110 protein-coding genes, 2 tRNA genes and 1 other RNA gene (2 of these 113 cut by a window edge) are annotated in these 115,343 nt (G+C 37.4%); 56 read left to right on the top strand and 57 right to left on the bottom strand.

Translation table 11 applies throughout. The features are described 5' to 3' along the window. The 4 genes from glpK to R2Q70_RS12985 form a co-directional block, all read left to right on the top strand. Window positions 1–1,224, top strand: partial view of a glycerol kinase GlpK gene (gene glpK / locus R2Q70_RS13000; protein ID WP_316808000.1) — the 3' portion only. The gene continues 267 nt to the left of window position 1, outside the view; the window shows 1,224 of its 1,491 coding nt (coding positions 268–1,491); its start codon lies beyond the left edge, outside the window; the stop codon is at window positions 1,222–1,224. 34 nt (window positions 1,225–1,258) lie between these two features. Next, window positions 1,259–1,990: an MIP/aquaporin family protein gene (locus R2Q70_RS12995; RefSeq protein ID WP_316807999.1), complete on the top strand. Its 732-nt coding sequence runs from the start codon at window positions 1,259–1,261 to the stop codon at window positions 1,988–1,990. Between the two features lie 155 nt (window positions 1,991–2,145). Then, window positions 2,146–2,820: a 3'-5' exonuclease gene (locus R2Q70_RS12990; protein WP_316807998.1), complete on the top strand. Its 675-nt coding sequence runs from the start codon at window positions 2,146–2,148 to the stop codon at window positions 2,818–2,820. Between the two features lie 3 nt (window positions 2,821–2,823). After that, complete coding sequence (locus R2Q70_RS12985) at window positions 2,824–4,731, top strand: DUF294 nucleotidyltransferase-like domain-containing protein (protein WP_316807997.1); 1,908 nt, start codon at window positions 2,824–2,826, stop codon at window positions 4,729–4,731. A 60-nt stretch (window positions 4,732–4,791) separates the two neighbouring features. Here R2Q70_RS12985 and rplT read toward each other — a convergent pair whose 3' ends face one another. From rplT to R2Q70_RS12945, 8 genes are all read right to left on the bottom strand, one after another. After that, window positions 4,792–5,136 (bottom strand): 50S ribosomal protein L20, encoded by a 345-nt coding sequence (gene rplT / locus R2Q70_RS12980; protein WP_010600881.1) that lies wholly within the window; start codon window positions 5,134–5,136, stop codon window positions 4,792–4,794. Window positions 5,137–5,208: 72 nt separating this feature from the next. After that, complete coding sequence (gene rpmI / locus R2Q70_RS12975) at window positions 5,209–5,409, bottom strand: 50S ribosomal protein L35 (protein ID WP_010600880.1); 201 nt, start codon at window positions 5,407–5,409, stop codon at window positions 5,209–5,211. A gap of 29 nt (window positions 5,410–5,438) precedes the next feature. Continuing rightward, entirely contained in the window at window positions 5,439–6,008 is a 570-nt protein-coding gene (gene infC / locus R2Q70_RS12970) for a translation initiation factor IF-3 (RefSeq protein ID WP_051691975.1), read from the bottom strand. 16 nt (window positions 6,009–6,024) lie between these two features. After that, window positions 6,025–7,950: a threonine--tRNA ligase gene (gene thrS, locus R2Q70_RS12965; RefSeq protein WP_316807996.1), complete on the bottom strand. Its 1,926-nt coding sequence runs from the start codon at window positions 7,948–7,950 to the stop codon at window positions 6,025–6,027. A 227-nt stretch (window positions 7,951–8,177) separates the two neighbouring features. Next, entirely contained in the window at window positions 8,178–9,086 is a 909-nt protein-coding gene (locus R2Q70_RS12960) for a hypothetical protein (RefSeq protein WP_316807995.1), read from the bottom strand. A 166-nt stretch (window positions 9,087–9,252) separates the two neighbouring features. Further along, entirely contained in the window at window positions 9,253–9,990 is a 738-nt protein-coding gene (locus R2Q70_RS12955; protein ID WP_316807994.1) for a (Fe-S)-binding protein, read from the bottom strand. Window positions 9,991–10,016: 26 nt separating this feature from the next. Continuing rightward, window positions 10,017–11,324, bottom strand: coding sequence for an MFS transporter (locus R2Q70_RS12950; protein ID WP_316807993.1), 1,308 nt, complete (start codon window positions 11,322–11,324; stop codon window positions 10,017–10,019). A 59-nt stretch (window positions 11,325–11,383) separates the two neighbouring features. Next, on the bottom strand, window positions 11,384–13,276 hold the full coding sequence (locus R2Q70_RS12945) for an ATP-dependent DNA helicase RecQ (RefSeq protein WP_316807992.1): 1,893 nt from the start codon (window positions 13,274–13,276) through the stop codon (window positions 11,384–11,386). 72 nt (window positions 13,277–13,348) lie between these two features. Here R2Q70_RS12945 and R2Q70_RS12940 point away from each other — a divergent pair, with 72 nt between their 5' ends. Further along, a complete protein-coding gene (locus R2Q70_RS12940; protein ID WP_316807991.1) occupies window positions 13,349–16,576 on the top strand; it encodes an amidohydrolase family protein in 3,228 nt (1,075 codons plus the stop codon). Window positions 16,577–16,727: 151 nt separating this feature from the next. Here the strand turns inward: R2Q70_RS12940 and R2Q70_RS12935 are convergent, their stop codons facing one another. Further along, entirely contained in the window at window positions 16,728–18,923 is a 2,196-nt protein-coding gene (locus R2Q70_RS12935; RefSeq protein WP_316807990.1) for a radical SAM protein, read from the bottom strand. Between the two features lie 242 nt (window positions 18,924–19,165). Here R2Q70_RS12935 and R2Q70_RS12930 point away from each other — a divergent pair, with 242 nt between their 5' ends. Then, the gene (locus tag R2Q70_RS12930; RefSeq protein WP_316807989.1) at window positions 19,166–19,855 is read left to right on the top strand and encodes a hypothetical protein; all 690 of its coding nucleotides are present in this window, start codon (window positions 19,166–19,168) and stop codon (window positions 19,853–19,855) included. Between the two features lie 319 nt (window positions 19,856–20,174). On the opposite strand, the gene R2Q70_RS12925 is transcribed toward R2Q70_RS12930, so the two are convergent. Continuing rightward, window positions 20,175–21,365 carry an NAD(P)/FAD-dependent oxidoreductase gene (locus R2Q70_RS12925; RefSeq protein ID WP_316807988.1) on the bottom strand — a complete coding sequence of 397 codons (1,191 nt, stop codon included), beginning with the start codon at window positions 21,363–21,365 and terminating at the stop codon, window positions 20,175–20,177. A 292-nt stretch (window positions 21,366–21,657) separates the two neighbouring features. On the opposite strand from R2Q70_RS12925, the gene R2Q70_RS12920 reads away from it, so the two are divergent. Further along, window positions 21,658–22,797, top strand: a complete 1,140-nt coding sequence (locus R2Q70_RS12920) for a 5-(carboxyamino)imidazole ribonucleotide synthase (RefSeq protein WP_316807987.1) — start codon at window positions 21,658–21,660, stop codon at window positions 22,795–22,797. An 84-nt stretch (window positions 22,798–22,881) separates the two neighbouring features. Continuing rightward, on the top strand, window positions 22,882–23,397 hold the full coding sequence (gene purE / locus R2Q70_RS12915; protein ID WP_316807986.1) for a 5-(carboxyamino)imidazole ribonucleotide mutase: 516 nt from the start codon (window positions 22,882–22,884) through the stop codon (window positions 23,395–23,397). A gap of 81 nt (window positions 23,398–23,478) precedes the next feature. Here purE and R2Q70_RS12910 read toward each other — a convergent pair whose 3' ends face one another. Beyond that, window positions 23,479–24,042: a YqgE/AlgH family protein gene (locus R2Q70_RS12910; protein WP_316807985.1), complete on the bottom strand. Its 564-nt coding sequence runs from the start codon at window positions 24,040–24,042 to the stop codon at window positions 23,479–23,481. A 46-nt stretch (window positions 24,043–24,088) separates the two neighbouring features. On the opposite strand from R2Q70_RS12910, the gene pdxH reads away from it, so the two are divergent. The 4 genes from pdxH (at window position 24,089) to R2Q70_RS12890 (ending at window position 29,284) form a co-directional block, all read left to right on the top strand. After that, window positions 24,089–24,739: a pyridoxamine 5'-phosphate oxidase gene (pdxH, locus tag R2Q70_RS12905; protein WP_316807984.1), complete on the top strand. Its 651-nt coding sequence runs from the start codon at window positions 24,089–24,091 to the stop codon at window positions 24,737–24,739. Between the two features lie 804 nt (window positions 24,740–25,543). Then, window positions 25,544–26,443, top strand: coding sequence for a 3-hydroxybutyryl-CoA dehydrogenase (locus R2Q70_RS12900; RefSeq protein WP_410478381.1), 900 nt, complete (start codon window positions 25,544–25,546; stop codon window positions 26,441–26,443). 31 nt (window positions 26,444–26,474) lie between these two features. Continuing rightward, a complete protein-coding gene (ruvB, locus tag R2Q70_RS12895; protein ID WP_316807982.1) occupies window positions 26,475–27,497 on the top strand; it encodes a Holliday junction branch migration DNA helicase RuvB in 1,023 nt (340 codons plus the stop codon). Window positions 27,498–27,775: 278 nt separating this feature from the next. After that, on the top strand, window positions 27,776–29,284 hold the full coding sequence (locus R2Q70_RS12890; protein ID WP_316807981.1) for a bifunctional GNAT family N-acetyltransferase/carbon-nitrogen hydrolase family protein: 1,509 nt from the start codon (window positions 27,776–27,778) through the stop codon (window positions 29,282–29,284). A gap of 60 nt (window positions 29,285–29,344) precedes the next feature. Here R2Q70_RS12890 and R2Q70_RS12885 read toward each other — a convergent pair whose 3' ends face one another. After that, window positions 29,345–29,551 (bottom strand): hypothetical protein, encoded by a 207-nt coding sequence (locus R2Q70_RS12885; RefSeq protein ID WP_316807980.1) that lies wholly within the window; start codon window positions 29,549–29,551, stop codon window positions 29,345–29,347. Window positions 29,552–29,687: 136 nt separating this feature from the next. Between R2Q70_RS12885 and queG the strand changes: the two genes are divergently transcribed. Next, window positions 29,688–30,623, top strand: a complete 936-nt coding sequence (queG, locus tag R2Q70_RS12880; RefSeq protein WP_316807979.1) for a tRNA epoxyqueuosine(34) reductase QueG — start codon at window positions 29,688–29,690, stop codon at window positions 30,621–30,623. A gap of 71 nt (window positions 30,624–30,694) precedes the next feature. Here queG and R2Q70_RS12875 read toward each other — a convergent pair whose 3' ends face one another. Together R2Q70_RS12875 and R2Q70_RS12870 are read right to left on the bottom strand one after the other, a co-directional pair. Next, window positions 30,695–32,560 carry a M1 family metallopeptidase gene (locus tag R2Q70_RS12875; RefSeq protein ID WP_316807978.1) on the bottom strand — a complete coding sequence of 622 codons (1,866 nt, stop codon included), beginning with the start codon at window positions 32,558–32,560 and terminating at the stop codon, window positions 30,695–30,697. 44 nt (window positions 32,561–32,604) lie between these two features. Continuing rightward, window positions 32,605–33,558 carry an exonuclease domain-containing protein gene (locus R2Q70_RS12870; protein WP_316807977.1) on the bottom strand — a complete coding sequence of 318 codons (954 nt, stop codon included), beginning with the start codon at window positions 33,556–33,558 and terminating at the stop codon, window positions 32,605–32,607. Window positions 33,559–33,742: 184 nt separating this feature from the next. Between R2Q70_RS12870 and R2Q70_RS12865 the strand changes: the two genes are divergently transcribed. Next, window positions 33,743–35,716, top strand: a complete 1,974-nt coding sequence (locus tag R2Q70_RS12865) for a DUF3857 domain-containing protein (protein WP_316807976.1) — start codon at window positions 33,743–33,745, stop codon at window positions 35,714–35,716. Between the two features lies 1 nt (window position 35,717). Then, on the top strand, window positions 35,718–37,625 hold the full coding sequence (locus R2Q70_RS12860; RefSeq protein ID WP_316807975.1) for a DUF3857 domain-containing transglutaminase family protein: 1,908 nt from the start codon (window positions 35,718–35,720) through the stop codon (window positions 37,623–37,625). 142 nt (window positions 37,626–37,767) lie between these two features. On the opposite strand, the gene R2Q70_RS12855 is transcribed toward R2Q70_RS12860, so the two are convergent. Continuing rightward, the gene (locus R2Q70_RS12855; RefSeq protein ID WP_316807974.1) at window positions 37,768–39,216 is read right to left on the bottom strand and encodes an SDR family oxidoreductase; all 1,449 of its coding nucleotides are present in this window, start codon (window positions 39,214–39,216) and stop codon (window positions 37,768–37,770) included. 215 nt (window positions 39,217–39,431) lie between these two features. Between R2Q70_RS12855 and R2Q70_RS12850 the strand changes: the two genes are divergently transcribed. Further along, window positions 39,432–40,217: a murein L,D-transpeptidase catalytic domain family protein gene (locus R2Q70_RS12850; protein WP_316807973.1), complete on the top strand. Its 786-nt coding sequence runs from the start codon at window positions 39,432–39,434 to the stop codon at window positions 40,215–40,217. Here the strand turns inward: R2Q70_RS12850 and R2Q70_RS12845 are convergent. Further along, the gene (locus R2Q70_RS12845) at window positions 40,214–40,657 is read right to left on the bottom strand and encodes a hypothetical protein (protein WP_316807972.1); all 444 of its coding nucleotides are present in this window, start codon (window positions 40,655–40,657) and stop codon (window positions 40,214–40,216) included. The genes R2Q70_RS12850 and R2Q70_RS12845 overlap by 4 nt on opposite strands. A gap of 164 nt (window positions 40,658–40,821) precedes the next feature. Here R2Q70_RS12845 and topB point away from each other — a divergent pair, with 164 nt between their 5' ends. After that, window positions 40,822–42,672, top strand: coding sequence for a DNA topoisomerase III (topB, locus tag R2Q70_RS12840; RefSeq protein ID WP_316807971.1), 1,851 nt, complete (start codon window positions 40,822–40,824; stop codon window positions 42,670–42,672). On the opposite strand, the gene R2Q70_RS12835 is transcribed toward topB, so the two are convergent. The 5 genes from R2Q70_RS12835 to R2Q70_RS12815 form a co-directional block, all read right to left on the bottom strand. Next, on the bottom strand, window positions 42,669–43,046 hold the full coding sequence (locus tag R2Q70_RS12835; RefSeq protein WP_316807970.1) for a response regulator transcription factor: 378 nt from the start codon (window positions 43,044–43,046) through the stop codon (window positions 42,669–42,671). The genes topB and R2Q70_RS12835 overlap by 4 nt on opposite strands. Window positions 43,047–43,210: 164 nt before the next feature. Beyond that, entirely contained in the window at window positions 43,211–45,124 is a 1,914-nt protein-coding gene (locus R2Q70_RS12830) for an AAA domain-containing protein (protein ID WP_316807969.1), read from the bottom strand. A 70-nt stretch (window positions 45,125–45,194) separates the two neighbouring features. After that, window positions 45,195–45,578, bottom strand: a complete 384-nt coding sequence (locus R2Q70_RS12825) for a DUF3037 domain-containing protein (protein WP_316807968.1) — start codon at window positions 45,576–45,578, stop codon at window positions 45,195–45,197. Then, window positions 45,556–46,347: a HipA family kinase gene (locus R2Q70_RS12820; protein WP_316807967.1), complete on the bottom strand. Its 792-nt coding sequence runs from the start codon at window positions 46,345–46,347 to the stop codon at window positions 45,556–45,558. The genes R2Q70_RS12825 and R2Q70_RS12820 overlap by 23 nt, the downstream gene beginning before the upstream one ends. 107 nt (window positions 46,348–46,454) lie before the next feature. After that, the gene (locus R2Q70_RS12815; RefSeq protein WP_010601447.1) at window positions 46,455–46,643 is read right to left on the bottom strand and encodes a hypothetical protein; all 189 of its coding nucleotides are present in this window, start codon (window positions 46,641–46,643) and stop codon (window positions 46,455–46,457) included. 102 nt (window positions 46,644–46,745) lie between these two features. On the opposite strand from R2Q70_RS12815, the gene R2Q70_RS12810 reads away from it, so the two are divergent. From R2Q70_RS12810 to R2Q70_RS12800, 3 genes are read left to right on the top strand one after another with little or no spacing between them, the layout of a single operon-like run. Further along, on the top strand, window positions 46,746–47,126 hold the full coding sequence (locus R2Q70_RS12810; RefSeq protein WP_316807966.1) for a hypothetical protein: 381 nt from the start codon (window positions 46,746–46,748) through the stop codon (window positions 47,124–47,126). A gap of 41 nt (window positions 47,127–47,167) precedes the next feature. After that, the gene (locus R2Q70_RS12805; RefSeq protein WP_316807965.1) at window positions 47,168–47,362 is read left to right on the top strand and encodes a KTSC domain-containing protein; all 195 of its coding nucleotides are present in this window, start codon (window positions 47,168–47,170) and stop codon (window positions 47,360–47,362) included. A 1-nt stretch (window position 47,363) separates the two neighbouring features. Continuing rightward, window positions 47,364–48,101: a DNA-formamidopyrimidine glycosylase family protein gene (locus R2Q70_RS12800; RefSeq protein WP_316807964.1), complete on the top strand. Its 738-nt coding sequence runs from the start codon at window positions 47,364–47,366 to the stop codon at window positions 48,099–48,101. A 197-nt stretch (window positions 48,102–48,298) separates the two neighbouring features. Here R2Q70_RS12800 and idi read toward each other — a convergent pair whose 3' ends face one another. The 4 genes from idi to R2Q70_RS12780 form a co-directional block, all read right to left on the bottom strand. Then, window positions 48,299–48,823: an isopentenyl-diphosphate Delta-isomerase gene (idi, locus tag R2Q70_RS12795; protein WP_316807963.1), complete on the bottom strand. Its 525-nt coding sequence runs from the start codon at window positions 48,821–48,823 to the stop codon at window positions 48,299–48,301. Between the two features lie 7 nt (window positions 48,824–48,830). Next, window positions 48,831–49,667, bottom strand: coding sequence for a phytoene/squalene synthase family protein (locus tag R2Q70_RS12790; RefSeq protein ID WP_316807962.1), 837 nt, complete (start codon window positions 49,665–49,667; stop codon window positions 48,831–48,833). Window positions 49,668–49,669: 2 nt separating this feature from the next. Continuing rightward, window positions 49,670–50,557: a MerR family transcriptional regulator gene (locus R2Q70_RS12785; RefSeq protein ID WP_316807961.1), complete on the bottom strand. Its 888-nt coding sequence runs from the start codon at window positions 50,555–50,557 to the stop codon at window positions 49,670–49,672. A 147-nt stretch (window positions 50,558–50,704) separates the two neighbouring features. Continuing rightward, complete coding sequence (locus R2Q70_RS12780) at window positions 50,705–50,983, bottom strand: hypothetical protein (protein ID WP_316807960.1); 279 nt, start codon at window positions 50,981–50,983, stop codon at window positions 50,705–50,707. Between the two features lie 293 nt (window positions 50,984–51,276). Between R2Q70_RS12780 and R2Q70_RS12775 the strand changes: the two genes are divergently transcribed. The 9 genes from R2Q70_RS12775 to R2Q70_RS12735 all read left to right on the top strand — a co-directional run bounded on the left by R2Q70_RS12775 (window position 51,277) and on the right by R2Q70_RS12735 (window position 58,230). Continuing rightward, window positions 51,277–52,017 carry a LytTR family DNA-binding domain-containing protein gene (locus R2Q70_RS12775; RefSeq protein ID WP_316807959.1) on the top strand — a complete coding sequence of 247 codons (741 nt, stop codon included), beginning with the start codon at window positions 51,277–51,279 and terminating at the stop codon, window positions 52,015–52,017. Between the two features lie 108 nt (window positions 52,018–52,125). Next, window positions 52,126–53,205, top strand: coding sequence for a sensor histidine kinase (locus tag R2Q70_RS12770; protein WP_316807958.1), 1,080 nt, complete (start codon window positions 52,126–52,128; stop codon window positions 53,203–53,205). 160 nt (window positions 53,206–53,365) lie between these two features. Beyond that, entirely contained in the window at window positions 53,366–54,106 is a 741-nt protein-coding gene (locus R2Q70_RS12765; RefSeq protein ID WP_316807957.1) for a LytR/AlgR family response regulator transcription factor, read from the top strand. A 117-nt stretch (window positions 54,107–54,223) separates the two neighbouring features. Beyond that, a complete protein-coding gene (locus R2Q70_RS12760) occupies window positions 54,224–54,586 on the top strand; it encodes a PleD family two-component system response regulator (protein ID WP_316807956.1) in 363 nt (120 codons plus the stop codon). A gap of 11 nt (window positions 54,587–54,597) precedes the next feature. Beyond that, window positions 54,598–55,227, top strand: coding sequence for an autotransporter outer membrane beta-barrel domain-containing protein (locus tag R2Q70_RS12755; protein WP_316807955.1), 630 nt, complete (start codon window positions 54,598–54,600; stop codon window positions 55,225–55,227). 164 nt (window positions 55,228–55,391) lie between these two features. Beyond that, on the top strand, window positions 55,392–56,765 hold the full coding sequence (locus R2Q70_RS12750) for an exonuclease domain-containing protein (RefSeq protein WP_316807954.1): 1,374 nt from the start codon (window positions 55,392–55,394) through the stop codon (window positions 56,763–56,765). 159 nt (window positions 56,766–56,924) lie between these two features. After that, on the top strand, window positions 56,925–57,278 hold the full coding sequence (locus tag R2Q70_RS12745; protein ID WP_316807953.1) for an MmcQ/YjbR family DNA-binding protein: 354 nt from the start codon (window positions 56,925–56,927) through the stop codon (window positions 57,276–57,278). An 82-nt stretch (window positions 57,279–57,360) separates the two neighbouring features. Beyond that, window positions 57,361–57,777 (top strand): extradiol dioxygenase, encoded by a 417-nt coding sequence (locus R2Q70_RS12740; protein ID WP_316807952.1) that lies wholly within the window; start codon window positions 57,361–57,363, stop codon window positions 57,775–57,777. Window positions 57,778–57,795: 18 nt separating this feature from the next. Beyond that, window positions 57,796–58,230 carry an SRPBCC domain-containing protein gene (locus tag R2Q70_RS12735; RefSeq protein WP_316807951.1) on the top strand — a complete coding sequence of 145 codons (435 nt, stop codon included), beginning with the start codon at window positions 57,796–57,798 and terminating at the stop codon, window positions 58,228–58,230. Between the two features lie 63 nt (window positions 58,231–58,293). Here the strand turns inward: R2Q70_RS12735 and R2Q70_RS12730 are convergent, their stop codons facing one another. Continuing rightward, window positions 58,294–58,737 (bottom strand): NUDIX domain-containing protein, encoded by a 444-nt coding sequence (locus R2Q70_RS12730; protein ID WP_316807950.1) that lies wholly within the window; start codon window positions 58,735–58,737, stop codon window positions 58,294–58,296. Then, window positions 58,724–59,710, bottom strand: coding sequence for a cation diffusion facilitator family transporter (locus R2Q70_RS12725; RefSeq protein ID WP_316807949.1), 987 nt, complete (start codon window positions 59,708–59,710; stop codon window positions 58,724–58,726). Before R2Q70_RS12725 ends, R2Q70_RS12730 begins: the two co-directional genes overlap by 14 nt. Before the next feature lie 113 nt (window positions 59,711–59,823). Between R2Q70_RS12725 and R2Q70_RS12720 the strand changes: the two genes are divergently transcribed. Further along, entirely contained in the window at window positions 59,824–61,020 is a 1,197-nt protein-coding gene (locus R2Q70_RS12720) for a pyridoxal phosphate-dependent aminotransferase (RefSeq protein WP_316807948.1), read from the top strand. 203 nt (window positions 61,021–61,223) lie between these two features. Here the strand turns inward: R2Q70_RS12720 and R2Q70_RS12715 are convergent, their stop codons facing one another. After that, window positions 61,224–62,468: an ABC transporter permease gene (locus R2Q70_RS12715; protein WP_316807947.1), complete on the bottom strand. Its 1,245-nt coding sequence runs from the start codon at window positions 62,466–62,468 to the stop codon at window positions 61,224–61,226. 199 nt (window positions 62,469–62,667) lie between these two features. Here R2Q70_RS12715 and queA point away from each other — a divergent pair, with 199 nt between their 5' ends. Both queA and R2Q70_RS12705 read left to right on the top strand, forming a co-directional pair. Further along, entirely contained in the window at window positions 62,668–63,717 is a 1,050-nt protein-coding gene (gene queA, locus R2Q70_RS12710; RefSeq protein ID WP_116168510.1) for a tRNA preQ1(34) S-adenosylmethionine ribosyltransferase-isomerase QueA, read from the top strand. A gap of 71 nt (window positions 63,718–63,788) precedes the next feature. Next, complete coding sequence (locus tag R2Q70_RS12705) at window positions 63,789–64,454, top strand: 2-C-methyl-D-erythritol 4-phosphate cytidylyltransferase (RefSeq protein WP_316807946.1); 666 nt, start codon at window positions 63,789–63,791, stop codon at window positions 64,452–64,454. A gap of 96 nt (window positions 64,455–64,550) precedes the next feature. Here R2Q70_RS12705 and R2Q70_RS12700 read toward each other — a convergent pair whose 3' ends face one another. The 6 genes from R2Q70_RS12700 to R2Q70_RS12675 all read right to left on the bottom strand — a co-directional run bounded on the left by R2Q70_RS12700 (window position 64,551) and on the right by R2Q70_RS12675 (window position 67,587). After that, on the bottom strand, window positions 64,551–64,709 hold the full coding sequence (locus R2Q70_RS12700) for a lmo0937 family membrane protein (RefSeq protein WP_121952212.1): 159 nt from the start codon (window positions 64,707–64,709) through the stop codon (window positions 64,551–64,553). Between the two features lie 169 nt (window positions 64,710–64,878). Beyond that, entirely contained in the window at window positions 64,879–65,100 is a 222-nt protein-coding gene (locus R2Q70_RS12695; RefSeq protein WP_010603503.1) for a DUF2795 domain-containing protein, read from the bottom strand. 85 nt (window positions 65,101–65,185) lie between these two features. After that, complete coding sequence (locus R2Q70_RS12690) at window positions 65,186–65,734, bottom strand: cob(I)yrinic acid a,c-diamide adenosyltransferase (protein ID WP_316807945.1); 549 nt, start codon at window positions 65,732–65,734, stop codon at window positions 65,186–65,188. Between the two features lie 83 nt (window positions 65,735–65,817). Then, window positions 65,818–66,576 carry an ABC transporter ATP-binding protein gene (locus R2Q70_RS12685; RefSeq protein WP_116168293.1) on the bottom strand — a complete coding sequence of 253 codons (759 nt, stop codon included), beginning with the start codon at window positions 66,574–66,576 and terminating at the stop codon, window positions 65,818–65,820. A gap of 55 nt (window positions 66,577–66,631) precedes the next feature. Beyond that, window positions 66,632–66,922: an Asp-tRNA(Asn)/Glu-tRNA(Gln) amidotransferase subunit GatC gene (gatC, locus tag R2Q70_RS12680; protein ID WP_316807944.1), complete on the bottom strand. Its 291-nt coding sequence runs from the start codon at window positions 66,920–66,922 to the stop codon at window positions 66,632–66,634. Between the two features lie 2 nt (window positions 66,923–66,924). After that, window positions 66,925–67,587: a lysophospholipid acyltransferase family protein gene (locus tag R2Q70_RS12675; RefSeq protein ID WP_316808056.1), complete on the bottom strand. Its 663-nt coding sequence runs from the start codon at window positions 67,585–67,587 to the stop codon at window positions 66,925–66,927. Window positions 67,588–67,870: 283 nt separating this feature from the next. Here R2Q70_RS12675 and trpS point away from each other — a divergent pair, with 283 nt between their 5' ends. From trpS to kdsB, 4 genes are all read left to right on the top strand, one after another. After that, on the top strand, window positions 67,871–68,869 hold the full coding sequence (gene trpS, locus R2Q70_RS12670; protein ID WP_316807943.1) for a tryptophan--tRNA ligase: 999 nt from the start codon (window positions 67,871–67,873) through the stop codon (window positions 68,867–68,869). Between the two features lie 89 nt (window positions 68,870–68,958). Further along, window positions 68,959–69,573, top strand: coding sequence for a deoxynucleoside kinase (locus R2Q70_RS12665; protein ID WP_010603424.1), 615 nt, complete (start codon window positions 68,959–68,961; stop codon window positions 69,571–69,573). 54 nt (window positions 69,574–69,627) lie between these two features. Continuing rightward, the gene (locus tag R2Q70_RS12660) at window positions 69,628–69,831 is read left to right on the top strand and encodes a DUF5808 domain-containing protein (RefSeq protein ID WP_316807942.1); all 204 of its coding nucleotides are present in this window, start codon (window positions 69,628–69,630) and stop codon (window positions 69,829–69,831) included. A 23-nt stretch (window positions 69,832–69,854) separates the two neighbouring features. Continuing rightward, the gene (kdsB, locus tag R2Q70_RS12655) at window positions 69,855–70,616 is read left to right on the top strand and encodes a 3-deoxy-manno-octulosonate cytidylyltransferase (RefSeq protein WP_316807941.1); all 762 of its coding nucleotides are present in this window, start codon (window positions 69,855–69,857) and stop codon (window positions 70,614–70,616) included. A gap of 62 nt (window positions 70,617–70,678) precedes the next feature. On the opposite strand, the gene R2Q70_RS12650 is transcribed toward kdsB, so the two are convergent. Next, complete coding sequence (locus R2Q70_RS12650) at window positions 70,679–71,632, bottom strand: GNAT family N-acetyltransferase (RefSeq protein WP_316807940.1); 954 nt, start codon at window positions 71,630–71,632, stop codon at window positions 70,679–70,681. An 89-nt stretch (window positions 71,633–71,721) separates the two neighbouring features. Here R2Q70_RS12650 and R2Q70_RS12645 point away from each other — a divergent pair, with 89 nt between their 5' ends. From R2Q70_RS12645 to R2Q70_RS12610, 8 genes are all read left to right on the top strand, one after another. Further along, window positions 71,722–72,285, top strand: a complete 564-nt coding sequence (locus tag R2Q70_RS12645; RefSeq protein ID WP_316807939.1) for a DUF3575 domain-containing protein — start codon at window positions 71,722–71,724, stop codon at window positions 72,283–72,285. A gap of 48 nt (window positions 72,286–72,333) precedes the next feature. Next, entirely contained in the window at window positions 72,334–72,873 is a 540-nt protein-coding gene (locus R2Q70_RS12640) for a hypothetical protein (protein ID WP_316807938.1), read from the top strand. A 50-nt stretch (window positions 72,874–72,923) separates the two neighbouring features. Continuing rightward, window positions 72,924–74,195: a hypothetical protein gene (locus R2Q70_RS12635; protein WP_316807937.1), complete on the top strand. Its 1,272-nt coding sequence runs from the start codon at window positions 72,924–72,926 to the stop codon at window positions 74,193–74,195. A gap of 12 nt (window positions 74,196–74,207) precedes the next feature. After that, complete coding sequence (locus R2Q70_RS12630) at window positions 74,208–74,723, top strand: hypothetical protein (protein ID WP_316807936.1); 516 nt, start codon at window positions 74,208–74,210, stop codon at window positions 74,721–74,723. A gap of 285 nt (window positions 74,724–75,008) precedes the next feature. Then, window positions 75,009–76,625, top strand: coding sequence for a CTP synthase (locus R2Q70_RS12625; RefSeq protein WP_316807935.1), 1,617 nt, complete (start codon window positions 75,009–75,011; stop codon window positions 76,623–76,625). Between the two features lie 20 nt (window positions 76,626–76,645). Next, window positions 76,646–78,445, top strand: coding sequence for a membrane protein insertase YidC (yidC, locus tag R2Q70_RS12620; RefSeq protein WP_316807934.1), 1,800 nt, complete (start codon window positions 76,646–76,648; stop codon window positions 78,443–78,445). Window positions 78,446–78,976: 531 nt separating this feature from the next. Next, window positions 78,977–81,838, top strand: a complete 2,862-nt coding sequence (locus R2Q70_RS12615) for a prolyl oligopeptidase family serine peptidase (RefSeq protein ID WP_316807933.1) — start codon at window positions 78,977–78,979, stop codon at window positions 81,836–81,838. Window positions 81,839–81,951: 113 nt separating this feature from the next. Beyond that, on the top strand, window positions 81,952–83,223 hold the full coding sequence (locus tag R2Q70_RS12610) for a nucleoside recognition domain-containing protein (RefSeq protein ID WP_116168307.1): 1,272 nt from the start codon (window positions 81,952–81,954) through the stop codon (window positions 83,221–83,223). 75 nt (window positions 83,224–83,298) lie between these two features. Here the strand turns inward: R2Q70_RS12610 and R2Q70_RS12605 are convergent, their stop codons facing one another. The 3 genes from R2Q70_RS12605 to R2Q70_RS12595 all read right to left on the bottom strand — a co-directional run bounded on the left by R2Q70_RS12605 (window position 83,299) and on the right by R2Q70_RS12595 (window position 86,624). Beyond that, window positions 83,299–83,541, bottom strand: coding sequence for a hypothetical protein (locus tag R2Q70_RS12605; RefSeq protein ID WP_010602041.1), 243 nt, complete (start codon window positions 83,539–83,541; stop codon window positions 83,299–83,301). A 100-nt stretch (window positions 83,542–83,641) separates the two neighbouring features. Next, window positions 83,642–84,160, bottom strand: coding sequence for a PaaI family thioesterase (locus R2Q70_RS12600; RefSeq protein WP_316807932.1), 519 nt, complete (start codon window positions 84,158–84,160; stop codon window positions 83,642–83,644). A gap of 7 nt (window positions 84,161–84,167) precedes the next feature. Continuing rightward, a complete protein-coding gene (locus tag R2Q70_RS12595) occupies window positions 84,168–86,624 on the bottom strand; it encodes a TonB-dependent receptor (protein ID WP_316807931.1) in 2,457 nt (818 codons plus the stop codon). 200 nt (window positions 86,625–86,824) lie between these two features. Between R2Q70_RS12595 and R2Q70_RS12590 the strand changes: the two genes are divergently transcribed. The 8 genes from R2Q70_RS12590 to R2Q70_RS12555 all read left to right on the top strand — a co-directional run bounded on the left by R2Q70_RS12590 (window position 86,825) and on the right by R2Q70_RS12555 (window position 92,094). Then, window positions 86,825–87,211 carry a MerC domain-containing protein gene (locus R2Q70_RS12590; RefSeq protein WP_316807930.1) on the top strand — a complete coding sequence of 129 codons (387 nt, stop codon included), beginning with the start codon at window positions 86,825–86,827 and terminating at the stop codon, window positions 87,209–87,211. Between the two features lie 227 nt (window positions 87,212–87,438). Then, window positions 87,439–88,065, top strand: coding sequence for an ABC transporter ATP-binding protein (locus R2Q70_RS12585; protein ID WP_316807929.1), 627 nt, complete (start codon window positions 87,439–87,441; stop codon window positions 88,063–88,065). Further along, on the top strand, window positions 88,065–89,270 hold the full coding sequence (locus tag R2Q70_RS12580) for an ABC transporter permease (RefSeq protein WP_316807928.1): 1,206 nt from the start codon (window positions 88,065–88,067) through the stop codon (window positions 89,268–89,270). Before R2Q70_RS12585 ends, R2Q70_RS12580 begins: the two co-directional genes overlap by 1 nt. After that, window positions 89,270–89,713, top strand: a complete 444-nt coding sequence (locus R2Q70_RS12575) for a hypothetical protein (RefSeq protein WP_316807927.1) — start codon at window positions 89,270–89,272, stop codon at window positions 89,711–89,713. The genes R2Q70_RS12580 and R2Q70_RS12575 overlap by 1 nt, the downstream gene beginning before the upstream one ends. Further along, the gene (locus R2Q70_RS12570; protein ID WP_316807926.1) at window positions 89,710–90,159 is read left to right on the top strand and encodes a hypothetical protein; all 450 of its coding nucleotides are present in this window, start codon (window positions 89,710–89,712) and stop codon (window positions 90,157–90,159) included. The genes R2Q70_RS12575 and R2Q70_RS12570 overlap by 4 nt, the downstream gene beginning before the upstream one ends. A gap of 11 nt (window positions 90,160–90,170) precedes the next feature. Beyond that, window positions 90,171–90,608 (top strand): Fur family transcriptional regulator, encoded by a 438-nt coding sequence (locus R2Q70_RS12565; protein ID WP_316807925.1) that lies wholly within the window; start codon window positions 90,171–90,173, stop codon window positions 90,606–90,608. 108 nt (window positions 90,609–90,716) lie between these two features. After that, window positions 90,717–90,790, top strand: a tRNA-Arg gene (locus tag R2Q70_RS12560). 98 nt (window positions 90,791–90,888) lie between these two features. Further along, window positions 90,889–92,094, top strand: coding sequence for a DUF763 domain-containing protein (locus R2Q70_RS12555; RefSeq protein WP_316807924.1), 1,206 nt, complete (start codon window positions 90,889–90,891; stop codon window positions 92,092–92,094). On the opposite strand, the gene R2Q70_RS12550 is transcribed toward R2Q70_RS12555, so the two are convergent. The 3 genes from R2Q70_RS12550 to gltB all read right to left on the bottom strand — a co-directional run bounded on the left by R2Q70_RS12550 (window position 92,089) and on the right by gltB (window position 98,517). Continuing rightward, on the bottom strand, window positions 92,089–92,298 hold the full coding sequence (locus tag R2Q70_RS12550; protein ID WP_316807923.1) for a hypothetical protein: 210 nt from the start codon (window positions 92,296–92,298) through the stop codon (window positions 92,089–92,091). The genes R2Q70_RS12555 and R2Q70_RS12550 overlap by 6 nt on opposite strands. A gap of 249 nt (window positions 92,299–92,547) precedes the next feature. Then, a complete protein-coding gene (locus tag R2Q70_RS12545; protein ID WP_316807922.1) occupies window positions 92,548–94,014 on the bottom strand; it encodes a glutamate synthase subunit beta in 1,467 nt (488 codons plus the stop codon). Between the two features lie 3 nt (window positions 94,015–94,017). Beyond that, complete coding sequence (gene gltB / locus R2Q70_RS12540; protein ID WP_316807921.1) at window positions 94,018–98,517, bottom strand: glutamate synthase large subunit; 4,500 nt, start codon at window positions 98,515–98,517, stop codon at window positions 94,018–94,020. Window positions 98,518–98,941: 424 nt separating this feature from the next. Here gltB and ffs point away from each other — a divergent pair. Together ffs and fsa are read left to right on the top strand one after the other, a co-directional pair. Then, window positions 98,942–99,041: signal recognition particle sRNA small type (gene ffs / locus R2Q70_RS12535), an RNA gene on the top strand. A gap of 110 nt (window positions 99,042–99,151) precedes the next feature. Then, window positions 99,152–99,811 carry a fructose-6-phosphate aldolase gene (gene fsa, locus R2Q70_RS12530; RefSeq protein ID WP_090496409.1) on the top strand — a complete coding sequence of 220 codons (660 nt, stop codon included), beginning with the start codon at window positions 99,152–99,154 and terminating at the stop codon, window positions 99,809–99,811. Between the two features lie 161 nt (window positions 99,812–99,972). On the opposite strand, the gene R2Q70_RS12525 is transcribed toward fsa, so the two are convergent. Continuing rightward, window positions 99,973–100,467, bottom strand: coding sequence for an HAD family hydrolase (locus R2Q70_RS12525; RefSeq protein ID WP_316807920.1), 495 nt, complete (start codon window positions 100,465–100,467; stop codon window positions 99,973–99,975). A gap of 86 nt (window positions 100,468–100,553) precedes the next feature. Beyond that, window positions 100,554–101,855 (bottom strand): sugar MFS transporter, encoded by a 1,302-nt coding sequence (locus tag R2Q70_RS12520; protein ID WP_316807919.1) that lies wholly within the window; start codon window positions 101,853–101,855, stop codon window positions 100,554–100,556. 370 nt (window positions 101,856–102,225) lie between these two features. Between R2Q70_RS12520 and R2Q70_RS12515 the strand changes: the two genes are divergently transcribed. Continuing rightward, window positions 102,226–102,298: transfer RNA gene (locus tag R2Q70_RS12515), tRNA-Lys, on the top strand. Window positions 102,299–102,441: 143 nt separating this feature from the next. After that, a complete protein-coding gene (locus tag R2Q70_RS12510) occupies window positions 102,442–102,858 on the top strand; it encodes a hypothetical protein (protein WP_316807918.1) in 417 nt (138 codons plus the stop codon). 54 nt (window positions 102,859–102,912) lie between these two features. Here R2Q70_RS12510 and R2Q70_RS12505 read toward each other — a convergent pair whose 3' ends face one another. The 14 genes from R2Q70_RS12505 to R2Q70_RS12440 all read right to left on the bottom strand — a co-directional run. Next, window positions 102,913–103,956: an NAD(P)-dependent alcohol dehydrogenase gene (locus tag R2Q70_RS12505; RefSeq protein WP_316807917.1), complete on the bottom strand. Its 1,044-nt coding sequence runs from the start codon at window positions 103,954–103,956 to the stop codon at window positions 102,913–102,915. A gap of 111 nt (window positions 103,957–104,067) precedes the next feature. Continuing rightward, window positions 104,068–105,399, bottom strand: a complete 1,332-nt coding sequence (locus R2Q70_RS12500) for a PQQ-binding-like beta-propeller repeat protein (RefSeq protein WP_316807916.1) — start codon at window positions 105,397–105,399, stop codon at window positions 104,068–104,070. A gap of 67 nt (window positions 105,400–105,466) precedes the next feature. Further along, window positions 105,467–105,940: a hypothetical protein gene (locus R2Q70_RS12495; RefSeq protein WP_316807915.1), complete on the bottom strand. Its 474-nt coding sequence runs from the start codon at window positions 105,938–105,940 to the stop codon at window positions 105,467–105,469. A gap of 321 nt (window positions 105,941–106,261) precedes the next feature. Next, the gene (locus R2Q70_RS12490; protein ID WP_316807914.1) at window positions 106,262–106,822 is read right to left on the bottom strand and encodes a hypothetical protein; all 561 of its coding nucleotides are present in this window, start codon (window positions 106,820–106,822) and stop codon (window positions 106,262–106,264) included. Further along, a complete protein-coding gene (locus R2Q70_RS12485; RefSeq protein ID WP_316807913.1) occupies window positions 106,819–107,574 on the bottom strand; it encodes a TonB family protein in 756 nt (251 codons plus the stop codon). Before R2Q70_RS12485 ends, R2Q70_RS12490 begins: the two co-directional genes overlap by 4 nt. A 253-nt stretch (window positions 107,575–107,827) precedes the next feature. After that, window positions 107,828–108,451, bottom strand: a complete 624-nt coding sequence (locus R2Q70_RS12480; protein WP_316807912.1) for a hypothetical protein — start codon at window positions 108,449–108,451, stop codon at window positions 107,828–107,830. Between the two features lie 106 nt (window positions 108,452–108,557). Beyond that, window positions 108,558–109,376, bottom strand: a complete 819-nt coding sequence (locus R2Q70_RS12475; protein ID WP_316807911.1) for a hypothetical protein — start codon at window positions 109,374–109,376, stop codon at window positions 108,558–108,560. A gap of 29 nt (window positions 109,377–109,405) precedes the next feature. Continuing rightward, entirely contained in the window at window positions 109,406–109,990 is a 585-nt protein-coding gene (locus R2Q70_RS12470; protein ID WP_316807910.1) for a YcxB family protein, read from the bottom strand. Between the two features lie 47 nt (window positions 109,991–110,037). Next, window positions 110,038–110,676 carry a hypothetical protein gene (locus tag R2Q70_RS12465; RefSeq protein WP_316807909.1) on the bottom strand — a complete coding sequence of 213 codons (639 nt, stop codon included), beginning with the start codon at window positions 110,674–110,676 and terminating at the stop codon, window positions 110,038–110,040. Window positions 110,677–110,807: 131 nt separating this feature from the next. Next, the gene (locus R2Q70_RS12460) at window positions 110,808–111,749 is read right to left on the bottom strand and encodes an XAC2610-related protein (RefSeq protein ID WP_316807908.1); all 942 of its coding nucleotides are present in this window, start codon (window positions 111,747–111,749) and stop codon (window positions 110,808–110,810) included. A 60-nt stretch (window positions 111,750–111,809) separates the two neighbouring features. Continuing rightward, window positions 111,810–112,880, bottom strand: coding sequence for a DUF6688 family protein (locus R2Q70_RS12455; RefSeq protein WP_316807907.1), 1,071 nt, complete (start codon window positions 112,878–112,880; stop codon window positions 111,810–111,812). Between the two features lie 2 nt (window positions 112,881–112,882). Beyond that, entirely contained in the window at window positions 112,883–113,707 is an 825-nt protein-coding gene (locus R2Q70_RS12450) for a hypothetical protein (RefSeq protein WP_316807906.1), read from the bottom strand. A gap of 99 nt (window positions 113,708–113,806) precedes the next feature. Next, window positions 113,807–114,706 carry a DUF6694 family lipoprotein gene (locus R2Q70_RS12445; RefSeq protein WP_316807905.1) on the bottom strand — a complete coding sequence of 300 codons (900 nt, stop codon included), beginning with the start codon at window positions 114,704–114,706 and terminating at the stop codon, window positions 113,807–113,809. Window positions 114,707–114,990: 284 nt separating this feature from the next. Continuing rightward, window positions 114,991–115,343 carry the final stretch of a toxin-antitoxin system YwqK family antitoxin gene (locus tag R2Q70_RS12440; RefSeq protein ID WP_316807904.1) on the bottom strand. It continues 490 nt past the right edge of the window, so only the last 353 of its 843 coding nucleotides appear in the window; its start codon lies off the right edge, out of view; it ends in the stop codon at window positions 114,991–114,993.

Genomic DNA, 115,343 nt, shown 5'->3' with positions numbered 1-115,343 from the left:
CGGGAAACCGGCCAGCCTGTTTACAATGCTATTGTTTGGCAAGATAGAAGAACGTCATCTTATTGTGATGAAATTAAGGCCCAGGGCTTAGCAGAAAAAATTCAGGAGAAAACAGGTTTGATTATCGACTCATATTTTTCGGCGACCAAAGCAAAATGGATACTGGAAAATGTAGAAGGCGTAAGAGAAAAAGCAGATGCCGGTAAACTGGCCTTTGGTACCATTGATTCCTGGCTGATATGGAAATTAACGGGTGGCGAAAAGCATGTAACGGATGTAACCAATGCCTCACGGACGATGATTTATAACATTCATACTTTAGCCTGGGATGATGAATTGCTAGCACTATTTGGTATTCCTAAAAGTATGCTGCCCGAAGTCAAATCATCAAGCGAAGTTTATGGCGAAACAGCCGGCAGAATTTTAGCAGCAAAAATTCCGATTGCAGGTATTGCAGGCGACCAACAATCTGCTTTATTCGGACAAATGTGTACGGAGATAGGGATGGTTAAAAATACATACGGAACCGGTTGTTTCATGCTTATGAATATCGGAACGGAGCCAAAACTTTCTTCAAATAACTTGCTTACCACCATTGCGTGGCAAATCAAAGATCAGGTTCATTATGCGCTGGAAGGAAGTATATTTATCGGTGGAGCAGTTGTTCAGTGGTTGAGAGATGAAATGGGCCTGATATCGAAATCAGCAGATGTAGAAACATTAGCGCAAAAAGTTAAAGATACTGATGGAGTTTATGTGGTTCCGGCTTTCGCAGGTTTGGGTGCGCCACATTGGAACCAGCATGCCAGAGGAACGATAACCGGCTTAACACGTGGTACGAATAAGTCACATATTGCCCGGGCAGCTTTAGAAAGTATTGCGTTTCAAACCATGGATGTGCTGAAAGCAATGGAAGCCGATGCCGGTGTTGATATTGCCGAATTGCGGGTTGATGGTGGTGCTACGGCGAATAACTTATTGATGCAGTTTCAGGCAGATCTGCTTAATTGCAAGGTAATTCGTCCAGAAATTACTGAAGTAACTGCTTTAGGGGCAGCCTATTTAGCTGGTTTAGCAACGGGCTTTTGGGATAGTATTGATCAGATACGTTCTCAATGGAAAGCAGACAAAACATTTGTAGCAGAAGATGGAATTGATAATACCTCTCGCATTAAGGGATGGAACAGGGCTATAAAAGCAGCAAAGGCAAGCGCTGAAGATTAATTTTTTTAGTTTAGACATTAACCAGATATTCATCATGACAGAATTTGTTGCAGAATTTATCGGCACAGCGCTCCTCATCCTTCTTGGAAACGGTGTTGTGGCAAATGTTGTACTTACAGGCACTAAAGGAAATAGTAGCGGCTGGATTGTAATTACCACGGCTTGGGCTTTAGCGGTGTTTGTTGGTGTTGTTATTGCAGCGCCTTTTAGTGGTGCACATTTAAATCCGGCGGTTACCATCGCCCTGGCAATCGCTCAAAAATTTCACTGGGTAAAAGTTCCATACTACATTTTGGCACAGCTTTGTGGTGCTATGGTTGGTTCATTTTTAGTTTGGGTGATGTATAAAGATCATTTCGATGCTACTGATGATAAAGGACTTAAAGCAGCTCCATTTGCCACAGCTCCTGCAATTAGAAATTTAAAATCGAATTTATTTTCGGAGATATTAGGAACATTTGTGCTGATTTTTGTGATCTTTTACTTTACCAACGCCGAAATGGGAAGCGATAAAACACCAATTGGTTTAGGCTCGCTTGGCGCAATTCCCGTAGCATTCCTGGTATGGGTTATCGGGCTGGCGCTTGGTGGTACTACCGGATATGCAATTAACCCCGTTCGTGATTTAGGTCCGCGAATTATTCATGCCCTTATTCCAATGAAGGGCAAGGGCTCCAGCGATTGGGGCTATTCATGGGTTCCAATTGTTGGGCCAATTATTGGAGCCACGCTTGCGGCATTGCTTTACCTCTCCTTAAATCTATAGAACGAAAACTCCATTGCAGCAAACAATGGAGTTTTTCATTACAATTGAGATAAACAAAAACCTATATAATATTCCAACAAGCCGATAAGCTAAAACAGCGTTTAATTATTATATTTGGATATCACGATTCGTTTTTTAATCAAATATAATTCACCTTGCAAGATTATTTCCTTTTTATAGATACTGAAACTTCAGGCTTGCCTAAAAACTGGAAAGCATCCTATACTCAGGATAAAAATTGGCCACATATCATCCAGATCGCATGGGTGGTGTACGATAAAAATTTGATTGAGTTAGATCGGAAAAACTATTTCATTGAAAATGATGGCTTCAAGATCGAAAAGTCATCTCAGAAAATTCACCGCATCACCACAGAATATCTTCAGGAAAATGGAAAGCCAAGAGCATTGGTTATGAACACATTCCATGAGGCTATCAAAAAATATAAGCCAGTGTTAATCGGTCATTTCATGGAGTTTGATTATCATATGATAAATGTAGAATTTCAAAGGTTGGGTGTTGTTAACGTGATGCAAAACCTAACCTTATTTTGTACAATGAAAGCCAGCAAAGCTTATGTACGAAATCCTGGTGTTGAACTTTTAAAGCTTAACCAATTTTATTTCGAACTATTTAACAAAGAACCCGAAGATTTCCATAACGCCTTATCCGACGCATTAAATACTGCAAGAATTTTCTTTCATTTACTTCGAACCGGAGAAATTGACATCGAAAAGATTGAAGCGCAACAAAAAGAATTCCCGGTACATGGTGTTCCTGATACAAGTAATTCTGTTAAGAAACTGATTAGTCGATTATTTTCTATTTGATTTATGAGCGATAAATTGACCTTTCTAAAAAGCACTGTTCCGTACAGCGAATTGCCTGAAAATGTATTGGTTGAAATCTCTACTCATTTAGAAGAACACTCCTATCCTGTAGAAACGAAATTATTCGACCAGGGAATTCAAAAACTAAAAGGCGTTCAAATTATCAAAACAGGTAATTTCGAGACCTTTTTTCTTGATCATAATAAAACCAAAAGAAAACCAGAAACTTATTTAACCGGCTCAACCTGTGGGGGGATTTCAATTTTATTTAACAAAAGAAAGTCGCTAAAAACAGTAATTGCAACAGCCGGAACACAAACCTATTTTTTACCTCGGAAGGAATTCAAAAGAATATGTTCGGAACATGAAGAATTTTTCGATTTTTTCGCCAATGATTTCGGAAAGCGAATGCTTGATGATGAATATGCTCACTTTTACCGGAATAACAACACTTTAGAAGATAATTACCTGGTCGTTGATCAACTGTATTCTTCCACCATAAAAAGTGTGAGTTATAGAAACATTATCGAAAGCCATGAATCTACCCCCATTGTCGAGGTAGCAAAAAAAATGGCCGAGCAAAAAACGAGTTGCTTGTTTGTTACCAATAACGAAAACCAGTTTGTTGGCTTCGTTACTGATATTACTTTACGCGATCGCGTGATTGCCGGGCAGATTAACACCAATGAACCAATCAGTAGTGTAATGGATGTCGAAATCCTTAGCATATCTGCTGATGCTTATGTATATGAGGCGATTTTATTGATGTTTAGTAGTAAGTCTAGGTATTTATTAGTGGAAGATGATGGAAAATTTGTCGGCTTTCTTAGTCGAAACAGATTGCTCAGTGAACAAACAAAATCTCCATTGGTGTTCATTCAGTCAGTAAAATCTGCTAATACAGTTGATCAGTTAAAATCCAAATGGCAAAAAGTTCCAAACATAGTTGCTCAATTATTAGAAAGAGGTGTTCATGCCGAAATCGTCAACCAGGTTATCACAACAATTGCTGATACCATCTCCAACAAAATTATTGAAGATGTAATTCGTAAACTTGGTCCGCCACCAGCAAAATTTGTTTTTATGGTTCTAGGCAGCGAAGGCCGAAAAGAACTCTCGCTTAAAACAGACCAGGATAATGCAATTATTTACGAAGATACACCGGAAGATCGACGGGCGATGGTACGCACTTATTTTCTGGACTTTGCCACACAGGTTTCTGATAAGCTAAATTACGTTGGGTTCGTATATTGCGATGGCGACTACATGGCAACCAATCCGAATTGGACGCATTCCCTATCTCACTGGAAATACAATTACAAAAATTGGATTGAAGAAGCTTTACCAGAAGCTGCTGTAAAGTTTGCTGCTTTTTTTGATTGCCGGGCAATTTATGGTGATTTGGAAATTATGCAGAATCTCAGAGAGTTCGTTGATGAAGAACTTAAAAAGCCGATTGAAAAATTCTATGTTTATCTGGCGAAAAATGCGCTGCTATACGAACCACCATTAACCTATTTCAAGAACATCAAAACACAGAAAATAGAAAGTAAGGAAGTATTTGATATTAAAACTGCAATGACTCCAATTGTAGATTTGGTTCGCGTTTATGCCTTGCAAAACCGGATTTTTCAGCGTGAAAATACGGGAGAGCGGTTAAGGCAACTGAAGGATTTAGGTGTGTTTAACAAAACGCAGTATAACGAGTTAACGCAATCATATTATTATTTGATGGGATTGCGATTAAAAAACCAGGCTGATCAGATTATCAAACATCAGCTAAGCCCGAATAATTTAATTGAGATCAATAACCTTACAAAAATTGAAAAGGTAACGTTGATTGAGATTTTTAAAACGATTCTGAATTTCCAAAGTGGTATTAAGATGAAATTTACCAATAGCCTCATTTAACAAAAAAGGGAACCAAATGGTTCCCTTTTCTAATATCATAATCGCCTGGGGCGAGAATTTCTATTTTACTGCATCAATTACAGCTTTGAAAGCTTCTGGGTGATTCATTGCTAAATCAGCCAATACTTTACGGTTTAAACCGATTTCTTTTGAAGCAAGTTTACCGATTAATTGAGAGTAAGAAATACCGTGCTGACGAGCACCTGCATTAATACGTTGGATCCATAATCCGCGGAATTCTCTTTTCTTAACTTTACGGTCACGGTATGCATACTGCAAACCTTTTTCTACTGTGTTTTTAGCAACCGTAAAAACTTTACTTCTTGCTCCCCAATAACCTTTTGCAAGGTTAAGGACTTTTTTCCTTCTTCTTCTCGAAGCTACTGCGTTTACCGAACGTGGCATGTTGTTGTTGTTTTTTGGTAAGCGGCGTTCATTTAAGAATCTTTAATGCCTGATACCTGGTGAATTAATAAATTACTTTCCGATACAAAGCATACGTTTAACGTTACCTGAATCTGCATCTGTTACAATTCCTGCATTTCCAAGAGCACGTTTACGTTTAGTACTCATCTTTGTTAAGATGTGACTTTTGTATGCTTTGTTTCTTTTGATTTTACCTGTTCCAGTAAGCGAAAAACGCTTTTTAGCACTGGAATTGGTTTTCATTTTTGGCATAACCTGTTTTTTAATTTATAAACCTATTTTTATTTTTTTGCTACTTTAGGCGCAACTGTAAGGAACATACGTTTACCTTCTAACTTCGGTAATAACTCTACTTTTCCTACATCTTCTAAAGCCTGGGCAAACTTTAACAATAAAATTTCTCCCTGCTCTTTGTAAACAATTGCTCTACCTTTAAAATGCACATAAGCCCTAACCTTCTCACCATTCTCTAAAAAGCTTACTGCATGTTTTAGTTTAAACTGGAAATCATGGTCGTTTGTATTCGGACCAAAACGAATTTCCTTAATTACAGTTTGCTTTGCATTGGCTTTAATTTCCTTTTGCTTTTTCTTTTGCTCGTAAACGAACTTACTGTAATCGATAATTCTACAAACCGGTGGTACTGCATTTGGAGAAATTTCTACCAAATCTAATTCCAATTCATCAGCAAGTGCCAAAGCTTTTGCCAAAGGATAAATCCCCGGTTCAACATTATCGCCAGCCAAACGCACTTCAGGCGATTTAATGTACTGATTAATGTTATGTTCTGCTTCTTTTTTCTTAAAAGGCGGACGTGGTCCCCTGTTAAATCCTGGTCTTCCTAATGCCAAATTTGTATTATTTAATTTAAACTGTTATTTCTTTTCTTAATAAATTGTTGAATTCCTCCAACGTCATTTCGCCTAAATCACCCTCGCCATGTTTACGAACTGAAACTTTACCTTCAGCCATCTCCTTATCGCCGATAATGAGCATGTATGGGATCTTTTTAACTTCCGCATCTCGGATTTTTCGTCCGATTTTCTCGTCACGAAAGTCAATCAGCCCGCGAATATCGGAATTATTTAGTTCATCTAAAACTTTTTTTGCATAATCTTCATATTTTTCTGAAATAGGAAGAATGATAAATTGCTCAGGACTCAACCATAACGGGAAATTTCCGGCACAATGTTCAATCAAAACAGCAATAAATCTCTCCAATGAACCAAAAGGCGCCCGGTGGATCATTACTGGCCTGTGCTTCTGGTTATCGCTACCGGTGTATTCTAATTCGAAACGCTCCGGCAAGTTGTAATCAACCTGAATGGTACCTAACTGCCATTTTCTACCCAAAGCATCTTTTACCATAAAATCTAACTTAGGGCCATAAAAAGCGGCTTCGCCATATTCTACAACTGTATTTAAGCCTTTCTCGGCAGCTGCTTCGATGATTGCATTTTCAGATAATTTCCAGTTTTCATCAGAACCAATGTATTTCGCTTTGTTCTCCGGATCTCTTAACGAAATCTGAGCAGTATAGTTTTCAAAACCTAATGATTTAAATACGTAAAGCACTAAGTCAATAACTTTCTTAAACTCTTCTTTTACTTGTTCTGGCATACAGAATAAGTGTGCATCATCCTGAGTAAAGCCACGTACACGGGTTAAACCATGTAACTCACCACTTTGCTCATAACGATAAACGGTACCAAACTCTGCAAAACGAACCGGAAGATCTTTGTAAGAACGCGGTTTTGTTTTATAAATCTCACAGTGGTGCGGGCAATTCATCGGTTTTAAGAAGAACTCCTCTCCTTCTTGTGGGGTTTTTATTGGCTGGAATGAATCTTTACCATACTTTTCCCAGTGGCCAGAAGTTACATATAGGTTTTTATGTCCGATATGTGGCGTTACAACCTGCTCGTAACCAGCTTTTGCCTGTGCTTTGGTTAAAAAATTAACTAAACGTTCACGTAAAGCTGTTCCTTTTGGTAACCATAATGGTAAACCCATTCCTACTTTTTCAGAGAAAGCAAATAACTCAAGTTCTTTACCCAATTTACGGTGATCGCGTTTCTTGGCTTCTTCAATCATTGCAAGATACTCAGTAAGCTCACTCGCTTTTGGAAAAGTCACCCCGTAAATACGTGTTAACTGTTTTTTAGTTTCATCACCTCTCCAATAAGCACCGGCCACGTTCATCAGTTTTACTGCTTTTACAAAGCCAGTATTTGGAATGTGCGGACCGCGACATAAATCGGTAAACTGACCTTGAGTATAGAAAGTGATTTTTCCATCTTCCAAACCATCAATTAAATCCAGTTTATACTCGTCGCCTTTTTCTGTAAAGTATTTAATTGCATCAGCTTTGCTTACGCTTTCACGCACAAAAGTTTCCTTTTGTTTAGCCAATTCAATTATTTTAGTTTCAATCGCTTTGAAATCATCTGATGAGAATTCCTTATCGCCAAAATCTACATCATAATAAAAACCGGTTTCAATTGCCGGACCAATACCGAATTTAGTACCCGGATAAAGCGCTTCTAAAGCTTCTGCCATTAAGTGCGCTGATGAATGCCAGAATGTCGATTTTCCGGCTGTATCATTCCAGGTTAACAATTTTACTGATGCATCTGACTCGATTGGACGTGTGGAGTCCCAAACTTCGCCATTTACTTCGGCAGCTAAAACATTTCGGGCTAAACCCTCAGAAATTGATAATGCAATTTGATGGGCGGAAGTGCCCTTCTCGTACTGACGGACAGAACCATCAGGTAATGTAATATTAATCATCTACAACTATGATTTGTTCCTTGTTTTTTTGTTATTAAAATTCGGAACGGTTTAAAAAATAATTAGTTCTAATCACATACAAAGTGATTTTTAATTACCGCGAAGATAGGGAAATTTATTAAACGAATTAATCGTGTATTTAATTTTATCCGGTGCCAATTTCTCCTGAAATAAAAAAAGCCTGCTCGATAAAATCGAACAGGCTTAAATTAAGTTAAATGTGTTATTTAGAATGGTCCACCGCCAACTACAACCGTTCTTCCACCACCAAAATTACCGCCTGGCCTGTTATTTCTGAAACGTTTCATCATGTTTTCCATTTTAATTTTGTAGTCTGCTTCGGTAATCAGCTTCGCTTTTTTAGGCGCAGTAACATCTTTTGCACTCACGCCTCTATACTCAATGCTTTTTGCAATGGTACTGTTACCTCTACCTTCAATGGCTAATACCGCACCTTCAGTCCACATTTTTGGGTTTGGTGAAAAATTGAAACCTAAATCGTTGGTATACCAAATGTGGGTTTCTTCAGTTACATCTCGCTCTACATCTAAAATTTTTACGGATCTGGTAGATTTAACAATGACTTCTTTACAATCGAACCCAATGATTTTTTTTGTGGCATCTGTTTTAACAATTTCAATTCTTGGAGGAGCAACAGGTTTAGCGTTTGCGCTATCTGCGGAATTTCTGCCACCCATCCTAAACGAACCAATAGGACCAGATGTTGATAATTCCAGTTTACTTGGCATATAATAAGTTGTATCGTTTAAATCAAAAACTTCACTTAATTTCTGATCAGCAAAGGAATAATAATATTCCCGATTACCACCAGCTCCGCCAAAGCGCATCATCATTCGGCCCATTCCGCCGCCGCCGCCTCCACCGTTGCTATCTTCAGTTTCTTCAACCGGCATGTAGCTGGCATTTGTTGCATTAAAAAGCAATTCGAAATTCGATTTACTGCTCGAGGGCATTCTCGCCTTCATTTGGTCTGGAATCTGCATTCCACTTGCAGCAGCCATCGCCGCAGGGTCTACGGTATTTTCAAACTGAATAGCTCCCGAAGTTTTCTTTTGTGCATCTGCAACAGATACTAAAGTAAACACACTAAATAGCGCTAAGAATATTTTTTTCATCTTATTTATATTTGATTTTTAAAGGTCATGAAGCGACAATAGTTTCATTGTTTATGTTTTGCTCGAGTTTGATTAAGAATTCGGGAAAAGGTTTAATAAAGGTATTGCAGATTTAACATAAATGTTGTTAAAAATCGTTAAACCGCGTTTCATAAAACCTATCAATCTAGTATTCAGTGCTTTCTAACCAACCATTGCATAAAACATCGGCAATATGCATGGTTTTAATTGGCAGGTTATTTTTGTCAATGTAACCCTGAAGATGCAAAAGACAAGAAAGATCCGTAGAAATAATATAATCAGCTTGTTGAGCAAGTGCATGATTAACTTTTTGTTCTGCCATTGCAGAAGAGATTGCATCGAATTTTACAGCGAATGTACCACCAAAACCACAACACATATCATTGTCGGCAAGTTCGAGCATTTCTAAACCATGTACTTTTGATAAAAGCTGACGAGGTTCGTCTTTAATTTTGCATTCGCGTAAAGCGCTGCAAGAATCGTGATAAACGGCTTTACCTTCTAATTCTGCTCCGAAATAATCTTTCTTAGCTACGTTAATTAAAAAATCTGAAAGCTCCCAGATGTTTGATTGCAGACTGCGGCATTTGTTGTGAACGATTGTATTGGTAAATAAATCGTTGTAACCACCTTTTACCATTCCAACACAGGAAGCTGATGGTGCAACCACGTAAGTGTTTTCTGTGAAATCGTTTAAAAATTTAGTGCCAACTTCTTTGGCTTCGTCCCAGTAACCAGCATTGTAGGCCGGCTGACCGCAACACGTTTGCTTTGAATTGTATTCTACTTTACATCCTGATTTTTCTAATAATCTTAACGTATTAAAAGCGGTTTCGGGATATAATTGGTCTACAAAACAGGGAACAAACAATTCTACTTTCATCAACAGGTATTCTTTAGCCTACAAACTTACAATTTTACTATTTCTTTGCGTTCGATTTTTTTCAAGAGCGCTAAAAACACCAGGCCAACTATAAAAAATGATGCCAAAGCGATAATCGAATAACGGATATTTCCGGTGAGATCTTCAATGTAGGCGAAACTGAAAAGGCCAATTACAATTGCAAGCTTTTCAGTTACATCATAAAAACTAAAAAATGATGTACTGTCAGGCGTGTTTGCTGGCAGATATTTCGAATAAGTAGAACGTGACAGCGACTGGATTCCACCCATGATTAGGCCCACAATCGCCGCTAAGGAATAAAATTGATATTCATTGGTAATGTTGTAGCCGTAAATGCAGCAACCAATCCAGATTACCACCACCATCATCAGTACATTTACATTTCCCCACTTCTTTGCTAAAAAAGACATGAGTAATGCACCAGGGATAGCAACCAGCTGAATAATCAGGATAACTGCGATAAGCTTGGCAGTTCCTAATTTTAAAGTTTTTTCTGCGAAACCTGCAGCTGCTAACATAATGGTTTGAACACCCATTGAATAAAAGAAAAACGACAGCAAAAAACCTTTCAATTTCTTTATCAACTTTAGTTGTTGCCAAACTTTAGTTAATTCACTGAAGCCATCTTTTATGATATTAGTTTTTACTTTTCCGGTTTGAGGTGTTCCATTGGGTAGTACTGCAAATGGTATTTGTGAAAAAGCAATCCACCATATGCCCACCAAAAGGAACGATAATCGCGGTGGGAATGATGCATCAACAATCCCAAACCATTCAGGTTTAAGTACGAACAAAAAACAAATCAATTGAAGGACCACGGAGCCCACGTACCCGTAAGAAAATCCTTGTGCGCTAACCCGGTCCTGGTGTTCTTCAGTTGCGATTTCTGGCAAGTAAGAATTGCTGAAAAGCACTCCACCGATATAACCCATCGCTGCAAGTACAAAAAATAAGATACTGATTTGCAAGGTATCCAGCTTAAAAAAATACAAGGCCATACAAGATAATCCACCCATGTAGGTAAAGAATTTCATGAATGACTTTTTATTGCCTCGCCGATCTGCAATAGATGATAATATTGGCAAGGCCAACGCCATCATAAGGTATGCAAACGATAGTGCATAATTAGACAAAGAGGTATTTACAAATGTTCTACCCAGAAAGGTTACTTTATCACCATGTTCTTTTGTAGTGGTGATGATGGTGTAATATGCGGGAAAAATTGTTGAAGTAATAACCAAATTATAGGCTGAGTTTGCCCAATCGAAGAAAGCCCATGAGCGGATGGTTTTCTTATTGTTTTTCTCTATCATGGATAGGTTTTGAAAGTTGTAATTTTTAGTAGTGATAATTTAAAATCGTAATTCTAAAATCAAAGATAATATTTCTTCCCATCAGTTTTTATCTTACCTGCATCTAATAGTTCTCTAATCGAATCCATCCTATCGTTTTCCACACCATTTTTGATGTGGATGACCAAATCATCTAAACTCAACGGCTGTTGCTGAAGTAAAGAAATGATTTCGAATGAAATTTCATCACTCAATTTCGATTCATTCTCTGCTCTTTTTTCTGCCAGGCAAACATCGCAAACACCGCATTTTGTCGCATTGTGTTCGTCGAAATAATTTAATAGCTGAATACTTCGACATTTATTAGATGTAGTGTAAGCCACAACAGCATTAACTTGTTTTAGCAAGATCTCTTTTCTGAGTTCGCGGTACTTTACATCGAGATCAAAATGATCCATATCTACCCTTGCACGAACATATTGCAACTGTGGTTGATCGGTTTGTTGAATATACGTGAGCATTTCAATGGATTGGAGTTTGTTTAGCACAGCGATTATATCTTTAAAAGAGATTCCCAGTTTCTTTGCTAAATCTGCCTCATTAATTTTTACAAACCCATCAAACGCTCCGCCATGAGATCGTAAGATGGTTTTGATTACTCCATCATAGGCTTTATTTTCAATTTGAAAGCGGTAAACATCTTCATGTCCAACAATGAACATCAATCGGGAGGGTAAAAAAACACTTTCAGATAAAGTGATGTAACCATCATGTTCTAAAAATTTCAATGCAGAAATTGTTTTTAACACACTAATGTTAAATCGTTTGCAAAAATCAGCTATATCAAAAGTGAAGGTCAAACCCTCTCCTGCTCCAAATGCCAACTGAAAATAATTTCCCAGATAATGATAAACTTTTCTAATTTCATCTGGCGATGGAAAACTGTTGATGTAGCGAGATTCCAGACTTAAGACATCAGATTGATTGGCCAGTAAAACGGCGTAACTTCGTTTCTCATCGCGACCAGCTCTTCCGGCTTCCTGATAATAGGCTTCTAAACTTTCTGGCAAATCCAGGTGCACTACAAAGCGAACATCAGCCTTGTCAATGCCCATACCAAATGCATTCGTAGCCACCATAATCCGCGTTTTATTTTGCTTCCAATCTTCTTGTTTTTGAAAACGAACATCGCGTTCTAAACCGGCATGGTAAAAATCGGCTTTAATTTGATTGCGGTTGATAAAATTTGAAACCTCAGCGGTTTCCCTCCGGTTACGTACATAAACTAATCCTGTACCCTTTACGTTTCTGCAAATTTCTATCAACTTTTTGTATTTATCTTCCTGTCCGAAAACCACGTAGCTTAAATTATCTCTTGCAAAACTTTTAACAAATACCTGGGGATTTTTCATCTCCAGCTTTTCTACGATATCTTTTCGAACAAATTCTGTTGCTGTAGCGGTTAATGCCAAAATAGGTACATCAGGAAGAATTTCCCTTAGTTTGGAAATCTGCTGATAAGGTGGGCGGAAGTCGTAGCCCCATTGCGAAATACAATGTGCTTCATCAACAGCGATAAGATTAACGTTCATATAAGAAATGCGTACACGAACTAAATCAGACAATAACCTTTCTGGCGATAGATACAGGAATTTGATTTTGCCATAAATGCAATTATCCAGCAGGATATCGATTTCACGTTTTCCCATGCCTGCGTAAATGGCAATGGCCTCAATTCCTTTTGATTTCAGGTTTTCTACCTGATCCTTCATCAACGCAATTAATGGTGAAACGACAATGCAAATTCCTTCTTTTACTAATGCAGGAACCTGAAAACAGATAGATTTGCCTCCGCCGGTTGGCAACAATGCCAGGCTATCATTTCCCTCCAAAACTGAAGTGATGATATCTTGCTGTAAGGGTCTGAAAGCCTGGTGTCCCCAATATTTTTGTAAAATCTCTATTGCTGTCATAAATCGGCGGTATCAAAACTATAAAAAAGCTTGTTATATTACTAAATTGCGCCACAATTAATCAATATTTAGATGAAGCAACTCTACTACCTATCTGCGCTTACACTTTTATTTCTAACCACAAATGCCCAGGAAAAAAAGTGGGATGTCGAGAAATATCAGGGTACAACCAAAAACTTCACTTTAAACACCGATGAAGGTACCTGGATGAATCTTGACGTGAGTCCGGACGGGCAGGAAATTGTATTTGATTTATTGGGTGACATTTATACAATGCCAATTGCTGGCGGACAAGCTAAGCTAATCAGTGGCGGAATCGCTTATGATGTTCAGCCGAGGTTTAGCCCGAATGGTAAATACATCTCTTATACCAGTGATAAAAGTGGTGGTGATAACATTTGGATGATGAGCCGGGACGGTTCAAATAAAAAGCAAGTAACCAAAGAAAGTTTTAGGTTGTTAAATAATGCAACCTGGATGCCAAACAGCGAATATATTGTAGCCAGAAAACACTTTACGGCTGGTCGTTCTTTAGGTGCCGGTGAAATGTGGATGTACAGTATTAATGGTGGCGATGGCGTACAGTTAACCAAACGTAAAAACGACCAGCAAGATGCCGGAGAGCCCAATGTTTCGCCTGATGGCAGATACGTTTATTTTAGTGAGGATGTTACACCCGGACCAAATTTCGAATATAGTAAAGATCCGAACGGCACAATTTACGCCATTCGTCAACTGGATTTAACGACCGGAAAATTAACAACTTTAATTAATGAGCAAGGTGGTGCTTGCAGACCTCAAGTATCTCCCGATGGAAACTTAATTGCTTTTGTAAAACGTGTCAGATTAAAATCTATGTTATACGTTCAAAACATTAAAACGGGTGAGGAATGGCCTGTAAATGAAGATTTATCACATGACCAGCAAGAGACTTGGGCAATCTTTGGTGTTTATCCAAACTTTGCCTGGACACCAGATAGCAAAAGTTTAGTATTTTACGCAAAAGGAAAAATCAGAAAAACGGAACTTGCATCGCTAATTACTTCAACAATTCCTTTCCAGGCAAATACAGTTCAAACTGTTCAGCAGGCTTTACATTTCGAGCAGCAAGTTTTCAATAATGATTTCTCTGCCAAAATGTTGAGACAGTTAACTACATCGCCGGATGGCAAAACAATTGTATTTAACGCTGCCGGATATCTTTATAAACAGGAATTACCAAATGGCACACCTGAGCGTTTAACCAATGGTTTAGATTTTGAGTTTGAACCTGCTTTTAGTCCGGATGGAAAATTTGTAGTTTATGTTAGCTGGAGCGATGAACTTCGTGGAGCGATTAAAAGAGCTGATTTAAAATCAGGAAAAACCATAACCTTAAGTGATGAAAAAGGCTTTTACTATTCGCCTCAGTATTCAACCAAAGGTGATAAAATCGTTTTCCGGAAAGGAAGTGGAAATGATGTCTTAGGATATAATTACGGTCGTGGAACCGGTATTTTCACAATGGCTGCTAATGGTGGTTCGAAAACACTGGTATCAGATAACGGAATAAAACCATCATTTAATAATAGCGATACCCGAATTTATTTCCAAAGTTATGCTGATGGAAAGAAAGCTTTGAAAAGTATTGATTTGAATGGCGCAAACGAAAGAACGCATTTCACTTCTCAATATGCCAATCAGTTTGTGGTTAGTCCGGATAATAAGTGGCTGGCTTTTAATGAGCTTTTTAATGTATACATCACACCGATGATTAATGTGGGTACAGCCCAAGATGCATCGGCTGGAAACAAAGCCATTCCTGTTGCAAAAGTGACTACCGATGGCGGAACTTACATGCAATGGAGTGCAGACAGTAAAAATCTACATTGGACATTAGGCCCGAAATATTTTACCATCGATGTAAACAGTGCTTTCAATTTTAATGGTTCTACACCGAAAACTCAGGCCTCTTCCGTTGAAATCAATTTAACGCTAAAATCAGATGCGCCAACGGGAATTGTAGCACTTAAAGGTGCCAGGATTATTTCGATGAAGGGTGATGAAGTAATTGAAAACGGAACAATTTTAACTGACGGCAATAAAATTACCTCAATTGGCAAAGCCGATGCAGTAACTATTCCTGCAAATGCAAAAGTGATTGATGTACATGGTAAAACCATTATGCCGGGAATTATTGATGTTCATGCGCATTTACGCACCAGTCCGGATGGCATTTCACCACAAAGTGACTGGAGTTATTTGGCAAATCTGGCTTTTGGTGTAACCACATCGCATGATCCATCAAGCAATACGGAAATGGTTTTCAGCCAAAGCGAAATGTTAAAAGCTGGTAGAATGGTTGGCCCTAGAGTTTATTCAACTGGCGGAATTTTATATGGTGCCGATGGTGATTTTAAAGTTGTAATAAACAGTTTAGATGATGCTTTGGCGAATCTAAAACGCTTAAAAGCAGTTGGTGCATTTTCAGTAAAATCCTACAACCAACCACGCAGGGAGCAACGCCAACAGATTTTAGAGGCGGCTCGCCAATTAAAAATGGAAGTTGTACCTGAAGGCGGTTCAACGTTTTTTCATAACATGAATATGGTTGCGGATGGCCACACCGGAATTGAACACAGTATTCCGGTTTTACCGGTTTATAAAGACGTAACCACGCTTTGGAACAATACAACTGTGGGTTACACGCCTACTTTAATTGTGGCTTATGGCGGTCAGTGGGGCGAAAATTATTGGTACGACAGAACCAATGTTTGGGAAAACGAAAAGTTAATGAGTTACACGCCACGTTCGATTATCGATTCGAGAGCAAGGCGTAGAACCACTTCTGAATATAGCGATTACAACCACATCGACATTGCAAAAGCCACCAAACAAATTGCTGATGGCGGCACAAAAGTAAACTTGGGTGCCCACGGACAAATTCAAGGTTTAGGTGCACACTGGGAACTTTGGATGTTTGTTCAAGGCGGTTTTTCTCCATTACAAGCCATTAGAAATGCAACTTTAAACGGAGCGCATTATTTAGGAATGGATAAAGAAATCGGTTCTTTAGAAGTTGGAAAATTAGCTGATTTGGTGATTATGGATGCCAATCCTTTGGATGATATCCGTAACTCTGAAAAGATTAAATATGTAATGATTAATGGCCGTTTGTATGATAGTGCCACCATGAATGAAGTAGGCACTAGAGAGAAACTTCGTGGCAAATTATGGTTTGAAAGTGCAAAAGGAACCGGCTATATCATTCCAAACGGAGAATCAGAAACCTGGACTTTTACAGTTCCGCACTGCGATTAAAATAGTTCTTATAACCACTCAATTACTCCGTCATTTCGACTGTAGCGCAGTCCCGAAAATTCGGGAGAGAAATCTTTGGATTTTCCATCAGGTAAGTTCAAAGATTTCTCCACCACGGTCGAAATGACGATTACATAATGTTTGTTGTAGATTAAAGTACCAACAAACCAAATTCCCTCAAGTTATTTACCGGTTTGGAATACCAGAACAATTCGAAGTTTTCCATTTCGGTTTCAAAATCAGCTTTAACTTCAGCAAAAGAAAAAACCTTTTCGTTCGAAATATGGATTTTTTCTAAAATCGACATCAGCCATTCACCTTCGTTTTTACTGGTTTGAACGGTAAAACTCTCTTTTTTATCATGAAAAGTTAAGGAAGCCATTTCCCATGTATTACCTTTTTTCGATTTAGTAAAGAATTCTGCTGATGGCTTTCCTCCTATCCAAACTACTTTTGCAGTCGGTTTTGTATTGAAATTATTGTCGTCGTTTAAGGCTCTTTCAATAAAATCAGCTGAAATTTTGGTCCTTGGAATTTTAAAATCGAACCAGTCTTGCAGTTCATAATCGAAACAAATTCCATGCATAAAGTTGAATAACGATTTTTTCAATCCGTAACTGAATTTATTATGGTCTATGCCCGTTTTGTCGATGTAATTAATATCGTTATTGGCAAAGGTTCCGATAGTTTCTGTTTCTTTAACCACACCAAATTTCTCAGGATACATGCCCACCGGGCTATGTGCCGTCATGGCAAATTGATGCCAGAAACCGGATTGTAAAACTCCAGCTTCAAACAACTGCCGAACCATTTCCAGACTGTCAACCGTTTCCTGAATGGTCTGGGTTGGATAACCATACATCAAATATGCATGAACCATGATGCCAGCGGCAGTAAAATTCCGTGTTACTTTCGCAACCTGTTCAACGGTTACACCTTTATCAATTAATTTTAATAACCTATCAGATGCCACTTCCAAACCACCAGAAACAGCAATGCAGCCAGATGCTTTTAGTAACAAACATAAATCAGCAGTAAAACTTTTTTCGAAACGAATATTTGTCCACCAGGTTACCGCTAGCTTTCTGCGGATAATTTCCAAAGCAACCTCACGCATCAATGCTGGTGGAGCGGCTTCATCCACAAAGTGAAAACCATTTTGACCAGTTTTGGCATATAAATCTTCAATCCGATCAACAATTTGCTTTGCCTGAACGGGCTCATAAACTTTAATATAATCCAATGAAATATCGCAGAAAGTGCATTTTCCCCAATAACAGCCATGCGCCATTGTCAATTTATTCCAACGCCCATCGCTCCACATGCGGTGCATTGGGTTTACAATTTCTATTACCGAAATGTATTTATCTAAAAATAAACCGGCATAATCTGGCGTACCGACATCAACTTGTTTATAATCTTTTCTAAACGAATCGTTTTTATAAGCAACTTCGCCATCTTCTAAAAGAAATGTACGTTTGTACATTTGCATTTCTTTTGGAACCGTTCCGCTGATGTTCTGAATCAACAATTCGATTGGCAGTTCTCCATCATCCAGCGTGATAAAATCGAAAAACTCAAAAACTCTTTTATCGGATAGTGAACGTAATTCGGTATTTGGAAAACCGCCACCCATTGATATTTTAATTTCAGGGTAATTTGCCTTTACCCATTGCGCACAACGGAAAGCGCTGTATAAATTTCCAGGAAAAGGCACAGAAATCAAAAACAGTTTTGGCTGAACCGTTGCTATTTTATTCTGCAAAATTGAAATTAAAATTTTGTCGATGTAGGTTGGCTCTTGTTGTAAAGCAGTATAAAGTTCGTCGAACGAATTTGCACTTCGACCCAACCGCTCGGCATACCGACTAAAACCGAAATTTTCATCGATGCATTCTACAATATAATCGGAAATATCTTCGAGATAAAGTGTTGCTAAATGTTTGGCTTTATCTTGTGTTCCCATGGCACCGAAAGCCCAATCCAATTCTTCCAATTGGGCGAATCGAGATGCTTGAGGCAGAAAATCATCACCACAAATTTGCAGCGCCAATGTTGGGTTTTTCCCCTGAAGGAAAGCAATTACAGCATCAATGGTTTTTAAGTACTCATCCTTTAGTGCTAAAATGCGTTTTGCATTATCGCTTTTAGTTTTCTGATTGCTGGCCTCAAATAAATTCGCTAATCCTTTTTTCGAAAACAATTCTAAAATCACTTCAATACCTAAATCAGTCTGGGTTGAAGAAATATTTTTAGTGTTTAAAAATCCTTTGATATATGCCGTTGCTGGATAAGGAGTATTCAGTTGTGTAAAAGGCGGCGTAATGGCGAAGATTTCGGTTTTCAAAAGGAAATATTTTTTTCTGCAAAAGTAAGGGAATTTTTTAGAAGATGGGGTTTATAAAACGATGGTAACCTGTCCTGAAATTTCGGGATCTGCGTTTTTTATGGTTTAGAGATGCTAAAATATATTCAGCATAACGGCTTTGTTAGGATTGTGCTTAAACTAAATCTTCATTCTAAACGTTTTAAAACTACATCAACGCCATTTTTACTTTAATGAAAGTTTTGAATTTCCTTTTCCTTATCATGCTTTTTACGCAAATCAGCTTTGCTCAGAAAACATTTATTTTTCCAAAAGTAAAAACGCAAGGATCTTCTGTTGAGCAACTGACCCCAAACAACTGGACGATAATTGAAACTGCAAACGGTGATTTAAATAATGATGAAACTGAAGATTTGGCTGTAATTTTTGAATCGAATAAAATTACTGATGAAGCCAGAACTTATGGCGATAACAATTCTGAAATTATTAAAGAAACACAGAAGCCACGTATTCTGGCTATTTATTTTAAGGATAAAGTAACTGGAAATTATCGTTTATCCACGCAAAACAACGATTTCATTTTACGTTCTGAAGAAGGCGGAAAACTTGGCGACCCGTTAAATCAAATCGGAATTAAAGACCAGCAATTGTATTTGCGTTTTCAGGGCGGTGCAGAATGGCGCTGGGAAATGGGTTACACCTTCAAATTTGAAAACAAAGATTGGTTTTTAACCAGTGCTATTAACCTATATTTTAATCAAAACACGGGCGACATGACTGAACGAGTTTATGATTTTAAAACCCGTGAATTATTTACAACTGTTGGCAATCTGCACCGGCGGGATGTGGCTAATCGCAAAACCAGTGAGGTGTTATATTTTTCTCAATTGAGGACTTTCAAAACGTTCAAAAAGCCTTGGGCATGGGAAATTATGCCGAATGTTTATTTGTGATTTTGCCACGGGAACATAGAATACGCCGAATTTAATGCTTTTTTAAGGCGGTCGTCATTTGCGAGCATGCCTAAGAAACATGAAATACTCAGAACTATTGCATTTTCTAATGCGGTCGTCATTGCGAGGGATGAAGCAATCCTACAACTTTCGCTGTTTAAATCTATCGCTTTAAGATTGCTTCGTTCCTTGCAATGACGGAAATCGATCACATTCGCCACGGAAACACAGAAAACACGGAAATAGAAGGCTTATTTGTTTGCAATTGCTTCAAAAACCTTATAGGTTTTCAAAACCTATAAGGTTAATATGCTAATTGCTAAATATTTTGTGCGATTACAAATCCACTTGCCCAGGCCCATTGGAAATTATAGCCACCCAGCCAGCCTGTAACGTCCAGACATTCTCCTCCGAAAAACAAGTTCGGAATCTTTTTGCATTCCAACGTTTTAGAAGAAATTTCGCTGGTGTCGATTCCTCCCCGCATTACTTCGGCCTTATCATAACCTTTATCGCCGGCGGGTTTAACTTTGAATTGATGTATGGTTTGCTCAATTAATTGAATTTGAATATTTGTTAATGAAGCAACAGGTTTGCTTAAAGGTAAAAACTTACCCAAAGCATCAGTAAATTTCTTGGTATAAAATCTATTCAACAAAGTTGATAATAGTGTTTTGCCGTTGGATTTCCGTTCATCATCCAAAAGCGAAACAATATTTTGATGTGGTAACAAATCAAGGTTAACCACCTCACCTCTTCTCCAGAACGAAGAGATTTGTAAAATGGCTGGTCCGCTTAAACCCCAATGTGTAAATAAAATATTCTCTTCGAAAGAAATTTCATCGTTGCTCACTTCGCAAAAAACTGAATTGCCTGACAGTTGCGCAAACCATTCTTCATCTTTTCCAGTGATGGTAAGCGGAACCAAAGCCGGTGCTGTTTCTACAATTTTTAAATCGTGTTTGCGGGCAAAACGTAAAGCAAAATCAGTAGCACCCATTTTAGGAATGGGTAATCCGCCAGTGGCGATAACAAGTTTCTCAGCCGTTACAACAACTTTTTTCCCATTCTTTTCATAACTAACCTGAAAGCCGTTTGGTAATATTTCAATGTCTTTAACATCGGCATTGCAACGAATTTCCTGACCGAAATCTTCGCAAATTGAAGTAAAAACCTGCACTACATCTTTAGCATTTTTTTCATCAGGAAATAACTGTCCTAAAGTTTTTTCCTTGCCCTGGATGCCATAAGTTTCAAAAAAGCTAACGGTATCATCAACCGTCCATTGTGTAAAAGATGATTTGATGAAATGTGGATTTGCGGAAATAAATTGGTCTGCTGAGGCAAATTGATTGGTGTAATTGCAGCGACCACCTCCAGAAATTAAAATCTTCGCACCAGGTTTTTCATTTTTTTCGAGTACAATTACCTTTTTACCTAAATAACCGGCCTGTACTGCACACATTAATCCGCAAGCACCTGCACCAATAATTATTGCATCAGCATTCATGTGGCAAAGTTATAAGTTTTAGGTTTATTGTTGTGCCTGTTTTTAATAGCCCCGATTGTAGTGAAAATACTTTTTCAAAGTACTTTCGAAAAAGATTGCCACGTCGTGCCTCCTCGCAATGACGGAAATGGCGACGATTGACAAAACCTAAAAAGATTGAAACGGAAAGCGGGACGGAATTTTAATACTTGCTATGCCTTTGCGCTTCGAAATTTAAGTGATACAAATTAACTATTGTGCCTTTATCCTTGTTCTTTTTTCTATTTTTGCGTCTTAAAAATCTATCTTATTGATGGCAAAACAAATTAGCGAATTAAAATTAGGGATTTTAGGTGGCGGACAATTAGGCCGAATGCTCATTCAACAAGCGATTAATTATAACGTAAACTCGTTGGTTTTAGACCCTGACCCTGACGCACCTTGTAAACACATTGCAAATTATTTCGAGAACGGTTCGATAACTGATTTTGATACCGTTTATAATTTCGGAAAGAAGGCCGACATCATTACTATTGAAATAGAAAAGGTTAATATTGAAGCTTTAGAGCAACTGGAAAAAGAAGGAAAACAGGTTTTTCCACAATCGAGGGTGATTCGTTTAATTCAGGATAAAGGCGTACAGAAGCAATTTTTTAAAGAAAATGATATTCCGACCTCTCCTTTTCAAATTGTAAACACAAAGGACGATATGGAAAACAGCCATATTCCTTTTCCTTATATTTTGAAACTCAGAAAAGACGGTTATGATGGTAAAGGTGTGATGAAAATCAATAGCGCTGCCGATTTGGATAAAGCCTTTGATGCACCATGCATTATCGAAAAACTGGTTGATTTTGAAAAGGAAGTAGCGGTAATTGTTGCCCGCAACTCAAATGGCGACATGAAAACTTTCCCCATGGTGGAAATGGAATTCAATCCGGAAGCAAACCTGGTTGAGTTTTTAATTTCTCCATCTACTTATGCAGAAAGTTTACAGCAGAAAGCAGAAAACATCGCAAAAAACATCGCTTCATCGATGAACATTACTGGTATTTTAGCAGTCGAAATGTTTGTTTGCAGGGATGGCGAAATATTGGTAAATGAGGTTGCTCCTCGCCCACATAACAGCGGTCACCAAACCATTGAGGGTAACTATGTTTCACAATTTGAGCAACATTTACGCTCTATTTATAATTTGCCATTGGGCGATACAACCAGCATCACTAATGCAATTATGATTAATTTGCTTGGTGAAAAGGGTTCTGAGGGGGTTGCTAAGTACGAAAATCTCGAAAAGATTTTAGCCATCGATGGTGTGTTTGTACATCTTTACGGTAAAAAATATACAAAACCTTTCCGCAAAATGGGCCATGTAACCATTGTTGATATCGACAGAGAAAAAGCTATTGAAAAAGCAAGATACGTCCAAAAAACATTAAAGGTTATAGCTTAACCCCCTAGCCCCCTAAAGGGGGAACGACTGGCATAGTGGAAAAGCACTCGGAAAATTTAAAATACAAAAATATATAGAATAGATATGAGCATTGGAAATTCAAGTTCCCCTTTAGGGGCGGAGGGGTTAGTAGGTATAATAATGGGCAGTAAATCTGACTTACCCGTAATGCAAGATGCTGCTGATGTTTTAAAAGAATTTGGAATTGACTATGAAATTACGGTTGTTTCTGCTCACAGAACACCAGAACGCATGTTTAATTACGCAAAAGAAGCACAAGTAAGAGGTTTAAAAGTAATTATTGCTGGTGCTGGTGGTGCTGCACACTTACCCGGAATGGTTGCATCAATTACCACATTACCTGTAATTGGCGTTCCGGTAAAATCTTCTAATTCTATTGATGGCTGGGATAGTATTTTATCCATTTTGCAAATGCCAAACGGTATTCCGGTAGCAACAGTAGCTTTAAATGCTGCGAAGAATGCAGGTTTATTGGCTGCTCAAATTTTAGCTACCGCAGATGAGTCATTGACTGTGAAAATGCAGGCTTATAAAGATGAATTGAGGAGAAAAGTGGAAGAAAGCGCTGAAAATATGTAGTCAGATGTCGGAAATCAGATGATTTTATTTTTTAAAACTCATCACTTCGGTCTTCCGACTGCTAACCTTTCTGACCATAATTTAATTCAAACTTGGGTCTGCAGGGAAATTGCTAACGTGTGCATATTTCGGGCCCAGGTTTACAATCACATCCCTCCAAAGTTGTTCATCATCGTTTCCAAAAATAATTTCCGGACTAGAGATATCACTAACCATCCAGGCATTTTGTTCCAGCTCTCTGGTTAATTGCCCATCATCCCAACCAGAATAACCCATAAAAAACTTTATTTCATCTTCCTGAATGGCATTTGAATTGATCAAGATTTTTAGGGTTTCGAAATTACCTCCCCAATAAATACCATTGCCAATTTCTTCTCCGCTTTGTAACTTATCATAAGCCCTGTGAATGAAATGTAAGGTATCTGCAGCAACTGGTCCGCCGAAATAAATATGATTGTTTGCGTCCCATAAATCCTGAATAACATCTTTTAGAAGCAAATTACCAACCTGATTTAAAATATAACCAACCGTTCCCTCTTCACCATGTTCAGTTAATAAAACCACAGAACGTTTAAAATTAGGGTCAGCCATAAAGGGTTCTGAAATTAATAATCGGCCGGTTTTTGGTTTTATATTGTTTAGCATGACGATAATCATTTGTAGCACCGTAAAAGATGCCTATTTTTGTTAAATGCAAGTTACAAACGAATTTCTACAAAACCTGCGCCAAGATTATAAAAGCGCCACGTTAGATGAATCTGACGTAGATAACAATCCTATTACTCAATTTAAAAAATGGTTTGACAATGCTGTGGAAGCACAGGTTTATGAACCAAATGTAATGACTTTGGCAACTGCCGATAAAGCCGGTAAACCTGATGCCAGAATTGTTTTGCTAAAAGGTGTTGATGAAGATGGTTTTAGGTTTTTTACTAATTACCTGAGTGCCAAAGGGAAAGAATTGAAACGCAATCCTTATGCTGCACTAGTTTTCTTTTGGCCTGATTTAGAAAGACAGGTGAGAATTGAAGGAACGGTAGAAAAATTAGATAAAGAAACTTCTGAAGAATATTTCGTTACACGCCCGGTTGCAAGTCAGATTGGTGCTGTAGCATCTCCTCAAAGCCAGATTATTCCTAACAGGGCTTTTTTGGAAGAAAAATTCGAAGAACTAAAAGCTAAAAGTGATGGTAAGACAATTGTTAAACCTGCACACTGGGGTGGTTATATTGTAAAACCAACCCGAATTGAATTTTGGCAAGGCCGTCGCAGCCGGCTGCATGACAGAATAAATTTTGAATTGGTAAAAGGTAGCTGGGTAAAGAACAGGTTAGCGCCATAATAACCCTTAAAAATAAATAGAGATACGCCATCCAGCCATATCTCTATTCTAACTAATCATTAACTAACCTAAATTTACTAGGAAGTATCTTTATATAAAATCGTTGTGTTTTGATGAAAACGCCGACAAATATTTCTTTTTATTTATCAAGCAATTAAAACGCTTTTTTGTTTTCTTGATGAATCAAATTTCCGTCAAATTATGTCGTAAAAAAAGCCAGTATCGACAAACATGATCTTTGTGTCGACTAATTATTTGATTAAAAAAAATAACATTCATGTTAACATATTTTAACTTTAAATTTTTGTAAATCAATGAATTAAACAGTATTTATTAAACATTTATTTCGAATAATTAGGTTAACCAAATATATTTTCTATCGGCTCTCATTGTCAATTAAATAAAAGTTGTTTTTTTTGCGGTTGGGCATTCAAAAATGCCTTGAGTAAAAAATTTCTTACCATTTATGGTAAAGCTTTTCTTCATTTTTAATGATTTTATCTTGAACTTTTGTAAATAAATGACTACTCAAATATTAATGCTGAGCTAGCTTGTTTGTACAAAAGCGAAATTATTATTGTGGTTGGATCATGATTGCGTTTGGTAACTAACGAAGCCTTTTCATGCAAGACTCAGGTTGTAGTAAATCGGCGATATGATTAAATGGCCAGGTAAACCGACCAATAGAAATCAGCATCCGAATAAATCTAACAAATGAAAACAATTATCATTATTAGTGCGTAAACGATATATTTGAAAACCTCATGGAAAAAATTAAATTAAAAGCTAACCAAAATCAGTTTTATCATGATTAAAAATATTTCAATAATTGGATCGGGCACAATGGGAAATGGAATTGCGCATGTTTTTGCCCAGTTTAACTACCAGGTAAATCTGATCGATGTCAGTCAGGAAGCGCTTGATAAAGCTTTGCTAACCATCACCAAAAATCTCGATCGCCAAATTTCAAAAGGAACTTTGACAGAAGATCAAAAGACAGCAACGCTGGAAAACATCAACACGTTTACCGTAATGCAAGAAGGTATTCAAAATGCAGATCTGGTGGTTGAAGCCGCAACTGAAAACATCGATTTGAAACTTAAAATTTTCAAAGATTTAGATGAGTTTGCTCCGGCAGAAGCTATTTTAGCCTCAAACACCTCGTCAATATCTATCACGCAAATTGCAGCGGCTACCAATCGTGGAGACAAAGTAATCGGCATGCATTTTATGAACCCTGTTCCTGTGATGAAGTTGGTAGAAGTCATTCGCGGCTACCAAACAAGTGATGAAACCACACAGATCATCATGTCGCTTTCTGAAAGCCTGGAAAAGATACCCGTTGAGGTAAATGATTACCCTGGTTTTGTAGCCAACAGAATTTTGATGCCAATGATTAATGAAGCCATTTACACGCTATATGAGGGTGTTGCAGGTGTTCATGAAATCGATACCGTGATGAAATTAGGTATGGCACACCCCATGGGCCCACTTCAACTGGCCGATTTTATCGGGTTGGATGTTTGCTTAGCCATTTTAAAAGTGCTTCACGAAGGATTTGGAAACGCTAAATATGCCCCTTGTCCCCTATTAGTAAATATGGTTACTGCCAGGAAAAAAGGAGCAAAAACGGGCGAAGGCTTTTACAAATATACCGCTGGTTCAAAAGAGTTAGTTGTGGCTGATAAATTTAAAAAATCCTAATTTTTTTAGCATTTAATTTTATATTTGCTGTATGAATGAAAATCTTGATCCAGATGCAAGCAACTTAACGCCTACCGATAGAGATATTGAAAGGGTTTTAAGGCCACAGGCTTTTGAAGATTTTACCGGACAAGAGAAAGTGATGGAGAACCTGAGGATTTTTGTTCAGGCTGCTAAACTTCGCGGCGAAGCGTTAGATCATGTACTACTTCACGGTCCTCCGGGATTAGGAAAAACGACACTTTCTTATATTATTGCTAATGAGATGGGTGCCGGAATTAAGGTAACTTCTGGCCCTGTACTTGATAAACCTGGTGATTTAGCCGGTTTACTAACTGGGCTAGATACTGGCGACATTTTATTCATTGATGAAATCCATCGCCTTTCGCCTTTGGTTGAAGAATATTTGTATTCAGCTATGGAAGATTTCAAGATTGATATCATGTTGGAAACAGGTCCAAATGCCCGTTCCGTACAAATCTCCCTAAATCCATTTACACTGGTTGGTGCAACTACACGTTCGGGTTTGTTAACAGCACCTTTGAGGGCTCGGTTTGGAATCAATTGCCGTTTGGCATATTACGATGCAAAACTTTTGACCACTATTGTCTTGCGTTCATCTGATATTCTGAATACACCTATTGATGATGAAGGTGCTTACGAAATTGCCCGCAGAAGCAGAGGAACACCTCGTATTGCGAATGCATTGCTACGTAGAACAAGAGATTTTGCACAGATTAAAGGCAATGGAAACATTGATCCTGAAATAGCTAACTATGCTTTAAATGCATTAAATGTTGATGAACATGGTTTGGACGAAATGGACAATAAAATTCTGGTGACCATAATCGATAAATTCAAAGGTGGTCCGGTGGGCTTAAAAACCATTGCCACTGCTGTAGGAGAAGATGAAGGTACGATTGAAGAAGTTTATGAACCATTTTTAATTCAGGAAGGTTACATTATGCGTACCTCCCGCGGACGAGAAGTAACAGAAGCGGCATACAAACATTTGAAGAAAAGTTTTCCCGGACAGACTGGGAAATTATTTTAGGTTTTTCTCAAAGATTTAGAGTTTTATTAAATACAGTGATCTAAAAATACTATTCCATTAATAAAACCCGATCGCAATATATTATCTCATCTTTTAGCTGTTGTTTGTGCCAATCTTATTGCTGTAAATTCAGCAATGAGATTGCCACGTCAGGATGAAAAATCTTGACTCGTAATAACGCAAGTAGGCTACATCAATCAAAGACATTCTAAATAAAACCTTAATTAATATGAACATTTAGGGCATTTCTCTGTTCATCAATGTAGAAATCAAACATTATGAATATAGAAATACGCAAACTAACACTTGAAGATTATGCCGATTTAAAAGAGTCTATGGTTCAGGCCTATGATAGCATGGGCGGCTCCATATGGCCAAAATCAAGTATTGCAAAACTCCTGAATATTTTCCCTGAAGGCCAGCTTTGTATCGCTGTTGATGATAAAGTGGTGGCTTGTTCACTTTCTATTATCGTGGAATATGATGAATATGGCGATCGACATACCTATAAATTAATCACAGGAGATTATTCTTTCACCACCCACGATCCAAATGGTGATACCTTATACGGCATTGAAATTTTTGTGCATCCGGATTTTAGGGGGTTAAGATTAGGCCGCAGACTTTATGAAGCCAGAAAGGAACTTTGTGAGAGTTTAAACTTAAAAAGCATCATTGCTGGTGGACGGATTCCTGGTTATCACCAGTATGCACAAACCCTTTCGCCAAGGCAATATATCGATAAAGTGAAGGCAAAGGAGATTTATGATCCTACCCTAACTTTTCAAATTTCGAATGATTTTCATGTAAGAAAAGTGTTAAAAAATTATCTCCCTGGCGATAAAGAGTCGAAGGAATATGCAACATTAATTGAGTGGAATAACATTTATTATCAGGGGCTTGACGCTTCAGCACGTTCGGCCATGACCATCCGCTTAGGGCTGGTACAATGGCAAATGCGTTTGTTCCCGGATATGGAATCATTTTATGAACAAGTAGAATTCTTTGTCGATGCGGTAAGTGGATACAAATCAGATTTTGTGATGTTCCCGGAATTGTTCAACACACCTTTGTTGCAGCCTTATAACCATCTGCCTGAAATCGAAGCCATGCGTAAACTGGCTGAGAAGACAGAAGAAATTGTCGCAAAAATGCATGAATATGCCTTAAGTTATAACATCAATATCATTACCGGAAGTATGCCTTTATTAGATGGTGGGAAACTATACAATGCTTCCTATCTGTGTCACAGAACGGGAAAGATTGATGAGTTCCGTAAAATCCACATCACGCCAAATGAACAAAAATATTATGGTATGGTAGGTGGAGATAAGGTTCAGGTTTTTGATACGGATTGCGGTAAAGTAGGTATTTTAATCTGCTATGATGTCGAATTTCCTGAACTGAGCAGAATTTATGCCGATCAGGGCATGCAAATCCTATTTGTACCCTTTTTAACAGATACACAAAACGGTTATACCCGAGTTCGGCATTGTGCCCAGGCAAGAGCCATTGAAAATGAATGTTATGTTGCCATTGCGGGCTGCGTAGGTAACCTTCCGAAGGTTAATAACATGGATATTCAGTTTGCACAGTCTGCCGTGTTTACGCCATCCGACTTTGCTTTTCCAACCAATGCCATCAAAGCTGAAGCTACGCCGAATACCGAAATGGTATTATTGGCCGATGTTGATCTTCATCTTCTGGATGAATTGCATCACTATGGAACAGTAAAGGTATTGAAGGATAGAAGAACAGATTTGTATCAAACCAAGCTTTTGAAATAATTCGAAATAAAAAAACGCCGGTCGCATCAACAACCGGCGTTCATTATAAACTAAAGCTAACTATTTTTTCATCGCGAACCATACGATTAAACCAATGATAACCGCGATTGGAATAATCCATTTTAATACCGATCCTGCTCCGTTTTCATCTTTTTCTGTTACAGCAGGTTGTGCTGGTCCCGGATCTTCTTTATGACTTTCGTAATCTTTTTCTATCGGCTTAGGAGCTTCTCCTGATTCCGTATGTTTTGGATCTATATTTTCCATAAGTGTTGTTGAGTAAGGTTCTTTTAATCCAATTCTTTGAATGTTAAAGAACTGCAATTAATTAATTTAGTTTTCTGTAAATAGAACAAGCGATTGTTAAAAAGGTTTTGCTTCTTAAGCCTTATCTTTGCAATTCGTGTACAATAATGCTGCAAAATATAGCCAACTTATAAAAGATGAAGCCATTAGGCTTGGCTTCCTGTCTTGTGGTATTTCAAAGGCCGAATTTTTGGAAGAAGAAGCACCTCGGCTGGAACAATGGTTGAATAAAAACCATCATGGCGAGATGAAGTATATGGAAAATTATTTCGATAAACGTCTTGATCCTCGTCTGCTAGTTGATGGTGCCAAATCAGTGATTTCTTTATCTTTAAATTACTACACGGAAGAAAAACAGGTAGATCCGAATGCGCCTAAAATTTCAAAATATGCATACGGGCAAGATTATCACCATGTGATTAAAGATAAGTTAAAGGCGCTCACCCATTTCATCGAAGAAAATATTGGAGAAGTAAGTGGAAGGGCCTTCGTTGATTCGGCACCGGTGCTAGACAGGGCCTGGGCAAAAAAATCAGGCATTGGCTGGGTTGGGAAAAACTCAAACCTGATCAGTAAAACCGACGGCTCATTTTTCTTCCTGGCCGAGTTGATTGTAGATTTAGAACTGGATTATGATCACCCTTTCCAAACCGATCATTGTGGAACCTGTACCCGATGCCTTGATGCATGCCCTACAGATGCAATCATTGCCCCACAAGTTGTTGATGGCACCAAATGCATATCGTATCTGACTATTGAGCTAAAAAACGAAATCCCCACTGAATTTAAAGATAAAATGAGCAATTGGATGTTTGGTTGCGATATCTGCCAGGACGTGTGCCCCTGGAACCGTTTTTCGAAAGTACATTCGGAGGAAGCATTTAAAGCTGAAAACGGTTTATTGGATTTAACTGAAAAAGATTTGACAGAGATAACCGATGAAGTTTTTAAAAAGGTTTTTAAAGGTTCAGCAGTAAAAAGAACGAAGCTAACAGGCTTAAAAAGAAATATAGATTTTTTGAAAACGCAGTAATCCGTCATTGCATTACAAAAGGCAATCTGTTCGGAAAGATTACTAAATACCATGCGATGACAGAAACCGGCTTAATTCACGTTAAAACTGTTGTCGCTTTTAACCTTATCGGGTACGTGGCTGCTTCCCATTACCACTTTACTTAGTTTTTTATTGGTTTTTATTTTGATTTCAACCTGCTTCGCTCCTTTTTCCCAAATGCCAATGCTACTGTGATTAGTTTCTTTTGATCCATCGCTGTAAGCTAAAGTTAAATCTACCGGCAGCGCTTTAACGCCCTTGTTTTCTATCGTTACCGAATAACCATCAGCAGTTTTCTCGACAGATCTTATTGCCATATCTAAAACGCCTCCTTCAAAAAACCAAGGCTTCCAAAACCAGTTCAGGTTTTTGCCACTTCCTTCGTTCATGCTATTGAAAAAATCATACGGCATTGGATGTTTTCCATTCCAGTTTTTAATGTAATTGTGAAGTGCTTTCGTAAAAAGCTCATCTCCTAAATAATCCTTAACATATAAATAAGCTAAACCTGGTTTTGGATAAGAATTGGTAAAACTTCCAGAACCTTTTAAATCAGGTGTTAAGGTCATGATCGGTGTGTCGTCCTTGCTTCCTGATGATGAAGCAGTTGGTTGAATACCATATTCATCCACAATAGTCGAATCAATCATCGGAGAAATCAGCCACTCACCTATTGTTGCCCAACCCTCGTCCATCCAACCGTATTTTGTTTCGTTAATGCCCATATAAAATGGGAACATGGTATGGAAAATTTCATGATCTGTTAACGTGATGGCATCCTCCCTGTTGTCTACAGGATTATCGTTTACCATCATTGGATATTCCATTTGATCTAAACCATCAAAAATGGTTTCGTGATTGTAGGGAAATGGCCATTTAGGAAATTTATAACTCATCGACTCAACTGTTTTGCGGGCAAAGTCAATCACTTCATAATAATCTTTATGTTTTGGATTGAAGACCGCGTCAACCCGTGTTCTGCGTTTTGTTTTAGGGTCGACAACTAAACTAGTAGACTTCCAGATATAATGGTCACTTAACGCAAAAACAAAATCGGTAACATTTTTAGCTTCAAACTTAAAAGTATTGAAGGCATTAGGTTGCATTACTTTCTTGCCTGCTAAATCCTGATCGGTAATTACATCAACTACGGCATCGTTTTTTTCTGCAGATGCTATTCTCGACACAATTTCTTTCTGAAAAACTTCAGCTGGATTTTTCAGGTCGCCGGTTGCCCAAACAGCATAGCCACCAGGTGCCGTAATTTGTGCTTTAAATTGATCGAAATCGTTGTAAAACTCTTCGGAACCAGTGTAAGGGTATTTGTTCCAGCCATCCACATCATCATAAACGGCAATTCTCGGAAAAAAATAAGCAATGAAATGAGAACCTTCATCTACCTGGCCGGTGCGAACATGCGATCCTTTATTAACGGTATAGTTGTAATCGAATTTGAATTTAATTGTTTTGCCAGGCAACAAAGGCTGGATGGCGATTTGCATGTTAGTGCCATCAATTTGTAGATGATCGAGTCCAAGTTGTTGGTCGTCCTGCAAAACTGAAGTAATTTTCACACCCTCGCCCAGGTCTGATTCAGAAATTTTTGATTTCCTCGGTGTACCTTTTTTATATAGGTTAGGATAAAGCTTAAACCAGATTTCTTTCAAGGTATCAGGACTATTGTTCGTATAAGCCACTTCAACTTTTCCTTTTAGCAATCTTGAAACCGGATTGAAATCAACTTTTAGATCATATTTTGAAGAATTTTGCCAATAATTCTGACCAGGTTTACCTGAAATTGAACGGGTTCCTTTTTGATAGGTATTTTGAAACACCGGTTCAATGGGAAGCTGAACCTGGGCATTTACACAAACTGCAGCGAACAGCAAAATGCTTACTAGTTTAATTGATTTCATTCTGAATAATTAACGGGTAACGGCTAATATTGATGCGGAAATCTCTATTTACCGAATTTCATTTTTAATTGCTCCAACATATCTGTATTTATAGGCTGAGCTGGTTTTTCAGGCTTTGGCTGTGGTTTTTGTTGATGTTGAGGCCGCTGTGCTGGTGCATTTTGTTGTGGTTTTGCTGCACGGTTCTCATTTTTCTTTGCGTTAAATTTCGCCCACTCTTCATCTAATTTTTTCTTGGTGTAAAGCGGGAAATCGCCCTGCTTCATCCAGGCATAATAACTCGGCTCTACAGCAAAAACCTGCGCTGTGGTTTTGCCTTTATGTTTACCAAAATTAAAGCAAACTTCGTTTTTATCATTATAAACCATTCGTCCGGCAAAGTCTACAGGTTTATGAATATTGGTAAATACATGTAAGGCATCAACATCGTTTACAACCGGAATACTCTTATTTCCTTGCTTATCTTCGAATTCCTTCTCCTTATACATTTCCAGCTGACCAAGCAACACTCTATAAGTTGCGATCACATCAGCTTCAGCGGCATGGGCATTCACTAAATCTTCCTGACAATAAAATTTGTAGGCTGCTTTTAGTGTACGTTGTTCCATCTGGTGGAAAATATTCTGCACATCTACAAATTTACGTTCATTCATATCGAAATCGATATCTGCCCTTAAAAATTCTTCTAAAAGCATCGGTATATCAAACTTATTAGAGTTATAACCGGCTAAATCACTCTCCCCAATAAACGCAGCAATCTCTTTCGCCAAAACTTTAAAAGTAGGCTCATTTGCAATATCTTCATCGTAAATACCATGAATTAAGGAAGTTTGCAAAGGAATTGGCATTTCAGGATTCACCCTCCAGGTTTTAACTTCTTCAGTACCATCTGGCATCGCCTTCAGGATGGCAATCTCTACAATTCTATCTGCGCCTACATTTATACCGGTAGCTTCTAAATCGAAAAAGGCTAGCGGACGTTTTAAGTTTAATTTCATTTTGTTAGATATGAGAAAGATGATATAGCATTACACTAGATCGATTTTACATGTTTACCCAAAAGTGCTAAAAAGGATTGATTTGTTTGTAAAACGAGGGATTAATTTGAAAATTTAATTTTAAAATTATTTCTCAATGTTAAATCCTAGCTTTAAATTGCCGCTTAATTAAACAACGCCCTCCATGAAGAAATCCCTATTTTTCTTTCTCTTATCTTTCCTATCTATCAACACATTTTCGCAGAATTTTGATTATGGCTCTATCACTTACAATGATTATGAATTTGATAGAAAAAAAATCGACAGTAATGCCAATGCTGTTGTGCTTAAAGAGTTTGGTACGGCGAGGATTGATATCGATGATGCTACCGGTCGGTTAGAACTTATTTTCGACTATCATGTAAAGATTAAAATATACAATAAAGAAGGTTTTGACAACGCCAATGTAATTGTTCCCTTATATAAAGATGATACCCGCGAAGAAACCATTAATGATTTGAAGGCTTCTACGTTTAACTATGTTGGCGGAAGGTTCGTGGAAACCGTTATGGATAGAAAAGCCACTTTTTTTGAAAACAGATCCAAGTACACCAAACTGTTAAAATTCACGCTTCCTAATTTAACAGAGGGATCAATTATCGAATATAGCTATCGTTTAAAATCTCCAAACCTGTTTAACTTCAAAACGTGGAATTTTCAAAGTAACATTCCGAAGGTAATTAGTGAATACCAGGTGCTCATTCCCGGTCTTTATAATTACAACGTTTCCCTTCGGGGTTACCAGAAACTCACTGATCAGAAAGTGGAACTGTTACGCGAATGTTTACGTTTGAACGGAGCCACTATTGATTGTTCGAAGATTACTTATCTAATGAAAAATGTGCCTGCTTTTATTGAAGAAGATAATATGACAGCACCAAGCAATTTCAGGTCTGCCATTTATTTCGAACTCTCTGACGTGGTTAATCCTTCAGGTGCAAAAACCTCATATACTAAAACCTGGAAAGATGTTGATTATGAGCTTACCAGCGATAAATCTTTTGGTTCGCAAATGAAAAGAAAAGATGTTTATAAGGAATTAATTCCAGCCGTTATCAAAGGTGCGGGAGATGATTTAAGTAAAGCCAAAGCCATCTATAACTACATCAAAAAACAAGTGAAATGGGATAATTATTATGGCATTTACAGTGCAGATAATATTAAAAAATCATTAGATAACCGATCAGGAAGCGTCGCTGATGTTAATTTAAATTTGATTGCTGCACTTTCTGCCGCAAATCTCGATGCTGAGGCTGTAATACTCTCAACCAGAGAAAATGGCATGATTAATAAGCTTTATCCGGTTATTTCAGACTTTAATTATGTTGTAGCGAAGATTAACATTGGCGATAAAAGCTACATGTTGGATGCTACAGAACCCTTATTACCTTTTGGGTTATTGCCCATGCGCTGCATGAATGATCAGGGACGTGTGATAAATCTGAAAAAGCCATCTTATTGGATAGATTTGAAAGCAAGTCAAAAAACGGTAACCAATTATATTTTAAATGGGAAACTTAATAACGATGGCAAAGTGATTGGAACCTTAACAACAATTTCTCAGGGTTATGCCGCATATAATAAGCGAAAAGAAATTAAACGATACACTTCTCCTGAAGAATTTGTAGAAAAATTGGATGATCGACTTACAAAAATTAAGATTTTAAACCATACGATTGGTAACCTGGATAGCGTTGAAAATCCACTCACAGAAAGCTACGAAATTGAATTTACTGTAAATGATGGATCAAACAACAATAATTTTTACTTAAGTCCTTTCTTCATCAATGCCATTACTAAAAACCCGTTCAATTTAAATATAAGAACCTATCCTGTAGATCTAGGTGTTGCATCTGATGAGCGGATCATCATCAACATCGATCTTAATCAGAATTACAATCTGGTAGAAAAACCGAAAGATCTGGCCATCGGGCTTCCGAATAATGGTGGAAGATATTTGCTGCAAACACAATTGGATGGTAAAACGCTATCATTAAGCCAGATTTTGCAGTTTAATAATGCCATTTACGAACCTGAGGAATATCCTTATTTGAAAGCGTTTTACAGCAAAATTATCCAAAATCAAAAAGCAGAGTATCTGTTAAAAAAGGTCGATTAACATGAAGATTAAATTAATATTGTTTTGCTTTTTGGCTTTTGCGAATGCAGCTGTTGCACAGGATAATTATGATGTTGATCTAATTGCCAGTAGTTTGAAAAATCGGGCTAACGCCTGTATCAGGCTTGATGAAACAGTTGTGGACATGCGAGCTCCTGAAAACGTGATGGAAACCGTAAAAAAAGCAATAACTGTTTTCAATGAAAATGGCGAAGATGAAGCTCGCCTGGTTTTACATTACGATAAAAACACATCAATAAAAAGTATAAAAGGCGAAGTTTACAATGCTGTAGGTAAACTGCTGAGCAAATTCACTCAAAACGACTTTTCTGATATTAGTGTGGCGGATGGGTTTTCACTTTTTGTTGATAGCCGGGTTAAACACTATTTACCAAACGTAAATCAATATCCTTATACCGTTGTTTACCATTACGAAATTAGAAACAAGCAAAATTTAGGAATACCAGGATGGCGACCAAAACCCGCTGATGACGTTTCTGTTGAGCAAAGTTCATACACCTTCATTTCTAAACCAACTGATGAGGTTCGCATTAAAACTCTCAATTACAACGGTACGCCAGAAGTTATAACAGATGAAAAGCAGAAAAAAATGATTTGGAAAGCCAGCAATATGTTGGCTGTTAAATCTGAACCCTATAATCCTGATCCCCTTACCTACCGAACAAGTGTTCAAATAGCGCCAACTCAATTTACCTATTACAATTACAAAGGAAGTTATCAAAACTGGGAGGAATTAGGCAAATGGGTATATGACAATTTGATCAAACAACGCAATACCTTATCGCCTGCAACCGTTGCCATGGTTAAAAACCTGGTAAAGGATGAAAAAACTGATAAGGAAAAGGCAAGAAAAATCTATCAATATTTGCAAGGTAAAACGCGTTACATCAGTGTACAGATTGGCATTGGAGGAATTCAACCAATTGCGGCCAGCGAAGTAGATCGTTTAGGTTACGGTGATTGCAAGGCTCTGGTTAATTATATGCAAAGCATGTTGAAAGCCGCTGATATCGATTCTTACTATTGTGTTGTGGAAGCGGGAAGTGAAAAGAAAAGCATGGATCCTAAATTCGCAGATATGTCGCAAGGCAATCACATCATTTTATGTCTTCCATTGAAGAATGATACGACCTGGCTGGAATGTACAAGTCAAAAAATTCCCTTTGGGTTTTTAGGGGATTTTACCGACGATAGAATTGTTTTTGCTTGTACGCCTGAAGGAGGAAAATTGTTGCGTACACCAAAATTGGCTGCTGAAACAAACCTGCAACTGCGTAAAGCGAACTTAAAAATTAATCAGGAAGGAACCGTTACAGGAAGTATGAATACTGTTTTTTCCGGAGCCCAGTACGATAACCATGAGTCGATTATTGGTAAACCGATCGCCGAGCAACATAAAGCGCTAAAATCATCTTACAATATTGATAATATAAACTTCGACACCATAGTTTATGCCCAGGAAAAAACTTCAGACCCAAAAATAACTGAAGATTTACAAGTTAACATCGGGCACTATGCCACAATTAATGGCGATAAACTCTACCTGCAACCGAACGCATTTAATATTACAAGATCAATTCCGGAGGTAAAAAACAGAACATTACCCGTTTACATCAACAGAGGATATACGGATGAGGATACCATTTCTTATCAGCTTCCTGATCAGGTATTAACGAATTTCGTTTTACCAACTGATAAAATTCTGAAGAGTGATTTTGGATGGTATGAGGCAAAAGTAAGCTTTGCCGGAAACAAGATTACATATTCCAGAAAAATAAGAATCAATGATGGAACTTATCCTGCCGAGAAATATGCAGAATTCTCAAAATTTATGAGCGACGTGAATGCCGCCGACCATTTAAAGCTGGTACTTAGCTTAAAAAAATAATTCCTAAGCCAATCCCGACAATCATAATCAAATACATTATTATTTCTGTACTGGCGAAACGTTTATATTTGGTCCAGAAGGAATAATCGTGATCTTGGTTTGGCATTTTAGCTATATAAACTTCAAAGATAGATAAATCGAGCTAATTATCCGGTTTATAAGTTGTAATCTCTCTGGCCATGCCTTTAAATAACACAATATGAAAGGGCCACATGGCATACCAGTACATGCGTCCCCACAAACCTTTAGGCCTGAAAGTAGCAATTTGCGAAAGAAAAGCTTTGCCATGAAACTCAACCAGTTTAAGTTCCAGCCATGCTTCTCCGGGTACTTTCATTTCGGCGTACAACAATAATCTTTTGTTTTTCCGATCTGCTAAAAGTACCCTCCAAAAGTCAAGTACATCGCCAGCCTGCAGATCAACATTACTTGTTCTTCCGCGTCGGGTACCTACACCCCCAAAAATTTTATCGAGGAAGCCACGCAGCTGCCAAAGCCAGTCCATAAAATACCAGCCTCTGCTCCCACCAATACTCCATATATTTTCAAAAACTTCTTCTGCCTTACGTTCAAAGGGCATTTTTACTTTGTATTGTAATGTTCCGTTTTGAGGGACTTTTATCTGATCCATGAAATCAGTTTGTAAATATCCCCTGTTTAGCGCATCTTTCCAGCTGGATACAATAGAATTCTGATCGATCTTTTCAAAAGCCAGATGCAAAGCCTCAGCATACGTTAAACAGGTTCGGGGCACAACACTTTTAATACGATCATCTTTACAAACCACTTCGTTTTTCATGCTGTCTACTAAACTTTTGGCCAATGAATATGGAACGGGCGTAATTAAGTTAAGCCAAAGCGACGATAATCTGGGCGTGAGCACCGGAACGGTAATAATCCATCTTTTTAAGCCTCGTTCATTCGCATAACCCAGCAACATATTTTTATACGTCAAAATATCCGGACCGCCGATATCAAACGTTTCATTAAAAGCCTTTTCATTGTGTAGCACACCACCCAAATATCCCAACACGTCACGGATGCCAATTGGTTGACATTTGGTTTTTACCCATTTTGGAGCAACCATAACCGGGATTTTCTCAGTCAGATCTCTAATGATTTCGAATGAAGCGCTACCTGAACCGATGATTATTGCCGCCCGCAAAATGGTACAGGCAATGCCTGAAGATTTTAATTCTTCTTCAACCGCTAAACGGGAACCTAAATGTTTTGATAGGTGTTCATCATTTGCAATCCCTGTAAGATAGATGATTTGTTTACAATTGGTTTTCTGAATGGCATTTGAAAAATTTTCTGAAGATTGCCTTTCCATATCATCAAAACCACTGTCGCTTGATGACATGGAATGAACCAAATAATATGCTGCATCGATATCAGTTGGAATTTCATTGAGTGTATCCGCTTTGAGCAAGTCGCCGCTGATAATTTCTACCTCATCACTTAAATCAGACTTAGCAGCAAATCTACGCTCATCTCTAACCATGCAAACTACCTGATGGCCTTCTTCCAACAGCAGTGGCAATAGTCTTGTACCGATATAACCGTTTGCCCCAGTGAGTAGAATTTTCATGATTATCAGTTTTAAATTACAACACCGGAAAATCGCATTTGTTATTGATTATCAGTTGGATTAAATAAAAATAACATTCCGTCAAGCTATATTTTCGATGATTATCGTCATAATGCTGTAAAACAGGTCGTATAATTAAAACTACATCAGCGCTGGTACAACAAATACTTAAAATCTTCGTATTATTATTTCAGAAATCAACCAAACATCCCTTAATGAAGAAAATCTTTTTAGGCATTGCCGCGATTGTTTTAGTGAGTATGAGCATTGTCGGAACAAGTTGGAAAGCGGTAGAGCATCCACAAACACAACAGGAAGCGGTTAAAAACATAGCTGCTGATAGTATTTATAATCAGTATATTTCAAACATCTACCATGCCGCCCATTTAGATTCGGCAGGTTTAAATCAAGAAGTTTTTGAGAAAGCACTCACTGGTTTTTACAATATGAAGTATGCCGGATTGCTTCATTCGAAATCGATTTTAACCATAGCCGATTTTGATCAGGAAAGTTGCAAAAAACGCCTCTTCATCATTGATTTAGCGCAGAACAAGCTTATTTTAAATACCTGGGTAGCGCACGGGCAGAACAGTGGTGGCGATAAACCTTCGTATTTTTCCAATACGCAAAACTCCAATCAAAGCAGCTTAGGTTTTTATCTTACCGGAGAAATTTATTACGGCAAACACGGTCGGTCGCTTAAATTAGATGGAATGGACCGAGGATTTAACAACAATGCAAGGGAAAGGGCAATTGTGGTTCATGGTGCAGATTATGTTTGCCAGGAAACCATCAATCAATTAGGCAGATTGGGTAGAAGCCAGGGTTGCCCCGCGGTACCTTCCAAACTTGCCAATAAAGTAATTGATGCCATTTCAGATCGAACGGTGCTTTTCATCAACAGCTCCGATCAGCAATACCATTCCTCGTTTCTCAATGAAACACTTGCAGCCAGCTACGCTTTAAGGCAAGATGAAGTTTTGGCAGCTCAAATGGATTAATGTAGTTTGAGGTTTGTATCACTTAAATTTCGAGGCAATATCTTAATAAAAAATCCTTTTAAAGGGGCCAAAGCATCCCAAATCCAACGGTTGGAGTCTTTGGCCCTTTCACCACAATCTACCACTTCTGCCCTTTCCAATAGCTTATCTACAAATTTGTTAAGCGGCTTAAATTTTACCAACTGATTAAATTTCAGACCGAGATAATCACAGTAAACATGCACCAGAATTTCTACGATAAGCGAGCGATCTGAAATTTTTAATGGAGTTGCAAAGCGTTGCTCATAATCGTTTTTGATCGTTTTCACCAGCATGATAAATCGTTCATCGGCTTTGCCATCCAAAAAGCGCCACAATTCAGCATTGCTGTAAACACGGATAATTCCTTTATCCAACTGGACTTTGATATTGCAATTTTCTAAATGGTAGATGCTATTCATTCATTTTTTAGATTTTAAAATCAGTTATTTGTTACCGAATAATGCATTCGTAACAGCAAAACTGCCAAAATGTTTAACTTTCAACTGGTTAGCATGTGAGTAAAATTTTAGTTTTCGAACCAATATTTTGAGCATCTTTGGAGTTTGAAAAATAAGCCCAATTCATGAAGATTGTTATTGCAGAAAAGCCCTCAGTTGGTCGTGAACTTGCCAAAGTTTTTGGAGCAAGCACCAGAAAAGACGGATATATCGAAGGGAAAGGATATTCGTTTACCTGGGCTTTCGGGCATCTATTGCAATTGGCACCCCCTCAAGATTATGGATTTATCGGCTGGAGAAAACAGCATTTACCCATGTTGCCGGCTAAATTTAAACTGGCAGTACGCAAAATTAAAACTAAAGATGGTTTTGTAGAAGACCCGGCAGTTAGGAAACAACTCGATACAATAAAAAGGCTTTTTGATGAGGCCACAGAAATTATAGTAGCTACGGATGCCGGGCGTGAAGGCGAGCTGATTTTCAGATACATTTACTATTATCTGAAATGCAAAAAACCATTCAAAAGATTGTGGATTTCCTCACAAACAGATGAAGCTATAAAAGATGGCTTTAGAAACCTTAAACCTGGCACAGATTACGATACGCTTTTCAATTCTGCACACTGTAGGTCGGAATCTGACTGGCTTGTGGGCATGAATGCCACCCAGGCTTTGAGCATTTCTGCAGGTAACCGAACAGTACTATCGCTTGGTAGGGTTCAAACACCTACCCTCGCCATGATTTGCGCCCGCTTCTTAGAGATCAAAAATTTTGTTCCCCAGATTTATTATCAGATTAGCATTCAGCTGGTTAAGGATGAACAAAGTTTCAAAGCGGTTTCAACTACAAATTATAAAGATAAGGAAGAAGCTGAAAAACTTTTTGCATTAGTAGAAGATGTGGCATCCGGCTTTCCAACTGGTGGAAACATTACAGCCGTTGAGGCCAAACCCCGCAAAGAGCCGCCACCGCTCTTGCATGATTTGAGTAGTTTACAGCAAGAGGCCAATAAAAAGAAGGGATACACGGCTGATCAGACCTTAAATATCTTACAGAATTTATACGAAAGCAAACTCGTTTCTTATCCCCGTACAGGATCGAGATATATCGGCGATGATGTTTTTGCTGGTGTTCCCGATTTGATTACCAAATTTGTGAATCATCCTGATTTCGGTAAACAAGCAGCTTTTCTTCAAACCATTAAATTGAATAAACGCAGTGTTAATGCCAAAAAGGTAACCGATCACCACGCGGTTTTACCAACTGGTGTAGAAGCTTATGGCTTAAGCAGCGATAAACAGGCTGTTTATGACATGGTGGTTGGCAGAATGATTGAAGCATTTCATCAGGAATGTTTGAAAGAAATCACTAAAATTACGATACAATCCGGGCTTACCTTCATTGCCAATGGTACGGTTATTCGTTCCGCCGGCTGGCGTTCAGTTTTTAATGAAACTGACGATGATAAAAAAGATGAGGATAATGCGGCCTTGCCAAAGGTTATTGTAGGTGAGCAGTTGCCAATTACGGAAAAATCTTTATTAGAAAAACAGACAAAACCAAAATCGATGTATAATGAAGCTTCTCTTCTGAAGGCGCTGGAGACCTGCGGTAAAGAAATTGAGGATGAAGAGTTGCGCTATGCCATGAAAGACAGTGGACTTGGAACGCCCGCTACACGAGCTTCTATTATTGAAACTTTAATTACCAGAGAATACATCAGCCGGGAAAAACGGAATCTTGTACCAACAGCCAAAGGTTTGGCGGTTTATGAAGTAGTGAAAGATAAGCAGATTGCTCAGGCTGAGCTTACCGGTCAATGGGAAAAACGATTGGAAGAAATCAGATCAGGTTCATCAGTAAAGGATTTCAAATCGGAAATAACTGAGTATACCAAAATGATTACCAATGAATTACTTATTGCCGGTGCAAGTATTTCAGGGATGCTGCATGAAAAAAAGCCAGAAAAGGTTTAGCCAAAAGCAATTTTTAAAGCATCCTCAATGGCTAAGCCCATATCCTCATCTTTCTGGATAAAAGCTATCGCCCCTGCTTCAGTGTATTGTTTCTCGAATGTAGTTTTGTCATTACCAGTAAACATGCACACTTTAAGGTCAGGCTGGATTGCATGGACTGCCCTAACCGTGTTTGGATTGCTATCGCCCTTAGGCATATTAATATCCAATAGTAAAAAATCAAATTTTTCACGGTTGAGTAAGTCAAATGTATCAGGGAGGTTTGTAGTTTCCAACACCACCGGCGAAGACGTTAATTTTCGAAAATAACCCTTCATTACCATACGCATCAACTCATTATCGTCGGCGATCAGAATCCTTAAACCTTCTTTCATTTTGTTACATGTAGTTGTTAGCTGTTGATGGTCGTCGCATAACCTGCTTATACAATACAACTTATAGCTCAAAAAGTTCGCAATTGTACTAAAGAAATAAGGAAACATGGATGACTAATTCAAATGTAAACATTTCTTTGTGTTTTTAGATGTTTAGCATTTAATTATGTAGATATAAACTCCCAGGCACTATGATATGCATCCAATTTTTCAGCGTAAGCAATAAAGTCTGCATAAAATTTAGCTTTTGAAAGCGTTGAACTGTCTCCTATGACAACTAATTTTTTTCTTGCCCTGGTCATGGCTACGTTCATCCGTCTGGTATCAGATAAAAAGCCGATAACGCCTTCCGCATTACTTCTGGTTAGGCTGATGAATACAATATCGCGTTCTTGCCCCTGAAAACTGTCGATGGTATTTACAGAAATCTTAGTTTGATGTCTCATCAAAAATTCGTTAGCTTCTACCAGCGATTTTAAAACTTGCACCTGCTGTTTATAAGGTGAAACAATGGCAACTGAAGGAAAATCACCAATCGTATTTTTTAATTCCACTTCCTGGAGCAAGACACTCAAATGTGCCACTAAAAAAGCTGCCTCATCCGGATTTGTTGTACTTGTGCCGTCTAGTTTTTCGTCAAAACTGCATCCGGCCGTATCAATGAAAGTAAGTGGTTCGTCATCAGCAAAAATTAAGTGATTTGCTACAGTATGGTGTGCGCTAAGTTGATTATTATAAAAAACCTGCGATGAGTAACCCATGATGCTTTTATGCATTCTATACTGTTCATTCAAAAGCACAACGGCTTCGGGATGAAGGTTAACCGATTTCTCAAGCAAGGTTTTGCTTAAGCCGTTTCTGCCTGCCTCATTAGATTTAATTGTTGGCGACAATTGAAAATGATCGCCAGCTAAAATTACCTTCTCTGCCTTTAAAATCGGAATCCAGCAAGCAGGTTCCAACGCCTGTCCGGCCTCATCGATAACTACCGTACTATATTTTAAATTTCGAACAGTGTAGTGATTTGCACCAACCAATGTTGCAGTAATAATTTGCGCCTTGTTTAACAGATTGTCCATCACATACTGCTCGGTTTTCTCTACCTCTCTTCCGATTTTGTGTGCTTCATCAAATAAAGCTTTACGTTGATCGCGTTCAGCTTTTCCAAAACTCCGCTTATACTTGTGGGCCATGTTTTTATATTCATTTGCTTGCTTTTTAAGCGATTTGATGGTTTTCATCTCCGGGTGATCGGCCATCTTATGCTCTAAAGTTGAGGCCAGTAAATGTTCCGAAACACGGGCGGGGTTACCTATGCGAATAACATTGAGCCCCTCAAGAGATAATTTTTCAGTAAGCAAATCTACCGCGGTATTGCTGGGTGCTACTACCAGAATCTTCTGGTTGTTATGCTTTGAAAGCGATTTTATCGCATGAACCAGTGTTGTGGTTTTGCCTGTGCCGGGTGGCCCATGCACAATTGCTAAGTGATTAGCAGTAATAATTTTACTCACAGCCAGTTGCTGCGACTCATTCAGCTTGTTGGGAATAATAAATTTCTCCTCATTGTGAAAAGAAGGTTTATCGCCTTTAGTCAGAATTTTAATTAGTTTATTTTCAGCATCCTGATCAGCAAGATTAGCCGCCTGCTTTAATGCATTTTGCATCTCATCGTAACTGTTGTTATCAAAAAGCAGGTCAACCCCTAATTTTCCATCCCTGCTCCAGTCTGGCAATTCATCAACCCTGAAGCTTATTTTCATTTTATTCGCGGTTTGATGTGTGATGGTCCCCTCCAGCCGATCCTCCTTAGCATCATGATTGGAAAATAATACCACAGAAGATCCAAACCTGAATTGGTGAGGAATATCCTGATGCGTGGTACGCTCCAATTCAACGGTTAAATAATCGCCCCGGCCTATCTCATTATTCCGAATAGCAATCGGATACCAGGTTAACCCTAATATTCTGCGGTCAGCAGCCGAGCTATTTTCAGTCAGTTTTAAATAAGATTGTAAATCTTCCTCACGTTCTGTAATCAACAGCTCCTGAAGTTTTTTGAAATATTCTTTTGGCAAGATAGAGTGATTAGTTGCTATGGTGAATTGATTAACTTAGCGCTTTTTATTGATACAAATTTTGTTGCATTTACAAAACCAATTCATGGTGCAGCCTCAACATGGTTTCGTAGGGGTCGGCACTAAAACCAGGATGTACTTTTGAGCATTGCACAACGGTACTTCTTGTAGCTGTTAGCCACCTGAATCGCGAAGCCTGATCATACTGACCAATTGGACCAGCATTTTTAGCGCCAGCACTAATTCGTTCGAATGCAGATAGATTCGCCCGAAGATCATCCAGATCGATTTTACCAGCAATTGCCCTGATCTTATCTTCGTCTACAACAAAAATGCTCTGCAAGAACTTCTTCTTTGCGCAATAGAGAATAATACCTACGTTAATAAATTCTTCCCGTTCTACCCTCGGCATCACGCGGATCACGGCATACTCAAATAAGGCTCTCTCTTGCATGCTGTGCTTCTTTTAAAAATATTTCAGAATTTGCCAATCGGGTTTCGAGAAAATAAGCATAAGCTCTGCGGTGCGCTTCCTTAGTTTCAAAATTAGTTTCGCCTTCCAGCCAATCATCCGGAATGATATTGATTACGGCCTGGATTTTTTCAGGGTTAAGAATAGAACGAAATTCCTGATCTACAGCCTCAAGCTCCGATGCCCATGGTAATAATACATGATCTTTCACCAGGAAAAATGGCCTTGTGGCTTGTTCTTCCCAATTTTGCCAGGAATGATGGAAATATAACGATGCGCCGTGATCAATGAGCCAAAGCTCTTTATGCCAAACCAACATATTGGTATTACGGCAGGTACGATCCATATTGGTTAAAAAGCAATCTAGCCAAACAATTTGTGAAGCGAGTTTAGCATCTACCACCGTAACTGTAGGATCGAAAGTAATTGCTCCGGACAAGTAGTGAAGGGCTAAGTTTAAACCAACACTGGCTTTTAGTAAATCCTGAATCTCCTCATCGGGTTCGGTTCTGCCAAAAGCCTCATCTAAATTAGCAAACACCAATTCAGGCACCCGCAACCCTAAAATCCTGGCAATTTCGCCACCAATTAATTCGGCAATTAATGCTCGGGTGCCCTGGCCAGCTCCCTTAAATTTAAGCACATATAGGAAGTTGTCATCAGCCTCAGCGATCGCTGGCATAGAGCCGCCTTCACGTAAGGGCGTAACATAGCGGGTAACATTAACTTTTCTAAGTTGGATATTATTCATAAGAAATATTAGAAAGCTTGCATAAGATGATGTACTTTCTAATTCAGCTGCAAATTTAGAACAATAATGTCAATATTTTCCCCGAAGATTTCTTATCCATGCAGAACTTAATCGTGGCCTAGATATGCATTTCCTGCTGGAGTCATAACTGCCGCCCATTGAACCGACTCACGATTGATTTTAACTAAACCCATACTTTCCAATTCTTCATAGGCTTCTTCCATCCCACCTAAAATTGGAGAATTAACTTGCTGATTGATGACCTCGAGTAGAGATACAATTTCTGATCTTTCCATAATGTTGGCTTTGGGTATTAAACAGCTATATCCTTAAAATGTTTATTTCATAAGTTAAACATTTTCGATGCTCATAGGTTGTATTTAAAAAGCTAAATTCCCATGGAGTCGCACATTTACTATTTGTTTGTTTTAGCGTTACCTGTTGCCTGCGTTGCCTGGACAGTTACCAAAGAGGAAATCTTTAGAGAGGCAAGAGAATTCTGCGTTGACCGTTCAAAAAACTGCAATAAGCTGATTAAACGAAAATTTTTTTATGTTTTCACCTGCGAATACTGCTTTAGCCACTATGTAACCCTCATTACTCTCTTCATCACAAAATATACATTGATTTATCCCGGTTGGCGAGGATATATTATTGCCTTTTTTGCCATTGTGTGGATTGCGAACGTATACATGAGTCTCTACAACATTATTAGGATAGATTTAAAGAAAGAAAAAATTCGGGTGGCTAAAGAAGAATCGGAACTAAACGGAGACTAAAATCATGGCTAAAGTTTAATGCTTACCTGATATTCAACACTATGCCATCATCTGTTATCAATCATTTCAGTTATCATGCTGATAAAAAGTTACTTAAGATAACTTTTGTTACCGGATTGGTTTACCAATATCAAAACGTACCATTAAAAATTTTTAAGATGCTGAACGCCGTAGATTCGAAAGGGAAATATTTTAACCAGTACATCAGAGATCACTTTACATTTAAAAAACTTTAATATGCCAGAAGGACCATCAATTGTAATATTAAAAGATTTGATAGCGGACCCTCATTTAGGTAAGCCAGAGGTTTTAGAAGTTGCCGGTAATGTAAATACAATCGATAAGGAGCAACTCCTCCATAAAAAAATTAAGGCCTTTAAAAGTTGGGGTAAACACTTTTTGATTTGTTTTGATGGATTTACGATACGAATTCATTTTATGTTGTTCGGCACCTACTTAATTAACGAGACGAAGAAGACACCATTAAAGCTCGGGTTGACACTGAAAAATGATCAGTTAAATTTTTACACCTGCAAAGTCGATCTGTTGGATGGTGATGTAAACGATCACTATGACTGGCGAGCAGATATCATGTCAGAACATTGGGATCCAAAACTTGCATTGCAAAAAATCAACGAAACAAAAGAGGCTTATATATGTGATGTTTTACTGGATCAGGATATTTTCGCTGGCGTTGGCAACATTATAAAAAATGAAGTATTGTATAGAAGCAAGGTTCATCCGCTGAGCAAAATAGAAAACATTCCCACCGCTAAACTCAATGCAATTATTAAAGAAGCACAACGCTATGGCTTCGATTTTTTAAAATGGAAAAAAGAAAACACATTAAGCAAACACTGGGAAGTTTATCAGCAAAAAAATTGCGCAAAGAAACATAAGGTTACAAAAGCAGTACTCGGAAAAACAAATCGGCAAACCTATGTTTGTAATGAATGTCAAAAAAAATATAAATAATTTCTTCCTATCAAAACATCTCAAAAATCTAGAAATCAATACATTGCTTCGAATGTAAGCAATGAAACCAAAATGTTACTATAATTTCAACGTAAAAGAAATGTTAAACTATTAGGAAATATTCAAACAAGTCCTATATTTGTCCTCGAGAGCGTTAATTTAGATACGGGTATATGGCTTAGGCTGTATGCCCGTTTTTATTTTACATTGTTTGAAACATGGCTGATTACTTTATCTAAACATATTTTCAACCATGGTGTGTAAGCAGTTGGATTGATTTCGATATCGCTTTTCAAAGCCTCCAGATCCACGTATTTAAAATCTTCTACTTCATCAATATTGATGGTTGGCTTTTCGTTCGACTTACCGAAAAAGACATGATCTAACTCATGTTCTGTTAATCCATCTTCGAAAACCGCTTTGTACAGAAAATTAAAACCGTAGGCCAGCTCGCAGCTCATGCCCATCTCCTCTTTTAATCTTCTTTCTGCAGCAGCAAGATTACTTTCTCCTTCACGGGGATGGCTACAACAGGTGTTGGTCCATAACCCACCTGAATGATATTTACTTTTTGAACGTTGCTGAAGCAACAGTTCCTGATCATCATTAAAGATAAAAATTGAGAAGGCACGGTGCAACAATCCTTTTTGGTGAGCTTCCAATTTTTCCATCCTACCCTGTGGCAGGTCATCTTTATCAACCAGGATTACGTGTTCTTCCATCGGCGCTTTAAATTGCATTTAACTTGTGGCGTATCATCGAATCAAACATTAACCCTATTTTATGGTGATTTGGAATGCGGATCCGTTCTGTCATTATTTTCTCGGCACTTAGATTTTTGATCTTGTTAAAGAGCTTTTTATAATAGATATAAGATAAATAAACCCCGTTTCGTGAACTCGCCGGAAGCATTTTTATACCAAGTAAGGCATCCTTAAACTCATCTTCTATTTCTTGTTCTATTTTACGCTTCTCCTGATCACAAAAAACCGTTAAATTCACATTTGGAAAATAGTTTCGATTTAATGACTGATGATCCGCCTTTACATCACGAAGGAAATTCACCTTTTGGAAAGCTGAGCCCAACTTCATAGCGAAAGGTCTTAGCCGATTGTATTCTGCTTGATCGCCATTGGTAAAAACTTTCAAACACATTAAACCAACCACTTCTGCCGACCCCAAAATATATTCCTGATATAAATCTTCCGTATATAACTGATCCTCGAGATCCATTTCCATACTTTTCAAAAATAACCGAATCAATTCATGATCGATTTGATATTCATTTACAACCCGTTGAAAAGAGTTGAGAACAGGATTTAAACTTATGCCCAATTCAATGGCCTCAAAAGTATCCCGTTTAAATTTTTCTAATAGATATTTTTTATCGAAGTTATGGAAGCTGTCCACAATCTCATCTGCAAGACGAACAAAGCCATAAATAGCATAAATGGGCTGGCGCAACTCTTTTCCCAGAAAATAGATTCCGAAAGAAAAACTTGTGCTATAACTTTTTGTTGTAAGTTTACTGCACCTCGCCGATAACTGATCAAACATTTCTTTCATCTTTAATTTGGGTTTTGAATCGATTTTTCAAATTCTTCAAGCGTTTTAAACCAATTGATATGGTCTATATTTTTTAATTTCTCTATTACCATACTGTTTCCGGCAAGGTGGATTTTTGCAGTTTTGCAAACTTCAGATAACAGCATAACGTAGTCTTGGGCACTAGCTTCTAATCTTGATCTTACCATAAAAAGCAATACATGATCAACATCAATGTTAGCAAAAACTTCTTTTACAGAATCTAGTGGAACTTTACTGCCAAGGTAAATTACTTTTTGATGATTTAACCGAAGCATATAATTCGCGAATATTAGGCCAATGTCGTGATCCTCATCTTCAGGCAAAAAGAGTAACCAGGTTTTACCATCATTGCGAACAGTTTTGGAATTATTAATTTCGGTAAAAAGCTTCTGGCGGATCAAATTTGATATGAAATGTTCATGAGCAGGACAAATCTCATCTTTTCGCCACATTAAACCTAACCGAACCAGTAAAGGATATGTTACGCGACGATAAGTTTGCGGAACACCCATCACGTCGACACAATCGCTAATTAAACTGATGAAAGCAGCATCGTTAAAATCTAAACTAAACTTGATTAATCTTGTGATGTAGAATTCTGCCAGATCATCATCGGAATGATAATTGTACTGTTGATCCAACAACGCTTCAACAGCCTGATCAGATAAGCTGCAAATTTTCGAAATTTTTAAACCAGATTGGTTTAGGCTAACGATGTTTAATAACCGTTTTAGCTGGCTATCATCGTATAATCTGGTATTTCCTCGCGAGCGTTTTGGCTTTAGCGCATTATACCGCTGCTCCCAGATTCGTATCGTGTGAGAATGAACACCAGAAAGCTGTTCCAAATCAGAAATGGTATAAATCATTTTTGTTTAAATATATCGAATAAAATTTAAACAAGAAGATTGATCAATAGTTTTGAAGAGGCTAAAAATTATTAAGATTTTAGCCTGAATAATTTTCATAAAAAGATACACCAAGCAAAGCTCAATGTATCTTCTCAGTAAGTGCTATTAATTATAAGCTTTTTCGGTTAACAACAGTCCAAGCTCTCCATTGCCGGTAACTATGGTGTGTACGTGTTTGTACGATTGACTAAAAAAATCATATCCGTGCTCCATGGCCTCAATTGAAACAGAGCTCATTGGATATTTCCTGTTGGTTTGCATACAAAGCAGGTTGCCGTTGGCAAGTAATAGAAAATCGCAGTCGTATCCTTTTTCCTGTAATTCTATTACCTTTTTTGTAATAGATACATTTAACCTGTTGGTTACACGGGTTCTGTTTTTCATAAGATTAGGTTTTAGGTAAATGAATTGCATTACAATGGCAAATTCATATATTAATTTACGGTTTTAAACGCAATATATTGTTATACAAGTAATTAAAAAGAATCGTTTTGTTCATTTTGCATCTGGCAAGCTGTTCATTATTTAACACCTAGACTGCCTGTTACAATAGCGGCTAATGCCTGACCAACAATTCCTCAAACTTGTCGAATTACATCCCTGACTTTACGAACGTTATATATTTTAGTTTTTGGAAATCATAGCGTAATTTGCCATTCATCTTCTCTATTAACCAAATGAAATTAAAATGTATCGTGATTGATGATGATATTCATGCTATTAATGGTATAAAATCTTATCTCAACACACTATCTAACATATCACTTTATAAGGCCTATACTGATCCACTGCAGGCACTTACCGAAATTACCGGTGGCCCTGATGTCGACATTATTTTTATGGATGTGGATATGCCCATGATATCAGGAATTGAATTATCAAAAGCCATCCGTTTTAAAACCACTAAGTTAATTTTTACTACTTCGCACTCCAAGTATGCTTATGAAGCATTTGAAATGAATGCGAGTGCATATTTGCTAAAACCTTACACCTTTGCACGTTTTGCTGAGACATTGAATCGCTTATTCCCACAAAGCCCTAGTCATCCAAATACCTCCATTCAGCAAGAAGATGATTATTTCTTTGTGCGAAACAGGAATGAAAAGAATAGCTTAATAAAAGTTAGGTATAACGATATCGTTGCGGTAGAGAGTTTACAGAATTATGTAAGGATTTATACGCTCAATGAAATCATAGTAACTTATATTGCCTTATCAGAGATTAAGATAATTCTCCAGAATTATTCAAATTTTGCCCAGGCACACCGATCATTTATCATTGCCAAAAATCACATCGAGAAAGTTGAAGGAAACACCCTGAAGATGGTCAACAATTTGACGGTAAATGTTGGTAACAGCTACAAAGATGGCATACAGGAATATATTAAGCAAAAAACAATCAGAACGAACAGATCTTAATTTACCGAGGAAAATATGAAAACGCATTTGACGTTGAAATTTTTATGCAACTTTGTATTTTAAAAACAGCATTACCAGCAGATACCCAATTAACAAGCTTTTTCCCAAATGATCAATATTAAAAAAACATCCTTCCTTATTCGTATTCAAGCCTGGCTGGCAGCTAAAAAACTACACATCATCATCTGGTTGATTTTTATGTTATACGAATCTATCATCATAGGTTTGTTCAGTGGTCAGTTTGGAAAACTTATCAATTACATTCTCTTTTATTCGCTAAACATCACCATGTTTTATGTTCACACGCACCTTATCTTAGAGATGGGCTTAAGGCATAAAAGACACATCTGGTGGAAATTACCTATCCTGCTGGCTTTGGAATTATTGGCTTACCTGATAATCTATATCGGCTTTGATTATCTGATTACTGAGATATTGAAATATTCGCGTCCAAGAAAAATTGGAATGAATATGCAATACATTCTCGGCCCTGTTTATCGAGCCATCTATTTTATGTTTTTCTCAACAGGCTATTATTTCCTTTTAAAATTTTTGAGTGAAAAGAAAAAAACAGAAGAACTTGAACGGCAGCGTTTAAATAACATGATTCAGATTGCCAAATCGGAAAATGCATTTTTAAAAGCACAGATACAACCACACTTGTTATTTAACACACTCGACTTTATCTACCAAAATGCCCGCGACCAATCTCCCATCGCTGCAGAAACGATACTTTCACTTTCTGAAATGATGAGGTATTCAGTAGATAGCAATAAGGATAAAGATTATATTTCGCTCGAAGAAGAGATAAATCAGGTAGAAAATCTGATTAATTTACATCAGCTCCGTAAAAACCATCGATTGCAAATTCGGTTTTGGTACGATGATGAGATTAAAAAAATAGAAATTATCCCATTAATTTTAATTACGCTGGTAGAGAATATATTTAAACATGGAAATTTACTTTCCCATTCCAACCCAGCCGAAATTAAGCTGTATTTAGAAAATAATAAATTAATTATAGAAACTTCCAATAAAATTGTTGAGGCAAAGGAAAAAACAGGACTAAACTCCGGTATAAAAAATATTACCAGGAGGTTAGCTTATGCCTACGGGGAGCGCTCGACATTTGAAAATTACATCACCGACGATAACTATTTTAAGGTAAAAGTTACCATAAGCAAATAGTTAAAGCTAACTTTTAGAAATCACAGCTACAAATAACTAATTCATCAACTACAAACAAACACTACAAATTGTAGTTGAGCTGTAAAAAATTCTCGTCAGGAAAATTTTTCTTTTTTTTTAGCCGCTTTAGTTGTAATTTGCATGATCTAAAACACGTAAAATGTCAATAAATTGCATCGCAATAGACGATGATCCCCATTCTTTAGAAAATTTAGTTGCTTACATGGAAAAGTTGCCAGAGTTAAATCTTGTGCAAACTTTTACCGAACCATTGCAAGCTTTGGCAGAAATTTCGGTCGCAAATCCTGTTGATATTATCTTCATTGATGTAGAAATGCCTGCCCTTTCTGGGATTGAGCTTGCAGGATTACTAAGACAAAAAGCGAAGCACTTAATTTTTACTACTGCTCATCCAAGATATGCACTTGATGCCTTTAAAGTTGATGCAGATGCTTACCTGTTAAAACCATATTCTATATTACATTTCGCAAAAACCATAAACAACCTTTACCCGGCTGGGCCTAACGAACAGCAACCATTTTCAATTTTTGATAATCATTTTTTCTATCTACCACTCCAAAATGATAAAAATGAATTGGCCCGGATTGACATCAATGAGTTGATCGCCGTAGAGGATCATCAGGAAGATGTTCGGTTTATTACCACAAAAAATGCCTTTACTACAGCAAAAATAAACTTCGCGAAGATGATTAAGATGCTTAAAAAGCATCCTGGATTTATTCAGATTAGTGCGGCCAGTGTCATATCTAAACAGCATATTAAAAGTGTTTTAGGAAATCAGGTCTTATTATCTGGTGAAGTTTCTTACGCAGTAGCAGATAGCCACAAAACACTTTTTGCCACTTTCATTCATGATAACCTGCTGAAAGGGAGATCTTAAAACCAACACTATTTTTACTGTTAAAGTAATTTTAATTCATTTCTGGTTCTCACCAAAACATTCTTCGTATTACTTTGTATTAGCATTAGTTTATTTTTTATTTATTGATTCACCATTTTGAAAAGAATATTAGTTGTAGATGATGACCCCGATATTTTGGAGGTTTTTCAGATGGCACTAGAAACTGAGCGTTACCGAGTATACCCTTTATTATCACCGAGATTTATTTTCAAAACCATAAAAGAATTTAGTCCAGATTTAATCATTTTAGACATTATGTTGAATGGTATGGATGGAAGAGCTGTTTTCAGGGAATTGAAATTGAATCCTGAAACTGAAAATATTCCGATTATCATGGCATCTGCCCGATATGATGAAAATTATATTATCTCGCAAAGGTTAAACCCAGACGATTATCTGGAAAAACCTTTTAATATTACAGATTTACTACAAAAAGTAAATAAACTAACAGCCAATTAAAAACAAAGAATATGAAATTAAGATTACTAACGCCAATAATATTGCTTTGCGCAGCAATATCTATAAAAGCAAGCGCACAAAGCAGCCGCCCCGATAAACTTTATTCCATGAGTGGAATTGGTTTTGCATTTCCTATGGGAGAAACATCCGACTATTTTCAACCAAAATTCTCCACCTCTCTAGGTGTAAACCTGGCCGTTGGAAATGGTGGTTTCTTCGTTTACCCGAAAGTGAGTTTACATGCTTTCACGTTTAATCAGCAAATTGCTGATGCGGGCTACAGCTACACTATTCAGAAAGGAAGATCAACTACCTATTTGTTAAACATAGCTTTAGGATATAGAAAAATTGTAGATAAATGGGCATTTTACGGCTTTGCAGGCGCCGGTGGCGGTTTCATCTTAACGCCTCAGGCGGGTGTAAATGCAAGTACTTTACAAGTAAACATGGATAACAAAACAAACAGCTTAGGTATTGCTGAAGGCGGGGGCGGTATTGAATATAACATTGGAGGTGCAAACTTGTTTATCGAAGCCAGCTACATGTATGGCTTTGGCAAAATCCAAAACCGTGTATTTAATACGGTGCCAATTAGCGTTGGTATTAAGCCAAACCTAAGTAAGTTGCTAAGTAAGCTTTAAAATTTTTTATACTTGATAACAAGCGATTACGTTATAACGTAGTCGCTTTTTTTTTATCAAAATTTTCCGGAAAGGATTTCACTAAAAAAACCATCATAAATTAGCGAAGCATTATTTTTATTACTAACTATTTTAGTATAGATTTGTAATTGTAAAATTTATCAATGTTATACGCAGTTGTAGATATCGAAACCACAGGAGGGCATGCCTCAGCAAATGGAATTACTGAAGTTGCCATCAATATTCATGATGAAAATAAGGTGGTTGAATCATTTACCACATTAATAAATCCCGGCCAGTCCATTCCTGTTTATATTACAGCGTTAACCGGAATAGATGATGCTATGCTGGTAGATGCGCCCACCTTTGCAGATGTAGCATTACAAATTTACCAGTTGCTACATGATAAGATTTTTGTTGCACACAATGTAAACTTTGATTATTCATTTTTAAAACATCACCTATCTGCAGCAGGCTACGAGCTAAATTGCCGGAAACTCTGCACCGTTAGAATGAGCAGAAAAATTATCCCTGGGAAAGCATCATATAGCCTCGGAAAGTTATGCAGTGTGTTACAAATTCCTATCCAAAACCGTCACCGGGCCGCAGGCGATGCTGATGCAACAAGTATTTTGTTTAATATGTTACTGGAAGCAGATCATGAGGGCATCATTGCTGAAATGCTGAAGAAAACTTCAAAGGAGCAGGTTTTACCACCGCATTTAGATCGTGCTTCGATATTAAGATTGCCAGATCAGCCGGGGGTTTATTATTTTAAAGATAATAAGGGTAAAATTGTTTATGTTGGCAAGGCTAAAAACCTAAAAAAAAGGGTAATAAGCCATTTTACAGGCAATAAACCAAACAAGCAAAGGCAGGATTTTTTACGCACCATTTATAACGTCGATCATGTGGTGTGCGGCACTGAGTTAATGGCCTTGATTTTAGAAGCAAACGAGATTAAGAGACTTTGGCCAGAAAATAACAGGGCAATGAAGCGGTACGAACATAAATATGATTTATACGTGTTCGAAGATCAAAATGGCTACATGCGTCTGGCGATTGATAAGCATAAAAAAAACAACAAATCTTTGCAAAGTTTTAACAGCTTACTGGAAGGCTATAATTTTTTAAACCACCTCATCGAAAAATATCAGCTTTGCGCAAAATTATGCTATCTGCAAAAAACTGCTACAAAATGTAAGGCTCATGATAACGGACAGTGTTTTGGCGCCTGTAGCAGCATTGAAACAGTAGCCGTTTATAATAAAAGACTAAGCAATGCTTTAGATGATATTCAAAGCTTACAACCCAGCTTCGCATTAGTTGATGATGGTCGCGAGGAGGAAGAATTAAGTTGTTTAGTTGTTGAAAACGGAAAATTTTATGGAATGGGTTATTTCAAGGATAAAGCTTATCTCGAAGATGGCTTAGCCCCTATCAAAAACGATTTATCCATCTATCAGTCGAATAGCTACATTGTTAATTTAATCCTGACGCATGCTGAACAGTTTCCCCAAAAATTGTATAAATTGTAAATGAGATTGAACTGCCAACCAGTTGCAGTTAAGTTAAACCTTCTATGTTTTAATAAACCATGGAAAATCTAAAACTTATAATCAAAATTGATGTAAGTTTGCCTATTAAAAGTTACTCAACTGTTATGATGTTGAGGTATTACATTAAAACCAGTATTTATGATAACCCCTGATTCTTTTAGAGCACTTGCCTTATCTTTCGAAGAGGTAGTTGAAACACCAAATGCAAATAAAAATTCATTCAAAGTAGATGATAAAATTTTCATCACCATTGACAATGCTAACCTGAAAGCTGTTTTTAGGTTATCGCCAAAAGATCAAAGCAAGTTTTCTGATTTAGATCCATCTGCAATTTACCCGGCACAAGCAGGCTGGGGCAAACAAGGTTGGACTATTTTTGAACTAAATTTTATTGAATCAGAGGTATTGGAAAATGCGCTTAGGTTATCATATTGTACGGTAGCTCCGGAAGAGTTGGCAAAAAAATATAAAAAGAAAACCAGCAAAAAATAAGTCTGTTAATCCTATTTGCGTACATGTTTTTGCCAGTCTATTTTGCCTAAAACATTTATATATTTAAATTAAAAATCGGAATATGATTAAGTCACTTTGGGTAAACCTCCCTGTAAAAAACGTAAAAAATTCTAAAGATTTTTTCACTAAAATTGGATTTCAACTGAATTTAAAACATGGCGTACGTGACGACTCGGCTTGTTTTATGGTTGGCGACGACAACTTTATCATCATGTTTTTTGAAAAGCCACTCTTCGAGGATTTTGTAGCAACGTCAGTTGCCGATAGCCGCTCAGGAAGCGAAGTTTTATTTTCTTTTGATGCTGAAAGTGCGGAAGAAGTTGATGATTTGGCAAGAAAGGTAGTTGAAGCCGGCGGAACGTTATATGCAGAACCAGGTTATAAAGATGGCTGGATGTACGGCTGTGGTTTTATTGATTTAGATGGACAGCGCTGGAATATCCTTTATATGGATTTGGGCAAAATGCCACTTGGGTAAACGAAATTTTAAATGCATATGAATACAAAGCCATTAATTATTGAAAACGTTTATGATGTAAGCGTTGAGAAAGTATGGGAGGCACTTACTCAAAATGAGCAATTGAAGAAATGGTATTTTCAGCTAGATGAATTCAAACCAAAAATTGGATTCAAATTCGATTTTATTGGAGGAGCCGATGAAGGACCAAAATATTTGCATTTCTGTGAAATTATCCAAATTGTAGATTATCAGGAAGTTACCTATACCTGGAAATATGACAACTACCCCGGAAATTCAACCGTTAAATGGGAAATTTTTCCTGCTGGTAATGGAACAAGGGTACAGTTAACCCATACTGGAATCGAAAGTTTTGAAGAGAACGGAAAAGATTTTACCAGAGAAAGTTTTAAAGGCGGCTGGACTTATTTCCTCCATGAGGCGTTGAAAAAATTTCTTGAGTCAGACAATTAAAAATACAAAGGTCGTTATAAAACGACCTTTGTATTTTTGGGAAAAGATATGAATGGAGTTTGTTTACACATGTGACATCTTTAATAGTTCCACAACCGTTTTATCGGTTTTGAAAGTTATTTCATTGATGTCCAAATCTCGTATGGCTACCCAACGAAAAGCCTGAAGAATTTCGCCTTCGGCATCAAAATCAAATATTTTTGTTTTAAATGCCACTTTCAGCGGAGCTAGCTCGCGAACAATATAGTATACGCTAATCACCTGACTGTCGTTAAAAGAGGATTTTTCAAAAAAATCGGTGGTATAAAAATGTGATAGAACCTCAATCTCAGCGTTGCATTCTTCCATAAATTCCCGCTTTAAACCATCAATTAAACCTTCCCCAAACTCTAATCCGCCACCCGGAAATTTGCTAAAACGGAAACCATACTCCTCTTCATCACTCACCAACACTTCCTGGTTTGCGTTAATGAGTAAACCGTAAACACGCACATTAAAATAACTCATTCTCGAAATGTTTTTTGTTTTTAATCACTATTTCCGGGGTCCAAACAATTTCCTTTTTAAAGGCTTCTGCCCTAACCGGGCACTCACTCATATGGCAATAGTGGCAACATTTTGGTAAGCAAGGATCAGCATGAATAAACAATTCGGCTTTTCGGAAGCCATTTTTGTTAATAAGCTCATCTATTTGTGAAATTTCGCGATGCACCTGGTTCAAATCGAAATAGTAAGGAAGAGTAACATGGCAATCAATGTGAAATTCGGGGCCGTATTGCTGCGTACGTAGGTTGTGCACATCAATCCAAGGGTTGTGCCTATTGTTCTGTAGTACTTCTACCACCTCCTCTACCAAAGTAAAGTCACTTTCATCCATCAGGCCACCAACAGAACCACGTGTAAGTTGATAGCCGGAATAAATAATATAAAACCCAACCAAAACAGATAATAAGCTATCTAACCAAATAATATTTGTCAGTTGAATCAAGATCAGGCCAACAACAATGGCAACGCTGGTATACGTATCTGTCAACAAATGTTTTCCATCGGCCTGCAGGGTTACAGAATGTTCCTCTTTACCAATTTTGATCAGGTACATGCCAACGACTAAATTAATCAATCCCGTGATACCAATAATTATCGTTCCTTCGAGCAACTGACCCACTGCGTGTGGATATATAAGGTTGTATGAAGATTTAAATATGATGATGACGCCAGCCAAAAGGATTAATATTCCCTCTACAAATGCCGAAAAAAACTCTACTTTTCCATGTCCGTAAGGATGATTCTCATCTCGAGGCTGGGTACTTAAATAGATACTATAAAAGGCAAAAGCACCAGCTATAACATTCACAATACTTTCGGCAGCATCGGTTAATATTGCATTTGATCCGGTAATAAAATAGGCAACAAACTTGGCTAACATCAATACAATGCTGACAACCAGGGAAATTACAATAGCTTTTTTCTTTACCGTCACGGGATGTTTTTTTACAAAAATACGCTTATGGAATAAATTAAATGAGAAAAACTATCGGTTTTTTAGTGCAGAATAATATTTGGTTTATATATTTGCGCTCAAAGTTATTAACCATGAGCACCTTATCTAAAAGAATCAATAGTCTATCAGAATCCGCGACCCTAAAAATGACCAAATTAGGCCGCGAATTAGCATCTAAAGGTATTAATATTATCAGTTTAAGCGTTGGCGAACCTGATTTTAATACTCCCGAACATGTTAAGGATGCAGCTAAAAAAGCATTAGACGACAATTACACACGTTATTCACCAGTTCCGGGCTACCCTGATTTACGCCAGGCAATTGTTAATAAGCTAAAAACTGAGAACAACCTCGATTACGATGTTTCTCAAATTGTGGTCTCAACGGGCGCAAAACAATCGTTATCAAATGTAATTTTAACATTAATTGATCCTGACGACGAAGTAATTATCCCTACACCTTATTGGGTTTCCTATTCGGAAATGGTTGTTTTGGCTGAAGGTAAATCAGTTTTCATTGATACTGATATTGAAAGTAATTTCAAAATTACCCCAGCACAATTAGAGGCCGCAATTACGCCTAAATCGAAATTGTTTATGTTCTCTTCGCCATGTAATCCAACCGGTTCGGTTTACAGCAAAGAAGAATTGGCAGCATTGGTTAAGGCTTTCGAAAAGCATCCAAACATCTATATTTTATCCGATGAGATTTATGAACATATTAATTTTGTTGACCAACATGAATCTATAGCACAATTTGATAGCATTAAAGACCGTGTGATTATCGTAAATGGTTTCTCTAAAGCCTTTGCAATGACCGGATGGAGATTAGGTTACATTGCAGCAAATAAAGAAATTGCGGCAGCTAATGATAAATTACAAGGTCAAACCACTTCAGGTACATGCTCAATAGCCCAACGTGCCGGTATTGTCGCCTATGAGCAAGGTTTGGAAAGCGTTTTAAAAATGAAAGAAGCATTTCTACGCCGCCGTGAATTAGTTTATAATTTATTAAATGAAATTCCAGGTGTTAAAACAAACCTTCCTGATGGCGCATTTTACTTCTTCCCTGAAATCAGTTCATTCTTTGGTAAAAAAGATGCTGATGGAAATGTAATTAAAGATTCTTCAGATTTGGCACTTTACTTATTAAACGTTGGCCATGTAGCAACTGTTGGTGGCGACTCTTTCGGAAACAACAATTACATCCGCTTATCTTATGCTGCTTCTGACGAGAGTTTGGTTGAAGCTTTAAGAAGAATTAAAGAAGCGCTGGGAAAGTTAGCTTAATATAAATTCGCAGCAATAAAAAATCCTCGTCAGTTTAATAATGGCGAGGATTTTTTTATTTATTTTTTTTGGAAATGTAAGCCAGTTTTTCATTGGAGGTCACAGTCCTTCTTTCCGCTTTAAGTCCTCGCCCAATGAAAAATTGGGCTTGCGGGCTTACCGCTTCAATAAGGTTTAATGTTTACAGTTAGCTGAAACACCTACTAACTTCTTATCGCCTCAACAGGATCTAACCGAGATGCCGAAAATGCTGGCCAGAAGCCAGAGATGGTACCGATCACAATTGAAATCCAGATGCCTAGCAAGATGTTATTCAATCCTAAAATGATATAAAACCCGCTCAAGGCACCAATTAATAACGAAACGAGGTATACCAACAGCAGGCCGAGCAAGCCCCCCAAAATACATAAGGATATGGATTCGAAAATAAACTGCAGCAGAATGAAGTAGTTTTTGGCACCAAGTGATTTCTGAATACCGATAATATTAGTTCTTTCTTTTACCGAAACGAACATGATGTTAGCAATACTAAAACCGCCAACTAAAATTGAGAATCCACCAATAATCCAGCCTGCCCAGTTCACCATAGTAAACATCGAATCGAGCTGATTGGAAATAATTGTTGTTTTGTTCAGTGCAAAATCTTCTTCCTGCCCTGGCCTAATACGATGAATAGACCTCATTAAACCTTTCAATTCACTTTCCACTTCTTCCAACGAAACATTATCATTGCCACGAACGGTAATCTGAGGGCCATAGCGTTCATTTTGAATATCCAGCACACTCTTCGCGAAGTTGATTGGAACGTTTACATTTTTATCAAGGGAAGTTCCGAGCATGTCTTCTCCTTCTTTTTTGAAAACACCAATTACGGTTAATCTCCGTCCTAAAACCTGAACTTGTTTACCTATCGGATCATCGCCGTCAAATAAACCATCGGCAATATCAGCACCCATTAACAATACAGGTGCACCATTATTGCTTTCTGTTTCAGTGAAATATCTTCCTGCCTGCAATTCGAAATTCCAGGTTTTATCAAAATCGTGTGATGCCGCAGAAACATTTATTCCCTCTACTGAATTGCTTCGGTATTTAATTGTTCTGTCGCTGGTAGAAATCTCAAAAGTAATACCCTGAGCGTTCTCCATGCGCTCTCTTAAAGCTGCAAAATCTCTTAACGAAGGCTGTGGGCGATTCATATACTTCCACCATGGATAATTATCGCCAAAACTCCATGGCCATTTTTGAACGTATATGGTATTCGATCCCAGCTTGTCAACACTCGACTGGAGTTTGCCCCGAAAAGTATCAACCGCTGAAAAAACAGCAATGATGGTAAAAATACCTATTGTAATCGCCAGAAGCGATAACATTGTGCGCATTTTGTTTTGGCGCAATGCATCAAAAGCAAAACGAAAACTCTCACCTATTAGCCTAAAAATTATCATAATTACAGGTTAGATGCAAAGCGCTTAAAAAGGTTACAAGTCATTTTCAAAACTAATTATTTTTATATCTATATATTGGTAAGCAATCATTTTTTCTATTAAAAACTGATTAAAACATAATATACCTCAAAAGCGTTTGATAAAATACGAAAAAGAAAAATTAAATTCGTATTTTTGCACCTCAAAAAATTCATCAAGAATGAAATTATCACAATTCAAATTTAACTTACCAGAGTCATTAGTAGCTAACAATCCAGCCGAACAACGCGACGAAGCACGTTTAATGGTTTTACATAAAGACAGTGGTAAAATTGAGCATAAAATTTTTAAAGACGTACTAGGCTATTTCGATGACAAAGACGTAATGATATTAAACAACACTAAGGTTTTTCCAGCCCGTTTATACGGTAACAAAGAAAAAACTGGTGCTACCATCGAAGTTTTCTTGCTTCGTGAATTGAATAAAGAATTACGTTTATGGGATGTTTTGGTAGATCCAGCACGTAAAATCCGTGTTGGCAACAAGTTATATTTTGGCGATGACGATTTGTTAGTTGCTGAAGTTGTAGATAACACCACTTCACGCGGGCGTACCATTCGTTTCTTATTCGAAGGTACTGATGAAGAATTTAGAAGAAACGTGGAGATTTTAGGTGAAACTCCACTTCCAAAATATATTAAACGTAAGGCAACTGCTGAAGACAAAGAGCGTTATCAAACTATTTTTGCCAAACATGAAGGTGCCGTTGCTGCTCCAACCGCTGGTTTGCACTTCAGTCGTGAGTTAATGAAACGCCTTGAACTTAAAGGTGTAGAATTTGCTGAAGTAACATTACATGTTGGTTTAGGAACTTTCAGAACTGTTGAAGTGGAAGATTTAACCAAACATAAAATGGATTCTGAGCAGTTTATCATTGAGCAGAAGGACGCTAATATCGTGAACAAAGCAATAGAAGAAAAAAGAAGAATTTGTGCTGTTGGTACCACTTCAATGCGCTCAATTGAATCGGCTGTTTCTGCTAACAGAACATTAAAAGCTGCTAACGATTGGACAAGTAAATTCATCTTCCCTCCTTACGATTTCAGCATCGCAAATTCAATGATCACCAACTTTCATACACCAGAATCTACTTTACTGATGATGGTTAGTGCATTTGGCGGTTACGAAAATGTAATGAATGCCTATGAGGTTGCGGTTAAAGAAAAATATAAGTTCTATAGCTATGGCGATGCCATGCTGATTATATAGATATTAGTATATGGTATTTAGTATTTAGACGAATTATCTAAATACTAAATACTATTATCTAAATACTTCAAATGAAATACTACGCTATAATTGTAGCAGGCGGTTCTGGAAATCGGATGCAGACGGAAACCCCAAAACAATTTTTGTTGCTCAATAACCTTCCGGTTTTGATGCACACCATCAAAGCTTTTGCCCAAAGCGATGCTCAGCCTAAAATTTTATTGGTTATCAATACAGAACAGCAAGGGTATTGGAGAAGACTTTGTGAGGAGTTTAATTTTCGAATCCCTCATGAGATTATTGATGGTGGGTCTGAACGTTTCCATTCAGTTAAAAATGCTATTGATTTTATTAAAGAAGATTCTGTCGTAGCGATCCATGATGCCGTTCGTCCATTGGTTTCCAAACAATTGATTGATAACTGCTTTAACCAGGCACAGTTGAAAGGCAACGTAATCGCTGCAGTTCAATCTAGCGATAGCGTGCGGATGCTGGTAGACAATAAAAGCGCTGCTTTAAAGCGTGATGAGATTTACCTGGTACAAACGCCACAAACCTTTGATGTTAGTATTTTAAGAGCAGCATACACACAGGATTTCACTACCTTTTTTACGGATGATGCCAGCGTTGTTGAGGCTATAGGTTATGAAATAAATATCGTAGAAGGCGAAAGAAACAACATCAAAATTACCTACCCTATTGATTTGGAATTAGCCGAATTGTTATTGAAAAGATAAAAGAAAAGCTGCTTCATAACAATGAAACAGCTTTTCTAATTCATCCGTTTTATAAGATTGCCTTCTGAAAATTGATGAATGTTCGCTTAATATATTTTATGTTGCTCTTCCGATAACTTTAAGCAAGATTGCAATAACTGCGATTACCAATAAAACGTGAATGATGTTACCTACCTCGCCGAAGCCGTGGAACAAAAAGCCGATCACCCATAGTATTACCAATACTACTGCGACTAAATACAATAAATTTCCCATAGTGTTAATTTTTAAGTAAATGTTGATGTATTAACACACGGCCAATAGTTTTGTTTAAAAAATGTAAATTATAATGAAGATAATTATTAACATTTAAACAAACAGGTTGTAAATCAAGACATAAAAAAACCTTCCAATTTTAGTTGGAAGGCTCTTTATTTTTGATTTTTTAATATTCATCCTCATTAAAGAAGAAATCTTCTTTAGTTGGATAATCCGGCCAAATCTCCTCAATTGTTTCGTAAGGCTCGCCATCATCTTCTAATGCTTGTAAGTTCTCAATAACTTCTACTGGGGCACCAGAGCGAATGCCATAATCAATTAACTCATCTTTAGTTGCAGGCCAAGGTGCGTCTTCCAAGTGCGATGCTAATTCTAATGTCCAATACATATCTTCAATTCTATTAAATTCTTGTTCTTAACAATGCGCAAAGTATATTAAAATTTTTGAGCAAAACAAACTTATTTTTCAACTATTAAACACGAGGGATCCAGATGTTTTCGTCTGCGCTAAAATCCTTATTCAGTTTTCGTGCCAAAACAAATAAATAATCACTCAAACGATTCAGGTAAACACTTACACGCTCATCAACAAAGCTCGATTCAGCAAGTTCAACCGTTAACCTTTCTGCTCGTCTGCAAACGCATCTGGCAATATGACAGTAAGAAACAACCGTATTTCCTCCAGGCAAAACAAAGTGTTTTAATGCAGGTAATAGATCATTCATCGTATCCATTTCAGTTTCCAGTAACGTAATGTCACTATCATGCAAATCAGGAATTTTCATTTTCGATTTTTCCGGATCTGCTGCCAATGAAGCACCAACAGTAAACAGGCGATCTTGAATTTCTTTAAGCAGCTGCTTATAATGATTGTCAATATCCTGGCACATGATTAATCCGATATACGAATTTAATTCATCTACAGTTCCATAAGTTTCAATTCGAAGGTGGTATTTGGGAACACGCGTACCGCCAATTAAAGATGTTTGGCCTTTGTCTCCGGTTTTGGTATAGATTTTCATTTTAGAAAAGCTTAAAGGTTAAAGGCTAAAGGTATAAGGATTTTAAAACCTTAAACCCTACACCTCAAACTTTAAACCTTAAATTAGTTTATTTTTTCCCAGTCGCTGCCGCTATCATTCAGGGCTTGCAAACGTGGAGAAACATTTTTGATGTCAGTGTTGATATAATCGTTTTCAATTAAACCATCACGCATCCGTACAATCCGGTGAGCATGTTGGGCAATATCTTCCTCATGGGTAACCAAAATAATGGTATTTCCTTTACTATGGATTTCTTCTAAAAGACCCATAATCTCGATGGAAGTTTTGGTATCTAAATTCCCCGTTGGCTCATCTGCCAATATGATTGATGGATCGTTAATTAAAGCTCGGGCCACCGCAACACGCTGTCGCTGACCGCCGGATAATTCGTTCGGTTTGTGATCCATACGATTACCTAAATTTACATTTTCAAGTGCTTTTGCCGCCCTGGCTTCACGATCTTTTTTACTATTACCTGCGTAAATCAAAGGTAAAGCCACATTATCCAATGCAGTTGAACGAGGCAAAAGGTTAAACGTTTGAAAAACGAAGCCAATTTCTTTATTGCGAACTTCAGCCAAAGCATCATCGCTCATCTGGCTTACGTTTGTTCCGTTTAAGATATAAGTGCCACTTGAAGGTGTATCTAAACACCCTAAAATATTCATTAAAGTAGATTTACCTGAACCTGATGGACCCATTAAAGCTACAAATTCGCCTTTGTTGATATCTAAAGAAACCGATTTTAAAGCATGGATAACTTCTGATCCGATTACATATTTACGGCCAATTTCTTTGATGGTAATAAGTGGTTTCTCCATGTTTTTTCTTTTTTAGACAAGTGCAAAGGGTAAGATGTTACAAGCACGGAGAAAATTACTTTTCAATAATTTTAGGTACCATAAAAAATTGGTCGCTATGTTTTGCAGCATTTTTCAATCCGTCTGCTGTCGATATTTCTTTTTTCACCACATCTTCTCGCCAAACATTCGTGGCTTCATTCATATAAACCAAAGGCTTAACATTCGAGGTGTCCAATTCATTTAATTTTTCCATGAATGAGAGGATCTTATTCATTTCAGGGATTAATGTACCCACTTCTTTTTCATCAATATGAATTCTGGCCAAATCGGCGATTTTATAAATTGTTTTTTCGTCTAAATTCATATTTATACTAATTTACTATCAATAAGCTGAAAAACCCTGTCTTTCAATAAATCTGAATCAACATCGGCTAAATCTGCTGTATTGATGGGTTTGTGGACGTAAATATCGCAAATTCCGGGCTTACTTCCATATTTAGCACCATCATCCCAGTTTATTTTCCAAACGTTTGTAATACTTACGGGTACCAATGGTACATTTTTATCTATTGCCAACCGGAAAGGACCGTTTTTAAATTCTCCAAGTTTGGGCGGATAATGGTCATCAATCTTTCCTTCAGGAAAAATAATCAAGCTCATTCCTTTTTCGAGATTTTCACCAGCTTTTTTGAAGGCTTTAAATGCTGAAATTTTACTATCACGATTCACAGAGATATCAATGGTTTTGAAAAAAATACCCAGAACTGGGTTATTTAACAATTCATCTTTACCCATAAAATGAAATTTACCATGGCACATGATGCAAAAAACCATGATATCTAAATTGGAGGTATGGTTGGCACAATATATATAGCTCTGGTTGTAATTCAGCCTTTGTTCATATTTAAAACGATACCAAACACCTGATAGTAAGCTACTTAAAAAGCTATTTGCTTTTCTACAAAAGTTTAAAATTCCATAGTACTTCGGATCTCGTGAGGTGAGGTAGTACAGCGGATAAAACAACATGAAAAAAAAGAGTATCCAGAATAAAAACCATACCCGGTGTACCTGCCTTAGAAAGTGAATCATAGATAATCAAAAATATAAAATACTTCGATAAATTCTATTCGGACAAGTAAGTTAAGCATGTGAAAATACTTTTTCCTGTCAAACCTATTTCTTCCAGAGTCAATTACTAGGCGAAAAACAGTTTATACCTGAAAATTGCAACTGTAGATTTTAAAAAACTTATGATTAAATTAAATCGGTTTGCGCTTTGCAAGTAATTTATTTTTAATTTCGTGCCATTATGAAAGAAACCGTGGTGAGTGGCATCAGGCCAACAGGAAAGCTACATTTAGGAAATTATTTTGGTGCAGTAACCAATTTTGTGAAGATGCAGTATGATTATAACTGCTATTTTTTTATTGCCGATCTCCATTCATTAACAACACACCCTACCCCTGGCGATTTACATGGTTATGTTCGTCATGTTTTGGTTGAATACCTGGCTTGTGGAATCAATCCCGAAGAAACGACGATATATGTTCAGTCTGATGTACCTGAAGTTTCAGAACTTTATTTGTACTTAAATATGAATGCTTATTTAGGTGAACTTGAACGCAGTGCATCTTTTAAAGAAAAAATAAGATCTAACCCTGATAACGTTAATGCAGGTTTGCTCACCTATCCTACTTTAATGGCTGCTGACATTTTGATTCATAGAGCAACTAAAGTGCCTGTTGGTAAAGATCAGGAACAGCATTTGGAAATGACCCGTAATTTTGGAAACCGTTTCAATAGAATGTATAATGCTGATTTCTTTCCTGAATCTTTTGCTTTCAACTACGCAGAAAATTTAGTTAAAGTACCGGGCTTAGAAGGCAAAGGAAAAATGAGTAAATCGGATGGTGATGGAAACTGTATTTATTTATCTGACAGTCCGGAAATTATTCGTAAAAAAGTGGCCAGAGCCGTTAGTGATAGCGGTCCAACTGAAGAAAATCAGGAAAAACCAGAAGCAATTCAAAATCTTTTCGATTTAATGAAAATTGTTTCTACGCCTGATACTGTTGAACATTTCGATGGCCTCTACAATAAAATGCAAATCCGTTACGGCGACATGAAAAAACAACTTGCGGAAGATATGATTATCTTTAATTCGCCAATTAGAGAAAAAATAGAAGAGCTCTCGAAAGATGATTTGTATTTGCGTCAGGTGGCAAAACATGGTGCACTAAAAGCCCGTGAAAGTGCACAGAAAACCATCAAGGAGGTTCGTAATTTAATCGGTTTTAAAAGTTTTTAATTAATAAATAGATTTGAGCAGGGAGATATGAGATTTGAGACAATTCCTCAATCTCCGATCTAGTGTCTCATATCTCATATCTAAAATATATGCACATCGCAATCGTAGGAAATATAGGCGCCGGTAAAACAACTTTAACCGGTTTGCTGGCAAAAAATTATGGATGGGAAGCTTTATACGAAGCTGTTGACAACAATCCTTATCTGGAAGATTTTTACAGCGACATGAAACGCTGGAGTTTTAACCTTCAAATTTACTTTCTAAACAGTCGCTTCCAGCAGATTACTGATATTGAAGTAAATAAAAGAAACGTTATTCAGGATAGAACCATTTATGAGGATGCGCACATTTTTGCAGAGAATTTGCATGATATGGCCCTCATGACAACCCGAGATCATGATAATTATCGTGCTATTTTCGACAATATTACCTCGTTTATTAAACCGCCGGATTTATTGGTTTACTTGCGGGCTTCTGTTCCTACTTTAGTAAACAATATTCAACGCCGCGGACGTGAATATGAAGCTGGGATTCGCATTGATTACCTATCGAAACTTAATGAAAAGTACGAAGCCTGGATCAAAGGTTATAATTTAGGTAAACTATTAATCCTGGATAAGGATAAATTAGACTTCACCAATAATCCTGAAGATCTAGGGACTGTAATCCAGGCAATTGAAGCCGAAATAAACGGGTTGTTTTAGAAAATATTACCGGGCTAATTTAGTAGCATTTATTTTTTCGTAATTTGTTTGTGGATGATGAAAAAAGATTTTGATCACGATAATCCTCAGAATTGGAAATGGGGTAGCATTTATTTCAATAAAAAAGATTCTAGATTAATCATTCGCAAGCGTACAGAATGGATGGGCTGGACATTTAATTTTGCTCATCCTGCCTCTTATCTTTTTATGGCACTCATTCTAGCTTATGTTTTATATAAAATATACTGGCTTAAGTAATCGGAAATAATATTATTCAAGTTTTGGAAAATAAAAAAATCATCGGAATTATCCCTGCACGCTATGCTTCTACCCGTTTTCCCGGAAAACCATTGGTTGATATTGCTGGCAAAACGATGATTCAACGCGTTTACGAGCAAGCATCGAAGGCTAAAAGTTTATCGAAAGTAGTAATTGCTACTGATGATGAGCGCATTGCAGATGAAGTAAAAAGGTTTGGAGGAGAGTACGTTTTTACCGCTTCGCACCACCAGAGCGGAACAGATCGCTGTGCAGAAGTGATTGAAAAACTTCCGGATTTCGATATCGTAATTAACATTCAGGGCGATGAACCTTTTATAGAACCTGCCCAAATTGATTTGCTGGCGAGTTGTTTTATCGAAGAGAAGGTGCAGTTGGCTACACTTATTAAACCTATACAAAGCCAGGAAAGTATTTATAATCCAAATAGCCCCAAAGTGGTGATTGATGTTAATGGCAGGGCGATGTATTTTAGTCGCAGTCCTATACCTTTCATTCGAAATGGCGAGCCTGGTGTTTGGGCAGAGAAACATCAATTTTATAAACACATCGGTATTTACGGTTATAGAACCGAATCGTTGAAAGCAATTACCAAATTGCCTCCATCCGCTTTAGAAATTGCAGAAAGCCTAGAGCAACTTCGCTGGATTGAAAACGGCTTCTACATTCAGACCAAAGTGACTGATTTGGAAACTGTTGCTATTGATACGCCAGAAGATTTATTGAAATTGAATAAATTACTGGAGGCTTTAAAATTGGAATAATTTAGTTAGCCTGAGATTAGCAGATTTTGATAAAAATTTAAATCTGCTAATCTTTGGTTTCATTAGCCAATTATCAATTCCATCTGAATGTTGCAACGGGCATAAGGCGTAGGTTTACCAGCAATCTTTTGAAAACCCAATTTATGATAAAGATTGATAGCAGGTTTTAATATGGTGTTGCTTTCCAGGTAAATTTTCGAAGCGCCTAGTGACTTTGCCTTTTCAATAATCGCTGAAGCCAATATAAATCCGATGTTTTTGCCTTGCGCTTTTGGCGAGACGGCCATTTTAGCCAGTTCAAAATCGTATTCGCCATCATTCATTTTAATTAAGGCACATACACCAAGCGGTTCACCATCATAAAGTGCAACTAAAATAGCGCCACCTTTATCTAAAATGTATTCCTGAGGATGGTCTAAAGCTTTATAATCAGATTCTTCCATTTCGAAATAGGTAGAAATCCATTCTTCATTTAGCGCTCTAAAAGCCTGTTTATAAGCTGGAGTATAATCAACAACACTTACTTTCAAACTATCTCGTTCCTTTTTCTTTTCCATTACTCTTCTTAATAATGTTTTTTGCGCTAACAGGAATTCCCATTCAGAGATGGCTTCCCATAATTTATTTTGTGTTTGATTAGATAATTCTTCTATAGCTGCATTCACATCAATAAGCTGGTTATCAATTTTCAGATAAATCTCTTTCCCTCTTGAAGACAAACTAATCACGTTTCTCCTACCATCCAGTTTATCTTTACGCTCCACCACATAACCTTTCTTTAACATTTCACTGATGATTTTACTCACTGATGGATGTGAGTGGCCGATATTTTTCGCCAATTCGGTAATTGTAACTTCCGCTCCTTTTGATAAAGAATAGAATACAGGAAACCATTTCGGTTGCATATCTATTTCATAGAGTTGATATATTTTCGCAGCATCTTCTGTTACTTTATCGGTCAGCATCCTGAGTCTGCTACCAATAGCAACTTTTCCGGTTTGTTCAAAAAAATCCATATAAACTAATTACGTAACTGATTACGCAAATATAATAATATTTATATTTTATGTTAGATAAATATTATTTTTATTTAAAATCACTTGGCATGAAGTATATACTTGCGTTATTTTTAACTGTATCACTCGCTGCAATGGTCAGGTCACAGGAGTACGTTGGCCTTGCTGTAAAAACAAATCTGTTGAGTCTGGTAGCCAAGCGACCTTCATTTTCAGTAGAAAAAACTTTTAAGCAGCGGTATGGATTGGAGTTTTCCTATGCTACAGGCAAATTGAATATTGGAAGAGAATATGAATACAGTGGCTTTTTGTTGCGGGGAAAAATGTATGCTTACGAAATAAAAAAACGTGAGATCACACCCTTTTTCGGTGCGTATATTGGTAGCCTGGATAAAACTATCGTCTCAAACAATGCCTATACACATCCAACAGGATTTTTATCATTTGGAAATGTTAGAAATTTCAAGGCAAATTCTTTTCGTTCGGGTGTGAACCTCGGGTTCGTCTATATCCCAGGAAAAAGATTTCTGTTGGAAACCACTACTGGTTTCGGTTATGGGAAATATTTTGACGTAGAAACATTTCAAGGATCATATGCTCCAAAGGGATATTTCGACTTTCAACTCTGGTTATCGGTTGGCTATCGGTTCTAATTTATCATTTAAGTATTTGATAGAAAGTTAAAATTTGTATTTTCGAGCATGCGAAAATTACTGCTCATCGTTACGGTTATCACCTTGTTCTTAGCTTGCCAAACCGATAAAAAAGAAAAAGGTGAATCCATTGAATTCAAAAATGTGAATCAAAGTATCGCCAAGTCATTTTCTGATCTGGAGAAACTGGATACTTTTAAAATTGAGCTCACGGGCAGGAAGCCTGAAGAGATGGTATTGACATTCACCATTAAAAATTTTGCAGGTAAAGAAATTTACAATGTTAAATTAAATGGAAAAGATTTATTAGGCAGTACTGATCCGAATTTAGATTTATCAAAAGAAAAAGCACAAATTGTGTTCTTGAAAACCATTGCTGATGATTTTTTTTCAGAAGATAATTTTCTGGAGCCTGCAGTAATGCCGGAAGATAAGGCCGACAACTATGTTCCAGATAAGGCGCTTTATGAAGAGCTTAAAAAATCAGGCTTAAATGGCTTTAAATATCGTTTAGGTAAAGAAAATAATTTATACATCGCCTGGAGCGAGAAAGAGCAAAAGGTAAAGATTTATTACAACTGCTGCTAAACCCCTATTTATTTCAAACATCCCTTTCAATAAAGATTATTTCATCTGTTATGAAGAGAGTGATATTAGTATTTTTTTGCGCTACTGTTTCAGTAGCATCTTATGCGCAAGGTGTTTTTTTGAGATCAAAGCCATCGGGAGAAAAATCTGCAGTTAGTTTTACAGCGCCCTCACCAAGTGTAGTTTTTTTCGGACCAGAAGATGAAAGCCAAAGTTTCAAAAACCATAAGCAAAAAAGCAAGGAAGTTAATGCTTACTTTGGTTCGGTATATACCAGTTTTCCAATATTTAATATAGGGAAAGAGAATGTTGTTGAATACACCAATTCGAACGGAAAATTTGTTTTTTACCGCCCTAACGTAAAAAAAGCTTTCGGCATGATTCTATCAAATGGTAAAGATCAACCGATTTTAGTTAGTAATCCAGATCAATATTTGAAAACGATCAAAACTTACTTAAACATTGGCAATGCCGACTATCTGGTTCCAAAGACACTGGATGAACGTGATGAAAGAATTGCTCAACTAGACATGCAAGCTGTACTAAAGATAAAGTTCATAACAGATGAATCTTATGCCAAAAAATTAGTTAAAAATGCGAATTCAGTTCATTATAGTAAAGCTTACAATGATGGCAGTCCGAAAATGACTTGCACGAAACGCGTTTTTGAAATGTTTAGCGATAGTTTGATGACTGCCAAATCTCTTTATGGCGGAAACTATCTCTATAATGATAAAAACGAAATGCTATCATTGGAAAATACATTAAATGGCAAGATAAATGGCTATTCAAAGTATGTTCGAGATCATAATGGCTTAATCAAAAAAATCATCAGTGGCGACGAAAGTTCAACTGATTCTACCGTTTTCATTTACGAAAAAGATAAATACCATACGGTTAGCTTTAGCGGTTCAAGGCCTTACTCACTCGAAACTTTTTTCCTGAACGACCAAATGCAGTGTGTTCGCCGGCTTTCTAAAAGAGCCGATCAATCTATCATGACAGACATCACCTACATCTATGATAAATTCGGCCGCATCATTCGCGAAGGACAAGTAGGAAGTGAAATGATTTATAGTTATAAAACCGACGCTGATTTAATCTTTTCAGGTTTCAAATCTTATAAACTAAATCCCCGAAAACTGGAGCTTCAAAATGAAATCATTAGAGAAAAAAACAAGCAAACTTTTATTGGGAAAGATGGAGCCGGATCGCTGAATTTTAGATCCGTTACCTATGTAGAAAAAGATGGATCGACTAAAACTTACTCTTACGACAAGAATAATAAACTGACCAGTGTGGGTGTAATGCGATGCTTATAAAATTTAAAATTTGTGATTAAACATATAACATTTAGTATTTCGATAACCTTTATTTCCTGGATTGTAGGCATGATTATTAATGCCTTCCTGATAAAAACAGCTTTTTACCAGGAAAAATTAACGAAGTTAAATTTCATCAGAAGTAGAAAGCTGAACAAACTCATAGGCATTGGCGTAATCAAATGGGTAATAAAAAATACCTTCTTTAAGCTTTTCAATCCGAAGCTTAAAATGAAAAGTAAAGTTGATCAAAAGGAATTAAATATTTTACGCAACGAAATGACAGTTGCTGAAATCAATCACCTGATTGCTTTTCTAGCAGTAGTTATTTTTGCCCTGGTTATGGTTTTCAAAGAAAAGTATCTTCTAGCCTTAGTGATGATGATTGTAAACATGTTGATGAATTTATATCCATCATTATTGCAACAAGAAAATAAAAGACGGCTGGCCCAATTGGAGAAAGTCCTCAACCGGAAGCAGCCAAGCAGTTTTGCAACTGAAGTAAAAAGCACATCAAGTGCTGTTTAAACCTGGTTGGAGCGGCATACTTTTTTGTTGCATTATTGTCTTACTACCACTGCCGAACACAAAAAAGATATAGCGAAAAACAGGACTGACAACAAAAAACGCTTAGGTTTAGCTTTACCAAAACTCATCGGTTATCGTTCATTTTAAGTTAATTTTCTGATAAACATCACATTATCATTTTTAAAATATCTAAATTTTAAATCGGCAGAAACGAGGAATTTTCTTACCTTTGTATCCCGTACAAAAAGCGGCAATATTTACCATTTGCCGTAAAAAATCACAAACATGACTAAGTATATTTTTGTTACGGGCGGTGTTACTTCCTCATTGGGTAAGGGCATCATTTCCGCATCTTTAGCTAAACTTTTACAGGCACGTGGCTACCGTGTAACCATTCAAAAATTCGATCCGTACATTAATATCGATCCAGGAACACTGAATCCTTATGAGCATGGCGAATGTTTTGTTACTGAAGATGGTGCCGAAACCGATTTGGATCTTGGTCACTATGAGCGTTTTTTGAACGTTCCAACTTCTCAGGCAAACAATATTACTACCGGTCGTATTTACCAAAACGTAATTAATAAAGAACGCAAAGGTGAGTATTTAGGTAAAACGGTTCAGGTTGTACCGCATATTACCGATGAGATTAAACGCAACATGCGTATTTTAGGTGAAAGTGGGGAGTTTGATATCGTGATCACCGAACTTGGCGGAACAGTTGGCGATATTGAATCTTTACCTTTTATTGAAGCTGTTCGTCAGTTTAAATGGGAAGAAGGAAGCTCAAACGCGATTGTAATCCACTTGACTTTGGTGCCGTATTTGGCAGCTGCAGGTGAATTAAAAACTAAACCGACACAACATTCGGTTAAGGCTTTATTAGAATATGGAATCCAACCAGATATTTTAGTTTGCCGTACTGAACACCATATTTCTGCTGAGATTAGAAAAAAAATTGCACTGTTCTGTAACGTTAACATCAACGCCGTAGTCGAATCTATGGATGCATCTACCATTTACGATGTACCATTGTTGATGATGAAAGAGCAGCTGGATAAAACAGTTTTAGCGAAATTAAAACTTCCAACTAAAAATGAGCCAGACATGGAAAGCTGGAAAGAATTTTTAGGACATTTAAAAAACCCTACCGCTGATGTAACTATCGGTTTGGTTGGTAAATATGTAGAATTGCCAGATGCTTATAAATCGATTATTGAATCATTCGTGCATGCGGGTTCAAAAAACGAATGTAAGGTTCGTGTAGAGTATATCCACTCAGAAGGTATCTTCCCTGATAATGTAAAAGAAAAATTAGGTCATTTACATGGTGTATTGGTTGCACCAGGTTTTGGTAGCCGTGGTATTGAAGGAAAAATTGATACCATTAAATACGTTCGCGAAAATAATATTCCTTTCTTCGGGATCTGTTTAGGTATGCAGTGTGCTGTGATTGAGTTCGGACGTAATGTTTTGGGTTTAAAGGATGCACACACCACCGAAATAGAAGCTGATTCTAAAAATCCTGTGATCAACATGATGGAAGAACAGAAAAATATTGTAAACATGGGTGGCACGATGCGTTTGGGCTCATATCCATGTGATATTAAAAAAGGTTCGAAGGCTTTCTCTATTTACGGTAAAGCACACATTAACGAGCGTCACCGCCATCGTTACGAATTTAACAATGATTATTTAAAGCAATATGAAGAAGCTGGAATGATTGCTTCTGGCATTAATCCACAAACAAATCTGGTAGAGATTGTGGAGCTTAAAAACCATCCATTTTTTGTGGGCGGACAATTTCACCCAGAATTAAAATCAACAGTTGCTAATCCTCACCCACTTTTTGTTAAATTTGTCGCCGCTGCGATGGAGTTTGCGAAAAAGAAAACGAATTAAAAGCAGTACAAACAAATATAATGGATAGAAATACCTTTACAGGATTATTCCTGATTATGATCATCTTGGCAGGATCATTCTACTTTTTTGGGCCAAAAGATGCTGAAATAAAAAAAGAAAATGCCAGAATCGATTCGATAAAAAGAGCTGATTCATTACAGAAAGCTGGAATAAAACCAGTTCAAAAAGACACCAATGCTGTTGCTGCTACGCCAGCTATAGATTCATTGGCACTTAAAGGGCCTTTTGGTTCTGCAATTACAGGAACAGAGGCCAATACAGTTTTAGAGAACGAAAACTTACTAATCAACCTGAGCAATAAAGGTGGTAGAATTTCTTCAGTAGAGGTTAAAGGACAAAAAACTTATGCTGGCAAACCGCTGATTTTATTCGATGGAAATGCCAACAAATTCGGTTTAACATTAAATGCTGCTGGTAAAGTAATCAACACCAACGATTTATACTTCACTCCTACCAAAACCGGCAATACGGTTACCATGCGTGCTAACTATGGCGCCAATGCTTACGTAGAATATGTATATGATTTAAAGGCGGCAAGCAACAAAGTTGGTTTTAACATCAACTTAGTTGGGTTACAACAAGTGATTGCTGGTAATAACATTGCTTTAAACTGGCAAACTATTTTATTACAGCAAGAGAAATCTCTAGAAAGCGAGCACCGTTATTCAGCGCCCTATTACAAATATGTTGATGGCGACGTAGATCATTTAAGTGTTTCTAAAGATGAGAAAGAAGAATTAGCGAAAGGAAAAATTCAATGGTTTTCTTTTAAGCAGCACTTCTTCTCTGCAACGTTAATTGCTAAAGATGGGTTTGAAAAAGGAAGTTTAGAAGTAAAAATTCCTACTGCTCCGGGCCAGGTTAAGTTTTATGATGCGAAAATGCAATTGCCATATGCACATCTTGCAAATCAGGCATACAGCATGGAGTTTTACTTCGGCACAAACAAATTTTCTGCATTAAAAGATCAAGGTTACGATTTAGAGAAACAAGTAGATTTAGGTTACTGGCCTTTAAAATACATTAACCGTTTCATCGTATTACCGGTATTTAATTTCTTAAACAATTTCGGTTGGAACTTCGGTTTAATCATTCTTGTTTTAACGATCTTATTAAAAGTTGCACTGTCTCCATTAACTTACAAGTCATATTTATCAATGGCTAAAATGCGGGTTTTAAAGCCTGAGATGGATGAAATCAAAGCGAAAGTTGGCGAAGACAACCCAACATTGGTGCAACAGGAATATTTGAAACTTTATAAAAAGGCGGGCGTTAACCCATTAGGCGGATGTTTACCAATGGTTTTACAATTACCACTGGTGATGGCCTTTTTCTTCTTCTTCCCTAACCTTTTCGAATTGCGTGGAGAAAGTTTCTTATGGATGAAAGATTTATCAACTTATGATGAGTTTATTAAATTCGGCTTTAAAGTTCCATTTATCGGTGATCACTTGAGTTTAATGTGTGTATTGATGACGGTTTCAACCTTAATCATGACTTACTTTAACAATCAGGTTTCTGGTGCTACCGGTCAAATGAAATACATTGGTTATATCATGCCAATTATTTTCTTAGGCGTATTAAACAGTTATCCGGCAGGTTTAAATTATTACTATTTCTTGGCCAACTTAATGACTTTCGGACAGCAGTTCTTAATTCGTAAAATGGTTGATGATGATAAAATTCATGCTTTAATTCAACAGAATAAAGCGAGACCAGCTGATGAGAAAAAGAAAAAATCTAAATTCCAACAGCGTTTAGATGATTACATGCGTCAGCAACAACAAGCTAAAAAGTAATTGAAATTTATATTACCAGAAATCCCCGATCATTAATTGATTGGGGATTTTTTTTTTGCAAATTGAATTTCAGCGAGTGGGATTAGAATGAACTGAAAAATGTAGATGGATTCACCACAAAGGCGCAAAGCGCACCAAGTTATTCTTCAACCATATTATTAATTTGAATTGTCTAATTGGATGTTATCTCATCAACTACATTTAAATACGTTGTTTCGGTTGGCAGGGACAACCAACCGATAAATTTAACAGTACTTAATATAATGATCTTTGGGTTTTAATGTCTTGGTGGTTAAATTAAATAATGGAAATACTATTACTTAACCAGGCGGGTAAAAATTAGAACTAAAGAACATCTTCCTAGTGGTTGGCGTCTTATCAACCTTTAGGTTTGAATTCAAACATTTTAAAAAATAAAAGGCATAAATACCCCTTCAATTGTAATATTTGGCGTACAAGTTTCGAAATCAGCTAAAAATTTCCAATTTTAGAAGATTAAATCTCAACCAACAAATTAATTCATTTTAAAAAATGCAAAAGAGACTAACTATTATTCTATTTTTCGTTGTCAGCTTTGCTTATGCACAAAAAAAACCTTTGGATCATACCGTTTATGATGCCTGGGAAGCAGTAGGCACAAAGCAATTATCAAATAATGGCGCCTGGGCAATGTACAGTGTGCTGCAGCAAGAGGGCGATGCGCAACTTTACATCACCAACCTCAAAACCAATGCTAAAATAAACATTCCAAGAGGCATGAATTCGCAGTTTAGCAATGATTCTAAATTTGCTGTTTTCAACATTCGCCCCTTAAATAAAGATCTTCGTCAGGCAAAAATTAAAAAGAAGAAAGCCGATGAAATGCCAAAAGATTCATTGGGTATAGCCAACTTAACTACAAACGCCATTACTAAGGTGGCCAGAGTAAAGTCATTTAAGTTTCCTGAAGATGGAAGTGGTTTCGTAGCATATTTAACAGAAAAGCCAGATACCGCTAAAAAAGCCACCAAGCCAATTGAGAAAAAGGGTTCTGATGTAGATTTTGCAGACGATGAGCCAGCCGGAAAAGGTAAAACTGAGGAAGGAACGGATTTGATCGTTAAAAACCTGCTTACAGGAGTTGACAAAACTTATAAATATGTGACCGATTATTCCTTCAGTAAAGATGGTAAACAATTGGTTTTTGCTTGTAGCGGATCTAAAAAAGATAAAACAGCTGCTCAAGGTGTATTCTTATTAAACACTGAAAAAGGAACACTTAAAACCCTGATTAAAGGCAAAGGCAGCTTTAAGAATTTTGCATTTGATGAGGAAAGTGAACACCTTGCCTTTGTTGGTGAACAAGATCCGGAGAAACAGGAAATTAAAAATTATAACGTTTACTATAATTCATTAAGCTTAGATACTGCGCAAACAATTGTTGATTACGATATGCCAGGTTTACCTGCAAAATGGTCGGTAAATGGCGATGGACGAGTGAGTTTCAGTAAAGATGGCAAGAAATTGTTTTTTGGCATTTCCCCTATTAAAAAAGCGAAGGATACGACCATAGTTGATTTCGAAGTGGCTAAAGTTGATGTTTGGAATTACAAGGATGACTACCTGCAACCGATGCAGCTGAAAAACGCTGATCGCGATAGTAAGAAAAGTTATCTTTCCGTAATTGATGTATTTAGCAGTGATCCGAAGGTAATTCCTTTAACAGATTTAACCCTACCAGATGCCAATATGGTTGCTGAAGGAGATGCAGCTTTTGTATTGGCCTCAACAGATTATGGCCGTAGAGTAGAATCTCAATGGAGTGGTTCTACATCAAAAGATTATTATCTGGTTGATACGAAAACCGGTCAACGTAAGAAAATCATTTCAGAATTAAACGGATATGCAATGGCTTCGCCAGGTGGCAATTACGTTTTATATTTCGATAGAAAAAACGGAAATTGGTATACCTACGTGGTTGCAAGCGGAAAAACGGTTGCCTTAACCGAGAGCTTGAATGTAAAGTTTGTGGATGAAGATAATGACGTTCCAGACCTTCCTTCAGCTTACGGTATAGCCACATGGACGGAAGGCGACAAAGCTGTATTGCTTAATGATAGATATGATATCTGGTCCTTTTCTCCAGATGGGAAGTCGCAACCAAAAAATATTACTGCCGGTTTTGGAAGGGCAAATAAAATTACTTTCCGTTACGAACGTGTAGAACAAGATAATAACCCATTCAACAGAATGGTTGATAATAAATTCGTGAAAGCAAATGAACTGGTTTGGCTTGATGGTTTTAATAATCTAACTAAAGAAAATGGTTTTTACCGCACAAATGTGGGTGCAGTTAAAGCGCCAGAATTAGTGGTAATGGCAAAATATAAATATTCAAACCTGGCAAAAGCTAAAAATGCTGATGTGTTCATTTACGATAAGGCCAGCTATACAGAATCGCCGAATGTTTATGTTACTTCTGATTTCAAAACGGAAACCAAATTAACCAATACCAACCCTCAACAGCAAAATTACAATTGGGGAACTGCTGAATTGGTGAAATGGACAACACCAAAAGGCTACAAAGCTGAAGGTATTTTATACAAGCCTGAAAATTTTGATCCAAATAAGAAATATCCGATGATCGCTTATTTTTATGAGAAACTATCTGATGGATTATATACTTATCAGGCACCTGCACCTACCCCATCTCGTTTAAATATTTCGTTCTTTGTAAGTAACGGATACTTGGTTTTCGCACCAGACATTAGTTACGAAACTGGTCATCCAGGTCAGTCGGCTGTTGAATACATCAATTCAGGAGTAGAAAATTTGAAGAAAAACAGCTGGGTTGATGGAAGCAAAATTGGTATCCAGGGACAAAGCTGGGGAGGCTATCAAGTGGCTTACCTGATCACTCAGAACAATATGTATGCTGCTGCATGGGCAGGTGCTCCTGTAGTAAATATGACATCGGCTTATGGTGGTATTCGTTGGGAAAGTGGTATGAACCGCCAGTTTCAGTATGAAAAAACACAGAGCAGAATCGGCGCTACATTATGGGAAAAACCAGAATTGTATACAGAAAACTCACCGCTATTTATGTTTCCTAAAGTAAATACACCGGTGGTAGTAATGGCCAACGATGCTGACGGAGCGGTGCCTTGGTACCAAGGAATTGAAATGTTTACTGGTCTTCGCCGTTTGGGTAAACCCGTTTGGATGTTAAATTACAATGGCGAAGCACACAACCTTGTTCAACGCCAAAACCGCAAAGATATTCAGATTCGCGAACAACAGTTTTTCGATTACTATCTAAAAGGTGCAAAAGCACCTGCATGGATGACTACTGGAATTCCGGCAACAGAAAAAGGAAAAACCTGGGGTTTCGAATTAACAGATGATAAACCCTAGTTAAGTCGAAAGTCTTAATGCGAAGGTCCATAGTGCATAGTTTTAAACTATGTGTTATGGACTTTCAAGTAAAACACCTATTTTACAAGTTCAAAACAAACTAGAAAACCCTAATGGCATTAAGTAGAATTTGGTCTGGATTTATTGTTATCGCTATTCTTGTTGCAGCGGTAAAATGTTTCTTTTTCGGGCAGTCTGAAATTTTCAGTTGGATGGTAATCGGTAAAGCTGATGATCCGACAAATTTAACGAAGGTAAACGGCATCATTGAAACCTGCTGGACCTCTGTTGAACTGTGCCTGAAACTAATCGGAATTTTAGCATTATTTATGGGTTTTATGAGCATTGCAGAAAGAGCCGGAGGCATCCGTTTGCTTTCAAGAATTGTGGGCCCTTTCTTCTCCAAGCTTTTTCCTGAAATTCCTAAAGGACATCCATCAATGGGACACATGATCATGAACTTTTCTGCCAATTTACTTGGTTTGGATAATGCCGCAACGCCTTTCGGCTTGAAAGCCATGGAAAGTTTGCAGGAATTAAATCCCAGTAAAGACACCGCATCAAATGCCCAGATCATGTTTTTATGTCTTCATGCGGCTGGCTTAAGTCTTATTCCGGTAAGCGTAATCGCGATCCGAGCTTCACAAAATGCTTCAGATCCTACTGATGTTTTTATTCCCTGTTTAATTGTAACCTTTGTGGGTACCATGGCCGCCATGTTAATTGTGGCGTTTAAACAAAAAATAAACCTATTGCAACCCGTAATTATTGGCTGGGTTTTTAGTATTTCTGCAGTAATTGCGCTGCTGGTATTTTATGTTACCTCTTTAAATGCTGATGGAATTAAATCATTCTCAGGCTTACTAAGCAACGGTCTCATCCTTTTTGTTTTCCTGGTAATTGTATTGGGTGGGCTGTACAAAAAAATCGATGTTTTCGATGCCTTTATCGATGGCGCTAAAAATGGCTTTGAAACCGCTGTTAAAATTATTCCTTATTTGGTAGGAATGTTGGTTGCGATCAGCATGCTTCGCACCAGTGGAACTTTCGATGTGGTGATCCTCGGCATTAAAAATATTTTCGTTTATCTTGGTGCAGATACACGTTTTGTTGAGGCCCTTCCAACAGCCCTAATCAGACCACTGAGTGGCGGTGCAGCCCGGGGAATGATGGTTGATACCATGACCGCATACGGTGCAGATTCGTTTCCAAGCAAACTATCGGGTATTTTTCAGGGTGCGTCTGATACAACTTTCTACGTTATTGCAGTATATTTTGGTTCCGTGAGTATCAAAAATACACGTTATGCAGTTGGCGCCATGTTATTAGCCGACTTAGTAGGCGTTTGTACCGCCATTAGCCTGGCTTATTTGTTCTTTGGATAAATTTATCCACAAAAAATCCCTGCCATGATGATTTTATTCAGGCAGGGATTTCTTTTGAGCATTATTCTGATGTGGTTAAGAGACTTGGGGACGTGGCGATATTCTATTAATAATCTCGTCAATCGCATCCGGATCAATAGCAACGTTTTTCGAAGCACACCATTTCTCATTCTTGTTATCTAACCAGATACAAAAAGAATGGTAGCCATCTAAAACAACGGCATAAGTTTCATGAAAGTCATCTTGAATACGCATGCAAAATCCCTTAAAAATCTTGCCTCTAACAATAAATTGCAGTGTGGAATAATTTTCTAACATGGCTCATTATATTTTTGGTTAATTTACAACAATGTATTAATGAGAATGTTTCGCTAATTTAAAGGAATTAACAAATTATTTTAAAGCAATTAGGAATGTGTTAACCTATGTTTAACATGTTCGAATAACCTTTGGCTATTAAACGTTTTTTTGAAGGTAAATGTATCTCACACTGAAGATTTAATATGGTCTTTCCGCGTTTCACAATGGCAGTTTCGGCAATTATCTCGTCGCCTTCTTTGGCTGGTGCGAAGTAATCTATATAATTATTTACCGTGGTATACCGATCATTTAAACCCATCGTATATACCGTTGCCCCAATTAAATCATCAATGATGCCTGCAGTAACTCCACCATGCAATATTTGATATGGATTAGTCATTTCTTTGCGAATGGTGTATTTACAGACCAAAATCCCGCTTTCGGCCTTAACCAATACCGGAGCCAGCCAGTTCATAAAATTTGATGGAGATTCCGTAATGATTTTCCCTATTGATTGCCTAAGAAAATTTAACCTTTGCTCGCTTAATGATGCTTCCATTTTGATGTAATTGCGTATGATGTAAAGATAAGAAATATGGAAGATGGAAATAGCTTTTCTTTCAGATGCTATCTCCATCTTACATTTAAAAGGGTACCACTACCTTAAAACTCATATTCCTACCCATATTATAAATTCCTGATCGGCCATTGGGCGAAGATTCATAGTATTCAAAGTATTTCAAACGATTAAGGTGAGATTGATAGGCAACATTAAAGATATTATCAACCTGGACGAAAAGATCTAAAATAGTTTTGCCAGATTTTGACTTTATCGCCGATCCCACCCCTGCATTAAACAGCGTGTATCCTTTGGTAAAAGTTTCCGTATCATCCAGTGCATAAAATTTATTTTGATCGGCAAATAATACTGCATCAACTTTAACATAAGGTTTGCTAAAAAAACCGATAGATTTTTGCGCCGTAGCTTTCAATTCCGATCTGATTTGCAAAGGCGGAATAAAAGGCAAATATTTTGCTTCGCTACCATGTAACCTCAATAATTCTTCATTTTTATTTAATCCAACAACATAAGCAAAACTATTATTGAAATTTAACCATTTTGCAGCAGCCGGGTGTAAATTAATAGCCAATTCGGCACCATACAACCTGGCTTTTGATTGTTGATATTGATAAGTTAAGTTGCCGGGCACCACAACCACCGGATTCCCATTTTCATCCGTTAAGCGAGACTGATAAATATAGTTTTGAATGTTATTGTTAAAAATTTCAAGACTGATGTCTGCATCTTTCAGGTAAGCAATTACACCGATATCTTGCTGCAAGTTGAATTCAGGCTTAAAAGTTCTGTTTCCTAAATACACAATGTGGGCGCCAGGATCCAGTCCGTTTGAGCCAATTTCGGTAATGTTCGGTGCCCGATAACCACGTGCGATATTGGCTTTAAATAAGAATTTCTCAGAGAGATTATATGTAAACCCAACGCTACCCGAAAAACCATAATAGTTACGATTAAATGATGGAAATTGTAAATCAGCCATTTGATCTGATGCATCAGATTTGCGGCCAAAGCCAGTCTGCGCATCCGTTCCAACATAAAAATTATTCCAGTTAATATTTCTGCGATCCATTCGAACACCTCCGGAAATGTCGAGCTTACCAAAAGATTTTTTAGCGAAATAAAATGCTCCAATATCAAAAAGGTCATAATCAGGAATAGGAAAATCTGTGGCGTCTTTACTCCGGTTGCTTTGATACATTCCGTTTACACCAAGCGTACTTTCAATTCCTGCAAAATCAGGAAGATTGTATTTTACATCGTAATTCAGCGTATTTAAAACCACATAAAGTCCGGCCTGGCTCGGAGCAGTTGGGTGATTATACTCCCTCCGTACACTTTGCTGACCACCAATTAAGATATTTAAATCACTGGATCCAAACTTGAACTGGCTGGCATTGTAAAACCGATAGTGCTGAATGTGTTGATGTAAAGGATTAATAGAATAGCGTTTCAAATCCTGGTCTGAAACCAATGGCCTGCTTTTGATATCATCGCCATCATCCAAAACCTGTCTGGTAAATCTTCTGCTAAGCGAATCTCTGCTTCCATCAGGAATTTCCATTAAATTATTATAATAGGTTATAGCAGTTTTTGAATATCCCCACGATTGATCAACCCTGGCGCTTGCCGATAAATTGTATTCTCTAAATGCAGTTCCAAATACATATCCATCAACTTTGTTATAATAGTTGTGCGCTGTTTTTCCGCTTGCCCTAAAACTGTATTTCCAGTCATTTTTGATGTATGCCAAACCCAGCGATGCGCCAACCATACCATTGTTGCTTTGGTAATTTGTGGTAAAATCTCCCGCAAGTTTATCGTCTTTGAAATTTGGAGTGTAAGGAATCATGTTGATTACACCAGCCAAAGCATCAGAACCATAGGTTAAACTGGCTGGTCCCTTTACTACCTCTGCCCTGCTAATACCATATTCATCTACCTCAATACCATGCTCATCTCCCCATTGCTGACCTTCCTGACGTAAGCCATCGTACAATGTTAAAACACGGTTGTAGCCTAATCCTCTGATAAATGGTTTCGAAACATTTGGTCCGGTAGTAACCGCAGTAACGCCTGGCACACCTTTTACAATAGCTTCAATTAGATTTGTATTTACGTTTTGATCCATTGTCTTTTTTGTAAGCACCGCAATGGGCACCGGGCTTTTCCTCAACGCAGTAGCCCGATTTACACCCGTAATAACAACTTCATCCAGATTAGATTCTAAACCCTTTAGATTTATTGATATCATTAACGTATCACTGTTTACAACAGCTTTTATACGTTTCATTTCGTAAGAAATACCAGAAAACTGTAAATCCAATGCACCCTGAGTTAGATTTTTCAAAATATATAATCCGTTTTGATCTGACTTTGTCGTCTGATTTCTCCCTATAACTTTAACGGTAATGTTTGGGGCAGGATTTCCATTTGATGTAATGATGCCTTTGATCACGGCATTTTGTGCAGAAGCAATCAGGCCAAAAGATAAAAAACTGAACGATAAAAGTAGAAATTTCATGGAATGTGATGTTTATCTAAATATATTTTTAGACAAATCTAAATTTATTTTTAAATATACCAAATTATAATTTTAAGCTGATAGAATAAACTTCGAAAAGCTTAGGTATATCACGTAAATGCAATTTAGTTGCAAATAAAAATATAAAAAGGCTTAAATGCAACAAAATTGCTTTTATATTTGTGTTATAGTATTTCACAATGAAGAATTTCAAAACAATTAACCTGGACAAAATTGGGATTACGGCTTCGACGGCTTGCGCAATACATTGTGCGGCATTACCATTTTTGCTAACGCTGCTCCCACTTTGGGGACTAGAATTTCTGGCTACTCCATTTTTAGAGATGAGTATGATTTTATTATCGCTAGTGCTTGGCGTATGGTCTTTGAGTAAATCTTATCGGCAAATTCATCGCAATCCTTACCCGATTATCACTTTGGCATGTGGCTTCATATTTATTCTGGTTGGCCATTTATCAGATATAGAAGTTATTGAACCCATACTGATCCCAATTGGTGGTTTTACCATCGCCGGAGCACACTTTCATAACCTGAGGTTAAACAGAAGTTGTAAGCACAATCATTAGCTGTAAAATGTTATGGCTTTGTATCAAAACCATTGAAACAATTTCTCTACTACAAAAGGATTATATATTTGTACCATGCAAAAAAAAATTAAACTACTATTTATTGTTTCGCTTTCTTTTATTTGCACCTTGAATCCCGCTTGCAAACATACTACCAATAACGCTCAAGAACTTTATCGCCATTATGCAATAAAAAATATTCAGTATATCAAAACCTTAAAAAAGCAATGATTAGCATTCAGTCTTTAACACATCAATATCAAAATGGTCCAAGTCTAAAATTTCCCGACTGGGAAATACAGGATGAAGAACAATGGCTATTACTGGGCGCTTCCGGAAGTGGGAAAAGTACACTCCTGAATGTTGTTTCGGGTTTGCTGAAACCTACATCAGGATCGGTAAAGCTTAACGGAACCGATATTTATTCGTTATCATTGAAAGATATGGACCGCTTTCGGGGGCAAAATATCGGAATCGTTTTTCAGAAACCGCATTTAATTAAAAGCCTGAATATTTACGATAACGTAGCCCTTGCTTCTTCATTAGCAGGAATTAAACTTGATAAAGCCCGTGTATTTAGTTTGTTAGCATCATTAGGTTTAGAAAACAAGAAGCGAAATTTCCCTGATGAGTTAAGCCAGGGGCAGCTACAACGGGTTTCCATTGCCAGAGCTTTACTCAACAACCCTTCATTACTCATCGCTGATGAGCCCACATCAAGCCTGGATGATGAAAATGCAGAAAATGTGATCAATATATTAACAGAACAGGCAAGAGAAAATCATGCTTCACTGGTTATTGCCACACACGATAAAAGAGTTAGAAATCGAATCAGCAAGGAATATCTACTGTAATGAACATATTAAAACTAAGTACTAAAAACCTGTTAAAAAACAAACTTACCACGTTTCTTAACATCATTCTGGTAGCATTTGGTGTCGCGATTCTTTCGATACTTTTTCTGGCATCCACACAAATTGGAAATAAACTGGAACAAAATGCGAAAGATATTGATTTGGTTGTCGGTGCGAAAGGAAGCCCGCTGCAATTAATTTTAAGCAGTATTTACCATATTGATTTTCCAACAGGTAATATCCCGCTAAAAGATGCTACGGAACTGATGCAGAATCCGATGGTTAAAAAAGCCGTTCCTTTGGCGCTTGGGGATAACTACCAAGGTCACCGCATAGTTGGCACAGATTCTGGTTTTGTGGGATTATATGGTTTAAAACTTTCCGCTGGAAAATTCTGGAGTCAGGATCTGGAAGCCACAATCGGCAGCACTGTTGCAGCAGAAGCAAAATTAAAGGTTGGTGATAAATTTTTTGGTGCACATGGTTTAAGCGATGCAAGTGATGAACATAAACACCACGCATATACCGTTACCGGCATTTTGCAGGCAGAAGGAAACGTTACGGATAATTTGATATTAACCAACATTGGTAGTGTGTATAAAATGCATGAGCCAGATCATGATGAGCATGAGGTCCATGTGGAGGAAAACGAAATAGACAATAAGGAGGTTACCGCTATTCTCATTCAATACCGTTCTCCAATGTCAGTAGTGATCTTCCCCCGAATGGTTAATCAAAGCACCAATATGCAGGCCGCATCGCCAGCAATGGAAAGTGCCCGACTCTTTTCGTTAATTGGCGTGGGTATCGAAACCTTAAAATGGTTTGCTGTATTGATTATGGCTATATCGGCAATGAGTGTATTCATCAGCCTTTATAATTCAATGAAAGAAAAAAAATACGATTTAGCCATTATGCGTTGCCTCGGCGCTTCAAAATTTAAACTGTTTTTTTTAGTAATGCTCGAAGGATTACTGATCACGGTAAGCGGTGCAATTTTCGGACTAATCATCGGACACCTGGCCGTTCAAATTATTGGTGTGTATCAGGAATCATCTCAAGCCCGCTTAACCGGGTTATATTTTGTAAACGATGAATTTTACCTCATCATCGCTGGATTAATTATTGGTATTATCGCTTCCATCATTCCGGCGCTGCAAACTTACCGGGTAGATATTGCCCGCACACTTTCAAAAGACAAATAATGAAAAAGATAACAGCCATAGTACTTTTAGTTCTGACTTCCGTTTTTATAACGCAGGCGCAGGTTAAGGTACATAAAGATATGCGGACAGCTAACTGGAATTTAATTGGCTTAAGATACGAAAAACAAGTTGAGCCGTTGAAATGGGCAAGCATATTCCCACCAGAACTGATGGCTTTGAATAACAAGGTGATTGAGCTGCCAGGATATATTTATCCAACAAAAGTTGGTTCAAAGTTTTCTGAATTCCTGCTGTCTATCGTACCGATAGAATCTTGCCCATTTTGTGGTACTGGCGATATTCCTTCAATGGTAGAGGTAAAAATGGCTACGCCGTTACCATTTACAGAAAAACCAATTAAAATAAAGGGTAAATTTGTAATTAATAATTCTGGAGATAATAGGTCAGAATTCTTTTTATTGGGAGCTACGCAAGTAAAATGAGAATACTATCAATCCTGTTGATGCTTTTCTTTTACCATGCAGCATCCGGCCAGACTAAAAAACACAATAACAGCGATCAGATAAAATCGTTGAACTGGGATGTGATCGGGACGGTTAAGTTTGAGCTCAATGAACAGAATGAATTGCTTCCTGTTTATGGAGAGACTATCAATAGATTTAAAAATAAGGAATTTGATTTGAGAGGCTATTTGATTCCTATTAAAAATAGTCAGAAACAACAAAAATTCTTATTGGCAACATTACCAATAAATCAATGTTATTTTTGTGGCCAGAATGGTGTTCCTATTATGATTATGATTGAAATGGAAAATGCCATTTCATTTACAGACAAGCCGATTAGAGTGAAAGGAATTTTGAAACTCACCAATGATAATGCTACCTATCAACCACCGGTTTCGATTGTAAATGCAAAATTGATTATTTAAATTAAGGTATTATGAACGAAATTGAAGTACAAGGATATGAAGATCTATTAGTCAGAAATGGCTTGAAAAGAACCGGGGCAAGGTTGCAGGTTTTGGATGTTTTATCTCATCGGGATTCCGCCACATCCCAGCCTTATCTTGAGAATGTAATCGGGAAAGATATCGACCGGGTTACGCTTTATAGAATTTTAAAAACTTTCGAGGAAAAAGGAATTATTCATCGCGTTCTAGATAAACAAGGCACTGCAAATTATGCCATTTGTTCAAATTCCTGTACAGCGCAGCATCATCATGATGAGCATGTTCATTTTAATTGCAACAACTGTTTACGCGTTTATTGCCTCGATAATGTTAAAATCCCGACACTAAAAATCGAACAAGGATTTAAAATTGAAGACATGAACCTTATCGTTTCAGGTATTTGCAAGGAATGTAATGAAGCTAATTAATTAGTTTTTAAAGCTTTAAAATGCGGGGTAAAAAATCAGCATAAATAATTAAAATTTATTTTTGCTTATTCGATAGAACTTCTATATTTGCAACTCGTTACAAAACGGGCCTCGGTAGCTCAGTTGGATAGAGCAACGGTTTTCTAAACCGTGGGTCAGGGGTTCGAATCCCTTCCGGGGTACATTTAAACCTTCAACTTCAAAAAAGTTGGAGGTTTTTTCTTTTGTATCATTTTCGATCTGCATCGTCTTTAAATATTTTTTACTAAATTTGTTAGCATTGAAAAGATCAGGAAGCGCAGATTTACCATTACATTATGGCCAGGTGCCGCCGTGGTTGGCGCAACGCATGGTTAAACTTGGCTTGGCAATTACAGAGTCTATCTTAATGGAGTATGGCAAGGCAGAAGTTATTCGCAGATTAAGCAATCCTTTCTGGTTTCAAAGTCTTGGCGCTGTAATGGGAATGGATTGGCATTCTTCAGGTATAACAACTTCTGTAATGGGTGCTTTGAAAAAAGCCATCAATCCACTTTCAAAAGAACTTGGTATTTATATTTGTGGCGGAAAAGGCAAATTCAGCAGAGAAACTCCAACTGAACTGCTGCGAATTGCAGATCAAACAGGCTTAGATGGAACGAAACTGGTTAGGGCAAGCAAATTAAGTGCTAAAGTAGATAACACTGCCATTCAAGATGGTTTCCAATTGTATCTTCATAGTTTTATTTTAAATAGCGATGGAGATTGGGCTGTGGTTCAGCAAGGAATGAGCGATGCAAGCTCAACAGCCCGGCGTTATCATTGGCATTCGGAAAACCTCAAATCATTTGTGGAAGAACCACATACCGGGATTTGCGGTGTCAATCAGGGTAGCATCCTTAACCTCACCGCAAACGAAGCCGACCCGACCAGGAAGATAATTATGAGCATGACCGAAGAATCGCCGAACCATCTGATTGCAGAGGTACAAAAATTAGTCATGCCGAAACACCACGACGTGAAATCGAAAGATGTTGACCTGAAAAGATTAGGCAGTATTTTATGGCTTGCCCAGGAAAAGAAACCCGCCGATTTTGAGGAACTATTATTATTAGATGGAATGGGGCCCAGAACCCTTCAATCTATGGCTTTGGTTAGCGAAGTGATTTACGGCACGGCTTCACGCTTTTCTGATCCTGCCCGTTATTCTTTCGCGAATGGTGGGAAAGACGGACACCCCTTCCCTGTACCGGTAAATGTTTATGACGAAACCATAAGCGTGTTGACCAAAGCAATCGAAAAGGCTAAAATCGGAGACACTGATAAACAGGAAGCGATTAAATCTTTGCATCAGATCGCTAAAAATGCAGAAAAGGATTTCATTCCAAATATGGATTTTGATAAAGTGATTGCGAAAGAACGAACCGAAAGCTGGAAGTATGGCGGCAAAACGGTTTTTGGTGATGAGAAGCCACCGAAAAATGATCAATTGAGTTTGTTTTTATAGGTCTTGCCAGAAATGATGAAGTAATTTCAGCATATCATTAACTTTCCATCTTTGCAAGATCGATTTCTCACTGATTGAAGCAATCTCATCCATGATATAAAATGAGATTTCCATCCCGAAATTTCGGGAATGAAAAATCGGAACTCGCAATGACGATCGGTCTACATCATTACACAAAGTCATTTTATCGATTAAATTCATCATTCATGAAGTTCAGAATTGAACTTAAGGTAGTTTACTTAACAACTTCGTCATCCTGAATTTATTTCAGAATTTTAATAACAACAACACTAACGGAATAGATGCTAAAATAAATTCGGCATAACAAACGTTTTGAACCCCATTCCTTGAGTTCTGCGTCTCCGTGGCAAAAAATCAACATAAATTTCCATAATAAAAAAAGTCGTGGCAAAAAACCACGACTCTAAAATATAAAAATTAAAAACCTGCTAATTATGCATAGGCAACTGCATCACGTGATGCGAGTTTTGTAACCCCCATTAAGTATTCATCAACCTTACGGGCTGCTTCCCTACCTTCTGAAATTGCCCAAACCACTAATGATTGACCGCGGCGAACATCACCTGCTGCAAAAATCTTGGCAATATTGGTTTGATAAGTGTGTTCCGATGCTTTTACGTTTCCGCGATTATCCAGTTCAACGCCTAGTTTTTCAATTAATCCCTCTTTCTGCGGATGTAAGAAACCCATTGCTAAAAATACCAACTCACACGGCAAATCTCTTTCCGTTCCGGCAACCTCTTTAAATGAAACCGGACGGCCAACAGCGTCAATCTCCCATTCTACATCAACCACTTTTAATGCCTTTAGATTTCCGTTTTCATCGGCAATAAAGTTTTTTGTATTCACCGACCATGCCCTTTGAGCGCCTTCTTCATGCGAAGATGTATTTTTCAAAAGCATAGGATAATTTGGCCACGGCATATTCGCTGTACGAGCCTGAGGCGGCATTGGCATAATTTCGAATTGTGTTACCGATTTTGCACCTTGACGATTTGAGGTTCCAATACAATCAGAACCTGTATCGCCACCACCAATCACGATTACGTTCTTGCCCGTTGCGACGATATCTTCAACAACAATCTCTCTGTTCGCCACACGCTTGTTTTGTTGTTTCAGGAAATCCATAGCAAAATGAACGCCCTTAGCCGAACGGCCTTCAATCGGTAAGTCGCGGGGAATAGTTGAACCTCCGGCTAAAACAACAGCATTAAAGTCTCTCAGCAGCGTGCTAATTTCAACGTTTTCGCCAACATTGGCATTGCATCTGAAAATGATTCCCTCTTCTTTCATCAAATCAATGCGGCGATCGACTACGTTTTTCTGAAGTTTAAAATCAGGAATACCGTATCTTAATAATCCACCCGGAGCATCATCACGTTCGAAAACGGTAACTTCATGGCCAACCTTATTCAATTGAGCAGCAGCTGCTAAACCAGCCGGACCTGAACCAATTACGGCAACCTTTTTACCCGTTCTAATAAGCGGTGCTTTAGCCTTGATAAATCCTTTTTCGAAGGCAATTTCGATGATATGTTTTTCAATTTCCTCAATAGAAACCGGTGGACGATTGATTCCTAACACACATGCAGATTCGCAAGGTGCCGGGCAAATTCTACCTGTAAATTCCGGAAAATTATTGGTGCTTAACAAAATGTTGGCAGCTTGCTCCCATTTGCCTTGATAAACGGCATCGTTAAATTCTGGAATCACATTGCCCAAAGGGCAACCTGATTGACAGAAAGGTACGCCGCAATCCATACAGCGGGCAGCCTGATTATTTAATTCTTGAGCGGGTAATTCGTTTAAAAATTCCCCGTAGTGTTTTACACGAGTTTTAGCCTCTTCTCTTGTGGGCGCAACTCTATCGTATTCTTGAAATCCTGTTACTTTTCCCATGGCTTAATGTGTTTTTACTTGTTGATTACGTTTTGCTAAAACTGCTTTGTATTCTTTAGGGAATACTTTTACAAAATGGTTTGATTGAGTTTTCCAATCACTTAAGATAAATTCTGCTACCTTACTATCTGTCAAACGAATATGTGTTTTAAGTAAAGCTAAAATTCTTTCCTCATCTTCAGCTTGCAGCGGATCAAGATCAACCATTTCCTTGTTGCATTTACGGGCAAATGTTCCATTGGCATCATAAATCCAGGCCACACCACCACTCATACCAGCAGCAAAATTACTTCCTGTATCTCCAAGGATTAAAACCTCTCCTCCAGTCATATATTCACAACCGTGATCGCCTACGCCTTCTACAACAGCTGTTGCGCCGGAGTTACGAACCGCAAAACGCTCACCTGCTTTTCCACGGGCAAATAACTCACCAGAAGTTGCGCCGTAAAGGGCAACGTTACCGATGATGATGTTTTGCTCCGGAATGAATGTTGAATTTGAGAATGGATAAATGGCCAAACGGGCACCAGATAATCCTTTACCTACATAATCATTTGCTTCACCTTCAAGAGATAATGTTACTCCTCTCGTATTGAAAGCACCAAAACTTTGTCCGGCAGAACCTACAAACTTAAAGTTAATGGTATCTGGTGGCAAGCCTGCACCTAAATGAACTTTAGAGATTTCATTCGATAACATTGTACCTAAGGAACGATCAGTATTTTTAACGTTGAAACTTGCAAAAACAGGTTCATTGTTATTAATTGCTGGCTGTGCAGCTGCAATTAACTGGTGATCTAGAACATGCGCTAAACCATGATCCTGTTCTTCCGTGTTAAACAATGGCAAACCATTATCTTCAGCCTTGAAAAGAATTGCAGACAGATCTAAATATTTCAGTTTCCAATCTTCTTCAGGCAATTCGCGTACTTTTAAAATATCTGCCTGACCAATCATTTCGTGAATGGTTCTGAAACCAAGTTCCGCCATAATTTCACGTAACTCTTCCGCTAAGAAATGGAATAGATTTACCACGTGATCGGCATCACCGCTAAATAGTTTTCGTAATTCAGGATCTTGCGTAGCTACACCAACCGGGCAAGTATTCAGGTGACACTTGCGCATCATGATACAACCTGCAGTCACTAATGCAGCTGTTGCCACACCCCATTCTTCCGCACCTAATAAAGCTGCAATGGCAATATCTCTACCGGTTTTCAGCTGACCATCCGTTTGTAAAACGATGCGGTTACGCAATCTGTTTTTTACTAAAGTTTGGTGTGCTTCGGCCAAGCCCAATTCCCATGGTAAACCCGCATGTTGAATGGAAGTTAACGGCGATGCACCAGTTCCGCCATCAAAGCCAGAAACCAAAATTACATCGGCATGTGCTTTTGCTACACCTGCTGCAATGGTACCAACACCAGCTTTAGAAACGAGTTTAACATTAATTCTGGCGGCACGATTGGCGTTCTTCAAATCATAAATCAACTGAGCCAAATCCTCAATTGAATAAATATCATGATGTGGTGGAGGTGAGATTAATCCAACTCCAGGTGTAGAGTGACGAACTTTGGCAATCCAGTCATCCACTTTGTGGCCAGGTAATTGACCGCCCTCACCAGGTTTTGCACCCTGGGCCATTTTGATCTGCAATTCGTCAGCATTGGTTAAATAGTAACTGGTAACCCCGAAACGAGCAGAAGCCACCTGTTTAATTGCCGAACGCATGCTATCACCATTTTCCATTTTAGTGTAGCGCATTTCATCTTCACCACCCTCACCAGTATTACTTTTACCACCAATGCGGTTCATCGCAATAGCCAATGTTGAGTGTGCCTCATGCGAAATGGATCCAAACGACATTGCTCCGGTTGCAAATCTTTTTAAAATCGCTTCGGTAGATTCAAGTTCGTTCAATGGAACTGAAGGACGCGTATAATTAAAATCAAATAAACCCCGAATGGTGTAAGCCTGTTGTGTTTGCTCATTTACCAATTTCGAATATTGCTTGAAAATGTTGTAATCATTCTTGCGAGTCGCATTTTGCAGCAAGTGTATCGTCTGCGGGTTAAATAAATGCGCCTCACCTCTCCGACGGAATTTATAGGTTCCACCGGCTGGCAATAAGTTTTCAGTTTGTGTGGCTGGACCGAAACTACGATGGTGTTTAATCAAAGTTTCTTTCGCAATTTCATCTAAACCTAACCCGCCAATCCGGGAAACTGCACCAGTGAAATAAGTATTTACCACTTGTTTGTTCAAGCCTAAAATCTCGAAAATTTGTGCACCTTGATAAGATTGTAAGGTGGAAATTCCCATTTTAGAAAAGATTTTAAGCAAGCCGCTATTTACAGCATAAATGTAATTTTTGGTAAGCTGCTCAGCTGATAAACCCGATTCTTCCTGAAAACCGCTAATGGTTTCCAGCGCTAAATAAGGATTAATTGCAGTCACACCAAAGCCTAATAAGGTAGCGAAATGATGTACTTCCCAAATATCTCCACCTTCAATTACAATACCAACAGCACCACGATAACCTTTACGTATGAGGTGGTGATGCACTGCCGAAACTGCTAATAACGATGGCATCGCTGCATGTTCCGAATCGATTGCCCTATCTGTTAACACAATCACCTGGAAACCATCTTCTACTGCATCAACGGCGTATCTGCATAAGCGATCCAAAGCTTTTGCCATTGCTCCAGGCTTTCCATCAGCACGGAAATAGGTCTGCAACGTTTTCGCCTGAAAAACTCCGGTATCGATACTTCTTAATTTTTCTAACTCCTGATTTGTTAAAATAGGGTGTTTGATGGCAACGCAATGAGCTTGTTTAGGGTTTTCATCCAACAAATTTCCGTTGCTTCCCATAAAACTAGCCAAACTCATCACCACTTTTTCGCGGATAGGATCAATTGGTGGATTGGTTACCTGCGCAAATAACTGTTTGAAATAATTAGATAAATGCTGTGGACGTTTTGATAAGATCGCAAGTGGCGTATCAGTTCCCATCGAACCGATAGGCTCTTTGGCTTCAATTGCCATTGGTTTAAGCAAAAGATCAACATCTTCCCTGCTGTAACCAAAAACCTGCTGATATTTAAAAACTGATTCTTCCGAAAGGCCGGTAAACATTACACGTGGTTCTGGCAATTCTTCTAACCGAATTTGATATTGATTAATCCAATCTGCATAAGGGCTTTTAGCGCAAATCTGCGTTTTGATTTCATCATCACTGATGATTCTACCCTGCTCCATGTCTACTACAAACATTTTACCTGGCGTTAACCGACCTTTTTCGATGATGGTGCTTTGATCAATCGCCAATGCACCCGCCTCCGAGCCCATGATCACACGATCATCAGAAGTGATGGCATAACGCGATGGACGAAGACCATTACGATCCAAAGTAGCACCTATTAATTTACCATCAGTAAATGCGATTGCTGCCGGTCCATCCCATGGCTCCATTAAAGTTGCGTGAAATTCGTAAAAAGCTCTTTTAACCGGATCCATATCTTCGTTACCATCCCATGCTTCCGGAACCAGCATCATTAAAACATGAGGTAAAGTTCTGCCAGCATGAAGCAATAACTCAATGACATTATCCAGGCAACCTGAATCGGAATTCGTTTCATCAATAACTGGCAATAACATATCCAGTTCCTCTGGCGTGAAATAAGCAGAAGCAAAAGACTTAACACCTGCCCTAAACCAATTTAAATTCCCCTGTAAGGTATTTATCTCACCATTATGTGCTATAAAACGGAATGGCTGAGCCAACCGCCACGATGGAAATGTATTGGTTGCGAAACGTGAGTGTACCAAACCCAATGCAGACACCACACGTTTATCACTTAAATCATTAAAATAAGTTCGAACCTGCAAAGAGGTCAACTGACCTTTATATATAATGGTTTGCGCAGAAAGCGAAACGATATAAAAATCTTTGCCACCGTGTACCGTATTAACGATTAGTTTGATCAGATAATTTTTGAAAATATAAAGTTTTCGTTCGAAATCAGCCCCAGGATTTACGGCATAAGGACGAGCGATAAAAACCTGCTCAATTTCTGGTTCAACAGAAAGTGCCATGCTTCCAATATCTGTGGTATCAACATCTACCTTTCTGAAACCTAAAATTTCAAGTCCCAGCTTTTCAGCAGCACGATAAATCAGCTCTCTGCATTCCTCTCTTGAACGAATATCTTTGGGCATAAATAACTGACCGACACCATAATTATTGGTTTCAGGTAAGCTAAAGCCAGCTTTTAAACATTCATCGTATAAAAATTCATGGGGAATCTGAATCATGATACCTGCCCCATCGCCGGTATTTGGTTCTGCTCCACTTGCCCCTCTATGATCTAGATTCTCTAAAATAGTAAGTGCATCGGAGATGATTTGATGCGATTTTCGCCCTTTCACATGCGCAACGAACCCAATACCGCAGGCATCGTGTTCAAATTGCGCATCGTACAATCCACTGTTTGGTTCCATTCTTTGCTCGTTAGTTGTTAGTGTATAGGAAACACTAAGATACAAAAAACGAATATCAAATTACAGAGTTGTTATGCTTTTTAGGATTATTCTAGTTTATAAGCAAATTTAAGTCTATATAATAAAACATTATCAACATTAACCTTAATATTTTATCAAATTTATAATTTAAAAAATCTGACTAAATTGAAAGTTTTCATCGCAAAAAAGTGATAAATCGTTTTAACGATATTGTTTATATGTAAAGAATCTATTTATGAATAAATAAATTAGCGGTCTATTGTGCTAAATTTTGCATTGTAAGAATCCCCTTGTGAAAAAGGAATAAAATTTTATTAATTTACTAATCAGCCAGATAGCCTAAATGACTGAAAAATTAGCGAAATGCATTTCGCAAAACAACTTCTTTTTCTACCTTTGTGCCGGGCAAGTCTTTTACGACCAGCTCCCTTTGAACTCCCCCAGGATGGGAACATAGCAAGGGTAGAAGGTTGTAGCGGTGCGATAGAAGGTGCTTGCCCTTTTTTTCTTTTCCCTTAATGCCTCCGATATATAATCGGAGTAAACTCTGAAGGGGGAATTAAATTCTTCAGGGTTCAATTATTGAAACTCAAATATTTAAGAATTTATAACCATGAAATTTTTTATTGACACAGCTAACCTTGATCAAATCAAGGAAGCGCAAGATCTTGGCATCTTAGATGGCGTAACCACCAACCCTAGCTTAATGGCTAAAGAAGGTATTACCGGCGAAGAAAATGTTATCAACCACTACAAAGCAATTTGCGATATCGTTGACGATAACGTTAGTGCTGAAGTAATTTCTACAACTTTTGATGAAATTATTAAGGAAGGTGAAGCATTAGCGGCATTGAATCCTAAAATTGTTGTTAAGGTTCCAATGATTAAAGATGGCGTAAAAGCGATCAAGTATTTCTCTTCAAAAGGAATTAAAACCAACTGTACTTTAATTTTCTCAGCAGGACAAGCTTTATTGGCAGCTAAGGCTGGTGCAACTTATGTTTCTCCATTTTTGGGTCGTTTAGATGATATTTCGAGCGATGGTTTAGTTTTAATCGAAGACATCAGAACTATTTTTGATAACTACGGTTACGAAACTCAAATTTTGGCTGCATCAATCCGCGGACCATTACATATTGTAAACTGTGCAAAATTAGGTGCTGATGTAATTACTGCACCTTTAGCTGCAATTGTTGGATTATTAAAACACCCATTAACAGATAGCGGTTTAGCAACTTTCTTAGCAGATCACGCTAAAGCGGCTGGTAAGTAAGCCCAAAGTTTAAAGTAAAAATTTTAAAGCGTACTTTCAAGAAAAAGTCCTAAGTTTAGAATCACATCGATTCGAAACTTAGGACTTTTTTTACACCTATTATCTATCTATTTTCCATCTCCTATCTACCCTTTTCCATCTTCCATATCACATCACCCATGTTACATGGCAAGTACTTCTTTCACTTTCTCATAATTAATCTGTTCATCAGGCTCGATTAAAATCCCCTTCACCCCTGCCCCATTTGCAGCTTCTACATCCCTGGGTTTATCGCCGATCATTACAGATTGTGCAGGATCAATATCATACATGTCAATCGCATCTAAAATCATTCCCGACGCTGGCTTACGACATTTGCACTCACCTCCAACGGTTGGGTGATGCGGGCAATAATAAAAGCCGGCAATATCTGCACCCTTCGCTACAAACGCATTCCTTAACATTTGATGCATAATTGCCAGTTCCTGTTCAGAATATCTTTTTAATGCTATTCCTCCCTGATTGGTGATTACAATTAATAAATATCCTTCATCATAAAATTTCTTTAACACAGGTATTTGATAATCCAAAATCTTAAAATCTTCAACACGACAGATATAATCGTAAATTTCGTGGTTCAAAACACCATCACGATCAAGGAAAATTGCTTTATTCATATAATATTACTTTGAAAATTGGCGCAAGATAGTTTAAAAATGAAGAAATAAAAAAGGCCAGGGAATTCTGGCCAATAAAAAACGCTTTATTTCTTCATCCCCACCTGATGCCCTTTTATTGCAAAATAGATAATGTATAAATAAGCTGGAATCATGGCTAATAAAAATGCATGCTGAAAATCGATGTGCATCTTATCCTTTAAAAAGCCATAAACCAAAGGCCAGATGGCACCTCCGGCTATCCCCATAATCATAATGGCAGAACCTGTTTTGGTGAATTTGCCCAAGCCCTTGATTCCGAGTGGAAAAATAGCTGGCCACATTAAGGAATTTGCCAAACCTAACAGTGCCACTGAATAGTAGGAAACATAACCTGCTGTGAATGCTGATACAACCGTTAATAACACACCCGAAAGGGCACAAATTCTGAGCGCCATTTGTTGCGAGATAAATCTTGGAATGGTTGCTATTCCTAAAACGTAGCCCACTAGCATACATATTAAAGTAAACGAGGTCGAAAATCGCAATATATTAGCATCAATGTTCAGTTCACGGCCATAGGTGTTTATGATATCGCCAGCCATAACCTCTACTGCAACACAACAGAAAATGGCAAGTGCGCCTAAAAATAGATGTGGATACTGGAAAATACTATTTTTAGCCGTTGTTTGCCTTGCAAGATCATCTTTTTCAACTACCGCTTCATCATCTTCTGCATTTACTTCCGGTAAGTGGACAAATTTGATGAGCACTGCAAAAAGCACAAACACCACTGCTAACACAATGTAGGGAGTATGTACACGGTGCAAGAGTTCATCTAATATGGCATTTTTGACAACGGGATCAGCCGTTGCATCTAATTTCGCAGTTACCTCTTTGGCGTTATCTAAAAACAATAGTCCAAAAATAATGGGCACCATTACGCCAGCCCCTTTGTTGCACAAACCTGCAATGGAAATCCGTGCAGCAGCACTGTCAATTGGCCCGATGATACTTAAATAAGGATTTACAGCCGTTTGCAGCAATGCCATTGCTGATCCCTGAATGAAAATGCCTGCAAGAAATAATCCGAAACTTCTATTATCTGCTGCCGGAATAAAAACAAGTGAGCCCAAGCCTAATATCACCATACCTAATACGAGTCCGTTCTTAAAGCCCAATTTTTTCAAAATCCAGGAACTTGGCAATGCCAGAAAGAAATAAGCGATATAAGAGGCAAATGTGACAAAAAATGCCTGCAAATCGGTTTTTAAGTTTAGCGCTAACTTTAAAAAAGGAATCAGCGTTCCGTTTGCCCAGGTGACAAAACCAAAAATAAAGAAAAGTGCACAGCAAATGATCATTGGTAATAATGCTGTTCTCTTTTGAGTTTCAGGTGAATTAATCATTGTAAAAAGTAAGTTTAGTTGGTTGGTTCAGTTGATACGACCAAACTAAGCAAATAAAATCTATTTTTTTTACTCAAACGTTTGCGTGATTTTCGAATTTTAAAATAGCAAGTGTTCCTCTCTCTGGTGTCTTGTTGCCGTACATTCATGCATAACCTGAGACTGCTATGCCCTAAAGTCTAGCCTACACCTTCATTAAAATTTAAACAAAAAAAACATCGATGATAGAAAAAATAAGCAGCTGTAATAATTAATTCCCTTATAAATCAATACAGTAGCACTTTTCGCATATTTTTATTTGCAGGAGATATATTTGAACCCTATATTTGCATCACTTTAAAGGAAACGGACAACGTTTTTAAACAAAGTAGATTCCGTAGCTCAGCTGGTAGAGCATTACACTTTTAATGTAGTGGTCCTGGGTTCGAATCCCAGCGGGATCACAAAAAACCTCACAGGAATGTGAGGTTTTTTTGTTTAGAATCATTTTTTTCGCTAATCCTTCCTATCGAGGAATACTCGTCCTGAACAAAATTTCTTACTTTAGTGAGAATCAATTCCATCTTGTTCATCTAAACATTCCATCATGAAAACATTATTACTGATTTTTTTTGTCGCCATTGGCATCCAGTCTCATGCACAAAGTAAAATAGCTGTTGATCAAAAACTAATAGGCAAATGGAAAGCCATTTCTAAAATTGAAATTGAAAAAACGAATGGCGCTATTACAGAAACAGAAAAAGAGCTTTACAAAGCAGGAGAAAAAAGTTACGAGTTCACCAAAAGAAACAGCGTGATCATTGTACAGGGTTTTGGCAAACACAAAGAAGAACTGCCTGCTGTAAGTGATGCTAATAAATTATTTATCGGTAAAGAGAACAAAAATAAAACACCTTATCTGGTTAGCTTTGATCAGGGTAAAATCCGGTTATTGAAAACCGAGACCAAAACAAAAAAAGGCAAAAAGATTATCGAAACCGAAGAGGTTATCCTGACAAAATAGTTTTTAATAATCAAGCCAGTAAACCTAAAATTACTGGCTTGATTAATTTAAAGGTTACAAAGTAGCCATATCAATTACAAACCGGTATCTAACGTCACCTTTTTCCATTCGCTCATAAGCTTTGTGGATATCTTTCATATCAATCATTTCAATTTCAGACACGATGTTATGCTCGGCGCAAAAATCGAGCATTTCCTGAGTTTCGGCAATACCTCCGATACCAGAACCTGCAAGGCTTTTTCTGCCACCCAATAAACTAAACGCAGCAATTTCTGCCGGTTTAGGTGGTACACCCACGCAAATATGCGTTCCATCTGTTCTTAACAATGATAAGTACATATTGAAGTCGTGTTCAGCAGAAACCGTATCCAAAATAAAATCGAAAGTTCCTCTGGCTGCTTTTACTTGCTCAGGATCTGTAGTTACCACAAAATGATGCGCACCTAGTTTTTTAGCATCTTCTTCTTTTTTAGGTGAGGTACTTAATACCGTTACTTCGGCTCCGAAAGCGACGCCAAACTTTACTGCCATGTGGCCCAGGCCGCCAAGACCTAGCACCGCCAATTTATGACCTTTACCAACTTTCCAATGTCTTAAAGGAGAATAAGTGGTAATGCCAGCGCACAGCAGTGGTGCAACCGCAGCCAGATTTAGTTTGTCAGATACATGAAGTACAAACTCCTCTCTTACCACAATCGAATCAGAATAACCTCCATAAGTTGGCGTTTTGCCATCTCGTTCAAGGCCATTATAAGTTTGCGTGTTTCCTTCAAGGCAGTATTGCTCCAAATCCCGTTTACAATTTTCGCAAACCTGACATGAATCAACCATACAACCTGTACCGGCAAGATCACCCACTTTAAATTTCTTAACATGATCTCCTACCTTGACTACCCGGCCAACAATTTCGTGGCCCGGAACCATTGGGAATATACCAGGAAACCAATCATTTTTAATTTGGTGAAGATCTGAATGGCATACGCCACAGAATAATATTTCGAATTGAACATCATGTGGTCCAACTTCGCGACGTTCAAAATTCCAGGGTGCTAAATCCGTTCCTGGGTCTTGTGCCGCGTATCCTTTTGTTGCAATCATCTTATAAGTTTTAATTAACTATACTTCAACAAAAATAATGGCTATTAGTTCCATAAATATTACATATATCAAATCAATGCTTACGAAATTCAAACAATATCATTATTGTGATTACTTTTTCATCAAATATTTAACCTGGAAATAATCATGGTATTCTTTCTTAAAAGTCTGTTTTAAAATCACTACAAACTTTTTCGTTTTAACTTCATATTTCACAATTCCTTGTTCGGTAGCGTAAACCAAATCATCATTTTTATCAATCTCGATGTTCGAAATTGGCGCAAATTGTTTTTCGGTTTTTATAGTTAACGTAATTTTTCCATCCGTATCCAATAAGTAAATTAATTTGCCATTGGTTGCCGTAATTTTGTCGCCGATTAACCTCCATTCTTCAATGCCTTTAAGTTCGGTTTTCCATTTTAATTTTCCATTACTTTTATCAATTGCAATAATGGCGGGCTCGTTTTTATCTTTCTGATTTACAGCAGCCAGAATATAATCATCGTAGATATAGGTCCGGCCATCTTCCTGTATCGAGCTGATGCTGGGATCAGCAAATTCCCATTTAAACAACTTTGGGTTTTTAGCAAATGTATTGTTCGGATCCGTTACATCTGAAACGGGAAGATTATTTTTGCTATCGAAATGCAAGGCATAAAATTTACCATTTTCATCGCCAACATACAGGTTTTTGCTATCACTTTGCATTTGTGCATAAATTGGTTTTACAAATTGGCTTGGCTCTGCATTAGGAAATTCATCTGCACCATCGAAAACGCCATAGCTAGTGCTTGTACCTTCGTTTTTACTGTACATGTTTAGGTAAACCGCCGAATTAACAAAAATAAAATCGTTGTGTAAAACAGGTTTAAAAAGATTGAACACCGTAGGTAAATTTTCTACCCAAATTTTCTCTCCAGTTTTTTTATTGAAGTTATAGAAAGCGGGCACATCCGAACTTTGTGGTTGATTGGTAGAGGAAATGTATACACTGTTCTCAGCTATCAAAGGCTGGGTCATGAACAACGGTTTCTTTGTATTGACGAAAGCCGTGTCCAGTTGTCCGTCCGCTGTGGCTACGGCATCTTCGGCACCATCACCCCCACCTAAAATATGCTCCTGCCACAAAATCTTGCCGGTGTTTAGGTTAAAAGCAACCAATTCACCACTTTCAAAAGGCTGAATCAACAAGTCATCGCTAAGCGAAAACAGGTTTCTGTTTCCCTCTGGATTGTATTTACTTTGATATTGCCATTGGACTTTATTTTGCTCCAGGTTAATATTCATCACTTTTCCGTGTGTAGAAACGATTAAAGTTTCATGGTCGGCAATGGTTTTATCTTCGGCAGGTTGATTGCCACAACTCACAAATAAAAAAGCGCTTGTTAAACCAGCCATCACAAATTTGGCAGTTGATTGTCTAAGATTGGGATTTGATAACATAATTGATAATTTTTGGGATAAATTTTGAAAATGGAAAGTAGATGGATTGCTAATGAAGTTTTTAAAACTACATGCAATACAAACTCGTTTTAGTTGCACCGCTCGATTTGGTTGAAACACTTTTTGCTTGTTTTTCGAAAACGAAATCGATTTTTACCTCGTTTACTTTTGCAATTTTTCCTGGTGGGATAATTTTATCTACCTCATCGTCTTCTCGCTTGCTATCACCGTAGTAAACATATTCGAATACCAGGTTCTCCAGCGATTTATTCACTATGTAATTATTCCATCCATAACTATAACTTACACCATCGATGCTGCTTGGAAATAGCAAAACCTCCTTTTTGTATTCGAACCATTTGGTAAGCGTAATAAAAGTTGGCGTGAACCAATTTATGGGCAATAAAAGAATTAAAAAAGCAAACATCCAATCGTGTTTATTGTCTTGTTTTGTTATCAAACGGGTATAAAACGGTTTTACAACAATTAGCACCGCAATCACTATTAGTAAGATGTTATAGGTTTGTGCAGAAACTATCATAGGTTTTTAGGTTGTTTTTTATACTTTTTTTGAAGCGCAATGCCTGTGATACTATTTAAATTTCTTCCCGCCAACGCTATAATCTTTTGTGGTTGTTGGTATAAATTTTAATGTTTTGTACAACAAAAGTATTTCCGCTTATGTCGGGGCTATTTTTCAAGGTTGTGCATTTTTCCTTCAGTGCGAGGCACGGCCTGTCCCGATTTCTCGTGAAGTAAGGACTATGGGCAATAGCGGAACTACCTTAGCCGAAAGCTTTTCGCTCTCATTTACCCGAAAATAAGCTTCAAACTTTCTACATCGCTATTAATCATGTTAGTTTTATCTCGGTGGTAATTGATAATTTATCAAACCATACTTCTTTATTAAAGTTCCGGAGCCAAAATCTTTTTTCCCGTTTATTTTCTCGTAACCACCACCTCTGCATTCGCATGGACCAACGGGGCCGAACATGCCGTAATTGTAACCTGCAGTATAACTAAACCCCGATAATACATAGTAGCGTTTGCTTATAAAGACAATTATCTTATCATCAACATTGAATTTATCAAATGGTAAGTTTACAATTTGGCTCTCTTTATTGGCTTTATCAAGTACGCTACCAACTACAGCGTCCTTTGTCAATAATTTTCCTTGTTGAAGATAAAAATGTATTTCTTTGAGCTCTTTTTTATCAAAGCCATCAAGCCATATTGGAAAATTTCCATCTACTGTTTTTATCGTGTCACACACTTCTTTTTGCATGCGAATGGCTTCTTTCTTTTTGCTATAGCTGTTCCACTCCACACTGCCCCAAACAAAAGCAACTAACAGCAAAATCAAAGCGATAATCACTGCGATAAAAATTCCTATAATTTTAAAAATTTTTCTTGTCGTCATCATTCCGTTGTTCTAAAACTCACCGGCATTCGATAATTCGACCTCACAAATTTACCCTTAACCTTTGCAGGGGTCCATTTCGGCATTCGCTTTAAAACACGAATTACCTCTTCATCACAACCATAACCCAGTTTTTTTATAATTTCGATGTTGGAGATAGAACCATCAGCCTCAATTGTAAACTTAGCTTGCACCGTTCCGTTTACGCCCTCTTCAACAGCCTCATCTGGGTATTGTATATTGTTGGCCAAAAACTGCCTCGCTTTGTTTATCCCGCCAGGAAACTCTGCTGGAATATCTACCCGATCAGGATGCGCAGAGCTATCATAAGGCGGCAATGGCTCAATTGGCGCTGAGTTTGTAGGTGCAACAAAAGTAGAAACACCTGTTTGCACCGAAAGTAATCCTTTTGCGTTTTGTGTGTAAAGTCGCAAAAAAGTCGCTTTATTTTTATCTTTTTGATAGAAAAAAATCTGATTTTTAATCACTTCGTAACTTCCACTTTTCACCGTATCGCCCGTACTTCTGTTTACAATATGTTTAATCTCTTTACCAATCCTTTGTGTTTTGCCGAGCCTATATAAATTGTAAAAAACGGAATCATTTTTAGCCTTGGCATTGCCTTTACTTAGTATCATAAAGTAATCGGTGTTCTCAAGTTTAAAGACAAAATCTGGCGTTCGGCCTTGGGCATAAATGGACGATGAAAGTGCCAGCAAAGCAAAAAGTAATTTAATTTTTCTCTTTATTTCCATGTTAGTTTTAAATAGATAATTAAAACTAATGTATTAACAGCAGGTATTTTCTCGGCTTTATTATTCGCTAAGTAAAACTTCCCATCCGTTATAACTGGGTTATTATTTGATTAGAAAACCAAAGCAAATATTTTATCAATTACGATAGCGCTGCCATCCGAGTTATCCCGATGAATCAGCCTGCTCAATAGTATCAAGTATAAAAAACAATTGAATTTGCTACTATTAAAGCATCAAGAAACCCATTACCCTATTATCTCTTTAAAAAAGCTGTAGCTTCAATTTTTTCGAATTCCTTCTTATCTTCATCCCATAAATAAGCCATGTAATAAACTTTTTTGTCTTCAAAGTTTTCTTTGCAAACCCCCGCAATAAAAAGACGGCTCATCCAGTTGTACAGTGCCCTTTCTTCTGCAAAAAGGCAAGAGTTTTCTTCGCCCAAAGGCAAATCGTAAATTTTACCATCTCTTACATCTACCATAAAGCCCATAATGCAACTTGCACCGCAACCAAATATTGAGGTTACATAATGACCGCCAAAATTCACTTCGCTGTTTTTGTAAGCTTCAGTTATCCGCGTTCTAAAATCCCTGGCTTCAGGATAACTACTCCAGTCGATTGGTGCATTATCCATTTTTATTTGAGGACCGACTTCATATTTTTCGAAATCAATGCTATCTGCATATACCACCTCAATTTCATCTTTTACATCATGTTTTTTACTTACAGTGTCAACAAAAGAGGTATCGATTTTAGCCGCAACGAGGGTATTCGAAACGCTTGTATCGGCAAGCTGTGGACTAGTTTTGCTGTTGTTATTGCATGCATAGCTCAATGCAATAAGCCCGAATAACAAGTAACTGGTTATGTTTTTCATCAATTTGAAACTTTTACTGTTGTACAAAATATTCTTGCTTGTTATGTGTCTTGCTAAACAGTTTTGTATTCCTGTATTTGAAATTATAATTTGTAGTAAGGTGCAGTTAATATCCGGTAACTAATAAATTTCTCGCCGCTTTTTGGCTACACCTCTGGAATTTGCTGTAGGCCAATGCGGCTTTGCTGCGAGCCTGTTCAGCTGTTCCTCCACTTACGTAACTGCTCAATGCATTATGTAGAACATAGGCCTCAGGTGCCATCAATCCGGTACTCCATACAATTGGATTTGCTTTAGCCTGTGCCAAATGTGGCGCAAAATATTTTTTGCTGATGCAGGCCAGAATAATTGCGTCACGCTGTTTACCATCTGTATTGCTAAAACTCTCATTCAACTGAAAGTCCATTAAACCATCATGACCAATATATGCTACCATCTTCGCATTTCCATTTATGCCAATCGTAGCTTTGTCGATTTTGATGGTATCTTTTAATTGTCCGGCTGCGCTATATAAAAAATCGGTTGTTGTTTTTTTGATGTATTGACCATCATAAGCATCGGCAACGAGGTAATAATTTTTGCTGATGTGTTTAAATACCAAACGCTCCATCCTTATTTTATCGAGCTTCTGCGTTTTCAATAACTTCCATTCTTTACTTTTTTTGAAATAACTTTTAATGCCATATGCACAACCCCAATACAAATTATTTGCCGGATCTTGTCCGTTGCCAATTGCTTTTGGCACAGGCACTATACCCTGGTATCTGTTATCGCAAAGTGCTACAAAAACGTGAATGGTTTTGGTGCCGCCATCGAAATTAACGACATTTTTCATTTGGTTTTGAGTCCCTTTTATTGGCTTTGGTTTTGCATCGCAACTGGTAGCCAGGGCAAGCAGTAAAATGCAGATTTTGAATAGTTTCATACTTGGTTTATTGTTAAGCATTGAACAAATTAAGAATTGTTCCAGATCTCTTTTCCATTGAACTTTTTAGTTTTGATGCGTTTTTGTTCCATCAAAAACCATCTGAAATTTTCTAACTCAGCTGTTGTTTGAAACGACGTTTTAGGGATAATGGAATGTTTTCTGCCGATGTACAAAACAATAAACTCGTCGTTTTCAGCTTTTTTGGTGAATGCTGTCCATTTTACAAAACCATCTGTCTCACGCTTGTTATTTTCCTCCAGTATTCGCTGATGGTAAGCGAGGCCTTCAGTTGTCAGGCTAACCGTAAAATCGCCCTTAAAAAACGGACTCTTTTCAAAGGCATAAACAGGCAGATAGAAATAGTTGAGCGCAACTGCAAGTAAAACAGAAACCCAGATTAAACAAGCTGCCAGCATCATATTTTTTAATGCGGTTAAAAGCAGTGGGCTAATTGATGCTGGTTTCCAAAGCCAATATACACCTCCTACACCAAAAATTACACAGCTAAAAAAAAACAAAAAAAATTTCGCCTTCGGTGTAGGAAAAACATTGAAACGATAGGCTCTTTTAAGTTGATCTTGATTGTAGGTATAATTTAAGGTAATTTGCATTGGATGTGGTTGAATAAGTACAAAGTAACATCAGGGTAAGCTATGGTCTACTTTACCTCCTGCCACTTTATTGATAAATTAGCCAGATACAAGCCAAATTGTTGTTTCTCCTCTGATGATGATAACTTCTGAATTAAATCTGCGGAATTTTTATTCCATTCCAAATAAGCACTTTCCTTTGCGATTATTTCATGCTTATTTTCATTTTTGTATGCCGTTTTATATTCGGTTAACAGTTTCTCAAAAGCTGCAAAATGAGCATCAATTTCAGGGTTGTCGAAATCTGGTTGCTCAGCCGACTGAATTTGTTCAATTCCTTTTGCCCTTCTCTCTTCACTCTTTTGAGCAAGCTCTTCGGGTGTTGCTTTTTTACCTGTAAAAAATAAAATTGAGAAAAACACGGCGAATGATGCAACAGCAATTAAACCAAATACGCCAGCTTTGCCCGATGTATTTTTCCATTTCGTAAACCCCCAATAAGCTAAGCCTAAACCTAAAATGACCATGGCTACCGCTAAACCTACATTTCCTAACAGTTCAAATATGGGGTATAAAATTCGTGGTACATTATAGCTTGCTTGTTTTTTAAAGTAAAAAGTACCCTGACTAAAAATACCAGCACCGATAAATGTGATGGCTACAGCTTTAATTCTCTCGCCAATGTTTAATTTATTGTTATTTTCCATTCTCGTTAATTTAATGAGAATGAAGATACATTTCTTCGAAATTAATTCATGGAAGAGTTATTATTCGTTTAGGCTGGCTGTAAATCTGAATCTATACTGTTATTATTCGCAACGTCAACTACCAATGCTCCTTACTTTTTCTTTTCTGTTTTAACAAGAATAGATTTTCCGTTTTCAATTTTATAATAGGTATAGTGAGTGTAACTGTCGTTTTCATAAATGCGTTCTTCTTTTACCAGAAAAAGCTTTCCATTTTGCCAGCGGAAATATTTCGTCCCCTCATTCCCACTTCCATCCGCTTCAATGGTTTGAGCTTCCTTTTTAACCGCATCAAAAAATATCACACCCATTTCGTTCAATTGTTTGCTTTGGATAAAGCCTCTTTTCTCAGGATGGTAGATGAAATATCGAAAAGAATAATCACCCTTGGCTAAACCAGGATAATAAATAGGGATTTTGAAATCTAAATAACCATCAAAATTCAAATCCTGCAATACAATTTCAGCTTCCTTCGTAAACACATCTTTAAAGTCTGTGAATGCCCAACGAATGCTCTTGTTAATGTAAACCTTCAAAGAAATCAGGTCGAAATAGTATTGCGCATCGGCTGGAATGTAATCTAACTTAGCCCGATTTCGGGTATACTGAAAAACGTAATTTGATGGATCAAATGCCTTCAAATTCTCTCTGGCAGACAACTTGACGGTTAAGTAAGATGCATTTACTGTCGGCTTTTGCCAGCTGCCATTCAAAGAAACCTGATCGATATAGTTCAGTTTAAAATTTCCGGTTGTTTCATATTTGCGCTTCGAGGTGTTGTAGGTATTCTCTTTTAAAGTTAAAACGCCGTCTGTTAACATTCCTTCAAGTATGATTTTTTGAGCATCACCCTTTTTCTTGTAATAATATTCTCCAGCTACGCTATCACTCTTTTGATTGATTTCCAACTTCATCTCTATGGGATATTTATCTATCGAACCGGTGAAATTGATAACCGAAATAATTTTTGCCTCCTGAGCTTTTAGCTCAAAAAAGGAAATTGTTGCCAATAGTATGAGGAGTGTTTTTTTCATTATTAGTGTCAGTATTTTGCTTTTGAAATGTTTGAACAATAGAGACAGCATGCAAAGATTTTAAATCGCATATTGCCTGTTAATTTTTTCTTCCGGATTGATGCTGAACAAATACAGCACGATCAAAAAGAAATATTCTAAAGGTTTCATTAAGATGTAAACTGCGTTTGATGCTTTGGCTGTCGTAATTTTTCGCGATAGCGGATAACCATATTTATCGTAAAAATGTCTAATCACTTTGTGTAATTGTGGAGCATTCTCCTGTATCAATTCTTCGAAAGCATTTGCAATTAACAACTGCCTGTTTACTATAATTTCGTGTCCATGTCTTTTACCTAATCGAAGCGGCTTTACAATTTCAGGCGTTCCACAAACGGCAACGGTACATAAATAATGCCCCTCATGCCCTAGAAATGGTGGATGCGTTTTTTGAGAAAATGTCCAGGTGGTGGTTTCTGTAAATACTTTTGTGATCGAATTAACATCCTGACCAAAAAGCATTAAGATGACCACCACTATCGCGAAAATGGGAAAAAGCATTAGAACAATAAATAATGGTTGCTGCTTCGTATTGGCCAGCTTTTGGTTCAGCAGGTTTAAATATTTGTTACGATAGGTTTTTGTATTGGCCACAACTGCTTCGGTGGTGATCACCTTGGTTAAAACAGTAATACTGGTCACAATATAAGCTATTGGCAAAATCGCAAATAAAAATGTCTCGCCACTTTGTTCTGTATTGGAACTGGTTTGCATGATAACTGCCACACTGATTGGAATACCAATAATGACAAAAACCACAAATAGTGAGAATAGCAAAGGCGGTAGTGCGCTGCCTTTGTACCACAATTTGATTAAGCCAAAAACGGAAAGGCCTAAAAATACAATTAACGTTGGCAGATGTTTGGATGAAAACGGTGTATACCCGCCATCTACGATATCGATGGCAGTATAATAATCATCGCCATTAAATAGCCAAACCAAACAAAATAAAAGGGCCGATAATATAAAAACACTAATGAAAGAAAATTCCCAGATGACGATAACGGGTTTTACGTTTTGCCTTAAAATTTTGTAAAACAGGTAACCCATAACCGGGCAAATAATTAAGAATAGAATGATGAATATTGTCATTTTTAATTTGCGCTCGGGGCTTCAGTTAATTTCTTAACTGGATCAATGCCATCTATGTAAAAACTGATGGTATAAATATTTCTTCCCCAGGTATTTTCCCATTGAAATATATAATTTATGTTTTTTTGCTGCAATTTTTCAGCGTATCCTTTTGAATAAGTCAACCCGGCAATCAGCATCAATTTTTCATCATTTGTACGCTTACGAAGGCCATAAGACCTGTTTCTGCCGTAGCCGGAAAACTGATGCGGTTTATCAGTCGCTTTTTCGTTAAAAGCGACAGTAGTTTTAACTGGATCCTGATTATGCGTTATCGGAAATCCATCAACCAGTACAATTCCGTAATTTTTTATTTTTCTGTCGTTTAATCTGCTATCATTCACACTGATTTCTACAATGTATTTTACATTTCTGTAATTTACAGTAGCAAGACTAACTAAACCGTTTTTAGAGCGAAATCTTAAACTGTCTGTTGCCTCAAATTTCAGTTCTGGACAAAGTGAAATGATATCGTTAACGGGTTTAAAAAGTTCTATTTTTACACCGTTATACAAAACGGTAAAGGCATCGCCCAGTATTTCAACCTTATCTTTTTGCAGTTGAAAAAGCTGCTTTGCATAACTTGGCTTAACTTCATTAAAAGGTTTTGGTTTAATACTATCCGTATAAATAATTTTAACCGGCTCATATTCGTACGGATTATCAATGCTGTAAACCTGGCGAGCAAGTCCATCCGCTTTTTTGTACAAACTATCGGCTTTACTTTGTCCTGAAGCATTTTTCGCCAAACTGAATATAACGCATATGAGTAAGCTGATTTTTTTCATTTTTAAATAACAATTTTAAGTTGTTAAGCTATATGCAAAAACTTTTCATAATGATGATGTGCTTGCTTTTTAAATAGCATCACTTATGGTTAAATATCATTATTCGTTTGTTAGTTCCAATTCATCTAAAGTTGCTTTTGTGTCTTTAAGTTCTTTTATTTCTTCATTTAACTTTTTTATTTCAGCATTGAAATAAGCCGCATCAACTTTTGGTCTGACAATTACCCCATCTTTTTTAGTGGTAATTTTAGGGGCATAAGCTTTAATTACCAAATCAAATGGTGCGAAGTTTGTAATTGGGTATTTAGCAGTTTTCCATAGGTTAGAATGTTGAGCAGCTTCGCTTAACAAAGGTTGATGATAATCATATGTTTCATTCGGTTTAATCGCATAATCATCGTTAAAAGTGCCTCCGCTGCCTTGAGCGGCTATTTTCTCACCGGTTTTTTTTGAGTAAATTTCAATATTGAACATGTATTCGCCAATTAGATCTTCAGCAGAAGTGTTTGTGAAAACCAGGTCTAAGTAAGGCGATTTCGGATCATCAGAAAAAAACTGGTCTTCGCTTATGAAGATTTTAGTTAATTTAAAAGCATCCATTTGCTTTGTTATTTTGGCAACCTTCAGTTTATCTTTTTCTAAACTATCAATCTCCGCTGTTTTTTTAATAATCTTTTCATCTCTGTCAACAGCTAGAAAATCTTCAGCATAGCTGATGATGGCGCTATAGCTTTTTCCATCAATCATCTCCATTGAAATTTTATCAAAGGATTTGCCCTCATATTTCTCAGGTGAATTCCATTTCTCTTTCATTGCTTTCACTGCGATTAGGCGCAAAGCCTTCTCCAGATTTTCTTTTTCAGCTTTATCAAGTTTTTCTTCCATTTTGGCTCTCGAAGTTTTAAATGATTGCTCGTCTTTGCCAGAGATTTTGGGTCCACAGGCAGATAGTAGTAAAATGCAAAGGAAAAGTATTAAAGTTGAATAGGTGTTTTTCATGGTTTGGTGGTTATGCGATTCGTAGAGATTGATTTATTATTGATGTTTTATAGAGAAAGTTTTGAGTGTAGTCGAAACGCTTTTACATAAGTCTTCGATTATTATTATTTATTGCCATTCGTCATTGCGATCACGATTCTTCATCGGGAGAAGCAATCTCATTTTTAAGGAAAAGATTGCCGCGGTCGTGAAATACTCCCTCGCAATGACGACCGCCCTAAATCGTCACACATATTGATTTTTAAAAAGTAAATTAACCATTAGCCTGACAGAGCGTGATTAATTTATTTCTTTTGAGCTTGGTTATAAATCGCTTCACTTACTTTCTCTCCATTGAGATAATAATGTTTAAAAAGTACGGTTCCATCAGGTTTGTACATATGTGAAACACCATGACGTTTGCCATTTAAAAACTCAGCATCCATGTTTTTCTTACCCAATGCATAAGTTATGGATAAACCATGCTGCAAATCATTTTTATAATTGGTTTCGGTCATGATTTGACCATCGTTATAAACGCGATAAATACCATCCCGTTTATCACCTTTATAATTGATTTCTGTAGCTAGTTTTCCATCCAAACTATAGGTTTTGGATGTTCCATTTCTTAAATCGTTTTCATAATAAGTTTCAGTTA

Source organism: Pedobacter agri, assembly GCF_032678665.1.
GTDB lineage: Bacteria > Bacteroidota > Bacteroidia > Sphingobacteriales > Sphingobacteriaceae > Pedobacter > Pedobacter agri_A.
Note: the sequence above shows the minus strand (reverse complement) of the source record. Positions and strands in the feature narration are given on the sequence as shown.

Coding starts and splice junctions, on each gene's coding strand:
- R2Q70_RS12650 (WP_316807940.1), bottom strand. CDS start 71,632: ATGGATTTTTTTGAACAAACCGGAAAAGTTGCTATTGGTAGCAGACTC.
- R2Q70_RS12825 (WP_316807968.1), bottom strand. CDS start 45,578: ATGCAAGAGAGAGCCTTATTTGAGTATGCCGTGATCCGCGTGATGCCG.
- R2Q70_RS12635 (WP_316807937.1), top strand. CDS start 72,924: ATGAAGAGAGTGATATTAGTATTTTTTTGCGCTACTGTTTCAGTAGCA.
- R2Q70_RS12665 (WP_010603424.1), top strand. CDS start 68,959: ATGCACATCGCAATCGTAGGAAATATAGGCGCCGGTAAAACAACTTTA.
- R2Q70_RS12690 (WP_316807945.1), bottom strand. CDS start 65,734: ATGAAAATCTATACCAAAACCGGAGACAAAGGCCAAACATCTTTAATT.
- R2Q70_RS12510 (WP_316807918.1), top strand. CDS start 102,442: ATGAAAACATTATTACTGATTTTTTTTGTCGCCATTGGCATCCAGTCT.
- R2Q70_RS12450 (WP_316807906.1), bottom strand. CDS start 113,707: ATGAAAAAAATCAGCTTACTCATATGCGTTATATTCAGTTTGGCGAAA.
- R2Q70_RS12855 (WP_316807974.1), bottom strand. CDS start 39,216: ATGAAAATTCTACTCACTGGGGCAAACGGTTATATCGGTACAAGACTA.
- R2Q70_RS12845 (WP_316807972.1), bottom strand. CDS start 40,657: ATGAATAGCATCTACCATTTAGAAAATTGCAATATCAAAGTCCAGTTG.
- R2Q70_RS12645 (WP_316807939.1), top strand. CDS start 71,722: ATGAAGTATATACTTGCGTTATTTTTAACTGTATCACTCGCTGCAATG.
- R2Q70_RS12580 (WP_316807928.1), top strand. CDS start 88,065: ATGAACATATTAAAACTAAGTACTAAAAACCTGTTAAAAAACAAACTT.
- R2Q70_RS12600 (WP_316807932.1), bottom strand. CDS start 84,160: ATGGAGATAGCATCTGAAAGAAAAGCTATTTCCATCTTCCATATTTCT.
- trpS (WP_316807943.1), top strand. CDS start 67,871: ATGAAAGAAACCGTGGTGAGTGGCATCAGGCCAACAGGAAAGCTACAT.
- R2Q70_RS12575 (WP_316807927.1), top strand. CDS start 89,270: ATGAAAAAGATAACAGCCATAGTACTTTTAGTTCTGACTTCCGTTTTT.
- R2Q70_RS12735 (WP_316807951.1), top strand. CDS start 57,796: ATGAATACAAAGCCATTAATTATTGAAAACGTTTATGATGTAAGCGTT.
- R2Q70_RS12490 (WP_316807914.1), bottom strand. CDS start 106,822: ATGATGACGACAAGAAAAATTTTTAAAATTATAGGAATTTTTATCGCA.
- queA (WP_116168510.1), top strand. CDS start 62,668: ATGAAATTATCACAATTCAAATTTAACTTACCAGAGTCATTAGTAGCT.
- R2Q70_RS12930 (WP_316807989.1), top strand. CDS start 19,166: ATGCTTTTTACGCAAATCAGCTTTGCTCAGAAAACATTTATTTTTCCA.
- R2Q70_RS12675 (WP_316808056.1), bottom strand. CDS start 67,587: ATGTTGTTTTATCCGCTGTACTACCTCACCTCACGAGATCCGAAGTAC.
- purE (WP_316807986.1), top strand. CDS start 22,882: ATGAGCATTGGAAATTCAAGTTCCCCTTTAGGGGCGGAGGGGTTAGTA.
- R2Q70_RS12865 (WP_316807976.1), top strand. CDS start 33,743: ATGAAGAAATCCCTATTTTTCTTTCTCTTATCTTTCCTATCTATCAAC.
- R2Q70_RS12750 (WP_316807954.1), top strand. CDS start 55,392: ATGTTATACGCAGTTGTAGATATCGAAACCACAGGAGGGCATGCCTCA.
- R2Q70_RS12625 (WP_316807935.1), top strand. CDS start 75,009: ATGACTAAGTATATTTTTGTTACGGGCGGTGTTACTTCCTCATTGGGT.
- R2Q70_RS12595 (WP_316807931.1), bottom strand. CDS start 86,624: ATGAAATTTCTACTTTTATCGTTCAGTTTTTTATCTTTTGGCCTGATT.
- R2Q70_RS12755 (WP_316807955.1), top strand. CDS start 54,598: ATGAAATTAAGATTACTAACGCCAATAATATTGCTTTGCGCAGCAATA.
- R2Q70_RS12570 (WP_316807926.1), top strand. CDS start 89,710: ATGAGAATACTATCAATCCTGTTGATGCTTTTCTTTTACCATGCAGCA.
- idi (WP_316807963.1), bottom strand. CDS start 48,823: ATGGAAGAACACGTAATCCTGGTTGATAAAGATGACCTGCCACAGGGT.
- pdxH (WP_316807984.1), top strand. CDS start 24,089: ATGCAAGTTACAAACGAATTTCTACAAAACCTGCGCCAAGATTATAAA.
- R2Q70_RS12785 (WP_316807961.1), bottom strand. CDS start 50,557: ATGATTTATACCATTTCTGATTTGGAACAGCTTTCTGGTGTTCATTCT.
- R2Q70_RS12875 (WP_316807978.1), bottom strand. CDS start 32,560: ATGAAATCAATTAAACTAGTAAGCATTTTGCTGTTCGCTGCAGTTTGT.
- R2Q70_RS12500 (WP_316807916.1), bottom strand. CDS start 105,399: ATGTTATCAAATCCCAATCTTAGACAATCAACTGCCAAATTTGTGATG.
- ruvB (WP_316807982.1), top strand. CDS start 26,475: ATGAATGAAAATCTTGATCCAGATGCAAGCAACTTAACGCCTACCGAT.
- R2Q70_RS12525 (WP_316807920.1), bottom strand. CDS start 100,467: ATGAATAAAGCAATTTTCCTTGATCGTGATGGTGTTTTGAACCACGAA.
- gatC (WP_316807944.1), bottom strand. CDS start 66,922: ATGAATTTAGACGAAAAAACAATTTATAAAATCGCCGATTTGGCCAGA.
- R2Q70_RS12485 (WP_316807913.1), bottom strand. CDS start 107,574: ATGGAAATAAAGAGAAAAATTAAATTACTTTTTGCTTTGCTGGCACTT.
- R2Q70_RS12835 (WP_316807970.1), bottom strand. CDS start 43,046: ATGAAAGAAGGTTTAAGGATTCTGATCGCCGACGATAATGAGTTGATG.
- rplT (WP_010600881.1), bottom strand. CDS start 5,136: ATGCCACGTTCGGTAAACGCAGTAGCTTCGAGAAGAAGAAGGAAAAAA.
- R2Q70_RS12455 (WP_316807907.1), bottom strand. CDS start 112,880: ATGACAATATTCATCATTCTATTCTTAATTATTTGCCCGGTTATGGGT.
- R2Q70_RS12920 (WP_316807987.1), top strand. CDS start 21,658: ATGGCAAAACAAATTAGCGAATTAAAATTAGGGATTTTAGGTGGCGGA.
- R2Q70_RS12610 (WP_116168307.1), top strand. CDS start 81,952: ATGGCATTAAGTAGAATTTGGTCTGGATTTATTGTTATCGCTATTCTT.
- R2Q70_RS12860 (WP_316807975.1), top strand. CDS start 35,718: ATGAAGATTAAATTAATATTGTTTTGCTTTTTGGCTTTTGCGAATGCA.
- gltB (WP_316807921.1), bottom strand. CDS start 98,517: ATGGAACCAAACAGTGGATTGTACGATGCGCAATTTGAACACGATGCC.
- R2Q70_RS12850 (WP_316807973.1), top strand. CDS start 39,432: ATGAAGAAAATCTTTTTAGGCATTGCCGCGATTGTTTTAGTGAGTATG.
- R2Q70_RS12780 (WP_316807960.1), bottom strand. CDS start 50,983: ATGAAAAACAGAACCCGTGTAACCAACAGGTTAAATGTATCTATTACA.
- R2Q70_RS12925 (WP_316807988.1), bottom strand. CDS start 21,365: ATGAATGCTGATGCAATAATTATTGGTGCAGGTGCTTGCGGATTAATG.
- R2Q70_RS12640 (WP_316807938.1), top strand. CDS start 72,334: ATGCGAAAATTACTGCTCATCGTTACGGTTATCACCTTGTTCTTAGCT.
- R2Q70_RS12995 (WP_316807999.1), top strand. CDS start 1,259: ATGACAGAATTTGTTGCAGAATTTATCGGCACAGCGCTCCTCATCCTT.
- R2Q70_RS12950 (WP_316807993.1), bottom strand. CDS start 11,324: ATGATAGAGAAAAACAATAAGAAAACCATCCGCTCATGGGCTTTCTTC.
- R2Q70_RS12660 (WP_316807942.1), top strand. CDS start 69,628: ATGATGAAAAAAGATTTTGATCACGATAATCCTCAGAATTGGAAATGG.
- fsa (WP_090496409.1), top strand. CDS start 99,152: ATGAAATTTTTTATTGACACAGCTAACCTTGATCAAATCAAGGAAGCG.
- R2Q70_RS12550 (WP_316807923.1), bottom strand. CDS start 92,298: ATGATGAATTTAATCGATAAAATGACTTTGTGTAATGATGTAGACCGA.
- R2Q70_RS12790 (WP_316807962.1), bottom strand. CDS start 49,667: ATGAAAGAAATGTTTGATCAGTTATCGGCGAGGTGCAGTAAACTTACA.
- R2Q70_RS12460 (WP_316807908.1), bottom strand. CDS start 111,749: ATGAAAAAAACACTCCTCATACTATTGGCAACAATTTCCTTTTTTGAG.
- R2Q70_RS12545 (WP_316807922.1), bottom strand. CDS start 94,014: ATGGGAAAAGTAACAGGATTTCAAGAATACGATAGAGTTGCGCCCACA.
- R2Q70_RS12700 (WP_121952212.1), bottom strand. CDS start 64,709: ATGGGAAATTTATTGTATTTAGTCGCAGTAGTATTGGTAATACTATGG.
- R2Q70_RS12740 (WP_316807952.1), top strand. CDS start 57,361: ATGATTAAGTCACTTTGGGTAAACCTCCCTGTAAAAAACGTAAAAAAT.
- R2Q70_RS12960 (WP_316807995.1), bottom strand. CDS start 9,086: ATGAAAAAAATATTCTTAGCGCTATTTAGTGTGTTTACTTTAGTATCT.
- R2Q70_RS12940 (WP_316807991.1), top strand. CDS start 13,349: ATGAAGCAACTCTACTACCTATCTGCGCTTACACTTTTATTTCTAACC.
- R2Q70_RS12730 (WP_316807950.1), bottom strand. CDS start 58,737: ATGAGTTATTTTAATGTGCGTGTTTACGGTTTACTCATTAACGCAAAC.
- R2Q70_RS12815 (WP_010601447.1), bottom strand. CDS start 46,643: ATGGAAAGATCAGAAATTGTATCTCTACTCGAGGTCATCAATCAGCAA.
- R2Q70_RS12705 (WP_316807946.1), top strand. CDS start 63,789: ATGAAATACTACGCTATAATTGTAGCAGGCGGTTCTGGAAATCGGATG.
- R2Q70_RS12745 (WP_316807953.1), top strand. CDS start 56,925: ATGATAACCCCTGATTCTTTTAGAGCACTTGCCTTATCTTTCGAAGAG.
- R2Q70_RS12885 (WP_316807980.1), bottom strand. CDS start 29,551: ATGGAAAATATAGATCCAAAACATACGGAATCAGGAGAAGCTCCTAAG.
- rpmI (WP_010600880.1), bottom strand. CDS start 5,409: ATGCCAAAAATGAAAACCAATTCCAGTGCTAAAAAGCGTTTTTCGCTT.
- R2Q70_RS12890 (WP_316807981.1), top strand. CDS start 27,776: ATGAATATAGAAATACGCAAACTAACACTTGAAGATTATGCCGATTTA.
- topB (WP_316807971.1), top strand. CDS start 40,822: ATGAAGATTGTTATTGCAGAAAAGCCCTCAGTTGGTCGTGAACTTGCC.
- R2Q70_RS12870 (WP_316807977.1), bottom strand. CDS start 33,558: ATGAAATTAAACTTAAAACGTCCGCTAGCCTTTTTCGATTTAGAAGCT.
- R2Q70_RS12770 (WP_316807958.1), top strand. CDS start 52,126: ATGATCAATATTAAAAAAACATCCTTCCTTATTCGTATTCAAGCCTGG.
- R2Q70_RS12475 (WP_316807911.1), bottom strand. CDS start 109,376: ATGAAACTATTCAAAATCTGCATTTTACTGCTTGCCCTGGCTACCAGT.
- R2Q70_RS12605 (WP_010602041.1), bottom strand. CDS start 83,541: ATGTTAGAAAATTATTCCACACTGCAATTTATTGTTAGAGGCAAGATT.
- R2Q70_RS12955 (WP_316807994.1), bottom strand. CDS start 9,990: ATGAAAGTAGAATTGTTTGTTCCCTGTTTTGTAGACCAATTATATCCC.
- R2Q70_RS12810 (WP_316807966.1), top strand. CDS start 46,746: ATGGAGTCGCACATTTACTATTTGTTTGTTTTAGCGTTACCTGTTGCC.
- R2Q70_RS12805 (WP_316807965.1), top strand. CDS start 47,168: ATGCCATCATCTGTTATCAATCATTTCAGTTATCATGCTGATAAAAAG.
- R2Q70_RS12765 (WP_316807957.1), top strand. CDS start 53,366: ATGTCAATAAATTGCATCGCAATAGACGATGATCCCCATTCTTTAGAA.
- R2Q70_RS12590 (WP_316807930.1), top strand. CDS start 86,825: ATGAAGAATTTCAAAACAATTAACCTGGACAAAATTGGGATTACGGCT.
- R2Q70_RS12480 (WP_316807912.1), bottom strand. CDS start 108,451: ATGAAAAACATAACCAGTTACTTGTTATTCGGGCTTATTGCATTGAGC.
- R2Q70_RS12505 (WP_316807917.1), bottom strand. CDS start 103,956: ATGATTGCAACAAAAGGATACGCGGCACAAGACCCAGGAACGGATTTA.
- R2Q70_RS12520 (WP_316807919.1), bottom strand. CDS start 101,855: ATGATTAATTCACCTGAAACTCAAAAGAGAACAGCATTATTACCAATG.
- R2Q70_RS12800 (WP_316807964.1), top strand. CDS start 47,364: ATGCCAGAAGGACCATCAATTGTAATATTAAAAGATTTGATAGCGGAC.
- R2Q70_RS12685 (WP_116168293.1), bottom strand. CDS start 66,576: ATGGAGAAACCACTTATTACCATCAAAGAAATTGGCCGTAAATATGTA.
- yidC (WP_316807934.1), top strand. CDS start 76,646: ATGGATAGAAATACCTTTACAGGATTATTCCTGATTATGATCATCTTG.
- R2Q70_RS12445 (WP_316807905.1), bottom strand. CDS start 114,706: ATGAAAAACACCTATTCAACTTTAATACTTTTCCTTTGCATTTTACTA.
- R2Q70_RS12945 (WP_316807992.1), bottom strand. CDS start 13,276: ATGACAGCAATAGAGATTTTACAAAAATATTGGGGACACCAGGCTTTC.
- R2Q70_RS12565 (WP_316807925.1), top strand. CDS start 90,171: ATGAACGAAATTGAAGTACAAGGATATGAAGATCTATTAGTCAGAAAT.
- thrS (WP_316807996.1), bottom strand. CDS start 7,950: ATGATTAATATTACATTACCTGATGGTTCTGTCCGTCAGTACGAGAAG.
- R2Q70_RS12615 (WP_316807933.1), top strand. CDS start 78,977: ATGCAAAAGAGACTAACTATTATTCTATTTTTCGTTGTCAGCTTTGCT.
- R2Q70_RS12495 (WP_316807915.1), bottom strand. CDS start 105,940: ATGATAGTTTCTGCACAAACCTATAACATCTTACTAATAGTGATTGCG.
- R2Q70_RS12465 (WP_316807909.1), bottom strand. CDS start 110,676: ATGGAAAATAACAATAAATTAAACATTGGCGAGAGAATTAAAGCTGTA.
- R2Q70_RS12775 (WP_316807959.1), top strand. CDS start 51,277: ATGAAATTAAAATGTATCGTGATTGATGATGATATTCATGCTATTAAT.
- R2Q70_RS12720 (WP_316807948.1), top strand. CDS start 59,824: ATGAGCACCTTATCTAAAAGAATCAATAGTCTATCAGAATCCGCGACC.
- R2Q70_RS12695 (WP_010603503.1), bottom strand. CDS start 65,100: ATGTATTGGACATTAGAATTAGCATCGCACTTGGAAGACGCACCTTGG.
- R2Q70_RS12715 (WP_316807947.1), bottom strand. CDS start 62,468: ATGATAATTTTTAGGCTAATAGGTGAGAGTTTTCGTTTTGCTTTTGAT.
- R2Q70_RS12910 (WP_316807985.1), bottom strand. CDS start 24,042: ATGCTAAACAATATAAAACCAAAAACCGGCCGATTATTAATTTCAGAA.
- R2Q70_RS12985 (WP_316807997.1), top strand. CDS start 2,824: ATGAGCGATAAATTGACCTTTCTAAAAAGCACTGTTCCGTACAGCGAA.
- R2Q70_RS12470 (WP_316807910.1), bottom strand. CDS start 109,990: ATGCAAATTACCTTAAATTATACCTACAATCAAGATCAACTTAAAAGA.
- R2Q70_RS12820 (WP_316807967.1), bottom strand. CDS start 46,347: ATGAATAATATCCAACTTAGAAAAGTTAATGTTACCCGCTATGTTACG.
- R2Q70_RS12585 (WP_316807929.1), top strand. CDS start 87,439: ATGATTAGCATTCAGTCTTTAACACATCAATATCAAAATGGTCCAAGT.